Origin of the sequence: Candidatus Avoscillospira sp. LCP25S3_F1, from assembly GCF_052117125.1 — a bacterium.
In the GTDB taxonomy this organism is placed as follows: domain Bacteria; phylum Bacillota; class Clostridia; order Oscillospirales; family Oscillospiraceae; genus Avoscillospira_A.
This window is the reverse complement of sequence record NZ_JBQKJT010000005.1, coordinates 1-115,343: the sequence shown is the minus strand read 5'-3', so window position 1 is coordinate 115,343 and position 115,343 is coordinate 1. Positions and strand designations below refer to the sequence as shown.

Genomic DNA, 115,343 nt, shown 5'->3' with positions numbered 1-115,343 from the left:
CAGCTGATAGCCCTCCATGGCATCAAATTCCACCTCCGTGGACTTATCCACCTGGAAAGCCTGTTCCTCGGAATTCTCTTTTCCGGGATTGATGATCACGTTCAGATAGCAGGCGTCCTCCGGGAACAGAATATTCATAGCCGCCTGCTCCTCCATGAGCCGGGGTTCATCGTAGAGAATATTGCTGCGGGTCACGGAGACTACGCTGCCGTCCTCTGCACTATGCTCCGTCACCTCCATACCGGTGATGAGGCCAGTCGCATCGTCAATAAAGTAAATGACCTCGCTGTTGATCCCTGTCAGGCCATTCTGCCTGGCGGCGGTCAGGGTGGTGGTTCCATACTCCGTGCTGTCAGCCTTGTCCACCACGGTCTCATAGTCACACGGTTGACGCGCCAGCCAGCGGTCAGACACCATGGCTTCATACTCAGACGCCGGGCACGGCGTCATCGTTTTCAGACCGTCTTTTTCGCAGGTATACAGGGCACCGGGAACGTCATCGTTGATGTATCCCGCCTCGCAGTATACGACCTGGTCAGCATCATCGTACTGTTCGTAGTCATACCACAGACGGCCATCGGAACTGACGAATTGACGGACAGTCTTATTCTTCCAGTTGTTCTCCCCGTCCCAGGTCTCGGAGACGCAGGTCACCGCGCTGTGTTCCTTCATAATCATGGGGATGCTGTTGCTGTTTCGAAGGTCTGTGATCTCCGGATCATCCTGCCCACTAATGGGCATAACGGAAGCGTTGGAGACGTCGGCTACTTTTCCATCCTTGCAGGTAACATTCAGCGCCCGGATTTCCTCCAGCGCATCATCCCTGGCATAGGTGAAAGACACAACTGTCTCGCCGTCTCCCAGCGCCCGGAAGCTGGCAACAAAGGTGCCGTCATTGTCCTCCTGCGTGAGCAGTTCCAACAGGGTGGTGTCGTCGATGGTAAAGTCCCAAATGAATCCTTCCTTTTCGGCGGGAAGGCGGACGGTCAGAATGCCTGCTTCCTGATCAATTTCATACCAGGTGTCGGATGTTTGTTCTTCCAAGGAGCTTCCGTCAGCTTTTCCTTCACTGGTGTTCTGTCGGCCGCACCCTGCCAGCAGCCCTGTCACGCAGGCGAGAGACAGGATCAGGGCAAGCACCCTTTTTACGTTGTATTTTTCTTTCTGAATCATATCATGTTACCTCGATTCTATTATGTTGATCCATCAGGGAATCCAATAGCGGATGATCTGCACCACCTGCTCCTGCCGGACAGTGATGACCGTGTTGTAGCAGTTGAAGGGCGTTTCGCTGGCCTGAATAGCCGCAGGGACGTCCTCGCACTCATAAACCAGGCCATCAGGTTCCTGTTCCAGGTCGGCGTGGTCTTCAAAGGTGCAGTCAGTGGATACGGGCAGGGTGATCGTTCCCAGATCATAGTAGATCGGCTGGTCATCCATTGCGTTGGTACAATACAGGCCGTCGTCCTCAATCAGTTCCACGCCGCCGTTTTCGATGCCGCCGTTGATGATGACGGTACCGTTATCCCGCTGGATACTCTCAACGGTCACAGGCTTCCGACAGACCTGGATCTGGTCGCCTTCTTTCAAACTCTGAATGTCTTCCAGTTCATAGCGGTCATAGTCATAAATCTTTGCGGTCAGGGAATATCCGCCCCCGGTTTTGACAAGGTCTGCCGCCGTGAAGTCCACGGAGTAGCCGCCATCGGCAAAGGCGTCCTCCGCACTGTCCATTGGATACAGCGGCATAACGTACCCCAGCTTTTCTACAATGGTTTGGGCGGTGTCCAGCAGCACCTGGGCATCGCTGCCGCCGGCAACACACCACTGCACCTCGGCCTCCGGAGCATACCAGCCCACCCAGGCCGCATCCTCGGACTTGCGCAGCTGGACGGAAACATCTTCGCCGCTCCAGTCCAGGCTCTCCGTCCAGTCAGCATAAATACCGGAGATGTCCTGGGGCTGCTCTGCCTTTAAGGCACGGCAGTAGTACGTCTGCCCGCCTTGTTCAAAATTGACTTCGGCCATTTGCTTGTCGCTTGCCCCTGTGTCGATCAGGTAGTAGGAGGTGCCGGAGGCACTGTCCGGCAGGGGGATGGAGTATCCCAGCTGCTGAAACTCAGCTGCGCTGGATTCGTGCATGGGGTTTGTGATCATGGTGGGCTGGTCAGTGCCTCGGTGGGTCATGGTGACGGCAGTTACAGCCACGGCAAGACAGGCGGCAATCGCCCCGGCGCTGTATAGCCAGGAACGCTTCTTTTTCATAGGCTGCTGCGCTTCCTCCAGCAGGTCATCATCCACGGCGTTCATCCATTTCTGAAAACGAGTTTCGTTCATAGTGTAATCCTTTCCTGTTCCAGTTCCGCGCGCAGACGTTCCCTTGTGCGGAACAGCGATGTTTTAACCTTTCCTTCGCTGGCATGGCATTCTTCCGCAATCTCCCGGATGCTCTCTCCATACCAGTAGCGGCGCAAAAAGAACACGCGGGCCTCAGCGCTCTGACGGCGCAGGAAGCCGTTCAGCACCCGGCGCAGCTCTGATGCATCCAGTTCTGTGTCCGGATCACCCTGTCCGGCAACGATCCAGGGTTCCAATTCCTCAAAAGCGTCGGTGAGGGCGGTGCTGCGCTGGGCGGCAGTATTGTACTTATAGCGGTCCAATGCCAGATTCCGGGTGATGCGGGCCAGATAGGCCCGCAAAGAGCGGGGGCGTTCCGGCGGGATGGCATTCCAGACACGAAGGTAGGTGTCACTGACACACTCTTCCGTGTCCCTGGGGTCAGTCAGGAGCCGCTGGGCCACACTGCGGCACAGCGCACCATATTTCTTCTGGGTCTGGGTAATGGCTTCCTCACACCGCTGAAAGAACAACTGAATGATCTGCTGGTCTCCCATGGCGGCTGAAAGTTGAGCTTTCTTTGTTTCGATTTGTTCCATAGTGTTTCCCCCGGTACTTGAAGCGGCTTCATCCTATTAGACGGCACCATATCCGTTTTCGTTTCAAAAGTCAAGTGGAATATTTTTGGGCTATTCCAAGTTTAATGTAAGATTATAGACGGCATCAATAAGATCGACAGTATGCTGCGTACCCCAAATTGTTGCTTGAGAGAAAGGCGCTTATCTGCTACAATCATATTGCAGTAGTACGCTCACTTTGTTGATTAAGCAGGAAAAAGGCATGTCTAACTTGCACGAAAACTGATATTATTAATTTGAAATAAAACAGAGGGTTATCGTAATGGGGGTACCCCCATTACGCAGGAATATATTCCTGCGTAATCTGTTCGGCTGTATGAAAAGAGTGTGGAACCTATGCCAAGCGTTGACAATTTAAATTTTCTCAGTGCCGGAGTGGAATTGTTTGCGGCATCTATTATGGCGATCTTATTGCTGGGCTGCTGGGAAGAACGCCAGTACAGGACAAAGACGAACAGGCTGTTTGTCGCCGTTCTTTCCATTCAGACATTGCTTCTGATCGGCGATTCGGCGATATGGCTCCTGCTGAACGAGCCGACACCGGGCAAAATCCCGCTGGTAAAAACGCTCACATTGATTACCGACATCATGACAGTGGTCCTGACCGTAGCCTATACCTATTTTCTTTCCAACTTCATCTCTCAAAAAAAGCCTATTTCTTTTGTGTTTCCCCACGCTGTATCGGCTATATGCGGTGTGGTCATCCTGCTTTGGATATTCTGTTTGTTCAATGACTGGTACATCTGGTACGACGCAGACGGCAACCAGATCGAGGGCCCGCTTTATAAGCTCTTCTGGCTGTTGGGCACACTGCTATTAATTTTCTGCGTTTTATTCACGGTATGGCATCATCGGGTGCTGGGCAGAAGAGATACCTGTATTCTCTCTACTTACGGAATATTTCCACTGATCGGGTATCTGCTGGAATCCTATTGGCCGGTCACGCCATTGCTTCTGGCACCGACTCTTTCGTTGGTGCTGCTGTATGTGATACTTCACACGCAGCAGACGCGCAGCGCTATGGAGCAGGAGATACAGCTTGCACACATGGAAACAAAACTCGCCAAACAGTCGGCAGAACTGTCTGATAGCCGGATCAACATCATGCTCAGCCAGATCCAGCCACACTTTTTGTTCAACGCCCTCACTTCTATCAGCGTACTGTGTGAAAAAAATCCGATGAAAGCGCAAACAGCGCTCAATGATTTTGCGGATTATCTGCGCGGGAATCTGGATTCTCTCAGGCGCACCGCCCCCGTTCCGTTTTCCAAGGAACTCAAGCACATCAAAATTTACCTTTCCCTGGAGCAAATGCGCTTCGAGTCGGAACTGAATGTCGTCTATGATATAGAAGCCGACAGCTTTCTGCTTCCTGCATTGACGGTGCAGCCGTTGGTGGAAAACGCGGTGAAGTACGGTGTGGGCAAGAAATCGGGCGGCGGCACCGTCACCATCTCTACGCGAGAGGAAGCGACCTGCTTTTCCATCACCGTGGCCGATGACGGCGTGGGTTATGACCCGCAGGAGACGCAATATGACGGGCGCACCCACATCGGCATCGACAACGTGCGCGCCCGTCTGGCCGCCATGGTCGGGGGGACACTGACGATCCAAAGCGAAAAAGGCCGCGGGACCTCTGCCACAATACAACTTCCAAAGGAGAAACTGACATGAACATTCTGGCAGTCGATGATGAGAGAAATGCGCTAGAGGGACTGGAAACTGTGCTGCGCCGTGCACTGCCGGAGGCGGAGGTCTACCCCTTCCGCACCAGCGCGGACGCGCTGGTGGTTGCTGAAAACACCCCCTGCGCTGTCGCCTTCCTTGATATTGAACTGCGGGACATGAACGGGCTGGAACTGGCCAAACGCCTAAAAGACCAGCACGGCGAGACCAACATCGTCTTTGTGACCGGATACAGCGAATACGCCATCGACGCCTTCGACCTCCACGCCAGCGGCTATTTGCTCAAGCCCGCAACGGTGGAAAAGGTACAGGATGCCATGGAAAACCTGAGAATACCGCCGGAAACCATCGGGCATGGCAAACGCGTCCGCATCCAGTGCTTTGGCAATTTCGAGATCTTTGTGGACGGCGTTCCGATCCGCTTTACCCGCCGGCAGACCAAGGAGCTGCTGGCCCTGCTCGTGGACCGCAAGGGCGCGATCATGAATACGGAGCAGCTTTGCGCCACACTCTTCGAGGATGCGATCCCCCTCCTGCAACAGAAAAGCAATCTGCGTAAGCTTGTTTCCGATCTCTCGGCCACCCTGCGGGCGGCGGACGCAGAATCCATCTTTCTGAAACACCGCAACAGCTTTGCCGTGGCAACGGAGAAGTTCGACTGCGACTACTATGACTTTCTGCACGGTCTGCCGTCCGGCGTCAACGCCTATGCGGGCGAGTATATGAGCCAGTATTCGTGGGCGGAGATGACGCTGGCCACACTGGAAGATTGACCCCTTTCCTATCAATATTTGCTTCAAAGAGCCTGGTTTTTCGACCGGGTTCTTTTTTTCGCCCTTGTGGACGCTGCGTGGACGCTTGCTCCTGTATCATAAGATTAACCGGATCAGAAAGCGAGGGATAGAAATCAGGTGATACCAACATGAAGATCATTGCAGTAGACCCGAACCCCGAAAAGCTGATGCGCCTGTCGGCGGAAATCAGAAAGAGTACACCGCCGGGTTCCTCCGTTGAGTGCTTCTGCGACCCGCTATACGCCCATCAGTATTCGTTCTATCATCCCGTTGACGCGCTGTATGCCGCCGCACGGATGGGCCCCCTGACCGGGCTGGAGCTTGCGGAGAATATGCGGTCAAGGTATCCTGCACTGCGTGTGTTCATTCTCTGGCACAACGATGCATTCCGGCAAGAAGCTGAGCAGTTGGAAGTGGACGGCTATCTCATCACGCCGGTCACTGCCGATGCGCTGAAAAAAACGATGGAGGATGCGGAACAATGGGACAGATCATTTTGAAAAAGAAAGGATGTTTTTTTGAAAAGAAGATGTAACACGGAACCATCAGAAAAATCATGATTTGAGGAGGTAATTTGCTGATGAAATGCAAACGAATTTTATCCATGCTGCTGACGCTGTGCATGGTAATGAGCCTGTTCGCCGGGACAACGGTCACGGCAAGCGCGGCAAGCGCGACGGAGGTTTCGACCTGGTCAGATTTGCAGAATGCTTTTACTACCGGGGGAGAAATCACGCTGCTTGGCGATGTCACGTCAACAGATTCTACTTGGAAGGGTCTGTTGACAATCCCCGAGAACGTCACGGTCACGTTGAATCTGGCCGGACATAAAATAGACAGAAACATGACAAATGCGACATCTGACGGCCAAGTAATCAAAGTTTCGGGAACACTGATTATTAATGACTCGGTAGGCGGCGGCACCATAACGGGTGGAAATTGCTCAAGAAGCCAGTTTTTGGCCGGTGCTGTGTGCGTCTTATCGGGCGGATCGTTTACACTAAATGGCGGAAGCATTTGCGGGAATAAGACAAGTGGATCCAACTGCGGCACAGGTGTTGCCGTCTCAGATAGAGCAACATTTATCATGAATGGTGGCAGCATTTGTGAGAATGTTGGGACTGGGAGTGACAGTAATGGCGGCGGCGTAGGTGCGGAATCAGATTCGACCGTAAAGCTGCTTGGCGGAAGAATCGAAAAGAATGCTGTTTCCGGATCTTCCGGCGGCGGATTAATGTTCTATAGCAACAAAGTCACTGTAGGCGGTTCCATTGTGATCAAAGACAATACAGCGAAACAGAAGACAAATAATGTCAAAAGTAGCGGTAAGTACCTCCGTTTGAGTGAAGAGAGGCCGTTGACAAACGAAGCGGAGATCGGCTGGACACTAAATACATTGAATAGCCAACCAAGTGAGACCGGTACACTTGTAGCAAAGGGCAAGAATGCCGCACAGTATGTGGATAACTTCTTTTCCGATCAGGATTCTTCTTATATTATTGGCGTAAAAGAAAACGAATCAGATGCGATTTATATTGCAACAGCCAACAGTACTGTTGTAGCGAAACCGAGCGCACGCAAGGTCGAGATTACTGCGGGTCAGCACATGACAAAAACACAGGATTCCGGTAATGCGAGTCAGACGGTTACGGCATCTGCAATAACAGATATCGTATATACCGCTGATACTGGTCACTATTTCCCTGAGAACTATGTAAGCACTATCAGTAATTTGACTGACGGAGCGCTGAACGGCATCACCGTCACAAGAAACAGTGATTCCACAATCACCGTATCGGGAACACCGACGGCTGATACAACGATCACGCTCAAGGACGCAGCGGAAATTTCCGAGCCGACCTTTAATGACGGCTTCGGCAACGCGAACATTACCTCGGGTAGTTACACGGTTGACAATGAATACGCGGTTGGCAGCGGAAAATATGTATTTGCTGGTTGGTATGCTAGCGCAGATTACTCCGGCGATGCAGTGACCGAATTTACGAACGGAACCACCTACTACGCCAAGTGGACGAAGAACGGCAAGACCGTCCGCACCACTGGCCTCGACCTGACGGTGATCAGTGAGAGCAACACCCTTGGGGCAAAATATGACAATGGCGTTTATGTAAACACAGCCGAGGGCTGGACATGGATGCCTGGTGACAACGGCGGTACGCTGCTCCTCGAAAACTGCACCATTGATGTACCCGGAGTTGCGGACTCTGCTGTGAGCTTGCCTAACGGCGCGACACTTACCACAGCAGCGAACACACAGAATACGCTGTCCAACGTCTCGACGGGTTCGATTGAGGCGCTTTGGGGTGAGGGAGCAGTTACGATTACAGGCTCCGGCAGTTTAAGTCTTAGCGGATATGAGTACGGACTATCTGCGGGCGAAATCACGATCAACGCGCCGATCACCGTGATCGCCACCAATAAGCAAAACGGTACGGCTGTCGCTGGAGGCAGCATCACAATTAATTCTGCTTTGAGCATCACGGAGCCTTCCGGTGGTCAGATTCGTGAGAACGGCGGATTTCATTATATTGCCGACAGAAATGGGAAGTTCGCGACCAACGTCGTCATCGGCGTAGCAGCTCCCACCTTCACCGACGGTCTCGGCAACGCGAACTGCGCGTTTGACACCTATACGAAGGGTGCAACCAACGACAAGGGCTACACCTTCGCCGGCTGGTTCAACGGCGAGACCGAACTGACGAGCGCTGACGCTGCGGTCGCCGGCACGACCTATACCGCCAGATGGACGAAGAACGGCAAGACCGTCCGCACCGCCGTCCTTGATCTGACCAAAATCGGTGAGAGCAATACCTTCGGCGCAACGTTGACAGGCGGCGTTTACACAAATGCCGATGAGGGCTGGAGCTGGAACCCCGAGACCAAGACTCTGACGCTCAGCGGCGCAACGATGGATATTCCCGACCGTGCGCAGGGGAGTCAAGATGATCTGGCTGCGGTTTGCCTGCCTGACGGAGCGATCATCACCACGGCAGCAGGCACACAGAACACACTGTCCAACAGCTCGACGATCGGAATGGGCAGTTCGGCGGTTCTTGGAATGGGAGCCGTTACCGTAAACGGCTTCGGCAGTTTGAGCGTCAGCGGCACAAACGCTGGATTCTATACGATGGGCAACATTGCGATCAACGCGCCTATCACTGCTACCAGCACCGGTACATCCAAGGGCTGCGGTGCAATTTTGGCTGAAGGCCACAACAACAAGGTCGAAATCAAGATTGATTCCTCTTTGAGCATTGTACAGCCTGTTGGCGGACGCGCACTGGAGTCTGAAGGAGTGGCGTGGATTGCCGCAGGGAACAATGAGGAACCCGTGTCGAATGTCGTCATCGGCGTTGCCAAGAAATACACCGTCACCTACAACACAAACGGCGGCAGCGCAGTTGGCTCTGCTACGGTTTCTGAAGGCGGCAAGCTGACTGAACCCCAAGCACCCACGAAGGATGGTTACACCTTCCACGGCTGGTATAAGGACGCAGCATTTACCAACGGCTGGAACTTTGATACGGACACCGTGACCGGCAATATCACCCTCTATGCAAAGTGGGCGGAAACGGCCAAAATCTACGGCATTTCCGGCACGGTTTATGAATCCAACGGCACAACCCCCGCTTCCGGCGTTTCTGTAAAGCTCATGAAGGGCGATACGCAGGTTGCTTCCGCCACTTCCGCACCTGACGGTACATACAGCTTCACCGGCATCGCTCCGGGCGTTTATAACATCGTCGCCGAGAAAGATGATACAACGCAGACAACTCTGGTCATTGTTACAAATCACAACGAAACAGGCAAAAATGTTACTTTGCCGCAAAGCAAGGTGAACTCCAAGCTGACGGTCAACGGTGCCGACACACCCGATGTGGTTGCCGGCGGTCTGGACAAGGAAGCGGCGGCTGTGAAGGGTGCAAACTCCAGTGCGACCTCGGTCAAGGTAGAAATGACCGTCGAGAGTAAGCGCAGCACAGAGATCGGCGATGAGGACAAAACGAGCATCGAAACTTCGGCTTCCGGCAAAACTCTGGAATACCTTGATATCAAGGTTACAAAGACTGTTGACGACACCGACAGCCCGATCACCACGACCGCAACTATGATGGAGATCATCATCCCCTACGACATGACCGGCAAGAGCAACATTACGGTCTATCGTTACCATGACGGTGTGACCGAAGCCTTTGCCGAAAACACCACCAAGGCAGATGGCACCTACTATCTGGACACAGTAAATCACCTGATCTATGTGTATACCCAGAAGTTCTCCACCTACGCCATCGGCTACAACACGCAGTCCGGCGGCGGCAGCGGCAGTGGCGGCTCTTCTTCCGGCGGCGGCTCGTCCTCCAGCAGCGGCGGCTCTTCTTCCGGCAACAGCAGCACCATTTCCACGCCCAGCGCGAAGAACGGTACCGTTTCCGTCAGTCCCAAGAGCGCAAGTAAGGGAACCACGGTGACCGTCACGGTCACACCGGACAAGGGCTATGTGCTGGAAACCCTGACCGTGACGGATGCGAGCGGGAAGAAGCTCGACCTGAAGAATTTGGGCAGCGGCAAGTACAGCTTCACAATGCCCGCAAGCAAGGTGGAGGTCAAGGCGACCTTCATGGAAGATAACACCATGCTCAATTACTTTGTGGATGTCCCCGCGTCCGCGTATTACTATGACGCAGTGCTGTGGGCAGCGGAACAGGGCATTACCGGCGGCACCGATGCCACTCACTTCTCTCCCGACGGTGTCTGCACCCGCGCGCAGGCCGTTACATTCCTGTGGAGAGCGGCCGGAAGTCCCGCGCCGAGCGCGACGGCAATGCCCTTTACTGATGTGGCCGCTGACAGTTACTATTACAACGCTGTGCTGTGGGCCATGGAGAACGGTATCACAGTGGGAACGAGCAGTACCACCTTCAGCCCGGATCTGAAGTGCTCCCGCGCACATATCATGACCTTCCTGTGGCGTTCTGAGAAATCCCCTGCGGCGGGCAGTGTGAACCCCTTCACGGACGTTTCCGCTGACGCTTACTACGCCGACGCGGTACTGTGGGCTGTCAAGGAGAGCGTCACCAACGGCACCAGTTCTGCTACCTTTAGTCCAGACGCAGACTGCACCCGCGCTCAGATCGTGACCTTTATCTGGAGGACATTAACTCGGTAAGGTTCGTCAAAGCGAAAGCAAGAAATTAATTCAATTGAAAGCTGGACGCAAAAACACAAGAGCAGAGAGCCTGCTTCCTACGAATGGGAAGCAGGCTCTTTCTTTATACAATTATCTGATCTGCACAGTTTTGTAAAGGTTTCTTGCAGTGCGATCTAGAATATTTTTCTGATTTTTCCGGGGAAATTGGCATTTCACTTTTCGGATTCGTATTAGTCAGCATCAGGACAAAAGAGTATCCCCTTCCAATCAAGCGCTGAACGCAGGAAAGGGGTGAATACTATGCCGTGGACAGAGGAAGATATTCGCCGTATCGAGGGTAAATTTGATAGCTTCTGCAAAACCGTTTTGAGAAATTTTGCAAGGGACTGGTATCGAGCCAAGCAACGGCGTGGCAAAAACGAGGTCTTGTTTTCGGAATTGCCGGACAATCATTTGCTGGAGCCAATTCATATCGACCCAATCACTTCAGCGGAAAAGTATTTCTTCGATGATTTAGAACGGTCTATCGCCATTGAGAATGACGCGCTGGCACAAGCGTTACATAGCCTTTCCGGACGCAAACGGCAGATCATTCTTCTGGCGTACTTTCTGGATTGGACAGATCAGCAAATCGGAGAGCGGTTCCATGTTGTGCGGAGTACGATACAAGCCGCCAGAACCAAAGCATTAAAGGAAATGAGGGATTTACTTGAAAAACAAGGCAAAGCATAGGCGCGCCATGATACGCCGTATCTCTGTGGATACCATTTTGAACGCAAAGAAAGGCGATGAGAGTGCGATTCAAACCATTTTGAATTACTACAAGGGATATATGCTGGAACTGTGCAAGTTCGAACTGTACGATGCCAGCGGGAAAATCTATGTCTGCTATGATGAGGACTTGTATCAGGAACTTCAGTTCAAGCTGATAAAAGAAATTCAGAACCGGTTTGAATTGAGCTAAGCAGATTTGCCTGTCCTTCACAGGGGATAACTGCGCGTTGTCCCTTGTGAAAGGCTGGCAAGCGTTTACCAGTCTTACTGTACTTTGAAAACAAAATGAGCGTCCGTATCAGATACAGCGCAGGGGAAGCAGGCCATGACCTCCGGAGAGGAGGTTTCAGGAGCGAGCGTGCCAATGTGTAGAAAACGGTGTCCTGTCACAACAGGCAGTCCATCAGGAACAGGATACGGGTGATACGCCGAACATGAAAATACAGTGGAGCCGCTGACTTTGTACAGCGGCTCCACATAATATTGGATATAGGAGTGATCAATATGTCATTATCAGAACAGCGGCAGAAAGCCAATGAAACCGCAATGGAAATCTTGGCTTGCCGCGATATTTTATATACCGTCCCGGAAGCAGCAAAACTGTTGCGCGTCAGTAAAATCTGGTCTATGACCTGATCCGCTGCGGGTATCTGCGCTCTATTAAGCTGGGCAGCCGCAAAGTAAGCCGTAAGGCTCTGCTGGACTTTGTTGAGCAGTTTGAGGGTCAGACGGTGGAATTGCCGGGTGTGCAGTCGGAGTAAAAGTTCAAAAAGCACTGCTTGAACCGAACGCATTTCCATGTTATATTATAAATGAAATAGGATGTGAGAGAATGAGCGATTTGGACTTTGAACGCAAACACGAGGAAGATTTACAGCGTCTTCGTGGCCTTCGCCTGTTGGATGACGATTTTATGAACAAGGTGTTTGAGGATACGGCCTGTGCCGAGTTCCTGCTACAAATCATCTTGCAGCGCACGGACTTGAAGGTGCAGCGTGTTCACGGTCAGCATGATATTCGGAATTTACAAGGGCGTTCTATCCGTCTGGACATTCTGGCTGTTGATGTCTCCGAACGGGTATACAACATTGAGGTGCAGCGCAGCGACAAAGGTGCAGGCGTCAAGCGCGCCCGGTACAACAGTAGCTTGATCGATGCCAATGTCACCGAACCCGGTGATGAGTACGAGAAGCTGAACGAAACCTATGTGATCTTTATCACAGAGCATGATGTGCTGGGTGGCGGCTGCCCGATCTATCACATCGACCGGACAATCAAAGAAACTGGCGCATTATTTGGAGATGAGTCGCATATCATATATGTGAACGCCCAGATTAAGGACGATACGGCACTGGGGCAACTTATGCACGACTTTTCCTGCACCAGTGCTGAACAGATGCACTATCAAATCCTGGCGAATAGGGTTCGCTATTTCAAAGAAGATACGGAAGGAGTTGCGACTATGTGCAAGGCTATGGAAGATATGAGAAACGAAGCTGCGCGTGAAGCGACCAAAGCTAAAACGGTCAGTATTGCACGGCGTATGTTAAAATCGGGCAAATACACCTACGAAGACATTGCTGATATCTTAGAAATCAGCGTAGACGAAGTTAAGGCTCTGGACGAGAGTCAATCGGCCTGACACGGTTTCGTTTTGACTCAATCAAGGGAGTTGCGACTATGTGCAAGGCTATGGAAGATATGAGAAACGAAGCTGCGCGTGAAGCGGCACTTAAAGCTGATAAGGCCCGGATGATTAAAACTGCGCGGCGTATGTTGAAAGCAGGCAAGTACACCTACGAAGATATTGCCGATGTGCTGGAAATCAGCGCGGATGAAGTCAAGGCTCTGGACGAAAGCCAATCAGCCTGACTAAAATTAGGTCTGTAATTTTTTGCGAAATGCTCATGCACCCTCTATACTTTTGAGCAGGAGGTGCATGAGCATGAATGCAATGAATGAACAGACCCGCGCTGCGGTAGAGGAAGTCCGGCGAACCGATTGCGAGTTTTTGACAGTTCCGCAGGTAGCGAAGATTTTGAAGGTCAATAAGAACATGGTGTATGACCTCATCAGCGTCAAGCTGCTGCGGGCGGTCAAGCTGGGCAGTACCAAAGTGGCAACCATTGCCGTAGAGGACTTCATCCGCGAGATGGATGCCGGACTGATCGAGTACGACCATGTGACCAAGAAAGCCACCCGGCATCGGTCTAAAGCCAAATCTGCGACGAGCCAGAATAAGTAAGCATTTCCCTTGTGGAGCCTGACTCGGTACTGGATTTGCAGAGCGTATTTTTTGTGGGCAAAGCGTGGGCAAAAAACTTTTCGATTACGCTGAGAGCCTTATATAGTCTAATTGATACGGTAGAAGAATCCTATCACCAGACGAAGCCCGCCACGGCAAGGCTTTCGAGGGCCTGCTGAACCGTTACTTCGGTTAATTTCCCATGACAAAGGTTACCATCGAACCGGGTATCTGCGGCTTTACCACCATTGTCACCGCGTCCTCTGAAGATCAGCAGGAGGTGGAACTGTCGGTAGCCACCGGCTGCGAAGCCGTTCAGAAAATGATGCAGACCTTGGGTAACAGCTTTGACGCCTATGAACTCTGTCTGGTGCGTCCCGGCTGTGGTCCCCTGTTTGAATATGCATCGGAGCATTTTCCCGTCCACTGCGGTTGTCCGGTGATTGCCGGTATTACCAAGTGCGCAGAAGCGGAGTGCCATTTGGCATTGAAAAAAGACGCTTCTATCCGGTTTCTGGACGCATAACCTCTTTGTCTAATGTATAATTTACAGGAGGGAGCTGTCGTCACGGCTCTCTCCTGTTCTACATCGATTGCAAGAACTTTTTAGGAGGATCTTATCATGAAAATCAGACTGGACAAAGATATCGCAGAGTTTATCCCTGAAACCCCCGCCGAGGCCGTGGAGCTGGAGGCCCTCTGGATCAAGATGGGCAACTGCACCGGCGGCACCAAGCGCCTGGAACCCCTGGGTGTATACGTCCGCACGGAAAACAAGTCCGCCAAGTTCCACATTGAGGGCCTTAGCGAAGAGGAGGCCAAGGCGATTCCTGTGGTGACAGCGCCCTACGACACCGACGTTTACTGCGTCACCTGCAACCGTACTGAGCATGTGAAGAAAGGCGAACCCATTCCGTTCTGCTGCGGCAAGCTCATGGAGATCCTTGACTGAGTTTCGCGTGTGACACGCTCCTTCTGAAGATTGGAAACTGTTTGGAAGCATTGACCTTTGTGATCGTTTTTAGAACGCCTGATAAAACTGAAACGCGATCAAAGGTAAGTGTCAATTCTTACAGCGTATAGCCATCCCGGCTCTGAGATGATTCTCGGAGCCGGGATATTTTTGCTCTGGTCGAACCAAGCATTGCAAAACAATATCCCCGACCGCAACGTTCTTTTAGAAAACCGGCGCCTGCATTTGCTGTACGCATGACAGCAGTATACAAAAGTTTCCATGGTGAAAATAGGACACGTTTCCAGCTTTTTCTACCGATTTACCATTTTTATGATTTAAAGTTTTTAAGACATATTTCCAAAAACGTATAATTTTTCTGCATAGATTGTGTTTTTTACAATGATTTTGTCTAAATTACATAAAAATCCGATTGCATTTCCAATTATTTTCTGCTAGTATGAAATCAGATCATTTTGCCATTGCTTCCTCTGATTGGAATGGAATCCAGTCCTTTTTTCAGACGGTACGCATGGCAGTAAAAATGAATCGGCCTGTGCGCAAAGACGAGAGAGGAGAGGGCCATCCCGGTTTTTCTCACAGGATTCCGCAACAGCAGGGGAGGTATGTCCACCACTTATACATCGGAAACCGGAGCGCGGCTTGCCGCGGTATCACTTGCAGAAAGGATGGTTACTGTATTATGCGAAAACGACTGAACAGAGTTCTCTCCGCCGCGTTGAGCGCAGTCATGCTGCTCTCTCTGTGGCCCACGGCAGCACTTGCCGCCCCAACCAGCACTATCAATCAACCAACCTCTGAGCAATCCCTTTTTACAGATGATAATTTCACATCTACCTTAACGATGGCCCCCCCCAATGGTGCCGCTTCTCCTGTCTACACGCTGGGAGATGATACCGTGTTGCAGGACGGCATGAAGGTCGTTATCTACAACCCTGAATACAAAAAAACCCTCTCGGGTGTCTATAACGGCTTTTACAACACCGGTACCGACATCACCATTGATGGAACCACTATTTCCGGCTTCTCCACCAATGATGTGTGGACGGTTTCGGATAACAGTGACGGCACCTGGTCCTTTGCCTATGAAGGCCAGAAAATCGGTATGGGTGATAAATACTCCCGTATGCCGCTGGGAGAAAAGCATAACACCTGGACTTTGGAAGCCACTTCCGACGGTCTGTACTACATTAAGAACGTTGACCGCAACGTATATATGGAGTGGTTTGCAGCCAAAAACTATTGGAGCGGCTATGGGAAAATCTCCCCCGGCAGCGAGGGAATGTTCGCATTGGGCTTTTATGACGTAAGCGATGTGGAAGTGCCCGCTCCGCCCACGCCGGAAGGCCCCGATCTGCCCTTTAAAGCTGGCGATACCGTTGTCATTTACAATGTGGGCGCCAATGGCGTTCTGGCCGGACAGGATGACAACGTGACCAGCCCCTCCATCAACAACGCCGCAGCCACCGTCAGCGGCACCACTGTAACGCCCGCCAACGGCGGCCGTGTATTCACCGCAGAACAGAACGGTGATTGGTGGCGCTTCAAGACCGAGCATGACGGCTACCTCTGCTCCAACGGCACCGGCAGTAATTCGTTCTACTCCAAGGACGCTTCCGACGATGCCGACTGGAAGCTGGCGGAGTACAACGGCGGCTTTACTCTGGAGAGCCGTACCGCCAAATACAAGGGTAACTCCCAGTATCTGGAGTATTACAGCGACTCTTATAAAACCTACAGCCTGTACAACGACAGTGACAAGGATATCTATACCTTCCAGTTCTACACGGTGGATGGCAACCTCACTGTCACTGAAGGCGTGGTCAATGCGCCGGTCGTGACCTTCGGCGAGCTGCCCAAAGCCTATATCAGCCAGGATTACACGGTTTCCTTTACCGTGGACGCCGTCTTCGGTGTCAAGGGCGAACCGGAGGCCAAATACGGCGAGACACCAGCACAGCTTACCAACACCAACGGTACCTACTCCTTCACCATCCCCGGCGATAAACTGACGGCCGGTGAAATGACCATTACCGTCACCGGTACCGATACCAAGGACGTGCCCTTTACCGGTACGGCCAAGCTGACTGTGGTGGATGAGCCGGTCATCAATACTGTCTCTCCCGCTGCCGGCTCTCAGACCGGCGACAACAAGCAGCCTACCATTCAGGTGGACTTTGCCAACGCCGGTGAGAATCCCACGGTGGTACTGACGCTCAAGGGCCCCACCAGCACACTTCTGGACAAGCAGCCCATGACCGTTCAGGGTAATTCCGCCACCTACGCGGTTTCCGATGCCCTGTCCGATGGGCGGTATACCGCCACCGTTACCGTCACCCGCGCTGACAACAAAACCGTGGAACGCAGCTGGAGTTTCCTGATTGGTACCTCTCAGTATCAGCTCTACTTCGGTCAGCTTCACTCCCACACCGCTGAATACTCCGACGGCGCCGGCACCTTGCAGGAGGGCCTGGACTATGTGGCCAATCTGCCGGAAAGCGCCAATGTGGATTTTGCGGCCTTTACGGATCACTCCAACTATTTCGACACCAGCAGCGCTGCCAATCCCGAGGCTGCCCTCTATGATCCCAGCCAGATGACGGCAGAAAGCCGCGACAAGTGGAACACCTACCGCAATACGGTGTCTGCATTCAACGAGCAGTACGCCGGCACCCGTGTGGCTCTGGCCGGCTTTGAGATGACCTGGTCCGGCGGCCCCGGCCACATCAACACCTTTAATACTCCCGGCCTTGTCTCCCGCAACAACAAAACCCTCAACAGCAAGGAATCCGACGCCGGTATGAAGGCCTACTATGAAGTGCTGAAAAACGAGGCTTTGACTGATTCCATCAGCCAGTTCAACCATCCCGGCGCCACCTTCGGCACCTTTGCGGATTTTGCCTACTATGATCCCGTCATCGATTCGCGGATGTATCTGGTGGAAGTGGGCAACGGTGAAGGCGCCATTGGCTCCGGCGGCTACTTCCCCAGCTATTCCTATTACATCATGGCTCTGGACAAGGGCTGGCATGTGGCCCCCACCAACAACCAGGACAACCATAAGGGCAAGTGGGGCAATGCCAACGACGCCCGCGACGTGGTTCTGACCGATGATTTCAGCCAGGAAGGCATCTACGAGGCCATCCGCAACTATCGCATCTACGCCACCGAAGACAAGAACCTGGAAATCAACTACACCCTCAACGATCAGGTGCTCGGCTCCATCATCGAGCAGGTCCCGGAGACGGTCGAAATCAAGGTCAATGTCTTTGATCCCGATGCCTCCGACTCCACCGCCAAGGTGGAAGTGGTGGTCAACACCGGTAAGGTCGCCTATACCTGGAGCGACGCCGCCGAATTGGCCGCCGGCAACCTGTCCTGCACCCTCCCCGCCGACTATACCTACTACTTTATCCGTGTGACCCAGAGCGACGGCGATATCGCTGTGACAGCCCCTGTCTGGGTGGGTGAAACCCTGAAACTGGGTATTTCCTCCGTGGAGTGCGGTACCTCCATCCCCGTCACCGGCGAGGCTGTGGAGCTGAAAACCAACCTGTTCAACAGTGAGTCGACTCCCGCCACCATCCAGTCCATCACCTATACCAGCAATGGGCAGGTCCTGGGGACCCAGACCGGTCTGGGTGATCTGGCTGCTTCCTCCACGCAGACCGTCAGCTGGAACTTTACGCCCACTGAAGCCCGCCTGACCACCATCACCGTGGCGGTCACCCTGGTACAGAATGGGAAGGAGTTCACCTATACCAGCGACATCACGCTGGATGTTCTGGACGCGGCCCGACTGGTCTATGTGGGCATCGACGCCTCCCATCACAATGAGTACGTCAGCGGCAACTACAACAAGTCCATGGGCAACTTCAGCGCCCTGGCCGCAGGCTATGCCGTGCGCACCGTGGAGCTGAACACCAGCGCGGATTTGCTGGCCGCCTGTGAAAATGCCAACGGCAAGTACCGGGCCATCGTGCTCACCGCGCCCTCCCGCCGCAACGGCAACGCCCTCCGCGATCCCTACGACAACTACAGCGACGAGGAAATCGCCGCATTGAATGCGTTCAACGCCGCAGGCGGCATGGTGGTTCTGGCCGGTTGGTCGGACTACTATGAGAATTACAAGCCGTTCCCGGAAGCGGATCACATGGCTGCTCAGCAGAACAAGATCCTGGCGGCACTGGGTTCCTCTCTGCGCATCAGCGACGATGCCACCATGGACGACGCCCTCAACGGCGGCCAGCCCCAGCGGCTGTACTTCTCCACCTACAACTGGGAGCACTTCCTGATGAAGGGCGTGGAGTTTGACGCCGCCCATCCCAATGACAACAAGTATTCCCAGCGGTTCAGCCAGTACGGCGGCGCGTCCATCTATGCGGTGGATGCCTCCGGACAGCCCACGGCCACGCTGCCGGAGACGGTTTCTCCTGTGGTCTACGGCCATAGCAGCACCTATTCCAAGGACAGCGATCAAATGGGCATTAGCGGCGATGCCGTGCCCACTTACCCCGTGGCCGACGGTGACAACCGTCTGTTGATTCTGGCCACCGAGGAGCTGCCCGGTCAGGGTCTCATCGTGGTTTCCGGCGCGGCGTTCCTGTCCAACTTCGAGGTGCAGGCCCAGGTGGACTCCGCCGCAGAAAAGAACTATTCCAACTACAATATCTGCGAAAACCTCGTAAACTACATCAATCCCACCACCATCAGCCCCATTTCGGAAGTCCAGGCCCAGAAGAATGAAGGCGTCAAGTACACCATTGAGGGCATCGTCACGTCCAACGCCTCCGGCTACGACAAGGATACCGCCTTCTTTGACTGCATCTATGTGCAGGACGGCACCGCCGGTATCAACGCCTTCCCCGTGGCGGGCAACTTCCAGATCGGCGACCGGGTCCGGATCACCGGCACCACCTCCTCCTATCAGGGCGAGCGGCAGATTGCCGTCTCCTCCATCACCAAGGTCGGCACCGACACCGTGCCCGCTCCCAAGGAGATCACCGCCGCACAGCTGAACGACCGCTCTTATCTGGGCAGTCTGGTCACCCTGCGCGGTACCGTGGTATCGTTTGAATCCGCCAATGGTCTCATTCAGACCATTCTGGTCCGCGACAGCGCCGGAACCATCGGCCGTGTCTTTATCGACGGCTACATCACCAAGGATGCCGAGGTGCAGGGCCTGAGCGAGGGCCGCTACATCATCGCAACCGGTCTGGCCTCCTACGATACGTCCTTTGCCGGTGAACCGGCCCGTATCCGCATCCGCAACCGTGCCGACGTGGTCTGCACCGATGCGCCTTCCGGTGGCGGCAGCTCCGGCGGCAGCACCGGTACCACCGGCGGCTCCAGCCAGATCGAGACTGTGACGAACCCCGACGGCTCCACCACCACTACGGAGACCAAGTCCGACGGCACCGTAATCAAAACCACCAAGTATCCCGACGGTTCTTCCCAGTCGGTGGAGACCAAGCCCGACGGCACTGTTACCACGACACGCAAGGAAGCCAACGGCGCCACCTCCACCGCCGTTGCCACCAGCAACAAGACCACGGTGCAGGTGAGCGTTCCCTCCAGTGTGGTGTCTGCCGCTGTCTCCAGTCAGCAGCCCGTGACCCTTCCTCTGCCCGCGCTGTCTGCCTCCAGTAATACCCAGCAGGCTCCTACGGTTACAGTCGGCCTGGGCGGTCAGAAAAATGTCCCCGTGGAGATTCCTGTGGAGAATGCCGATTACGGCACTGTAGCTATGCTGCAAAAGGCAGACGGTAGTCTGGAACTCCTGCGTAGCACCATCCCCTCCGACAACGGCGTGACCGTGTCCCTGTCTGACGGCGATACGGTGGTGCTGGTCGACAATGCTCAGACTTTCGCGGATATTCCCACCGGCCACTGGTCCAGCGATTTCATCGACTTTGTCACCAGCCGTGAGCTGTTTAACGGCACCAGCAACACCACCTTCTCGCCCAGCTCCGACATGACCCGCGGCATGCTGTGGACTGTACTGGCCCGTATGGACGGCGTGGACACCACCACCGGTTCCACCTGGTACGAGGCGGGCAGAACATGGGCCATGACCTCCGGCATTTCTGACGGTACCAACGTGGACGCTCCTCATACGAGAGAGCAGCTGGTCACCATGCTGTGGCGTTATGCCGGCAGCCCCGCTGTCAATTACGATCTGAGCGGCTACTCGGACAGCCACACCGTCAGCGACTGGGCCCAGACGTCTATGGCCTGGGCTGTGGAACAGGGTCTGATTCAGGGTTCCGGCAACAATCTGCTGAGCCCCGATGCCTTGGCTACCCGCGAGCAGGTCGCGACCATTCTGACCCGCTTTGTCATGACGGTACAGCCGTTCTAATCCCCATGGTGCCGTACCTTTCATGCGGCACAACATTCCATCGGAACCGGACGCACGCCGTGCATCCAAGCGCTGATGAAGCGTTGGAAGCAGGTTCCGTATGAAACCATATCGTACACCATTTCCCGGCTGCGTCGGTTCTACCGGCGCAGCCGGATGGATCATTTTCCCGGATTTTTGCGGTCCGTGGACCGTATTAAGAGAGAGGAGCATGTCAATGCCCGGTAAGATCACACCCCGCCGCCTGGCGAGCGCAGGAGTGGGCCTGCTGCTGTTTCTGCTGCTGCTGTTGGGCGGCCTGTTTCTGCGGCAGGAGCGGACAGAACTGACCGCCGCGCAAAAACGGCTGTTTGCACCGGCCAAAGTGACGGCCATCCTGGCAGACAACGCCCAGCCGGAGCCCTGGAGCGAGGGCCTGCGGTTGGGGGCGCAGCAGCTGGAACTGGAGATTCTCCGGGGGCCTTACAAGGGCGCTGTTCTCCAGGCCGTCAACTATCTCAGCGCCTACGCCAATGTGGACTGCCGGGTGGGGACCCGGGTCATTGTCCGTCTGGACCTGGACGACGCTGGAAATCCCTACATTCTCTCCATTCCCAACTATGACAGAGGGACGGTCCTGCTGGCCATGGTGGGCGTCTTCGCGTTGATTCTCGTGCTTATCGGCGGCAAGAAGGGCGTTATGGCGCTGCTGGGACTGGCCTATACCCTGGCAGGCGTCTGGTTCCTGCTGATTCCCATGGTGCTGCGGGGCGCGCCGCCCATTCCGGCGGCGGTGGCCGTTGCAGCACTGACGGCAGCGGCTTCTCTGCTGCTGCTGACAGGATTTACCCGGAAAACCCTGTGTGCCGGTCTGGGCTGTGTCTGCGGCGTAGCCGCTGCCGGCCTCTTCGCATGGATTGTTGGCAAGCTCACCCCCATCAGCGGGTTTAACATGGGAGAAGCAGAGGATTTGGTACTCCGGGCCGGAGAACAGTCTCTGGAAATTCGTGGCCTTTTGATCAGCGGTATTCTCATCGCCTCCCTGGGCGCAGTCATGGATGTGGCCATGTCCATTTCCTCGGCTTGCAGTGAACTGCTGGCGCTGGACCCCAAAATCACCGCCGGACGCCTGTTCCGCTCCGGTATGAACATCGGCCGCGACGCCATGGGCACCATGGCAAATACGCTGATTCTGGCCTTTGCGGGCGCGTCCTTTAATCTGCTGCTGCTGTTTCAGGTCTACGGATACCCCATGATTCAGATTTTCAACAGCGACGCCATGGCCATTGAACTGATTCAGAGTATTTCCGGTTCCGTGGGCATTCTTTTGACCGTCCCCCTGGTCTCCCTCTTTGCCGCGCTGCTGCTGACTCGCTCTTTCCCGAAAAAACCGGGCAAGTCTTCCAAATGATACCCACCGGATGCCCCTACATATTTTTCTTGCGAAACGCCGAAAGATTGTATATAATCGGACTGCCGCTACTCTGCGGCCATTCGACTGCATTCTATTAGGAGCGTATCTATATGAAACTCAGTGCAAGAAATCAGTTCAAAGGCACCGTTGTGGCCATCGAGGAAGGCGCCGTCAACGGCATTGTCCGCATCGATATCGGCGGCGGCAACGTCATCACCTCCACCATCTCCATGGGTTCCATCCGGGAGCTGGGCCTGAAGGTGGGCGGCGAGGCCTATGCCGTGATCAAGGCTACCTCCGTCATGGTGGGCGTGGATCACTGATCCACCGGACAGCTACACCCAGGAGGACCGCTGGGCGGTCCCCCTGGGTTATTTTGCCGCTATTGGACGGCGCGAAAGGAGAATTGCATAACCATGGTCAACTACTGGAATCGGTTCTGTCAATGGGTGGTACACACTCGTCTGTATATCATCGCCATGGCCAAATGGCTGACGCTGGCGGTGGTGGTGGGCGGCTTCTGCGGCCTTATTGGCACAGCGTTTCATATGGGCATTCACGAGGCGGAGGTCCTGCGGACCGCCCATCCCTGGCTCCTGTTCTGTCTGCCTTTGGCTGGTCTGGCTATTGTGGGCCTGTACCAGCTGCTGCGGACCGAGGGTCTGGGTACCAACGACGTCATTGAAGCCGTCCACCACGGCAAACCCCTAACCATTTTGCTGCTGCCCGCCATTTTTGTGGGTACCATGCTGACCCATTTGTGCGGCGGCTCCGCCGGACGGGAGGGCGCGGCCTTGCAGATGGGCGGCACTGTGGGCTGGAACGTGGGGCGGCTGTTTCATCTCGACGACCGGGACCTGCGGACGGCCACCCTCTGCGGTATGGCTGCCTTTTTCTCCGCCCTCTTTGGTACGCCCCTGACGGCCTCGATCTTTGCCATTGTGGTGATCAGCATCGGCGTCCTCTATCACGCCGCGTTTATTCCCTGTCTGACAGCCTCTCTGGTGGCGTTTTGGATTTCCGTCAAGCTGGGCGTTGCCCCCACCCGGTTTACGGTGGCGGCGCCGGCCCTGGCCGCCATTCCTCTGGCACAGGTGGCCGTGCTGGCGGTCGGCTGCGCTCTGGTGGCCCTGTTGTTTTGCCGCATTCTCCACGGGACCGAACATCTGCTGAAGCAGCGTGTCCCCAACCAGTGGCTTCGGGTGGTCCTGGGCGGCGTGGCCGTCATTGGCCTGACGCTGCTATGCGGCACCAGAGACTACAACGGCGCTGGTATGAACATCATCACCGCCGCTCTGGAACAAGGGACCGTCCGGCCCGAAGCCTTCCTGCTGAAAATGATCTTTACCGCTGTGACCCTGGCCGCCGGATTCAAGGGCGGTGAGGTGGTGCCGTCCTTCTTTGTCGGAGCCACCTTTGGCTGTGCCGTGGGGCCTCTGCTGGGGTTGCCGGCGGGATTCTCCGCCGCAGTGGGTCTGGTGTCCGTGTTCTGCGGCGTCACCAACTGCCCGCTGGCCTCCATTTTCCTGTCGCTGGAACTCTTCGGCGACGGCGGCCTGCTGTACTTTGCCGCTGCCTGCGGCATCAGCTATGTCCTGTCCGGTTACGATGGGCTCTACTCCAGTCAGACCATTCTCTATTCCAAGCTCAAGGCCCAGTACATCAACGTTCGGACCACCCATCATCACGCCGGTCAACAGCATTGAGGGGACAGGCACCGATTTCCTTCCGATTTCATAGAATACTACGACCGCGGCGGCCCGTGCCGCGGAATTATCCTTGGAAACGGAGTGGATACCCCATGTCTATGCCCAATATCCCCAATCTGAATCCGCAGATCAGCGTCAATCGTGATGACGCCGTCAACATCATTCTCAGCTCCATCGGTATGGAGGAGCTGTCCCTGGCCTACATTCTCAACGCCGAGGCTGAGAAAATCCAATTTGCTCTGGGTACTCTGGAAACCGCCGGCGGGCAGGCTTCCAGCATGACCGACATTTTGGAGACCAACAAACTGGCCAGCAAGATGGTGCGCAATGTCATCAAGAATCAGATGCTGCTGAGCATGAAGATGGAGGATACCGTGGATCTGGCCGAGCAGGCGCAGCCTGTGACCCAGCCTGTGACGCCGCCTGTCACCGAACCTGTTGTTCCGCCCGTCACCGAACCTGTCACCCCGCCTGTCACCGAGCCTATCGCCTGACGATAAAAACGCCGTGGACGTCTGACCGTCCACGGCGTTTTTTCCGAATTCAATGCGTTTTGGGCCGTCCCAGCCACAGGAACACTACCGTTACCGCCAACAGTACCGGCCAGTGGCTCTGTAATGCCAATCCCTGGGGCGTCAGCCACGACAGCCGTTCCAGCCAGTGGGAGAACTGATCCAGTGGACAGAAACAGCCACCCAGCAGAGATGTGATCAGTGCCAGAAACGGGGCCAGCAAATCCATCCGGCCGCCGACACCCGTCCACCGTGTCACCGCCCGGACCACCACCCCCACGGCCAGTACATAGACCCCCACGGAAAGCCAGTCCGCCGGTGGAGCCTTCAGGGACCACAGGGACAGACCGCCCACCACCGCTCCTGTAAACCACAGGCTCAACAGGTCCGTTCCATAGGAAAGGGTACGGCCGCCATGGACCGACGTCATACGCTGGTCCACCCGCACCGCGTCGGGGCGTGCCATCCAGGCGCCCCAGGTCAGCAGAGTAAAGAGAACCAACAGCAGCGTGCCGCCCAGCGGCGGGGCCGTAGCACTCCAGGGAGCCGCCGCACCCGCTCCGGCTGTCACTGTATAGAGGGGCGGCAGCGCATCATATCGCTGGTCCATATTCGCCAGCAATTCCGTCTTCTCTTCCGCTGTCAAAGGGCGTTCCAGTAACCGTTCCGCATCGTCCAACCCCCGCAGCCGTGCCCGTTGGGCTGTCACCTGTCCGGCCACGATCTCTCTGGCCGCCTGATTGGACGCCGCTGCCGCCGCACTTTCATAGAGCAAAGGCAGTTGTTCTCCGTCTGCAAGAGCTGTTCCATAGCCCTCGCCAATGGTAAGCACGCCCTCGGCGTCGCCCCAGCGAAGGACCGACGCGGTTTTGTCCCGTTCCACCGGATACAGGGCCAGTCCCTCCACCTGTTCCAGCCGCTCCAACAGATCATCGGCCTGTGGACTGTGATCCTCCTGCACCACAGCCACCGTCAAGGCCCCTGGCGTGGAATTGCTGGTGGCCTGGCGGGACACCGCGCCACAGAGCAGCGCCACGGCGCACAGAACTGTCACACCCAACCAGCCACCGGACATGGCCCGGCTTTTCAAAGCCGTCGCTCCGGCCCACCGGCCCGGCGGCAGCGGGAGCTCTAGACCGGAGCGGCGTCGCCGGTCTACCGCCAGATTGTGTTCCAACCGCTGCCAGGACCACAGCAGTCCGCCCACCCCCAGGGCCAAGGGCCACAGGAGGGCAGGGGAGAGGCCCAGTTCCAGGCCCACGGTCAACCCATAAGGCAGCGTCAGCCGCGCCACACCATGGAGCCAGTCCGGCAGCAGGGGAAGGGGATAGACCGCACCACCGGCCAGCAGATTGAGCAGCAAAAACACATTGCCCCGCCGCTGCGCCGCCGCGCCATCCTTGGCCGTCACTGCCAATACCAGCAGCACACCCCAGGCCCCCACATACACAAAAAGCACGGTCCACACAGCCCGCAGCAGAATCTCCCGGCAGAACAGTGCCAGGACCACCGCCAATGTGGGCAGCGTCAGCAGCAGTCCTGTCACCAGTTTTGCCAAGAGAAACGGCAGCATGGACCCGCCGGCGGCGCGGTACCGGGCCAGCACTCCCGTATCCCGCTCTGCGGGGACTGCCTGCACCGACACCATGGGGAAGAACAGGCACAGCATGGACAGAGCACACAGCCGCAAGGCCGATTGCACCGTATCCGCCGTATCGACGGCCATCTGTTCCGTATCAAAGACCAACTGCCGTCCCAGGGCGTCCCGCAGCAGCCGGTTGGAAAACGCCTCCCAAAGCTGGGCCTGTTCCTGCTGGTCCAGGGGGCCGTAGCAGAAGTCGTAGACCGCCAAATGCACGCTTTCATTGGCGGCAATGATATCCATGACCGAGGTAAACACGGCACGAATCAGGCTCGCTTCCAGAGGCATGTCCTCATTGAGGGCCAGATCCACGGTCACCGGTTCCATGGTATAGAGATCATAGAAAAAATCCTTGGGAATAGTGACAACGGCGGCTGCCCCCCGGGCCATCCACGATGCGTCGGTGGCGCTTCCGCCGTCGTAAACTTCCGAAAACAGTTCCACCTGCTTCATCTGTCCGATGAGGGAGGCAGACATCAGCGTTTGGTCCTCATCCCGGACCGCAATGGGGAACGGCTCCACATAGGCCCCGCGGCTCAGATCGCCGCCGCCCAGGGCCAGCGCCCCCAGCAGCACCATGGCCAGCGCCAGAGTCACTACGCCGGACCGGCGAAAAAACAACCGCAGGTCTTTTGCCAGCAGAGCATAAAACCGCTTCATAGGCGCTGCTCCTCTACAACCATTCCCTGGTCCAGGGTCACAATGCGGTTGCAGACCCGCTCCAGCTCCGGACGATGATGGCTGATGAGCACCATGGTACAGCCCTGTCCCCGCAGGTGGAGCAGCAACGACAGAATCTGCTCCACCGACTGGGGATCGGCTCCCGCCGTGGGTTCGTCCAACAGCAGCAGCCGCGGCGAGGCCATCAATGCTGTGGCCAACTGCAACCGCCGCTGCATACCGCCGGAAAACGCGCCCACCGTGTCCTTGCCCCGGTCCAGCAGGTCCAGCTGCTCCAGCAGCCAGCGGCCCCGGACGGACAATATTTTGGACGGCATGCCGTAGACCCGCCCCCAGAACCGCAGGTTGTCCCAGGCCGACAGGCTTTCATACAGGGCAATCTCCTGGGGTACATAGGCGGTGAGCCGCTCCCATTGGGGCGGACGTTCCACCACGCCCCGGTCAGGCCGGTACAGACCGGCCAGAACCTTGAGCAGCGTGCTTTTTCCCGCGCCGTTTCGTCCCTGGAGCCCCAGAACCTCTCCCTGTTCCAGGACCAGGGAGAGGGGTCCCACACCAGGACCGCCTGGGCCAAACCGTTTTTCCATCTGCTCCAGCCGCAGCTGTGCTCGCGTCGTGTGCTCCATCAGTTTGCCAGAGCCATATTGCCCAGAACCGCCGACAGAGATTCCATGAGGCTGCTCTGAATGAGCATGCTCAGCTCTGTGAGTTCCTCATCGGTCATGGAAGAGATATCCACTTCATTGCCCTCGGGCATTTGGATGGTGGCCTCCTTGTCGGTGGAGTGGAACCGCAGCGTCAGCCCGTTAAACCCTGTAGACGAATAAAAGTCGTCGCCGGTGAAGGTCATTACAAGGTCTGTACCGCCGCCTGCGCTTTTCTTCACGGTCATTTCCACAGTCATTACCGTACCGTAGTCCTGGACGGTAAAGCTATAGTTGCCGTAGGCTGTGCCCAGAGGCGAACGCTTCTCCGGATTGACATCCTGATACTCCATGGAAAGAATGGTTTCGCCCCATTCCTGCATGGTCATGGTACCGCTGTACGCACCGCCGTCCTTGGTGTACTCCGCCTCCAGCAGCACGGACGGCCCATCTTCGGAGTAAACATCGTTGATATAGACTGCGTCCCGGCGGCCATTGGCTTCCTTACCCGCAGATTCATAGACATAGGTATCCATCGGATCGTCCGCCAAGCCAAGACCTTGATAGCACACCCGTCCGTCGGCGTAGCCCACGGTCCAGGTAAAGCCCCCGTCCGCAAATTGCTGACCAATTTCAGCAGCAGACTCCCGCAGAGAGGCGGCAGCTTCATCCAAGCTCTGCTGCAAGGTGGCGTCCAAATCCTCCACGTTCAAAGCCTGCTCCACCAGGGCCAGATTACTCCCCGCCAGCGACAGGACAAACTCCCGCAGATCCTCATCCTGTTCCAGGGCGTCAGCCAGCCGCAGCAGCATATTCTCCACATCCTTGGCCGTGGGCCGGAAGACATAGCGGGTACCCTTGACCGTCTCACCCAGATACGGCAATTCGATGTCCTGATCTTTTTCTACCGTCACATTCTCTTCTGTGGCAGTGGCAATAATCACTTCAAAATACGATTTGAGCAGGGCTGTCATGGTGTCCTTGGACAGCTCCGGCAGCGCCAGTTCCGTCACCTCGATGCCTGTATTTTCATAAATGATCTGCTTCAAATCGAGAACATAGCGGTCGTCGGTGATCTCCGGCATAGCCAAAGTCAACATACCGTCGTCCAGGGCCACCACACCGTGGAGTACATCGCTGCCCAGCAGCTGCAACGTGGCATCCAGGGCGAAGGCGTCGCGCTGGGTCTCTAAGCCCATCCGCAAAGCCGTCCCGTCCAAATACAGATCATATTCCGGCACCCCCGTCTCCACCGTCATGGTGATATCCGTGGAGAGGTTGGTCATGGCGTTGTATTGGTCCACAAACTGTTCCAGATACGTCACGCCGCTGTCCAGCAGAAACTCCCGCTGCACCCCGGCAAAAGAGTCATCTCCACCCTTCAGGGCTCCGGTAATGCCGAACACCGCCACCACCAGTACGACCACAGCAACCGCTGCCAGAATGGCCACCTTGCCGATGCCTTTGCCGCCGCCCTTGGGCGCTGTCGGCGTCACTTCAGGCGTCGGCGCCGCCGTGGGCTGAGGCGTTGCAGCCGATGCGTCAGCCGGACTATCGGTATTGTCCAGAGACATCGCGCCGCAGTTGCTGCAAAATACATCCTGATCGTTCATGGTATGTCCGCAGTTTGCACATGTTTTCACTGTTATTACCTCCTGTTCTCTGATTGCCTTACCGCATATGTGTATGGCCCCACTGTGTTTTCCGCACCCCGGGGCCTGCTGATTCTGGACGGCACCTCCTTTTTATGGTATACTCGTAAAAATCAATCCAACCTTGGAAGAAGGAGTGACAGCTTATGAAATTGCGCCACACGTATACTTGTCCGCTGGAACTGGTACACGATATGATCAAGGGAAAATGGAAGCCCATCATCCTGTGGCGTCTGCGTCTGGGCAAGACCTCCCTGGCCCAGCTGGAACGGGATATTGAGGGAATCACTCAAAAAATGCTGCTGGAGCATCTCCAGGAGTTGATCGCCTTTGACTTTGTGGCAAAGGAAGTCTCCGGTGGCTATCCCTTAAAAACGGAATACTATTTGACCCATCCCCAGGGCGATCAGATTCTGGAGGCCTTAAAAATCATGCAGCAAATCGGCATTGACTATATGCTGCGCCACGGTATGGAAGATCAGCTGCGCCAGCGGGGCCTGCTTTGACCGATACCCACAAAAAAGTGGGTAATTTACCTTTTGGGAAACTCCTGCTATGATGAAGACACAAACAAACGAAACAAGGAGGAGTTCCCCATGAAACTCAGAAGCGCTGGTATCGAAAACGGCATCATTGCTGATCGCTTCGGCAAACACGGCACCCAACATAACGAGAACGGTATTCCCTCGTATTCTCTGCCCCTGGAAATCCTGGACGCCCCGGAGACGGCCAAGAGTTTTGCGCTGTTTCTGGAGGACAAGGACGCCTGCCCCGTCTGCGGCGGCTTTTCCTGGGTTCACTGGGTAGCGGCCAACATTACCCGTACCAAGCTGGAGGAAAACGACAGTCTGGCCAACGCCGACTTTGTCCAGGGCCTCAATAGCTGGGTCAGCATTCAGGGCGGCCAGCAGAGCCCGGCCCTGTCGGCCTGCTACGGCGGCATGGCCCCTCCCAATGAGCCCCACACCTACGAGCTCCACGTCTATGCCTTGGACACGCTGCTGGATTTGAAGGACGGCTTCTGGTTCCATGAAATGTTCCGTCAGATGGACGGCCACATTGTGGACCAGGCCACCATAAAGGGAGTGTATCGGAATTGAGCATTCTGGAAGTCATTATGCTGCTGTGCTTTGGCGCCGCCTGGCCCTTTTCCATCGCCCGTTCGTGGAAATCCCGCTCCACTGCCGGAAAAAGTCTCTTTTTCCTCCTGGTGCTGATTCTGGGCTACCTGGCCGGCATCGCCAACAAGCTGCTGTACCATTTCGACGCGGTGCTGTTCCTGTACATTCTCAACGTGCTGATGGTTTCCATCGATGCAATCCTTTGGCTGCGTAACCGGCGTTTGGAACACGCCCACGCAGCGTCAGCCGTAGTTTAAATGGCCGTTCTGCTTAAAATTCATTGATACACAAAAGACGAGCATACATCAGTTCTGGTGGATGCTCGTCTTTCTGTGCAGTCATCAGACTGCCGGCCCAAAAACCATCTGGACTGTCAGATGGTTTTCATTTTATCAGCAAACACACGGTTTCTGCCTTTAACGCTTGCCGGACCATAGTATGCTTTCCTTCGCATAGATGGGATATATGCAAATTTTTGCGATGCTTTTAGAGCATGCTTTTCATGGTCCGCAACGGGGTCTTATTCCATATTCCAAATAGCAAGATACTCCCCATGATACGCCATTTATAAAAACCGTCAAATAAGGCGTTACAATCAGGTGTTTTCCATACCGCCTCGACTTCCATGGTATATTTTAATAAATCCTTCGTATCTCCGGCTGTTTTCAATCCGCTTTCCCTTTGGAAAGTAAACAGACGGTCTCTATATGGGCGCAGCGGGGGAACATATCTACGGCTTTTGTCGCGTGCAAGGCATAACCCTTTTCCCGCAGTAGGCCAATATCCCGGGCCAGGGTAGCCGGGTCACAGGAAACATAGACGATACGTTCCGGCGCCATCTGAGCCATGGCGTCGATGACAGCAGGGGAGAGGCCCTTACGGGGCGGGTCCACCATAATGACCTGGGGCGCTATGCCCTCCCGGGCAAAACGCTCGGCAGCCTGGCCAGCGTCGGCACAGAAAAACTCCACATTGTCAATCCCGTTGCGTTTGGCGTTTTCCCAGGCATCCGCAATTGCAGCGTCAATGATCTCCACGCCGTAGACCTTTCCGGCTTTCCGGGCCATGCACAGGGTGATGGTGCCGGTGCCGCAGTACAAATCCAGGGCCGTGGTATCGGCATCCAACTGGGCCTGTTCCAATGCCGTATCATAGAGCCGCTGGGCCTGCTGTCGGTTGACCTGAAAGAAGGACCGGGGCGACAGGCGGAATTTCAGGCCGCACAGCGTCTCTTCCAGGTATCCCTGGCCCCATAACGTCTCAAAGCGGTCACCCAGAACGCTGTTGCCGGGACGGCGGTTGATATTCCAAACCACGCCCACCAAATCCGGTACGGCTCCCTGCAACAACTGTATCAGTGTATTTGCCACCTCCGGCGCGCCGCCGTTGGCCACAATGCAGACCAGGGTACCGGCGGACGCCGTCCGCACATAGATATGACGGACCAGTCCCCGCTGGGAATCCTCGTCATAGGCGGAGATATTCTCCAGCTCCATCCATTCCATGACTGCGGTTTTGGCCTCGTCGGCCCGCGGGTCCTGAATCCGGCACCGCTGCACCGGCAGAATTTCATGACTGCGGGCCATATAGAAGCCCGCCACCGGCTGGCCGAAATCACTGGCCCCCACGGGGAACTGGGCTTTGTTTCGGTAACCCTCCATGGTTCCCGGCAGAACCGTCACTTCGCCTGGGTCCACGCCGCCAATGCGGCTGAGGGCATCTCGAACCCGCTGACCTTTCAGCCGCAATTCCTCTTCATAATCCATATGCCAGAAATTGCAGCCGCCGCACCGTTTGCCAATGGGACAAGCCCGGTTGACCCGGTGGGGGGACACCTCCAGCAACTTGACAATATGGGCATGGGCCGCCGTCTTGCCCACGTGATCAATCTCCACTTCCGCCACTTCACCGGCAATGGCATCGGTAACAAAGACCGCCATTCCCTCGGGATGACGGGCCACGCCCTGGCCCTCGCTGGTATAGCCGGTGATGGTAACAGTAATATGCTCTTTCTTCTTGACCATAGATTCCCTCCGGTCACTGTGCGGTGATGCCCTGGAGCTCTGTCCAGGGAATTGCAAAGTAAATCACGCCCTCCTGACCCAGTGCGCCGTCCTGATAAAACACACAGAAGGCATCGGGGGTGACATAAAATTGATCTTTATTGAATGCGCTGTAGGCCAAATCCGACCACTGTTGGGACAACGTCTCACTGTGGTATGGGTTTTCACTGATGGTCCGGCGGACCAAATCCACCACACGGTTGGTCCAGGTTGCTTCGTCCACCGAGAAGAAGTCTCCGGCCAGCAGCAATGCGCCGTCGGACAGGCGAAAGGTCTCCGCCTGTTGGGTAATGGTACTCTCCTGGGTGTGGGTATTGGTAACAATGGTTTGGCGCACAATGGACAGCCGTTCCGGCGTGTTTTCCTCCACATTGAAATTGGTGGTTAGGTGGAAGCTGAGATGGTCATTGATGGCCTGCTCATAGATCTCGCCCCAGCAGAGGTCCTCCAGCTTGCCGGTCTGGTTGGCATAGTAGTCATTGAGAATCGTATCCACAGCGCTGTCGCCGGTGGAGACCGATGGCATGGTGATCAAATAGGTAACCCGGTCCTCAATGCTGTTTTCCGTCTCCACAACTGTCAATTCCGCGCCCAGCGCTCCATTGGTCGCCGGAGTGTCTTCCGGCTCCTGGTTGTCTGGTTGTTCTTGCGGATTCTCCGATGTGTCCGGCTCCTGGGATAGGGAGTCGTCCGGCTCCTCTTCCACCGGTTCCGTAACCGTTTCTTCCGGCACTTTCGGTTCTTCCGGTGTTTTTTCTTTATGGCAGCCGGTAACGCTCACCAGCAGTAAAACGGCCAGCAGGGCCGCAAGCAATTTTCTCATTGGGAACTTCCTCCTTATTGGATGCCCTTTATTTTACCACAGATCGTTCCTTGCGTAAACCGTTCTTGCGGTTTTCTGCCGGGATTCGTATACTATTGGTATCAAGCTGACGAGGTGATCCACTTGTTGACATATGAACACTGTACCCTCTGTCCCCGGGCCTGCGGCGTAGACCGCAGCAGGGGAGCGTTGGGCTTTTGCCGAATGCCGGGCCAGGCTCACGCCGCTCGGGCAGCCCTCCACTACTGGGAAGAACCCATTATTTCGGGCAGCTTTGGTTCCGGCACGGTCTTTTTTTCCGGCTGTACCCTCCGCTGCGGATTCTGCCAGAACCACACCATTTCCCTTCAACAGTACGGCGCACCGGTGGACAGCGGCCGTCTTCGGGAAATTTTCCTTTCCCTTGTTGACGAGGGGGCCCAAAACATCAATTTGGTAACGCCTGCCCACTTTCTCCCGGACATTCTCCCGGCGCTGACGCCCAAACTGCCGGTGCCGGTTCTATACAACTGTGGCGGCTATGAATCGGTGGAGACGCTGCGGCAACTGGAGGGTCTCATTGACATTTACCTGCCGGATTTCAAGTATTCCGACCGTCGATTGGCGGCTCGGTTGTCCGGGGCAGGAGATTATCCGGCGGTGGCCGCTGCCGCCATTCTGGAAATGGTGCGTCAGACCGGCCCCTGTGTGGTACAGGACGATCAGCTGTTACGCGGCACCATGGTACGTCATCTGGTATTGCCGGGCTGTGTAGACAATTCTCTGGGCGTGGTCGATTGGTTTGCAGACCACTTCCCAGACGGGACGGTATTTTTCTCTTTGATGGCCCAGTACACGCCCCTGGGTCCCGTTTCCAAAACGCCGCCCTTTGACCGGACGGTGACGGAGGAGGAATACGCCGCGGTGGAAAGCTGGATGGAGCTGTGCGGCATCGAGCACGGCTTTGTACAGGACTTCGCCGCCGCCCGCCGGGACTATGTGCCCGATTTCGACTTGACGGGCATTTGACGTTGCATTTGTTTGGTTTTTATGGTATGATGACCATATATACCACAGAAAGGGGGCCCATTTATGGCACGAACCAGTACAAAGCAGCAGGATATTCTGGAGTTTCTTCGGGCGTTTACAGCAGAAAACGGGTATGCGCCGTCGGTGCGGGAGATCTGCGCCGCCGTGGGCCTTCGGTCCACTGCCTCGGTTCATTACCATCTGGCAGAATTAAAACGACAGGGTCAGATTGATATCGATGAAAATAAAAACCGAGCCATTACCTTATCGGAAGCCCATCAGCCGGGCCGCATTCCTATCATTGGCACTGTGGCCGCCGGTATGCCCATTCTGGCCCAGGAAAACATTGAGGGCTATCTGCCCTGGGATGGCGATGACACCTGTTTTGCCCTGCGGGTCCAGGGCTACTCCATGATCAATGCCGGAATCCTGGACGGTGATCATGTGGTGGTACGGCCCCAATCCACGGCAGATACCGGTGACATCGTAGTAGCGCTGCTGGATGATGAAGCGACGGTCAAACGGTTCCGTCGGGACACCAGCGGCGGCATTTGGCTGTTGCCGGAAAATCCCGACTATCAGCCTTTGGATGGACGGTACGCCAAGATTTTAGGGAAGGTCAAGGCTGTCTATCGGGAATACTGATGTTTCACGTGAAACATAGTGATCAAAAGAGAGAGAATCGAGGCTATTGTTTTGCTGCACAGACTTCACCGCAAGGCAGCCTGCGCATTTTTGGCTGCCACCACTGCCGCCGCCATGATTTTGCCTGTGGGCGCGACCACCATTTATTTTGATGTTTCCCCCAATGATTGGTACTACAGCGCGGTGCAATACGGGGTTACCACCGGATTGTTGGCCGATACCATCGGCGACTTCAACCCCAATCAAGCCGCTACCCGGGCGATGCTGTACACCATGCTACATCGGGCTGCCGGTTCTCCCGAAGGGCAGGGCGAGCTTCCGCCGGACGTTTCCACAGGGGCGTGGTACGCGGAAACCGTTCGTTGGGCAGTAGGGGAGGGGATTTGGCCGTCTATGGTATCCTTTGGCGCAGAGCAGGTTTTGACCCGTGCCGAGCTTTGCACTGCATTGCTTGCCTACGACCAGGCCACCGGCGGAAATCGACTGCCCGCATCGGCTGCCAATACCTTTACGGATTTGGGCGAACTTTCCACCACGGCCCAAGCCGCCGTATCCCTTTGCCGTGCGGCCGGTATTGTCTCCGGCCGCAGTGCCAACACCTTTGCGCCTACCGATCCCATGACCCGCGCTGAGTTGATGACCGCAATACAACGGTTTTTTGTAGATCAAGGGCAGACTTTGCTGGCGTTCCGGTACGATGGTATGGGCGATCTGACACAGCTTACCGGCTGGACCGGAACTGTGCAGCTGGACTTTCCCTTGTCCACGGTGGATACCGTAACAGAAGCGATGGTGGTTTCCCTGAACCAACGAATGTTGCAGGAAAACAGCCCAAAAAATACCGCTGCATTGGGACAGTCCATTGATGGGGACCAAAAGCATCTGACCAATTATGGTCGTACCGTATATGATTGCTATCAGATAAAGACCATTCTCCCCAACACGAAAAATAATGTGGCCGCCGGTGTGGCCCTGTCTGGCAGACAGGAATATTATGGCTATGCCCTACAGGTATCTGATACATCGGTTCAGGACACCTGGCACCAAATGGCCGAAGCCACTGGCAAGGACCCGTGGCAATGCACCTGGTGGGCCTGGGGCCGGGCTGCCCAATATGTAGAACTGGTCCACGGGCAATCTCTCGCTGCTTTGTGCGATGGTGTCACATTACTGGGCAACGGCAGCGACTATTACCGAACCTTGTCGCCCTACTTCCAAGGTTCTGCCACAACACCCCGGGCCAATTCCATTGTCTCCTGGTCCGGTGGACAGTACGGCCATGTAGGCTATGTGGAAGCCGTGGACGACGGTGGCATTTGGGTTTCCATGGCCGATGCAGGCCACGCTTGGAGAGGCATTACCTACATACCCAAGTCCACAAATCCCAGCAATCCCTATCCCTTGTACTGGTATGGCGCAAGCGAGCGGTGCAACGGGTTTATTTATCTTGATTTGCCCAAATAACTGTGAAATGTTTCACGTGAAACGCGTAAAAGTGCCGTGTTTCACGTGAAACATTTTTTGTTCCGGCCCGTCTATTAGTTGCATTTCCAGCCGCATAGTGGTATAATGGGGAGAACCCGCAATCCCGATTTTTTCGGAATTTCGGGCAAATTCATGTACATTACCCGGCTTGAAAGGAGTTTGCCCATGGGAATGATCCTCTCCGTCGTGAATCAAAAAGGCGGCGTGGGAAAAACTACCTCTGCGGTCAATCTGACTGCGGCCCTCCATTTGGCGGGCAAAAAGGTTTTGCTGTGTGATTTTGACCCCCAGGCCAATTCCACCTCTGGCCTGGGCGTGGACAAAGAGGCGCTGGAGACCAGCATCTATGATGTCATCATCAACGGCGCCGACCCCAAATCGGCTATAGTGGAAACGGAATGGGGCCATGTCCTCCCGTCATCCGCTACCTTGTCCGGTGCAGGCATAGAACTGATTTCCATGCCCGACCGGGAACATCAGCTCCGCAAGGCCCTGGATGCGCTGCGGAATGACTATGATTACATTTTTGTGGACTGTCCGCCGTCCCTGGAGCTGCTGACCCTTAACGCCCTCTGTGCCGCCGATCACATATTAATTCCGGTGCAGTGCGAATACTACGCCCTGGAGGGACTGCGGGACCTGATGACCACGCTGCGGGCCGTCAATCGCTCCCTGAACAAAAAGCTGGACATTTTCGGCGTCATTCTCACCATGTTTGACGGCCGTACCAATCTGTCCATGCAGGTGGCCGAGGAGGTCCGGCGATACTTCCCGGGCAAGGTGTTTGCCACAGTGATCCCCCGCAATGTGCGGCTGTCTGAGGCGCCCAGCCATGGAATGCCAATTATGGCCTATGACCGGTTCAGCCGCGGGGCCGAGAGCTATCAGGCCTTGGCCCAGGAATTTTTGAAGAAGGAGGGACGTTGATGGCCGAGAAAAAAGGCGGTAAGGGCCTGGGCAAAGGCCTGGGCGCTTTGTTTGGCGATATGACGCCGCCCACCGACGAACCCCAGCAGCCCGATCTGCAACTACCGTTGCAGAAGATTGAGCCCAACCCCAACCAGCCCCGTAAACACTTCGATGAGGCGGAGTTACAGGCGTTGGCCGACTCCATTGCCATTCACGGTGTCATACAACCTCTGACCGTCCGCAAGGGGGCCAACGGATTTTATCAAATCATTGCCGGTGAGCGTCGTTGGCGGGCCGCCCGTCTGGCCGGTCTGGACACGGTACCGGCTGTGATTATGGAGGCCGATGACGAAAAGGCCACGGAATTGGCGCTGATTGAAAACCTCCAACGCCAGGATCTAAACCCGGTGGAAGAGGCCCTGGGGTATCAAAAACTTATTGAGGAATACGGTATGACCCAGGATTGGGCCGCCCAGCGGGTAGGAAAATCCCGCCCCACGGTGGCCAATGCGTTACGTCTTCTGGCTCTGCCCGCGGATTTGCTGCAAATGGTGGCCGATGGCCGTCTGTCGCCGGGCCACGCCCGGGCGGTATTGACGTTAAAGGACGAAAAACAGCAGCGGGCCGCGGCACAGAAAATTGCGTCCTTACAGCTGTCGGTGCGACAGGCGGAGCTGATGTGCCGTTCCATGGCCCGGGAAACCCCGGTGGAAGAACCATCCAAGCCCCTGACCGTGGACTATATTGCCGAATGTGCCAAACAGTTGTCAAAGCAGCTGGGCCGCGGCGTAAAAATTACAAATGGAAAACGTAAGGGCCACCTGGACATTGAATTTTACGGGCCCGACGACCTGCAGCAGCTGTTGGATGCTCTGGAGCAGCTGCAACGCAAGGAGGCAACAACATGACCGAGCAATCGAAGCCCCAGGAGCAGAATGAGGAGCTTGTGGAGCAGACCACCGCACCGGCCGAACCCGCCAAAGCGCCCCTTTCCGATGAAAAACGCACGGCGCTGCTGCGGTATATGGCCATTCTGTTTGGCGTGGCTTTTCTGCTGGTGCTTCTGACATTTCTGATTCAGCTGCGGGACTCCAAGCAGACCATTTCGGAGTTGAACAAATCCAATGCCAGCGCCCTGCAAAATGCCGGGAAGCTGCAAGATGAGAACCAGGCCCTATCTGCCGCCAACGCCACGCTGGAGGGCCAGCTGGACGATTTGGAATCCCAGGTGGAGGAGCTGGAGAAGAGCAAGAAAACGCTGGAAAAGACCCAGTCTCAGCTGGAGCAGGAACTGGAAAAAGCCAATCAAAAGGTGATCGACACCCAGACCGCCTATGTGCTGCTGGCTCAGGCCAAAACAGCCGCATCAGAAGAGGATCACGAAACCCTGTCCACGGTTATGGAGCAGTTGAATCCCTTGCTGGACCTGCTGACCGACAACGATCAGGCCACCGTGGCCCAACTGCAAACCCAGCTGGACGAAGCCCAATAAAGGGCCATACCCCATCAAAACGGCGGCTATGCCGCCCTAACATAGGAGTGAATTCTTGTGATTGATATCAAGCGCATTAAGGACAATCCCGAAGCCGTCAAGGCCGGTTATCGGGCCAAGGAAGTGGATTGCGACGAGGCTGTAGACCGTATTCTGGAACTGGATGCCGCCCGACGCGCTGCCATCGCTGAGACCGAGGCCATGAAGGCCGAACAGAACAAGGTCTCCAAGCAGATTCCCCAGCTGAAAAAGGCCGGTGAGGACGTGGCCCCCATCTTTGCCCGTATGGGTGAATTGAAATCCGCCATCGCCGCCAACGATGAGAAGCTGGGCACCATTGAAGCCGAGTACCGGACGCTGATGCTGAGCCTGCCCAATCTGCCCGACCCCGACCTGACCCCCGGCGGCAAGGAGAACAACGAGCCCCTGCGCTACTATGGCGATCCCCATCAATTTGACTTTGAGCCCAAGCACCATGTGGACCTCTGCACCGACCTGGGCCTCATCGACTACGAGCGGGGTGTCAAGCTGGCCGGCAGCGGCTTTTGGCTGTACAAGGGCATGGGCGCCCGTCTGGAGTGGGCTCTGCTCAACTACTTTATGGACTGCCATTTGGCCGACGGCTATGAGATGGTGATGCTGCCCCATATGCTCGAATACAAGTGTGGTGAAACCGCCGGTCAGTTCCCCAAATTCGCCGATGAGGTGTACAAGATCGAGAATCCCACCGACGACCGGATGCACTTTATGCTGCCCACAGCCGAGACGGCCCTGGCCTCCCTGTATCGCGATGAGATTTTGCCGGAGTCCATGCTGCCCCGGAAGTTCTTTGCGTATACGCCCTGCTTCCGTCGCGAAGCCGGTTCCCATCGTGCCGACGAGCGCGGTATGGTCCGTGGTCATCAGTTCAACAAGATCGAGATGTTCCAGTACACTCTGCCGGAGAAGTCCGACGAAGCCTTTGAGGAGCTGGTCACCAAGGCAGAAAACCTCGTCAAAGGCCTGGGCTTCCACTTCCGCACCGTGAAGCTGGCCGCCGGTGACTGTTCGGCTTCCATGGCCCGCACCTACGACATCGAGATTCAGATTCCCTCCATGAACGGCTACAAGGAGGTTTCCTCCGTATCCAACGCACGGGACTATCAGGCCCGCCGCGGCAATATCCGCTTCCGCCGCGAAGCCACCGGCAAGCCCGAGTTTGTCCACACCCTCAATGGTTCCGGTCTGGCCACCAGCCGGATTTTCCCCGCCATGGTGGAGCAGAATCAGCGGGCCGACGGTTCTATTGTCGTCCCTGAGGTCCTGCGCAAGTACCTGGGCGGTATTGAGGTCATTGAAAAGAAGTAATTAAGAAATATACAGAAATCCCGTTGTTTCCAGTGGAAACAACGGGATTTTTACAGTTCAAAGTGATTAAGAATGTGCCGCCGTAGCATCGTCCTCCGGGGTGGACTCAGCCGCCGCCGTCCGGGATACCAAAACCAGATCGATAATATTATCGCCCTGATAATCAAAAATGCTCAGCACATCCTGTGGCTGCAGCTGATCAATGGCCGCACGATTGACTCGCTCGTAATTGATATAATAGGTAGTGTCGTTGCCGAATTGCAGGTTGCCGTACTCCATCACCACGGGCAGCTCGGAGGGGTGGAGATTTCCGGCGCTGTAACCCGTGTCCTTCACGACCTGGGGAACACCGTAAATGCGGTTATAATCCTCAAAAAATCGGGCATAAACCGTCACATTGCACCCCACCAACGACATATCGTTGGCCACCTCTTCGCTGACCTGAAAGTCCTTGGTATATCCGGCGATGTGCAGCAGGTTGCCCTCCAGCGAGCTGCCGCCCCGCAGGTCCACCTGTGCGTTGGCCTCCACAACACCCACCACGGGAATGACCTTAAAGCGATATTGCAGCAGTGAGAGCGGCTCCATCATTTCATCCAATATGTACACCATACTGCCGTCCCGCTGCTCCACCTGCACGGGGCATTGCAGAGCGTTGCTGATCAGAAGACAGGCCTGCTGGCGCGTCACATACAGATCCCGCGCCAACGTGTAGCCGTTGTAAATACCCAAGGCATCGGCATCCTCGTCCACGGCCTCGGCCCAGCCATCCCCCACATAGGCGCTGCTGTCCTGGCCCAGGACCACCAGCAATGCCTTGGCCAGCTCCCGGGCCGTCACATAGTCCTTTGGGCGGAACTGCCCGTTATATCCGGCCAGAATGCCCAGCTGGGAACAGTATTCAATATAGTCACCGGCCCAGGTATCGGCTGTATCGGTGTAGCTGCTGGTGGTATACTGCGGCACAGTGTCTTCCCGCAGAAACGAGACAATCTTGGCAATCTCTGCGCGGGTAATGGGGTCATCGGGGCGGAAACTGTTGTCGGCATAACCGCCGACCACGCCCAGAGATGTGAGTATGGATACCTGGGACTGATAATCCACCTGATTCCAGTCGGTAAAGTCAAAGGCGGACGTCTCCACCGCCGCAGCGCCTGCGGACAGAGCGAGAGCCAATGTCAATGCGAGAAAACAACGTCGTAGGGTTTTCACGGCGGGACCTCCTTGTAATGATTTCAAATTTCTGCCACAGGGAATCCCCGGCAGCACAGTCAGTATACCCCGTTTTTTAACCTTTCGTCAATAAAATCGGCTAACTTGTAATGAAACCGTAACATTCTGCCGCCCTCGGTTTCGACGCGATTGGACTGCATTCGACCATTTGTTAAATATTCATAAGTTTTGTGGAAATTCAAAATAAATCTTGTAATATTCCACCATTTGCCGTATACTATAGGTAGCAAAGGGGGATTGTCCTATGATTATTACCATTGACCGTAAATACGGCTCCGGTGGCCGTATGGTGGGCGAAAAGCTGGCCAAGCTGCTGGGTTACCGCTTCTATGACCGGGAGCTTTTGAAGATTGCAGCCCGGGAGAGCGGCATGCATGAGGATGTGGTGAGCCACTTTGACGAGCGGCCTGCCGGGTCCTTGTTGTACAGCACTTTCCTCTATGCCACCATGCCTGTCACCGACGCCCTGCCGTTGAATCAGAAGTTGGCATTCGCCCAGTTCGACGTCATTCGCCGCGTGGCCCAGGATGGCGACTGCGTCATTGTCGGACGGTGCGCGGACTATGTGCTCCAGGAACAGCACGATTGCTTCAACGTCTTTGTAACGGCTTCTACCGAAGTTCGCCGTGAACGCCTGGTCAAATACTATGGCATCCCCAGTGAGCTGACCGACAAGACCATCAAAAAAGAAGATAAGATGCGTTCGGAATACTACAATTTCTTTACCCAGCGCAAGTGGGGCGACGCCTCCAATTATCACATGACCGTGGACACGGGCCGCTTTACGCTGGATGGCGCCGCCGCGCTGTTGGTCGATGCCGTTCACCGTCTGGAAGCCCTGTAACAGCCCCTCTCCGCGACCTGCCGGAGCGGAGTATCCCTGTTGCACCAGTTTCCCAACCTGCTTCTTCTTTGTTTCCCTACCCATATTCCAACCTCTGTTTACCTACCTCATTTCTCCTTCCACCCTGTATCCCATTGATCCCGCCCGCTCCGGCAGGCCGCATCTCTGGTTTGGAACAGAGAGAGGCAAAACAATATTACAGCAAAAAAGCTGCCGTCCGCCACCCGCTATGGGGTGGGGACGGCGGCCTTTTTGCTTTAGAGTTTTTTGGCTTTTGCTTAAAATTTCTTACTTTCAGCCACGGCCAACTGGTCACAACGGTTATTTTTCGGATTATCGGCATGGCCCTTGACCCAATGGAAATGGACCGTATGGCGGCGGATCTGCACTAAAAGCTGCTGCCAGAGGTCCGCATTGAGAGCGGGCTTTTTGTCCTTTTTGACCCAGTTGTTCTTCTCCCAGTTGTAGACCCATCCCTTTTCCAGGGAGTCCAGCACATACTTGGAATCGCTGTACAGTTCCACAATGCAGGGCTCTTTCAGCTTTTCCAGCGCCACAATGACGGCGGTCAGCTCCATACGGTTGTTGGTGGTCTGGGCCTCGCCGCCGGACAGTTCCCGGACATGGGGGCCATATTCCAGGATGGCCCCCCAGCCGCCGGGGCCGGGGTTGCCGGAGCAAGCGCCGTCGGTGTAGACGGTAACGGTTTTCATGGTCCCTCCTCAGTCGTTGTCCAGCTTCAGGACGGCCATAAAGGCTTCCGACGGCACCGACACGGTACCGAAGGAGCGCATGCGCTTCTTGCCCTCCTTCTGCTTCTCCAGCAGCTTCTTCTTTCTGGTGATATCGCCGCCGTAGCACTTGGCCAGAACGTCCTTGCGCAGGGCCTTGATGGTCTCACGGGCAATGACCTTGCCGCCGATGGCTGCCTGGACCGGAATCTCAAACATCTGACGGGGAATATTCTCCTTGAGCCGCTCGCAGATTTTTCTGGCCCGGGGATAAGCGTTATCCGCGAAAAGGATGAAGCTCAGGGCGTCCACAATCTCGCCGTTGAGGAGAATATCCAGCTTCACCAGCTTACTGGGCCGGTAGCCGCACAATTCGTAATCCAGCGACGCATAGCCACGGGTCCGGGATTTCAGCGAATCGAAGAAGTCGTAGATGATCTCATTGAGCGGCATCTCGTAGTGAAGTTCCACGCGGTTGGCGTCCAAATACTGCATGTCCTTATAGTCGCCGCGCCGCTGCTGACACAGTTCCATAATATTGCCCACGTACTCCTGGGGCGTGATGATGCTGGCCTTGACGAACGGTTCCTCGGCCTGCTCAATCTCCGCCGGGTCCGGGTAGTTCAGCGGCGTATAGACCTCCAGCTTTTCGCCGTTGGTCTTGGTGATATGATACACGACGTTGGGAGCCGTGGTGATCAAATCCAGATTATACTCTCGTTCCAGCCGTTCCATAATGATCTCCATATGGAGCAGGCCCAGGAAGCCGCAGCGGAAACCAAAGCCCAAAGCGATGGAACTCTCCTGAACAAAACTCATGGAAGCGTCGTTGAGCTGAAGTTTTTCCAGAGCGTCCCGCAGGTCGCCGTACTTGCTGCCGTCAGCAGGGTAGATACCGGCAAACACCATGGGTTGGACCGTCTTATAACCGGGCAGCGCCTCCGGCGTGGGGTTTTCCTCACCGGTCACCGTATCGCCCACCCGGGTGTCGGAGACATTCTTGATGGAGGCCGTCAGATAGCCGACCTCACCGGCGCCCAGGGCCGTCGTGGGAATCATGCCCAGGGGGCTCAGATAGCCTACCTCCACCACCTTGTAAACAGCACCGGTTGCCATCATCTTCACATCCATACCGGGCTTCACAACACCGTTAAACACGCGCAGATAGACGATGACGCCCCGATAGGAGTCATACTGGCTGTCAAAGATCAAGGCCTGTAGCGGGGCATCCCGGTCGCCCCGAGGGGCCGGCACATCCCGGACAATCATCTCCAGGACGCTGTGGATGTTGGTGCCGTTTTTCGCGGAAATCTCCGGCGCGTCCATGGCGGGCAGGCCGATGACGTCTTCTACCTCCTGCTTGACCTCCTGGGGCCGGGCGGCGGGCAGGTCGATTTTATTGACCACCGGCAGGACCTCCAGACCCTCATCGATGGCCAGATAGGTATTGGCCAGCGTCTGGGCCTCAATGCCCTGGGAGGCGTCCACCACCAGCACCGCGCCCTCGCAGGCTTTCAGGCTCCGGGATACCTCGTAGTTGAAGTCCACATGTCCCGGGGTGTCGATCAGGTTCAGCACATAGTTCTCACCGTCGTCGGCCTTGTAGTCCAGCCGGACAGCCCGGGCCTTGATGGTGATGCCACGTTCCCGTTCCAGCTCCATGGAGTCCAGAATCTGATCCTCCATCTCCCGCTTGTCAATGGTGTCGCATTCCTCCAGCAGCCGGTCGGCCAGAGTGGATTTTCCGTGGTCGATATGGGCTACAATGGAGAAGTTGCGGATTTTGCTTAAATCTGTCATATTTCACCTCAAAAAAGCAAGGTTTATTCCATTCTAAATAAATAGTATATCGGATTTTCCGTGATTTGTAAAGACTTGGCTCAGGCGGTACACGGGATTTCGCGCCTTGCGAGGCGCGACCGGGGCGCTGTCCCTGAACCCCTCAGTTCTTTTGTAGTAAAAACTTTTATTTCTAGATTTTTTATAATGGCTACCCAATAAAATTGGAAAGGGGCGCTGCCCGAAGACAGCGCCCCTTGGGTATGGACTTTAGCAGCAGCCGCAGTCGTTGCTGTTGCCGCAGCCGCAGTTGTTGGTATTGCAGCCGCAACCGTTGTTGCCCCAGCACAGGACAATGATGATCAACAGGATGATCCACCACCAGCTGTTGCCAAAGGCAAAGATACCGGAAGAACCGCAGGACATAGAATTACAGGACATAGTCGTTACCTCCCAATGAAATTTTGAGGAGCTTTGCCGCTCATTCCATGGTATGTGGGAGGCTTCAAAGTGTGAAAGGTGCCGTCAGGAAATTTTCCCGCCGGTGACCTGGGCCAGTCCCTGGGCCAACTGCTGCCGCGTGACGGCGCCGCTTTCCACCAGATCATTCATCAACAGGCCGCCCTGCTCCTGGTCCACCCCGAAGAGGCCCGCAAAGGACAGATAGGCCATCTTATACCGGGCAAAGTCCCCGGAGGACAGGCCGCGGCTCTCCGCCGCTGTCAGAATCCCTTTCTCCGTCAGATCATTGACCGCGTTGGCATAGGTGAAATCCTCATTCTCCGTATAACCCAAGGCCCGCAGCAGGAACGTGGCGTACTGCTGGCAAGTAATTTTAGAGTTGGGAGAAAAGGTCGTTGGGGAGGTGCCGCCGGTGAGCCCCTGGCTGTAGCCATAGGCCACATACCGCTCCGCCCAATGGTCTTTCACGTCCGTAAACGGGCAGGAGCCTGTGTAGGCCAACGCTTCATCCTCCAGCCCCAGCAGCCGCAAAAACATGACAAGCCCCTGGGCCCGATCTGCCGTAGATTCCAGCTGAAATCCCGTATTGGTTCCGAGGAACAGTCCCATCTGCTCCAGCGCCCGGACCCGGGAACCATAATCCACACTGTCCGACGGCGACAGGCTGTAACTGCCGTTGACCGTCACTTCACAGGTAGCCGACTGCACCTTCAGTTCCCCCGTGGCCGTATCGCCCATCATATAAAGGCGGCCCGGCGTCAAAACAGCGTACTTGGCCGCCACGCTGCCGCCGGTGACATCCACCAGATAGGAGGTGTCGGCCATCAGGGAGCCGTTTTTTACTGTCACCTTGCAACCCGGCGCGGCTGTCAGCATGTCGCCCTGTTTCAGCAGCAGCACACCCTCGCCCTTCTGCTGTACCGCGGACTGCTGCTTCTGGGCCGACAGGCGCACAGCGGCATAGCTGTCCACTGCGGTTCGAAGCTGGTCGCCGTAAACGGTCCCCAGACCGTCATAAAGGACTTGCTGCACGTCTGCTTCCAGCTGGGGTGTAAATTTCTGTTCTAAATAGCTCAGGGAAATGACCGGGTCATCGCCGGTGCCGCCGGCAGCCCACACGGTACCCACCAGCGCCGCCGTCAGCGTCGCCGCTGCCATGATACGTTTCCAATATTGCTTCATCGTCGGTTCCTCACTATATCCGATCTGTGACCGGAAGACTGTTGTTATTGTACCCGCTGACGCTTTTCTTGTCAAATACGGCAGCGGCGACGCCGTGGCGGACCGCCAAATTGTTTTTCGCAGAAAATCCGAAAAACGCCGAAATTGAAATGCAGCATGACGAACAAAAGAGCGAAACGTTTTTTGTGTATTTTATATAATCCTGAAAATGTTTTCCGTATTTATTTCCAAAAAAAATTCTGTTTCTGCTATGTTTTATACAAAAATTACAGTTTCATTTGCAGCATTTCGCCTACTTTTTCGTGATATTGTCCATTCCCCGCTGTATATGAGCACGTTTTTAAAAACATTGCACAATGTTTGATAAAATTCCACTTCTGCGGTTTTCAAACGGTGGGCCGTGTGTTATACTCCTTTTGTTAAAATCATTTTTTGCACTTCCAGGAAGTACAACGCTCCCTAGATATGGAAAGGGGTCAATGAAAACTATGTCCACCAAATACATCTACCTGTTCTCCGAGGGCAATGGTAGCATGCGCGAATTGCTGGGCGGCAAGGGCGCCAACCTGGCGGAAATGACCAGCATGGGTATGCCCGTGCCTCGCGGCTTCACCATCAGCACCGAGGCCTGCACCCAGTACTATGCCGATGACCGGACCATCAATCCCGAGATTGAAGGTCAGATTATGGAATATATCAAAAAGCTGGAGGAGATCACCGGCAAGCAGTTCGGCTCCATGACCAATCCGCTGCTGGTTTCCGTCCGCTCCGGCGCCCGGGCCTCCATGCCCGGCATGATGGACACCATCCTGAATCTGGGCCTCAACGACGAGGTGGTGGAAGCCTTCGCCAAGAAGACCAAGAACCCCCGGTTTGCCTACGATTCCTACCGCCGCTTTATCCAGATGTACTCCGACGTGGTCATGGAGGTGGGCAAGAAGTATTTTGAGCAGCTCATCGATGAGATGAAGGAGAAGCGCGGCGTTACCCAGGATACCGAGCTGACGGCCAAGGACCTGAAGGAACTGGCCGAGATGTTCAAGGCCGAGTACCGCACCAAGCTGGGCGAGGAGTTCCCCCAGGACCCCAAGGAGCAGCTCATGGGCGCCGTCAAGGCCGTGTTCCGTTCCTGGGACAACCCCCGTGCCATTTACTACCGCCGCATGAACGACATTCCTTCCTCCTGGGGTACCGCAGTCAACGTCCAGGAGATGGTTTTCGGCAACATGGGCGACACCTCCGGCACCGGCGTTGCCTTTACCCGTAACCCCGCCACCGGCGAAAAGAAGCTCTTCGGTGAGTTCCTCATGAACGCCCAGGGCGAAGACGTGGTGGCCGGCGTCCGTACACCCCAGACCATTGACCAGCTGAAAGACGTCATGCCTGAGGTCTATGATCAGTTTGTGGATATCTGCCACAAGCTGGAGTACCATTACCGCGACATGCAGGACATGGAGTTCACCATTGAGAACAAGAAGCTCTTCATGCTCCAGACCCGTAACGGCAAGCGCACCGCCGCCGCCGCTTTGAAGATTGCCTGCGACCTGGTGGACGAAGGCATGATCACCGAGCAGGAAGCCGTGGCCATGATTGACCCCAAGAGCCTGGACGCCCTGCTGCATCCCACCTTCCCCAAGGAGGAACTGGAACGCGCCAAGCCCATCGGCCAGGGTCTGGCCGCCTCTCCCGGCGCTGCCGCTGGCCGTATTGTCTTCACCGCCGATGACGTGGTCACCTGGGTGGATAAGGGCGAGAAGGTCATTCTGGTGCGTCTGGAAACCTCTCCCGAGGACATTGAAGGCATGCACTACGCCCGCGGCATCCTGACGGTCCGCGGCGGTATGACCTCCCACGCCGCCGTTGTGGCCCGTGGTATGGGTACCTGCTGCGTCTCCGGCTGCGGCGCCATCAAGATGGACGAGGCCAACAAGAAGTTTGAGCTGGGCGGCAAGGTCTACAAGGAGGGCGACTGGATCTCCCTCGACGGCTCCACCGGCAACATCTACGGCGAGCGGCTCCACACAGCCGAGGCCGAAATCTCCGGTGAGTTTGGCCGCATCATGGCCTGGGCCGACAAGTTCCGCGCTCTGCAGGTCCGTACCAACGCCGACACCCCCAAGGACGCCCGTCAGGCTGTCAACTTTGGCGCCGAGGGCATCGGCCTGTGCCGTACCGAGCATATGTTCTTTGACCCCGACCGCATTTCCGCCATCCGCCAGATGATCGTCTCCGACACGGTGGAGCAGCGTGAGAAGGCGCTGAGCAAGCTGGAGCCCATGCAGCAGGCCGACTTTGAGGCCATCTACGAGGCCATGAAGGGCCGCCCGGTCACCATCCGTCTCCTGGACCCCCCGCTGCATGAGTTCGTTCCCACGGACCCCGCCGATATTGAAGCACTGGCCAAGGAAATGAACATCACCGTGGAGCATCTGACCAATGTGGTCCACTCTCTCCACGAGTTTAACCCCATGATGGGCCATCGCGGCTGCCGTCTGGACGTGACCTTCCCCGAAATCGCCCGGATGCAGACCTCCGCCATCATCAAGGCAGCTCTGGCCGTCCGCAGCCGCCGTCCCGCCTGGCAGATCGAGCCGGAGATCATGGTTCCCCTGGTTGGCGAGGCCCGCGAACTGGCTTACGTCAAAAACGTCATCGACGCCACGGCCCAGAAGCTCATCAAGGAAGCCGGTTCCGATATGCACTACAAGGTCGGCACCATGATTGAGATTCCCCGTGCGGCACTGACTGCCGATGACATTGCCAAGGAGGCCGAATTCTTCTCCTTCGGCACCAACGACCTGACCCAGATGACCTTCGGCTTCTCCCGTGACGATGCCGGCAAGTTCCTGGCCAGCTACTATGACAACAAGATTTATGAGTCCGATCCCTTCTCCAAGCTGGACCAGGCCGGTGTAGGCCGTCTGGTGGAGATGGCCTGTGAACTGGGCCGCAAGACCCGCCCCGACATCAAGCTGGGTATCTGCGGCGAGCAGGGCGGCGATCCCAGCACCGTGGAGTTCTGCCACAACGTGGGCTTGACCTACGTTTCCTGCAGCCCCTTCCGCGTGCCCATTGCCAGACTGGCTGCTGCGCAGGCCAATATCAAGAACCCCAGAAAGTAAACGCTGTCAGTCCTTTTGCCGTCCGGTGCGGAATGATCCATTCCGCACCGGACGTTCTTTCTGCCATACCGGCAAGACAGTCCAAAAAAAGCAAACGAGAGGCCCCCAAAGTTGGGGGTCTCTCGTTTTGTCGTGTTCTGACGGCCCAGGAGCTGTCACTGGTCCAGCAGGGTGTCCAAAACCTTTTTTACATCGGATACAGTGCTGTCGATCTCCTCCACAACCTGACCAATGGTGGACATTTTTTTGTCCTGATTGGCAATTTCCTCATTGAGCAGCTCAAACTGCTGGGCCACATTTTGTACGTACTGCTGCATTTGATTCAGGTCCGTGGAAATTTCCTTGGACACTGTATCGCTGTTCTGTGCCAGACTGCGCACCTCGTCGGCCACCACAGCAAATCCCTTGCCTGCGGCTCCGGCCCGGGCCGCCTCCACAGAGGCATTGAGGGACAGGAGATTCGTCTGGCGGGAAATATTCTGAATGGCACTGACGGCGCTGGCCGTCTGCTCCATCTGTTCCTGGGAATCCTTCAAAATCTGGGCCAGTTCAGCCTGCCGATTCATGACCTGCTGCATGGCCTCCGTATTTTCCCCGATCATCTGGTTGATTTTTTCCAGACAATCCCCCAAGGTGCGGACATGGGTGTTCATGTTTTGCTCCACCAGTTCCCGGGTATTGTGCAGCTGGGTGATATCGCTGATGACCCCCACCATGGACAGCTCCCGGTCATTCTGCTCCTTGCCCACGCGGATGACGGCGTGGACCCACAGATACGTTCCATTTTGATGCTGAATGCGGTACTCCGTCTCAAACAGGCCGTTTTGCTGGGAAATGCAGCTGTTGACCTCCTGAAGGAATCCGGGCAAATCCTCCGGGTGAATCCGGTCCAGCCACTGGTTCAGCTGATTGGGGAAGTCCGTCTCTCCCATAAAGCCCAGCTGCTTGCGGAACGGGTCTGAAAACCAGACCACATTTTCCGGCGCTTTCAGGGTATTGCGGTACAGTTTGATATAGAAAGAACCCTGGGTGGTCACGTAGTCAATGGCTGCATAGCGCCGGAGCACACGGTCCAACTCCACCTTTCGCTGGTGCTCGTCGTTGACGTCCACAAAAATGCCGATGAACTGGACGGCCCGGCCCTCCTGGTTTCGCTGCACGTTGCCCGCCGCCCGGTACCAACGGTAGCCCCGGTCCCTTGTTTTCAGACGGTACTCCAAGTCATACCTGGTTCTGCCTGTGGTGTCCGCCAGCGTCTGGACAAACATCTGCAACGTCCGGTCCTTATCCTCCGGATGGAGCAGATCGGACCAGGATTCCAGCCGGTCGGGGAAGTCCTGCACGCTGTTATAGCCAATCATATGGCGGAAATCGTCGGACCAATAGGCCGCCGTCACTTGATTGCCCGGACCAATATCCATATTCCACAGGCCGGAGGAAATGGTCTGATTCACCAGATGTACATTGTTGCTTTCCCATTGAATCCTCTGGTGATACAGCTCCAGCACCCGATTGAGTTCCGTTTGCAGCGCGCCGCCATTGGGCAGCTGCAAGCTCGTAGGAATCTGCTGCACATCGGTAAACACATCAAAGGAGATGTTCCGCAGAGCATCTATGGTTTGCTTGCTACCAAAAGAGAACATCATTCACTATCCTTTCTCATCTTGTTGGGTCACAGCTTTTTTGATACTCTCTGTGGCTCTTCGTGCGTACACGCGTCAAAAAAGCGCGCCGCCATCCCTAAATTGCGGGACAAGTCGGCGCACCTTCACAGCCTTTTCTCGCAGTCGCACACGAAAACTGTTTTTCGTATCGAGTGTATCGCAAGCATTTCCGTCTGTCAAGATTTTTCTTGTTATCCAGGATTCGGAATTTTGTAAGTAGCTGCCCTGGAGATACCCCCTGTGCGCCGCCCTCTGCGCGGTAGAGGCAGGGCAAGCCGCACCAGCAGCGGCAGCATGGTTCCTCCGGAAAGCCGTTTCTCTATACGTGTTGTTACTCCATTTTCAAAAAACGCCTGACAAAAAATCGCCAACAAGCATACACTTGTTGGCGATACTGTATGAAATGAAGTACTCCTGCCGCAGAACGCATGATATCCCCGGCACACCGTTGTTCAAGGATGTGGTTCAGCGGAATACGACATCCATGCCTTTCTGCACCAAAGGGTTGATATCCAACAGCACCGGGTCCCCGGCATGGCAGTCCACGTCGGTCACATCCACCATACAGTGGAGCATCCCCACATGGCCCCGAACGGGACACCGTTGGTCGCCGATGCGGACTGTCAATTTTTTTCGCTGCAAAAACACCTTGAGAAGCGACAGGCTGCCCCGGATGCAGTCCCGGAACCGGAAGCTGTCCCGGCCATACTCCACGCCGAAACCGTGATACCAGCCCACGGGCACCGCTGCCAGCCGCGTAGGCTTTTTGGCCCGCCACGCACCGCCATAGCCGGTGGTGCCGCCTTTTGGCACCCAATGAATCTCTTGGACCCGGGCTACGCAGTAGCCCACCCGCCGCAGGTTATGGCCCCGGACATTGATGCGGCCCAGCCAGGCCGAGCCAATACGGACGCCGCCCAGGTACATATCCTTCCAGCGGAAGAACGCCGCCGAGTTGCAGCAGTGGGGCGTTCCCGTCTCAAATCCCCGGCCGGTGATCTGGTCCAAGACATAGGTAAACTGTTCAAACTGCTCCCGGGTTTTTTTCTCCGAGCAGAAGGCCATAGGGAAGTGGGTATAAATGCCGGAGACGGCAATGCCGTCCATATACTCATAGATGGAGAGGATCTTGTCCATCTCCTTGGGGAGAAAGCCGTAGCGGCCCATCCCCACGTCGATTTTAATGTGGGCCTCGGCCACCATGTCTTTCTCGTTGGCAATGCCGTTGAGCACCACGGCGTCGTCGCGGCTGGACACGGTGCAAATCACATGGAGGTCCAGAAGCTGCTCCAGAATCTCCCGCTCCACCGTGGGCTGTAGCATCAGAATGGCTTCCTCTGTAAAGCCCGCCTGGCGCAGCGCCTTGGCCTCCCGCAGTTCTGTGACGCAGAAGTGGGTGACGCCCTGCTCCCGCAGCATTTTGGCAAAGGGCACGATCCCCAGGCCGTAGCCGTCGCCCTTGAGGACAGCCCACACCGGCACATCTCCGGCCCGCTGCAAAATGGCCCGGATATTGCTTTGCAGCGTCTCTTTCTCTACTACATAGGCCCGCATGGCCTACCCCTCCTTCTGGTGATGGATTACAGTTTATCCCGGCGCAGGAGCCAGGCCGTTTTCAGACTGTCCTTCATGGTCCGCAGGACCCGCATTTTGCTCTCGCCGCCCTTATTGTCGTAGCGCAGAGAGAAGGGCACCTCATCAAAGGTGCAGCCGCAGCGGTGGAGCTTATAGAGCAGCTCCATCATGCAGGCAAAGGACCGCTGAGTGATCAGGCGGCTGCCGTACTGCTGCCGTGCCTTCTGCAAAGCCGCGAACTTATAAAGCCGGTAACCGCAGGTATAATCCCGGACCTTTGGCACCGAGAGCATCATGGTATAGTAGGCCTTGGCCCCGTCGCTGAGGAACAGCCGGTGGCGGGGTACACCGTGGATTTCCGCCCCCGACTGATACCGGGACGCGATGACCACGTCGGCGCTCCGCAGCTTGTCCAGCATAGCATGGACGTAACAGGGGTCGTGGGTGTTGTCGCCGTCCATGACGGCCATGACGTCGCCGGGCCCGCCATGGGACAACACATAGTCCACGGCGGTGTTGAGGCCGCCGCCCAGGTTCCGGTTTTCCGGGTGGGCCACCACAGTGACCTGGGGATGCTCCGCCGCCAGAGCCTGCATCTTCTCCAAGGTGGCGTCGGTGCTTTTATCGTCAATCGCCACCACTTCCAGCCGGTAGCCGCGGCGCTGGAGCTGGTCCTCCTGGGCCAGCCAACCCTCCACCAGAGGGACAATATTCTGCTCCTCGTTGTAGCAGGGCAGGCAGGCAAACATGGTATTCATTGGTTTTTTCTCCTTTTTACCAATCCATACAGGAATTTTCTAAGGAAATACAGTGCAAAGAAGGGGCCCACAATGGAGCAGCCCTTGGCAAACAAAAAGGCCAGATGATCGCCCAGCAGTCCCACGCTGAAGCTGAACGCCGTGGTAATAATCCAGTTGGCCAGCAGCAGTCCCAGGACAAACGTGCCGAAATAGATCACGGCGCCAATGGGCCCGAACTCCATGTCGAAGACTTGCCCCGATGCCATGGTATAGTGGATGATCTGACCCACAATGACGCCGGCGGTGTTGGCCGCCGTCAGATTCACCGACAACTGCATGGATAAAATCCACACCACCACCGTGTCAATGACCGTCACAAAAACGGAGATCGCCAGATATTTTGCCATGGGCGGTAATTTTCGATATCGCTGTAACAGCCCTTGCATCATTTGGCCGCCTCCAGATCAAAAATGGTACACAATTCGTCATCCCATGCAGTCTCACAGGTGTCCCGGAGCAGTTGCATATACGCTTCGCCGTCCTGTCCCGCCACCTGTCCGCCGGGGGCGATGAACCACCGGACGCCGTGATTGCGGTAGTAATCCAGCTCCGCCGCCGGTTCTGTGGGGATGTAATCATAATAACGGATGTTGGCCCGGTATCCCATGCGCTCACAGGCCCCCAGCAAAACCGGGTCCGAAGCAGCAATGGCCACGCAATCGCCCTTCGCCGTCACGCTTTGAATGATCTCCGCCTGTTGGGTGATGGTGTCCTTGACGTCCACCACGGTCCGGGCCGTTTCCAGGCTGTGCCACCCGGCAAAAGCCGCCACCGCGCAGACCACCGCCGTTGCCGCCGCCCATCCGGCCTTGCGGAAACGGGCCAGCTCCGGCACCCAGGCCGCCGTCAGCAGCGCCACCAGGGGGGACAGGAAAATCAGATAGTAACCCAGGCGAATGACCGCCACAATGGTGGCCGCTTCCAGAATCATGGCAATGGCCCACAGGGATAGCGCCCCCCGCCGCCGAATCAGGCACAAGACCAGCCCCACAACCGCCGCAAAGACGGCAGGCCAGGTGAAGAAGTAGGGGAGCTGGGTATCGAAAAACTGCCGGGCCTCCGGCGTGAACAGGGCCGTAAACATCTTGGTGAAGATGTGGTTTTCCGCGATGCCCTCCACAAAGGTAAAGGTGGCGATCTGGGCCGCTACCCAGTAGTACAGCAGGGGAATCCCCAGGGATATCACGCCGTAGGCATAGAACCGCCAGTCCCGGAAGGTTTTTGTCCGGCACTTGACAAAGTACAGCACCACAATCATCAGGCCGGCAAACGCCGTCGGCGTCTTCTCCATGATGGCAATTGCCATAAACACCGCTGAAATCAGCAGGGAAGGGGTCCTGTTCTCCTCATACCATCGGAGGAATAACCACACGGCCCCGGTGTAGAACAAAAGGGCCACGGACTCGGGCATAATGGCCCGGCCATAGAGGACGTTGATGGGCAGAACCAGATAAACCGCCGCAGCCGCCAGACCGGCCCAGGGCGTTTTCAGCATTCGTCCCCCCAGGGCATAGACAAACACGGCCGAGCCCAGGAAACACAGCATACTCATCAGCCGCATGACCCAGTAGGGGTCGTCGCCCATCATACGGTAGATCAGGGATGCCAGCCAGGGCAGAATTTGCAGTTCCAGCTGCACGAAGTTGTCGCCGGTGCCATCATAGTTGAACTGCGGATGGAACGGGTTGCCGTCGTAGCGGACGAAATTCTGGGCCAGGGTATAGGTGTCGGTCTGCCGCCAGCTGTCGTAATACTCCCAGGGGGCGTTATTGAGATGGGGCAGCTGCACCAGGAAAAAGGCCAGCAGCAGTACCAGCAGCAGAAGCTGCGGGAGTCTCTCTCTGTTTTTCATGGCCGGTCACTTGCGGTTCTTCAGCAGATAGACCTTCTTGCGGACGTCCTTGAGGACGTTGGTGCCGTGTTCCACGGCAAAATAGACGGGCTTGTTGAGAACCAGGTCCATCTCACCGACGAACTCGGTAAAGTCGCCGCCGAAGCCCTTCTTGAACTTGTAAAGACCATAGAGGGGGTTGTCCTCACTGACGTCGCCGGACACGCCGCGGAAGTCGTAGATGCGGCAGCCGGTCTCGATGGCCCACTGAATCATGTTCCACTGGAGCAGATAGTTGGGCATGAGGTTGCGGTGCTCGTTGGAGGACGCGCCGTACAGATACCACACCTTGTCGCCGTAGTGGATGGCCAGAGTACCGGCAATGGGTTTGCCCTCGTAGAACGCCATATAGAGACGGCAGTGCTCGCCGAGATTGTCCAGCATCTGGGCAAAGTATTCCGGCTGACGGGTCACAAAGCCGTCGCGAACACCAGTTTCCAGCATGATGCGGGCGAAGTCCGGCACCATCTCTTTGCCGCAGATCTTCACCTCTACGCCCTTGCGCTGGGCCACGCGGATGTTGTATCTCCATTTCTGGTGGAACCCCGCCATGACCTCTTCCTCCGTCTTGCCCTCCACGTTGAGACGGAAGACATATCGGGGCTGGATGGCTTCAAAATTCTTGCCGCCCTCCTTGAGCCGGAAGCCCTGGCCCAGCATGAAGTTCCGGAACTGCTCGTTGGAGGAGGGGATATCCGGGTCCAGCTTGATGACATAGGATTTGTACTGCTTGGCAAGCTGTTTGGCGCCCTGGAGCAAATCCTTGATGGTGTCATGGTCGGCGGGGTCACAGACGGGACCGCGGCAGCCGTACATGAGGGTAAAGGGCGTGCCCGGCACCTTGCGGATCAACACTGCCAGGGTACCTTTGATGCTGCCGTCCTTGCCGCGGGTGGCAATGGCCTTCCAGGTCCACATGGGCTTTTGCTTGGCCCATAGAACGCTCTGTGCAAAGTTGCCCTTGGGGCAACTTTGTACAAAGGCTTCGTATTCTTCCAATGTCTTTTCGGTGATCAATTCCGACATAGTAGTTAACTCCTGTCACTTCATACTCATTCTAAGGCGATACTCTATACCATCGTAGCACAATCGCCCCCATTATGCAAGGGCGGGGGCATGATGGGCCCCATACCTTAAAGAATAGCCGCAGGCAGAGAACAATATGCTCTCTGCCTGCGGCAGCATCACGAAATTAACGAGTCATCCGCGCGGCGGTTATTTTCCGCAGACGCCAGACATACAGCAGCCCCCAATAAACCACGATGGCCGGTATCATAAACTCCACAATCAGCATTTGTGGAAAGTAATAAAAAACCGTAAAGACGGCACTGTCCACCCCGTATCCAGGAGCCGTGTAAAACAACGCCACACTGATCAGAAGCACGGCGGCGTACAGACCCAGAAAAACCGCCAAGTCTCTGCCATAGGCCTGCTTACCCGAATAAAGTTTCAGCCGTCTGCCGACCCACGCGCCCAGCAGGCCGCATCCAACGCCGGTGACAAACAGCGGGAACCAGTCCAGCCGTAGAGAAACACCCACAAGATGCAGCGGAATATACAAGCCCACAAATACAAGAACTGCCCTGAAAATCGATTTTTTCATCTGCACAACCACCCTTTCCAATCTGGTGTTTACCGCTGTTGTCCGTGTCTGGTTCTGTACTTCCATCATACGAGGTTTCCCCTGATTGCGCAAGTGCTGTGCTGTCATTTCTCAAAAGTCCCCGATAGGTCCAAATATCTGTTTATACAAACATTTGTTTTGTTTTACTCATTGTAAGACTGCGGGATTTTTGGTATAATACTATACCAAAACAACGTAAGAGAACTGCAAGGAGCTTTACGCCATGCGAGATCAAATCACCATCCGGGGCGCCCGGGAAAACAACCTGAAAAATGTGGATGTGACGCTGCCGCGGGATCAGCTGGTGGTCTTCACGGGCCTGTCCGGCTCCGGCAAATCGTCCCTGGCCTTTGACACCATCTACGCCGAGGGCCAGCGGCGATACGTGGAGAGCCTGTCTTCCTACGCCCGCATGTTCCTGGGGCAGATGGACAAGCCCGATGTGGACAGCATCGACGGTCTCAGCCCCGCCATTTCCATCGACCAGAAAACCACCTCCAAAAACCCCCGCTCCACCGTTGGCACCGTCACGGAGATTTATGACTATTTGCGTCTGCTGTGGGCCAGAGCCGGTACGCCCCACTGCCCCAAGTGCGGCCGGGAAATTGAAAAGCAGACCATTGACCAGATTGTGGACAAGATTCTGCGGCTGCCGGAGGGCACCCGCTTTCAGATTCTCTCCCCGGTGGTCCGGGGTAAAAAAGGCGAGCACCAGAAGGTGTTGGAGGACGCCCGCAAGGGCGGCTTCTCCCGGGTCCGTGTGGACGGCAACCTCTATGACCTGACCGAAGAGATTTCCCTGGAAAAGAACAAGAAGCACCACATCGAAGTGGTCATCGACCGGTTGATTATGAAGGAGGGGCTGGAGCGCCGTCTGACGGATTCCATCGAAACCGCCGTTTCCCACTCCGGCGGCATTGTTCTGGTCAACGACCTGACGGACAACAGCGATACTCTGTACTCCCTCAACTATGCCTGTGAACCCTGCGGTGTATCCATGCCGGAGCTGTCGCCCCGGATGTTCTCCTTCAACAACCCCTACGGTGCCTGTCCCACCTGCACGGGCCTGGGCTTCCAGCTGGTGGCGGACCCGGAGCTGATCGTGCCCAACCCGGACCTGTCGCTGCTGGACGGCTGTCTTCAGGTGTCCGGCTGGGGCAACATGAAGGACGACTCCATCGCCCGGATGTATTTCGAGGCCATGGCCAAGCAGTATCATTTTGATTTGAACACCCCCTTTGCCAAGCTGTCGGACAAGGCCAAGGAGGTCATCCTCTACGGTACCGGCAAGGAAAAACTGACGCTGTGCTATGAGCGGGGCAACGGCCACGGCGTTTTGGAACAGCCCTTTGAGGGCGTGCTGCACAATGTGGAGCGCCGCTATCAGGAGACCCAATCGGACTACGTCCGTAAGGAGCTGGAGGAGTGCATGGCCAACCGGCCCTGTCCCGACTGCGGCGGCGACCGTCTCAGTGAGATTTCCCGCGCCGTCACCGTAGGCGGCATGCGCATTGCCGATTTCTGCAAGCTGCCCATTGTGGAGGGGCTGACTTTTATGCGGAACCTCAAGCTGGAGGGCGGCGCGGCTATTATCGCCGAGCAGATTCTCCGGGAGATCTGCGCCCGGCTGGAATTCCTCCATTCGGTGGGGCTTCAATATCTGACGCTGAGCCGCAGCGCCGGCACCCTGTCCGGCGGCGAAAGCCAGCGCATCCGCCTGGCCACCCAAATCGGTTCCAGTCTCATGGGTGTGCTTTACATTCTCGACGAACCCTCCATCGGTCTCCACCAGAGGGACAATGACAAGCTGCTGGAAACGCTGAAACGGCTCCGGGACCTGGGCAACACGCTGGTGGTGGTAGAACACGATGAAGACACCATCCGGGCTGCCGACTATATTGTGGATGTGGGTCCCTACGCCGGTATCCACGGCGGCGAGATTGTGGCCACCGGTTCCGTGGAAGACCTGATGAACGAGCCCCGCTCTCTGACGGGCCAATACCTGTCCGGCGTCCGAAAAATCGAGGTGCCCAAGGAGCGCCGCCCCGGCAACGGCCGGTTTTTGCGGGTCACCGGCTGCCGGGAGAACAATTTGCAGGATGTGACGGCGGAAATTCCCTTGGGAACTCTGACCTGTGTCACCGGTGTGTCCGGCTCCGGCAAATCGTCCCTGGTCAATGAGATTCTCTATAAGCGGCTTGCCACCAAGCTGAACCATGCCCGGCTCCGGGCCGGTAAGTTTGACAAGCTGGAGGGCCTGGAATATCTCGATAAGGTCATCAACATCGATCAAAGCCCCATCGGCCGGACGCCCCGCTCCAACCCCGCCACCTATACGGGGCTGTTCAACGATATCCGTGATTTGTTCGCCGCCACCACTGAGGCCAAAGCCCGCGGCTACGGTCCCGGCCGGTTCAGCTTCAACGTCAAGGGCGGCCGCTGCGAAGCCTGTCAGGGCGACGGCCTGTTAAAAATCGAAATGCACTTTCTGCCCGATGTGTATGTGCCTTGCGACGTGTGCCACGGCAAGCGGTACAACCGGGAAACGCTGGAGGTGCGCTATCGCGGCAAGACCATTGCCGATGTGCTGGACATGACCGCCGATGAGGCATTGGAATTCTTTGAAAATCTGCCCCGCATCCGCCGGAAGATTGAGACGCTGGTGGAGGTGGGATTGGGCTATGTAAAGCTGGGCCAGTCCTCCACGACCCTGTCCGGCGGCGAGGCCCAACGGGTCAAGCTGGCCACGGAACTGAGCAAGCGTTCCACCGGCTCTACCATCTATATTCTTGACGAGCCTACCACCGGATTGCACATGTACGACGTCCACAAGCTCATCGACGTTCTACAGCAGTTCGTAGACAAGGGCAACACGGTCCTGGTCATTGAGCACAATCTGGACGTCATCAAGGTGGCCGACCATATCATCGACCTGGGCCCCGAGGGCGGCAGCGGCGGCGGCACCATTGTCGCCACAGGCACGCCGGAACAGGTGGCGGACAACCCCGCCAGCTTTACGGGCAAGTATTTGCAAAAACTCCTGTAACCAAGGAGGGAGGACCATGCTCACCCCCGAGGAGTTTCGCCGTCGGGCCATCCGGCGGTTCCACCGGCTGGGACGGCTGGACAACTACGACGATTTGCAGGTTCTGGAACTGCTGCTGCTCTTCGCTTTGCCGCCGGAATCGGCCCAGGCCGCAGCGACGGAACTGCTGGACTACTATGGCAGCGTGGCTTCGATTCTGGAGGCCCCCACGTTGGAGCTGCAAACCTTTCCCCATATGACCGTGGAGGCCATGGCTCTGATTCATCTGGTACCGGAGCTGGGCCGGTATCACATGGTCCAGCGGGCCTGTCTGGCCCGGCCCCTGAACACCACCACCGACTGCGGCAACTACCTGCTGCCCCATTTTCACGGGGAACAGGACGAGGTGGTATATCTGCTGTGTCTCGACGCCAACTATCAGCCCCGGGACTGCCGGATGCTGTTTCGGGGCAGCGTCAACACGGCGGGCGTATCGGTGCGCTCCATTGTCCGAGTGGCCCTGGCCTGTAATGCCACCTGGGTGGTATTGGCCCACAACCACACCAGTGACGTACCCATGCCGTCGGTGGAGGATGAACGAACCACCCATCGGGTTTGGAAAGCCCTGGACGCTGTGGGGATCGGTCTGGCCGACCATATCATTGTGGCCGGCGGCTCCTTTGTGTCCATGATGGACCTGGGTCTGCTGACGGACCACGGCGCCGGGTCCGGTGAACCGCCCGCAACCTGATTGTCTGTTTCCCACAATCCTACAGGAGGTGTTTCTGTCCTTGGAATTTGAACTCCATGCCCCATACCAACCCACCGGCGATCAGCCGGAAGCCATTGCCCAGCTGGTGGCCGGCGTCAAAAACGGTCTTCATGAGCAGTCTTTGCTGGGTGTCACCGGCTCCGGCAAGACGTATACCATGGCCAACGTCATCGCCCAGGTCCAGCGGCCCACGCTGGTGCTGGCCCACAACAAGACGCTGGCCGCTCAGCTCTGCGCCGAGTTCCGGGAGTTTTTCCCCAACAACGCCGTGGAATATTTTGTCTCCTATTACGACTACTACCAGCCTGAGGCGTACATTGCCCACACGGACACCTATATTGAAAAGGACGCCTCCACCAACGATGAGATCGACCGGCTGCGGCTGTCGGCCACCTGCTCCCTGCTGGAGCGGCGGGACGTCATTGTGGTGGCGTCGGTCAGCTGCATCTACGGTTTGGGCGAACCCGACGACTTTGCCAAAATGATGATCTCCCTGCGGCCCGGCATGACCATGGAGGTGTCGGAACTTCAGAAACGGCTGGTGGAATCCCGCTACGAGCGCAACGACATCGATTTTTCAAGAAATCATTTTCGCGTCCGGGGCGACACCGTGGATATCTATCCGGCCTACTGGAAAGAGAAAGCCATCCGGGTGGAATTTTTCGGCGATGAAATCGACCGCATTTCCCAGATCAACGCCGTCACCGGTATGCCGGAAAAGGTGCTCTCCCATGTCCCCATCTACCCGGCCACCCACTACATTACACCCAAGGAAAAAATGGCCAAGGCGCTGGTGGAGATTGACAAGGAGCTGTGGGAGCGGGTCAAATACTTTGAGGAGCATGACAAGCTGGTGGAGGCCCAGCGCATCCGCCAGCGGACCCTCTACGATATGGAAATGATGCAGGAATTGGGATTCTGCTCCGGCATTGAGAACTATTCCCGGGTCATCTCCGGCCGTCCGGTCGGCTCGGCTCCCATGACCCTTTTGGACTACTTCCCCAAGGATTTTCTGCTGTTGGTAGACGAGAGCCATGTGACGCTGCCCCAGGTCCGGGCCATGTACAACGGTGACCGGGCCAGAAAGGAAAGTCTGGTGGAGTACGGCTTCCGCCTGCCCTGCGCCTTCGACAACCGGCCCCTGAAATTTGAGGAATTTGAGGAGCGCATCAATCAGGTCATCTACGTTTCCGCCACCCCAGGCGACTATGAGCGGGAGCGGTCCGGCCAGATTGTGGAACAGGTCATCCGGCCCACGGGCCTGCTGGACCCGAAAATCGACGTGCGGCCCATCGAGGGGCAGATCGATGATTTGATGGAGGAAATCCAGCTGCGGACCGAAAAGGACGAGCGGACGCTGATTACCACGTTGACCAAGAAGATGGCCGAGGATTTGACCACGTATCTGTCCACCAACGGCGTCCGGGTCCGGTATATGCACTCCGATGTGGGCGCCATAGAGCGTATGGAGATCATCCGGGATCTGCGCCTGGGCAAATTCGATGTGCTGGTGGGTATTAACCTGCTCCGCGAGGGCCTCGATTTGCCGGAAGTCAGTCTGGTAGCCATTTTGGATGCCGACAAGGAGGGCTTTCTCCGTTCCGAGACCAGCCTGATTCAGACCATTGGCCGCGCCGCAAGAAACGCCGAGGGCCAGGTCATCCTCTACGCCGACAAGATCACCGCCGCCATGCGGTCCGCCATCGATGAGACGGAGCGCCGCCGCTCCATCCAGAACGCCTATAACGAAGCCCACGGTATTGTCCCCAAAACCATCCGCAAGCCGGTCCATGAGCTGATTGAGATTTCCAAGGACGCCACGGAAACCCTGAAAAAGGACGGCGTCCGCATGACCAGCCGGGAGCGGGAGCAGGCCATTGCTCAGCTGGAAAAGCAGATGCGTGAAGCGGCCCGCATGATGGAATACGAATACGCCGCCGCCCTCCGCGATCAGATCATCGAGCTGCGGGGGCTGCAAAATCAGAAAAAATCGAAAAAGAGAAAGGAAGACCCGTCATGATCAAGCGCAGAGAATCCATGTCCATGGACCACCAGGAGAATTTCAAGGGTGGTACCGGTTCCCTGTCTTTTGTCCACCTGTTCACAAAAGATGAGCTGCCCAAAACCCGCCTCTGCTCCGTACTGACCGTAGAGCCGGGGGCCTCTGTGGGCCAGCACAGCCATACGGGGGAAGGGGAGTTGTATGTGGTCCTGGACGGCCCCGTCACGTTGCAGGAGGACGGCGTGGACCACATTCTCCACACCGGCGACGCCGAATATTGTTCCGACGGTCACTCCCACGGTGTCTACAACCACACGGATAAGCCGGCGGTGCTTATGGCCATTGTCATGCTGTGACCCGCTCGACACAAACAGCGCCCGGATTCCTGGTGGAATCCGGGCGCTGTTTGTCTATTCCGTCTTTTCCCGTTTCCGCCGGTCCCGCAAGTCTCGGAAAAAGGTTTTTAAAATCTCGGCGCACCGTTCCTGTTCCAATCCTTTTTCCGCCCGGGGATGGTGGTTAAAGGACATGCAGAACAGATCGCAGACGCTGCCGCAGGCACCGGCCTTGGGGTCCTCGGCTCCGTAGACCACCCGGGGAATCCGGGCGTTGAGAATGGCCCCGGCGCACATGGGGCAAGGCTCCAGCGTCACATACAGCGTACATTGCCACAGCCGCCAGCCCCCCAGCGTCCGGCAGGCCTCGTCGATGGCCTCCAGCTCCGCATGGGCCAGGGCGTGCTTCGCCGTCTCCCGGCGGTTGCGGCCCCGTCCCACAACGCGGTCCCCCAGAGCCACAACGCAGCCCACCGGCACCTCGCCTTCAGCGGCCGCCGCCGCTGCAAGGGCCAACGCCTCCTCCATCATTTTTTGATCCACAGTCCATGCTTCCCCTGTGGAATACTCCGGTTTTATGTTCATTCCTTCCCCCATTTTTTACTCACATCTGCTTGTGGATAACTATGTGAACTCTGTGGATAACCGTGGACAATCTGTGGAAACACCTTGTGGAGCCACTAAATACCGTGGTTTTCGACCATATGTTTGCGCATATCTTGGGGTTATCCACATATCCACAATTTTATCCACATCTGTCAACAACTGTGGAAATTATTTCAACAGACTCAGTTTATGGTCAACCTGTTGAAATACCCGTTCCAGCACCGCCACCTCCTGATCGCTCAGGTCTTCCGTGAGAAAATGAAAGAATTCCTTCTGGGACTGCCGCAGCAGACGCACCGGCAAAGAGGCCCGCTCAGTCAGGTAGAGATACTGTACCCGCCGGTCCGCTGCCGACTGCACTGTAGTCAGCAGCTCCTGCCGCACCAGGCTTTCCACAGACCGGGAGACGTACGTCTTGGAGAATCCCCGGTACTGGACCACATCCCTGGCGGTGTTGTGTTGTGGATTATTGGCCAGAAACAGCAGTACATCGGCCTCAGGCTTGGCCAACCCCAGCCGATGGGCCGTCTCTTCAATCCGTCGGTTATAGGCCTGAATGGCCTGTTTCTGCATTCGCAGGAATTTTGTAATATGCTCCATGGCAATGACGGCCATACGCGTTCCTCCCAAGTCGTGGACCCCATGCAAATTGGTTGTCATGTAAACTATATTGACAAAAATTAGTTTTTGTGTAAACTATATTGTATCCATCAACGGGTATCTTGTCAATGACCCGGGAAAGAAGTGTTACCTTTGCAACAGAAACAAACGGAAGCGCTGGGTACCCAACCCATCGGCAAGCTGCTCCTGCGGTTGGCGGCACCGGCTGTGGCGGCCCAGATCATCAACCTGCTGTATAATCTGGTAGACCGTATGTACATCGGCCACATTGCTCCCACGGATACGGTGGGCCGGGTAGCCCTGACCGGCGTCGGCGTCTGTCTGCCCCTGATTATGATTATTTCAGCCTTTGCGGCCCTGGCGGGTCAGGGCGCCGCGCCCCGTGCCTCCATCTATCTGGGCAAAGGCGAGACCGACAAGGCCGAGGAGGTCCTGGGCAACGCCACCTCGACCCTGGTTGTTCTGTCCGTGGTGCTGACCGCCGTCTTTTATCTCTTTGCCGAACCCATGCTGCTGGCCTTCGGTGCCAACGACGGTACCGGCAACACCGACAATACGCTGCTGTATGGCTTTGAATACCTGCGGCTGTACTCCCTGGGCACCCTTTTTGTCCTTGTAACACTGGGCCTGAACACCTTTATCAGCGCCCAGGGCTTTACGGTCACCAGCATGCTGACGGTCCTTATCGGCGCCGTCTGCAATATCATCCTTGATCCCATCTTTATTTTTGGATTCCATATGGGTGTTCGCGGCGCTGCCCTGGCCACCATTCTCTCCCAGGCCGTCAGCATGGTTTGGATTCTCAAATTCCTGACGGGCAAAAAAACCACCATCCGCATTCGTCTGCGGTATCTCAAGCCCAACTGGTCCGTATTGCTTCCCAGTCTGGCCCTGGGCCTGTCGCCCTTTATTATGATGGCCACGGAAAGCCTCATTGCCGTGTGCTTCAACACCTCCCTCCGAAAATACGGCGGCGACCTGGCCGTGGGCGCCATGACCATTCTCTCCAGCGTCATGCAGTTTTCCATGCTGCCCCTTCAGGGGCTGACCCAAGGCGCACAGCCCATCATCAGCTACAACTACGGCGCGGGCAACGCCGACCGGGTCCGTCATGCCTTCCGGTTGCAAGTCCTCTGCACCACCACCTTTTCCGTAATGCTTTGGCTGGCGGTACAGTGTTTTCCGGAACTTTTTATCAAAATTTTTAACGATGCCCCAGCCCTGGTGGAAGTGGCCCGTCCGGCCCTGCGGATTTATACCGCCGCCGTCTGTCTCCTGGGCGTGCAGATCGGCTGTCAGCAGACCTTTGTCGCCATCGGCAACGCCAAAAGCTCCCTTTTCCTGGCCCTGCTGCGGAAGGTGTTTCTGCTGATTCCCTTTATCTACATCCTGCCCAACATTCTGCCGTTCCAGAAGACCACCTCTGTTTTTCTGGCCGAGCCTGCGGCCGACATTCTGGCCGTAGCCACCACCGTCACTCTATTCTCCATCCAGTTCCGCCGTGCCATGAAGCGTCTGGAAAATTGTTCCTGACCCTGGAGCAAAATCTTTACGGTTTACCGCATTTACAAGCCAATGAAAATTTGGTATGATATACTTTAATTGGTAAATGAAATGAGGGGGAAACCGGGGATGCTACAGCCAAGAACCATGAATATCTCGGCCATGATACTGTTCGGAACGTTGTCCATTTTTGTCCGGGGCGTTGACCTGAGCTCCCTGGAGACGGCCTTCTGGCGGGGCCTGATCGCCCTGGCAGTATTGTCGCTGCTGCGGCTCGTAACACCCCGCAATGAAACGCCCCCGCTGTCGGGCCGTCAGAAGCTCATTATGGTACTGACGGGCATGGCCGTGGGATTGAACTGGGCGCTGTTGTTTACCGCGTACAATTACACCAGCGTGGCCGTAGCCACATTGGCCTATTACTTTGCGCCGGTACTGGTCATGGCGTTGAGCCCCCTGCTGTTCCGGGAACGGACCACCCCCTGGCAGCTCCTCTGCTTCTTCGCCGCCACGGCAGGGCTGGTTTTGGTCATTTCCGGCGGCGCTACCCTGACGGCGGGCAAGCTGGTGGGGGTGGGCTTCGGCCTGGGCGCCGCCTGTCTCTACGCCACAGTGGTACTGATCAACAAATTTTGTCCCGGCGGCACGGGACTGGACCGGTCTATTTATCAGATGGCGGGGTCCTGTCTGCTGCTGGTGGTGCTGGTGCCCCTGCGGGGCGGCTTCCACCTGTTGGACTGCGATGTGACGTCCCTGGTCAATCTGCTGATTGTGGGCGTTGTCCACACCGGTCTGGCCTACTGGCTCTACTTCACCTCCATTCGGGACTTGCCGGGCACGCAGACAGCCATTCTCAGCTATATCGATCCGGTGGTAGCCATTTTTGTATCCACGTTGTTTTTCCGGGAATCCGTGGCCATTTCCCAGTGGATGGGCGCGGCTCTGATTCTCGGCTTTACGGGGTTGTATCAGGTTTTGTCCATCCGGCGGCCGGCCCCGGCCAAGTGAGGTTGACCCGGTGGACGCTTCGTGGTATGATGAGTCCATCTTGATACAGGAGGGATCGACCATGGTATCCAATGAAATGATCTGTAAATGTAAGCAGGTGTCCTATCTCGATGTGGAAAATGCGCTCCATGAGATGACCCGCTTCGAGGATGTGCTCCAGGCCTTTGACGAGGTCCAGAAGATCACCCACTGCTCCACCGGCTGCGGCGGATGTCACGACAAGATCCTCGACGCCATTTCCCAGATCATGATGCAGTAACCGTCTTTCGCCGCACCGCAGGTGCGGCGAATTTTTTAATTTTTATTTTGTTGTATTTCCAACATACGAATGATTCCACTTCCGATATACTGAACCCATGAATTGAAAAACCCCCGGAAAAAGGAGTTTCTTGTATGGATCAGAAAATGTTTTGCTATCAATGTCAGGAAGCCGCCGGCTGCACCGGCTGTACCAACGCCGGTGTCTGCGGCAAGAAGCCGGACGTGGCCGCCGCTCAGGATCTGCTGGTACACGTAACCCGCGGCCTGGCCGCCGTCACCACGGCTCTACGGGCCCAGGGCCAGGATATTGCCCCGGAAGTCGACCGGCTCATCACCCTGAACCTGTTTACCACCATTACCAATGCCAATTTTGACAAAGAAGCCATCGACGCCCGGACCCGGGAAACCCTGTCCGTCAAGGCCGATCTGCTGAACCGTCTGAGCACCACCGACGGACTGCCCAAGGCCGCTCTGTGGAACGGCGAGGGCGATTGGGAAGCCTATGCCCGCACCGTGGGCGTTCTGTCCACGGAAAACGAGGACGTCCGCTCCCTCCGTGAGCTGATCACCTACGGTCTCAAGGGTCTGTCCGCCTATTCCAAACACGCCAACGCCCTTTTGAAGCAGGACGCCGCCATCGATGCGTTCCTGCAAAAGGCCCTGGCCGCCACCATTGATGACTCCCTGACCGGCGACGATCTGGTTGCACTGGCTTTGGAGTGCGGCAAGTACGGCGTGGACGGTATGGCTCTGCTGGACGCTGCCAACACCAGCGCTTACGGCAACCCGGAGATCACCTCTGTTAACATCGGCGTGGGCAAGAATCCCGGCATTTTGATTTCCGGCCACGATCTGCGCGACCTGGAGATGCTGCTGGAGCAGACCCAGGGTACCGGTGTGGATGTGTACACCCACTCTGAGATGCTGCCCGCCCACTACTATCCTTTCTTCAAGAAGTACCCCAACTTTGTCGGCAATTACGGCAACGCCTGGTGGAAGCAGAAGGAGGAATTTGAATCCTTTAACGGTCCCATTCTCGTCACCACCAACTGCCTGGTGCCGCCCCGCGACAGCTACAAGGACCGCCTCTGGACCACCGGCTGCACTGGGTATCCCGGCTGCAAGCACATTCCCGGCGAGGTAGGGGAGACCAAGGACTTCTCCGCCATCATCGAGCAGGCCAAAACCTGCGCCGCACCCACCGAGATCGAGACCGGCTCCATCGTCGGCGGTTTCGCCCATGCCCAGGTCCTGGCCGTGGCCGATCAGGTGGTGGAAGCCGTCAAGAGCGGTGCGATCACCAAGTTTGTCGTCATGGCCGGTTGTGACGGTCGGGCCAAGAGCCGCGACTACTACACGGAGTTTGCCAAGGCTCTGCCGGAGAGCGCCGTGATTCTGACAGCGGGCTGTGCCAAGTACAAGTACAACAAGCTGAACCTGGGCGACATCGGTGGGATTCCCCGCGTGCTGGACGCTGGACAGTGCAACGACTGCTACTCCCTGGCCGTCATTGCGCTGAAGCTGAAAGAGGTCTTCGGTCTGGAGGATATCAACGATCTGCCCATCGTCTATAACGTGGCCTGGTACGAGCAGAAAGCCGTTATCGTGCTGCTGGCGCTCCTGTACCTGGGGGTGAAGAACATCCATCTGGGCCCCACGCTGCCCGCTTTCCTGAGCCCCAATGTGGCTAAGGTACTGGTGGAGAACTTCGGCATTGCCGGTATCGGTACCGTGGAAGACGATTTGAAGCTGTTCTTTGGCGCATAATGAAAACGTTCCCCTTGGTCGGGGCCGCTGTGCGGCCCCGACCAAATTTTTTCCCTTGTACAATATGCCAACAGTTGTTATACTCAATCTTGAAAATCCATCAAGGAGGGAGCAACGATGAACCATCTGAAATCCCTGGCCGCCACCGCCCTGGCCTTGTCCATGACATTGGGACTGGCAATACCGGCCCTGGCTGCCAACGACATTGTGATTCGGCAGAACTATACCGGCGGCAAACGGGACCTGTTCACCGTGCAGGGCATCACCGCTACATCTACCGTCACCGTCGGTGCAGACTATACCGGCGAAAGCTGTATGCTGCTGCACAAGGGTGACACCAAGACGGTCTACGAAGTGACAGTGGGCCAGCCCGTCATGTTTCATGCCGTGGAACGCGCAGAGATTTTAAGCGCAGAAATCCGCAACGGTCAGGTCTACATCACCGGCGACACAAATCTGTCCGGCCTATTTGACGATCTGACCGTTTCCCAGGAACCTTGGGAGGAAGACCCCACTGTGACCTTTGACCTCTATTCGGGTCCCCTGAATATCAGCAAGGCCGGCTACTATGCCGTATCCGGTTACGTGGGCGGTTCCCCAGTTTCGCCCGATCTGGAGACCGTCTCCACCATTCTCCATGTGGTCGACGCCCCTGCCACAGAGCCGGAAGGCCCCGCCGCCGATACAACGTTCACCGACGTGTCCGCCAACGCCTACTATTCTGCGGCTGTCAACTGGGCCGTGAAACAGGGTATCACCGGCGGAACCAGCGCCAACACGTTCTCTCCCGACGATGCCTGTACCCGCGCCCAGGTCATTACGTTCCTGTATCGGGCTGCCGGCAGCCCCGACGTCAGCGCTTATCAAAATCCCTTCGACGATGTGACCACGGACGATTACTATTACGCCGCCGCCATTTGGGCCGCTGCCAACCGCATTGCCGGCGGTACCAGTTCCACCACCTTCGCCCCCGGCGCCACCTGTACCCGATCCCAGGTCGTGACCTTCCTCTATCGGGCCGCCGGTAGTCCGTCCACCAAGGTGACCGACGCCTTTACGGATGTGGCTCCCACAGATTACTTTGCGTCTGCTGTGGCCTGGGCCGCCGCCAACAACATTACCGGTGGTACCGGCGCCGGCACTTTTTCTCCCAACGCCGCCTGCTCCCGCGCCCAGGTAGTGACCTTTCTGTTCCGGTCCAATGCCGACTGAACCTGTGAAAAACTCCACAGATTTTTAAAAACTGTGGAATTCTTCACAGGGAAAAACCGTCCTCCGCTTTTAGCGGAAGACGGTTTTTTTCAAAATTGTTGCGGTTTTTTATTCAATTCCGGAAAATTCACAACCCCGATGCCGGAAGCTCTGGTGTAGGGGTTATAGTTATCCGCAGATTTACTCCACACCCTGTGGAGTAAATCTGTGTATTACCCGCCGAAGGCGGGTCGCGCAAAATTAAAAAATGCCCCCTGCGCTGAAGCGCAGGGGGCATCGGTTATTTCTCGGTGCTGCGATAGCGGCTGTATGCCACCACAATGCGGCGGTTGGGCTCCGTGCCCGTGGAATAGGTCGTCACATCGGGCGTATCCTGGAGGGCCGCGTGAATCACATGGCGCTCGTAGGCGTTCATGGGCTCCAGAGTGATGTTGCGGCGGTAGCGCACCACCTTACCGGCCACCTTATTAGCCAGACGGGCCAGCGATTCCTCCCGCTTCTGGCGGTAGCACTCGGCGTCGATGTTGATGCGGGCCCGCTTTCCGGCCTCCCGGTTCACTACATAGTTGGTCAGGTGCTGAATGGCGTCCAGCGTCTCGCCCCGGTGGCCGATGAGCATACCCAGACTGTTGCCCACCAGGTCCACGTTGTACACATCGTCGCCGGACTTGACGGCGTGGGGTACCGCATCGGAGCCCATGTGCTCCAGCAAACCCTTGACAAAGACCTCAATGCGCTCCTCGGTGGAACCGGCCTCGGCCACGGGATACTCCTTGACCACTTTCGGCTCCTGGGGCTTGGGGGACTCGGGCTTTTTCTCAGGCTTCCGCTCGGTCCGCTGCGGCTTGGGCGCCGCAGGCGTTTCCGCTTTGGGTGCGGGCGCGGGAGCGGGTTTGGCCTCAAACTTGATCTCAGCCTTGGACTGTTCAGCGGTCTTCTGGGCCTTGGGCTTGCTGCGGGAGGCGGAGGACAGAGCGGCGGCGGGAACGGCCACCGGCTCGTCGGCCTCATAGCTCACCTTGACCTTGGCAGGCTGGGCGCCGAAGCCCAAAAAGCCGGACTTAGGCTGCTCCAAAACCTCCACCGACACGCTGGTGCGGTCCAGCTTCAGCTCCTCCAGAGCGGCGGCAATGGCCAGATCCAGCGTCTTACCGGTGGTAATAATAAACTTTTCCATATTCACTGCTCCTTGCTATAAACGTCAGCTGTTGCAGAGTCTCATTCTTCTTCCAGATTGGCTTGGCTGGTGTTCCGGCCGTAGCGCTGGGGCTGATAAGCACGGCCACGGCAGTAGGGCCGGTCTTCGATGCCGGAGAAGTGACGCTCCTCGTCGGCCTTTTCCTTTGCCAGACGCAGCGCTTCCTTCTGTTCCGCCGTCAGCTTGCCTTCCACCTGGTTGGCTCGCTCAGCTTTCTCTTTGGCAGCCAACTTCTTCTTGGAGGTGTTGGGGTCCGCCGCATCGCCCAGCTTGGCGCGGCGTTCCGCTCGCAGGCGTTCTTTCTCGGCCTCCCGGGCCTCTTCCTCGGCGTACTCCTGGCGGCGAATTTCATCCTCGGCATCGTACACCTTGCGATAGTGCTTTGTCAGGAAGAACTCCTGCACCAGACCGAACAGACCTTGAGTAATCCAGTAGACGGACATACCGGCGGGCATGGAAAAGCCAATCCAGAGGGACATGACAGGCATGATGATATTCATGGACTTCATGGACTGGTTGACGGCGGAAGCCGCGTCGTTGTCCTGCTCACCGCGATTGTTGGTCGCCACAGAAGCGTTGAACTTCTGCATAACGAACATGGAGAACCACTGGGAGGCAGCGGAAATGACGGGCATCAGGAACAGGCCGATCTCCGCCCAGCCGGTCAGGGTCCAGAACTGCCAGGTGGGAATTTTGCCCAGATTGACCCCCAGGAAACTAAAGTTAATGGGAGACAGGTCCACATTGGCCAGAGCCGGAATGGCCGTCTTGACTTCGTCCACATACTGGCCCAGGTAGCTGGCGGCAGCCAGCTGGTGATAATAGGTGTTGCCGCCCAGCTCTACATGCTGGCCGACAATGTTGACAATCTCGGTCGCCTGCTCACGGCTCAGGTGCATCATATAGACCATGGGCTCGCGAATGACCTGATACAGAGGAATCAGGATCAGCAGGGGGATGAAGGCCCACAGACAGCCGCCGGTGGTGGAGACGCCCTCTTTTTTGTAGAGCTTCATAACCTCCATCTGATATTTGGTTTTGTCGTCGCCGTACTTGGCTTCCAGGGCCTTGACCCGGGGGGCCATACGGGACATCTTCATCATGCTTTTCTTGCTCTTGGCGCTGACCGGCAGCAGAATCAGTTTGATGGCAATGCCGAAGAGGATCAGAGCCAGGCCGTAATTGCCGGAAAAGTTATAGAGAAACTCCAGCACATAGCCAAAGGGGATCCGAATGATGTCAGCAATTGAAGTCAAAGTATTCTTCCTTTCCTGTGTGGCTCCAAAGGGACGGGTCCCTTACGGAACCGGATCGAAGTAGTCCCCCTTATAAAAGGGGTGGCAGCGCAGAAGCCGCCGAATGGTCAGCCAGCCGCCCTTCCAGGCGCCGTACTTCTCAATGGCCTCCAGCGCGTACTGGGAACACGTGGGGCTGAAGCGGCACTGTGGCGGAAAGGCGGGCGAGACAAATCGGCGGTAGAAGCGAATGAGGGCTAACAGCAGACGTTTCATAAGTCTCCTTCCAGCAAATGAAGCTTTTTGGCCAGTGCCAGATATGACCGTTCCAGCTGCTGGTACGATGCGTCCACGGCACGGCTGCGGGCCACGACTACAATATCATAGCCGCGGCAGAAGGACCCTTCGTTCAGCCGGTAGATCTCCCGCAGACGGCGGCGCAGCTTGTTGCGGACCACAGCATGTCCCAGCTTGGCCGAAACGGTCAAGCCGATGCGGTTGGTCTGAGAACCGTTGCGGCGGCAGTAGAGTACCAGGTAGCCGTTGGCGGCGCTGGAACCCTTTCGATACAGGCGACGAAACAGGTGATTGAGCTTCAGAGACTTGGAAAATTCCATGGAATTTCTGCCTCCCGTAAATAGACGGAGGGGGCGAACAGAAACAGGTTTCCATTCACCCCTCTAACATTCGCTTCTCGAGCAGTATTCTGCGAGCCGGGATCAGTAGGACAGCTTGGCTCTGCCCTTGGCACGGCGGCGGGCCAGGACCTTACGGCCGTTGGCGGTGGACATTCTCTTGCGGAAGCCGCAGACCTTGGAACGGTAGCGCTTCTTGGGCTGATAGGTACGAACGGTAGCCATTGTGGTACACCTCCTGAGTCAGAATCATGCTCAACAGCCGCCCAGTGCGGCCGCAGCGAGTAAATTTAGGCATAATTTCCCCAAAGGGAAACGATACGAGAGATATTATATCCCATGTGCCTAGGGAATGTCAATAAAAATTCCTGATTTTTTTACAGAACCAATACAATTCCTCAATTTTATGGGATTCTATCGGTTTTGCAAATCCCTGTAGGGATTCCGCGCCATGGGCGGCGCAGTCATCCCGCAGGGAGAACAAGGCTTTGCCCCGGAACCCCTGTAAAAAATCCAGCAGAAACTTTAATTTGCAGGTCTATTGCGGCACTACCGGCCACGGCGGGTCAGAGGCTGGGACCGCTCCTGAAGCTCCAGCAATCCGCCGATGATCCGGTTGGATAACAGAAATCCCTTGGGCGTCAGGTGCCAGCATCCCTCCTCGCAGACAGCCAGACCCTTTTCAGCATAAAAGCGCATCCCCTTTTCCAAAATGTCAAAGGGCAGCAGGAACCGGCTTTCATACTCGTCGCCGTTGATGCCCTGGCTGGTCCGCAGCCGCAGCATCAGATATTCGCCGGCCCGCTCCCGGGGCGCAATGGTCTCGCACTCCGACAAAATCACGCCGCCGCCGTGGACGCCTTTCAGATACGTGTCCAAACTGGCCGCCGCCGTAAACCGCTTTCCAGCAAAATCCGATGAGGCCGAGGGGCCGAAACCAATATATTCACCGCCGGTCCAGTATTTCAGGTTGTGGCGGCAGGCCATGCCCTCCCGTGCAAAATTGGAAATTTCATATTGGGCATAGCCGAAATTCTCCAGCGTCTCCACGGCGTAGAGGTACATATCCGCCTGGGTGTCGTCATCCGGCAGGTTGGCGCTCTCGTAATACGTGGACAACGGCGTACCCGGCTCCACCTTGAGCCCGTAACAGGACAGATGGTCCGGCCGCAAATCCAGAACCGTCCGCAGGGTCTGCATCCACTTTTCTCTGGTCTGATTGGGCAAACCGTACATCAAGTCAAGAGAAATATTCTCAAAACCTGCTTTTCTTGCGTTTTCCACCGCAAAAACGGCCTGCTCATAGGTATGGGGACGGCCCAACGCCTTCAAAACCTCGTCAGCCTCATTCTGGACACCCAGACTCATGCGGTTGAACCCGGCGGAGCGCAGCTTGTGCAGCGTCATGGCGTTGACGGATTCCGGGTTGGCCTCAAAGGTCACCTCACAGTCCCGGTCCATATTGAACCGCTTGCGAATCTCCGCCAGAATCCGTTTCAGACCGTCGGCGCCGAAAAAGGAGGGCGTACCGCCGCCAAAATACACCGTATCCACCAGATAGTCGGGGGCCAGAGCCGCCGTCTCCCGGATGTGTAGAATCAGGGCATGGAGGTACCGGTCCATCAGCTCCTTGCTGCGGCCGCCGCCCAGGGAGTAAAAGTCGCAGTATTCGCATTTACTGCGGCAAAAGGGGATATGGACGTAAACGCCCAGTGTTTTTTCCATAGCATCACCTCGTGGTGGATTTCCCGCATTACCGGCCCCGGAGTTTCCGAACCTCGGCGTCATACTCCTCCCGGGTCAACAGTCCTGCTTCATAGAGCGTTCTGCGGTTTTCGATGAGCCGCGCCCCATTGCTCTGGGACTGGCGGGGCGATTCATAATGGCGATGGGGTTCCGGATTGGGGCAGGACGGTTCTTTTGGCTGGGGTTTTGCCGCCTGCTGTTGGGGCTGCCACTGCTGCGCACGCTGCTGGGTTCTGTTCTCCGCCATGCGCACTGCCTCCTTGACCTGTTTGGATACTTCCTGTTTGGCCTGGAGAATGGGCTCCCGGTACAGCTGCCGGGCCTGCCGAAGTGCCTCGCGGGTTTCCTGCCGGCGCTGCTTTTTACCGGAACCGGCAAACAGCATCACCAGACCGATGATGGCCACAACGAAGCTGGGAACACCCTCGCCGGAAAAGGCGTTGCCCAGACCGGCAAGCAGCAGCAGGATGCCCAGGACCCGGACGATGCCGGTGGCACAGCCGATGGATGTGCCGTTGGTGTTCTGTGCCATAAATTCTCCCCCGTTTCTCTGCCCGGCAAACGGTTATTCTTCCGTCTCCTCGCCGGATTCTTCCTTTTCCACCCGTTCCAACGCAATGACCCGGTTACCCTCGTCAATGCGCATAACAATGACGCCCTGGGTGTCGCGCTTGTAGATGTTGATATCGGAGGCGGCCATACGAATCATCACACCGCCGTCCTCAATGAGCATGACGTCGTCGTCGTCGCAGACCACCCGGACACCGGCGATGGGGCCGGTCTTTTCCGTGAGATTGTAGGCTTTCAGTCCCTTGCCGCCGCGCTTCTGGGGCTGACGGGTGCCATCCTCGCCGGTACGCAGATATTCCTCCACGTTGGTGCGCTTGCCGTAGCCGTTTTCCGTGACGGCCAGCAGCTGCTTGCCCTCCTGGTACAGCTCCGCGCCCACCACCCGGTCGCCGTCTTCCAGACGGATGCCCCGAACGCCCTGGGCGTCGCGGCCCATGGGCCGGACATCGTTTTCATCGCAGCAGAGAGCCATACCGTCTTTGGTGCAGATAAGAATTTGATCGCTGCCGTTGGTTTTCAGCACGGAAATCAGCTTGTCGCCTTCTTCCAGCGTCAGCGCCCGGATACCGGCCTTGCGGGCCGTATGGATGGATTCCATGACGAGCCGTTTGACGGTACCGCCCTGGGTGACCATGAACAGATAGCTGTCCTCGCCAAATTCCCGGGTGGCCAGCATGGCCGTCACCTGTTCGCCGGGCTCCAGTGGCAAAATATTGACGATGGCCGTACCGCGGGCCGTCCGTCCAGCCTCGGGAATCCGATAGCCCTTGCGGCGGTGGACCTTGCCGGTACTGGTGAAGAACAGCAAATAATCGTGGGTGGACGCCGTCACCATGGAGCGGACATAGTCCTCCTCCTTAAGGTTCTGGGCGTTGACGCCACGGCCGCCACGGCGCTGGGTCCGGTAGGTGGAGGCAGGCATCCGCTTGATGTAGCCCTGACGGGACAGGGTATAGCAGCACTCCTCTTCCTCAATGAGGTCCTCGATATCGATTTCGTCCTCCACGTCCTCAATGTCCGTGTGGCGGTCGTCGCCAAATTTTTCGGCAATCTCCAGCAGCTCTTCCTTGAGAACCTGCTTCTGCATTTCCTCGCTGGCCAGCAGCCGGTTGTAATAGTCGATGCGCTCCTCCAGCTCCTTGTACTCGGCTTCCAGCTTCTCCCGGTTCAGACCCTGGAGGGCAATGAGCCGCATGTCGCAGATGGCCTGGGCCTGGACGTCCGACAGGGAAAACCGGTCCATGAGCCGCTGTTTGGCATCGTCATAGCTGGTGCGGATGATGCGGATGACCTCGTCGATGTTATCCTGGGCAATCAGCAGACCTTCCAACAGATGCGCCCGCTCCTGGGCCTTACGCAGATCGTACTGGGTCCGGCGGATGATCACCTGCTGCTGGTAGTGGAGATACTCGTCGAGAATATGCCGCAAAGACAGGATTTTCGGCTGCAATTTGCCGTTGACCTCCGTCAAGGCCAGCATATTGATGGCAAAGGTCGTTTGCAGCTGGGTCTGGGCAAACAGGCGGTTCAGAACCACCTGCGGATTGGCGTCACGCTTGAGTTCGATGACAATGCGCATGCCGTTGCGGTCAGACTCGTCCCGAATGTCGGAAATACCCTCCAGCCGCTTATCCTCCACCTGATCGGCCATGTTCTTGATGAGCATACGCTTGTTGACCTGGTAGGGGATCTCTGTGACGATGATGCGGGTCCGGTCCTTATTGAACTCCTCAAATTCCGTCTTGGCCCGGACCATGACGCGGCCCCGGCCCGTGGCGTAGGCGGCCCGGATGCCGCTGCGGCCCATGATGGTGCCGCCGGTGGGAAAGTCGGGGCCCTGGACGTGCTCCATCAGGTCGATGAGCTCGGCTTCCGGATTGTCCAGCACCTCCACCGCCGCGCCGATGACCTCCCGCAGGTTGTGGGGCGGGATATTGGTAGCCATACCGACGGCAATGCCGCTGGAGCCGTTGACCAGCAGGTTGGGGAACCGGGAGGGCAGCACCTTGGGCTCCTTCCGTGTCTCGTCGAAGTTGGGGTCCCAGTCCACCGTTTCCTTTTCAATATCCCGCAGCATTTCAGCGGAAATTTTGGCCAACCGAGCCTCGGTGTAACGGTAGGCGGCGGCGGGGTCTCCATCGACGGAACCGAAGTTGCCGTGACCATCCACCAGCGGGTAGCGCATGGAAAAATCCTGGGCCAACCGGACCAGAGCGTCATAAACAGAGGCGTCGCCGTGGGGATGGTACCGGCCCAGCACGTCGCCCACGCAGGTGGCCGACTTTTTGAAGGGCTTGTCATGGGTCAGATTGTCCTCGTACATGGCGTAGAGGATGCGCCGGTGGACCGGCTTGAGGCCGTCGCGGACGTCGGGCAGCGCTCTGCCCACGATGACCGACATGGCGTATTCGATATAGGACTTTTCCATCTCCTCCACCAGCGGGGCGGAGACGATGGTCTGATCCGGGAATCGAATCTCCTCGGGATCGTATTGTGGTTTCTTGCTCATGTATGTGCCTTCCTTTTCTCGTTGGCGATTGGAAACTTAGTAGTCGAGATTCACAGCATATTTGGCGTTTTTCTCGATGAATTCCTTACGCGGCTCCACCTTTTCGCCCATGAGGATCGTAAAGGTCTCGTCGGCCTTCACCGCGTCCTCCAGGTCGATGCGCTTGAGCGTTCTGGTGGCCGGGTCCATGGTGGTCTCCCACAGTTCGTGGGGGTCCATCTCACCGAGGCCCTTGTAGCGGCTGATCTCCACCTTGGCGTTGGGGTTATCGCCGCGCATTTCAGCGGCCACTTGCTCCCGCTCTTCCTCGGAGAATGCCACCCGCTGCTGCTTGCCGCGGGTCAGTTTGTAAAGGGGTGGCACGGCGGCGTAGACATAGCCGTGCTCGATGAGGGGCCGCATGAACCGGAAGAAGAAGGTCAAAAGCAGCGTCCGAATATGGGCGCCGTCCACGTCGGCATCGGCCATGATGACGATTTTATGATACCGCAGCTTGTTCAGGTCGAACTCGTCGCCGATGCCCGCACCCAAGGCGGTGATCACCGGCAGCAGCTTGTCATTGCCGTAGACCTTATCGGCCCGGGCCTTTTCCACGTTGAGCATCTTGCCCCAAAGCGGCAAAATGGCCTGGAATCTGGAATCTCTGCCCTGGGTGGCAGAGCCGCCGGCGGAATCACCCTCGACGATATACAGTTCCGTCAGTTCCGGGTTGCGCTCATTGCAGTCGCGGAGCTTGTCAGGCATACCGCTGCCGCCCAGCGCCGTCTTGCGGCGAATGGACTCGCGGGCCTTTTTGGCAGCCTCTCTGGCCCGATTGGCCATCATGGCCTTTTCCAGAATGACCTTTGCCACCTGGGGATGCTCTTCAAAGTAAGTGGTCAGCTGCTCATTGACGATGTTGTCCACCAGAGTACGGATATAGGCGTTGCCCAGCTTGGCCTTGGTCTGGCCCTCAAACTGGGCCTCCGTCAGCTTGACAGAGATGATGCAGCTGAGACCCTCACGGCAGTCCTCGCCGCTAACCTTGTCGGCGTCGGTTTTGATGATGTTGTTTTTCTGACCATAGGCATTCAAAACGCGGGTCAGAGCCGTCTTGAAGCCTGTCTCGTGCATACCGCCTTCGGGCGTATGAATGTTGTTGGCAAAGGAAAGGATGGTCTCGTTATAGCTGTCGTTATACTGCATGGCCACCTCTGCCATGGCGTCGCCCTTCTGGCCCTGCATATAGATGGCCTCGGGATGCAGGGGCGTTTTGGCCCGGTTGAGCCAAGTGGCAAACTGCCGGATACCACCCTCATAGTGCATGGTGTCCTGCTGCTCCATTCCCGGACGCCGGTCGGTGGTGGTGATGCGGAGACCGGCGTTGAGAAATGCCTGTTCCCGCATTCTCGTATGCAGAATGTCATAGTCATAGACCAGATCATCGAAAATTTCCCCGTCCGGCTTGAAGGTGACGGTGGTGCCGGAATGGTCCGTGGTGCCGATGACCTTCATTTCCTGGGTGATGTTGCCCCGGGAGAATCTCATCTCGTAGATTTTGCCGTCCCGATGGACCTGGACCGTCAGCCACTCGGACAGAGCGTTGACGACACTGGCGCCGACGCCATGCAGGCCGCCGGAAACCTTGTAGCCGCCGCCGCCGAATTTACCGCCGGCATGGAGCACCGTATAGACAACCTCCAACGCGGGCCGTCCCGTTTGGGCCTGGATATCCACAGGGATGCCGCGGCCGTTGTCGGTGACGGTGATGGTATTGCCCTCGTTGATGGTGACGGTGATCTCCGTGCAGAAGCCCGCCAGGGCTTCATCGATGGCGTTGTCCACAATCTCGTAAACCAGATGGTGCAGGCCCGACGAGGATGTGGAGCCGATATACATACCGGGACGCTTCCGCACCGCTTCCAGGCCCTCCAGAACCTGGATTTGGGCCGCGTCGTATTCCTGCTCCAGCAGGGGATTCAATTCTTCTGCCATGCTATGCGCTCCTAACTTGATGGTTGGAAAACCTACTTGGTTTGTTTCTGACCGGCGGCTTCGCAGCGGGCCGCCACGGTGGCCGTGGAAAACTGGGTCAGATACACCCGGTCCATGGTGAACTCCCGGGTCAGAATAAAGGCTTTGGGCAATTCATCGGTGACGGTGACCACCTGGCCCCCGTCCTCGGCCTGCTTGAGAAAGGCCCGGGTATCCTTGGAACTGGTGGTATTATCCAGGTCAAAAATGCCGATGATGGACGAGTCCCGCAGGGACATGTCGCTGCCAATGGGTAAATACATCCGTTCACGCTCCTTCCAGCAGCGCGCCGTGTTCGATGGTCAGCACTTTGCCGATCTCCGTCACGCGGCTGCGCTCACAGCAGGTGATAAACACCTGGCCCGAGGCGATGCGGTTGAGAATAAAGTCCTGCCGGGCCGGGTCCAGCTCCGACAGTACATCATCCAGCAGCAGCACCGGTTCCTCGCCGGTGTCCCGCCGGAAAATTTCCCGCTCGGCCAGCTTTAAGGAAATGGCCGCCGTGCGGATCTGGCCCTGAGAACCGTAGCCTTTCAGACTGACGCCGTCCAGCAATACGTCGAAATCGTCCCGATGGGGGCCGGAAAGACACTGGCACGATTCCAGCTCCGCCCGATAATGGCTGTGCTGGTGTTCCAGCAGCTTTTGCAGCACCTCCTGCTGAGGGGCCAAGGGGTCGGGAATATTGGAAACCGTCTGGTAGGTGACGGTCAAATGCTCTTTTCCGCCGGAAAACTCCTGGTGAAAATCGGCGGCCAGCTGGGCCAGCCGCTCCATAAATCGTGCCCGATAGGCAATCAAAATTGCACCCACCTGGGCCATACGGAGGTTGAAGTCCGGCAGCGTCTCCAACAGGGATGGATTTTGAAACCGGTCCTTTAATATCCGGCTTTTGTGGTCGTGGAGGCGGGTGTATTGGGTCAGCGCCCGCTCATAACCGGGCCGCAGCTGGGTCAGGGCGTTGTCCAGCAGCCGGCGCCGGGCCGACGGGCCCATTTTCAGCGTCAGCAGATCCTCGGGGCAAAACAGCACCGTGGTGAGAATGCCGGGCAGCTCCGCCGCCGTTTTCTGGCGGACACCGCCGATGTACAGCTGTCGGGACCGGCGGCCGGGAAACAAAACGGCCCGAATGGACTGTTCCCGTCCCTGGGAAAACAGCTTCGCCTCCAATTCCGCAAACTCCGCCCCCATTCCGATGAGCTCCTGCTCCTTCCGGGTACGGAAGGAGTGGCCCATGGACAGATAGGTGATGGCCTCCAGCAGATTGGTCTTTCCCTGGGCGTTGTCCCCGACAATCAGGTTGACGCCGGGGACAAAGTCGGCCGTCAGCGATTCGTAGTTGCGAAAGCCCCGCAGCCGCAGCTGCTCAAGCCTCATGGGCAGTCACCTGCCAGCGGTTGGGACCAAAGGAGACCACGTCGCCGGGATACAGCTTCCGGCCCCGGCGGGTCTCCGTTTCTCCATTGACGGCAATTTCCCCGTTCTGAATGAAATTCTTGGCCATGCCGCCGGAGGAAACCGCGTCACAGAACTTCAAAAAGTCCTGCAACTTGATAAATTCCGTGTGAATGGCCACGGGAATGGGGGCATCCGATTGTTTTCTGGTGACGCGAACTTTCATAACCAATCGTCCTTTACAAAATGTTGCGCTCTGCTCTTACATGGATTCTTTCAATCGAACCGGCAGAACCATATAGGCAAACTGGTCGCTGCCGTCGGTGGGGGTCAGGACAATGGGGCTCAAGCCGTTGCTCAGCTCCAACGTAACCTCCTGGGCGGGAACGGCCTTCAAGGCATCCAGCAGATAGCGGCAGTTGAAGCCGATCTCCAGATTTTTGCCGTCGCCGGCCACGGGGCACACATCGTGGGCCGCACCGATGGTGGTCACGGTCTTGAAATCGGCGCTGTTGTCGGAAAAGACACAGCGGACCGGGCTTTTGAGCCGTTCGGAGACGATCAAACTCACACGCTCGATGGAAGCGTTGAGCTGTTCCACATTGGCCGTCAGCTTGATGGGATTTTCCGTAGGCAGCACCCGCCGCCAATCGAGGAATTCACCCTCCAGCAGGCGGCAAACCAGGGTAGCCTCTCCGATCTGAAACATCAGATGCTTGCTGCCCAGGGTAAACCGGGCCTCCTCATCGGTATCGCCCAGAATTTTTTCCACTTCCTTCAACGCGGCGCCGGGCGCCACAAAGGTCATCACGCGGCCGGAGGCCTCTTCAAAATGGAACCGGCGCAGCGCCAGACGGTAACCGTCCACGGCCACCACAGTCATATCTTTTTCGGTGACCTCAAAGCGACAGCCGGTGTGAACCGGACGGGTCTGGTTTTCCGATACGGCAAAAATGGTACCGGAGATCAGCTCCTTCAAGGCCCGCTGGGGGATGGAAACGCCGTTGGCGTATTCCACATCCGGCAGTTCCGGATAGTTTTCGGCGTCGGTGGCAGTAATGGTAAAGGAGGAAATGCCGCAGCGGATGGATACTTTGTAGCTGTCATCCACCGAGACGGTGACTTCCTCATCGGGGAGCTTCCGCACAATATCGAAAAACAGACGGGCAGGCAGAATACAGGTACCGGTTTCCACAATCTCTGCCGGTACCGAAACGGTAATACCAGTCTCCAAATTATAACCAGTGAGTTGTAACTTCATGCCGGCATGGACGTGAATGCCTTCCAGGGCCGCCATGGGACTCTTCGGGGCCACCGTCCGGGAGGCCACAGAAATAGCGGAAACCAGAAGCGCTTTTTCACAGACAAATTTCATGAACAGTTCCTCCGTGTTGTCTCTCTTAGTAGAAAGAAAGGATTTTTTAGTAGTTGCAGTAGTCGTAGAAGAAATTTATGTGGAAAACTGCCGCAAGCCCTGTCGTATCAACGGTTTTTTCTCCACAGGCCCCTGTGTATTCCACAGGAAGTTTTCACAGTCCATTGTGGAGAAAATTTTTTCTTTCAAAAAACCGCAAATTTTCCACAAAAATTACCTAACATTCCACAAGCCGCTGTGGAAAACTTTTGGCGTGACAAAATCCACTGCCGGAGCCGACAAAAAACACTCCGGCGTTCCTGTGAAGCACAGTGTCCCCATCCATCTCCGCAACAATGCAAAGCATGGATTCAAAGCTTACTGCACCAGTTCAGTTGCGCTGCACTGTTAAATGTCAAATGCAATCTATATCCAAATAAAGTTTTACTCGATTTTTTTCAAAAAATCGCGGTTTCCAAAGGCAGCGCCTTTGGTCGCGCCTCGCAGGGCGCGAAATACCCCTACATCAGCACCTCTTACAACCGATTGTTGATGTTGGCGGTGATGTCGCGGATGGTTTCGGCCAGGACGCCGCCCTGATCCATGGCTTTTTCGACCTTACGAATGGCATAGATGACGGTGGAGTGGTCTTTGCCGAATTCGCGGCCGATGTCGGGAAGGCTCAAATTGGTCAGTTGCCGGATCAGATACATAGCCACCTGACGGGCTTCGGCGGTGCCTTTGTTCTTGAGGGTGCCCCGGAGGGTGCTCTCCGGAATGGAATAGAAGCGGCTGACCTCGGAAATGATGAGACTGGGGGTGGGGAGGGCTTCTGTTTTGCCCTTGTACATGTCCTTGATGGCGCGGGAGACCGACGGCACATCAATATTCATGCCGTTGAGCTTTTGATAGGCCATAATCTTTTTTACGGTGCCTTCAATCTGCCGTACATTGGAGGTGACGTTTTCGGCAATATAGGCGCAGACGTCGTCGGGCATTTCCAATCCCAGGGACGTGGCCTTGTTTTTGATAATGGCCATGCGGGTTTCGTAATCGGGAGGGATAATATCGGCCTGGAGACCCCACTGGAATCGGGTTTTCAGCCGGTCCTCCAGCTTGAGCATCTCCTCGGGGGGACGGTCGGAGGTGAGGACAATCTGCTTTTTGGCCTCGTAGAGCGTATTGAAGGTATGGAAAAATTCCTCCTCCGTGGAGGCCTTGCCGGCAATAAACTGAATATCGTCCATCAGAAACAGGTCGGCATTGCGGTATTTGCTGCGGAATTCGATATTCCGGCCTTCCTGTAGGGCGGCCACCAGTTCATTGGTGAATTGATCGCCCTTGATGTACACAATATTATAGTTGGGATGCTGCTTGTGGATTTCGGCGGCAATGGCGTAGAGCAGGTGGGTTTTGCCCAGGCCCGAAGGGCCGTAGATCAGAAGGGGGTTATACGCGCCGGCGGGGTTGTTTGCCACGGCCACGGCCGCCGCGTGGGCAAACCGGTTGGATGAGCCAACCACGAACTTTTCAAAGGTAAACTCCGGGTTAAACTCCACAAATTTCGGCTTTTCCATGCGGCTTTTGTATTCTTCCACATTCTCTTCCAGCAGGACAACCACCTCGACCTCCTGGTTGTAAAGCTCCCGCATGGCGTCCTGAATGTATTCCATGCAGCGCCGCTGGATCACATCCTGCTGATATTCGTAGGGTGTGGACAGAATCAGCTGATGGTCGGTGATCTCCACCACATTGGTATCGTCAAACCAGGCGGATGTGGCCGCAGCACCCATTTTATTTTCAATATGGCCAAGCACCTTGGCCCAAATAAACGCGGCAGAAGGCATGGGCCCCTCCTTTCCCCCAGTAAAAATGGGCATATAAAATCAACCTATTCTATCACAAAAGACGGTGGTCCGCAAGTAGTTATCCACAGGCCCTTGTCTATAACCTGGAAAACCAGCGGACGCAGTTGCAAAGAAAAAGGGACTGTGTTACAATATCGGCAAACTATGCCAACAAAATTCGAGTGCGATTGTTGAGGTTATGAACAGATGCTGGAAATCAAAAATCTCTCGGTGACTGTCAACGACGAAAACGGCAGAGCCGATATTTTAAAAGACATCAATCTGACGGTGGAGGACCGGAAATTTATCGTCATCACCGGCCCCAACGGCGGCGGTAAAACCACCCTGGCCCGGGCCATTATGGGACTGGCTCCCGTTACCGGCGGTTCCATCCTCTGGAACGGCACGGAGCTGGCCGATAAAACCGTGACGGAGCGGGCAAAGCTGGGCGTTTCCTACGGATTTCAGCAGCCGCCCCGGTTCAAGGGCATGAAGGTGGCGGATCTTCTGTCCATTGCCGCCGGCCGGAAACTGAACCACGACGAGACCTGCTCCTATCTGACGAAGGTGGGCCTGTGCGCCCGGGACTATCTGGACCGGGATGTGGACGCCAGTTTGTCCGGCGGCGAGGTCAAGCGCATTGAAATTGCCACCATTCTGGCCAGAAAATGTCCTTTGATGATCTTTGACGAGCCGGAGGCCGGCATCGATCTCTGGTCTTTTGCCCGTCTGACGGAGACCTTCTCCGAAATCCATGCCCAAAAAGAGGCCACCATCCTCATCATCTCCCACCAGGAGCGCATCATCCGTCTGGCCGACGAGATCATCTTGGTGGCCGACGGCCATGTGAAGGACCGGGGTCCCGCTGAAAAAATCTATCCCCAAATTCTCGCAGACACCGTTTCGGGCTGCAACCGGCTGGAGGTAAACGGAACATGCTGAACGACGTACAAAAGCACATTCTGGAAGTGGTCGCCGCCATGAAAAACGGCGAGACCGATGGCGCGGTGAACATCCGCATCGACGGCAAAAAGGCCCATCGGGTCAACTCCGAGCACATCCGCATTGAATCCAAAACCGACAAGGACGGCATCGACATCCACATTGCCCCCTTTACCAAGCATGAAAGCGTCCATATTCCCGTGGTGCTTACCGAAAGCGGCTTCCATGACAAGGTTTACAACGATTTCTATATTGGAGAGGGCGCGGAGGTCAACATTGTCGCCGGCTGCGGCATCCACAACTGCGGCTGCGATGACTCCCAGCACGACGGCGTTCACACCTTTTATGTGGGCAAAAACGCCAAGGTCACCTATTCGGAGACCCACTACGGCGAGGGAGAAGGCGGCGGCAAGCGGATTCTGAATCCGGAAACCATCCTCTACCTGGAGGAGGGCGCCACCGTTACCCTGGATACCACCCAAATCAAGGGTGTGGACGACACCAAGCGGTACACCAAGGCCGTTTTGGGCAAGGACGCGGAAATTGTCATCACGGAAAAGCTGCTGACCCACGACAACCAGTATGCCGAAAGTGAAATGGACGTGTTTTTAAACGGCGAGGGCTCCAAAACGCGGGTAATCTCCCGGTCGGTGGCCCAGGACAACTCCGTTCAGGTGTTCTATCCCCGGGTGGAGGGCAACGCCCCCTGTTTTGGACATGTCAGCTGCGACGCGATCATCATGGGCGAAGCCAAGGTCAAGGCCATCCCCGCCATCTCCTGTAACCATGTGGATGCGGGCCTGATTCATGAAGCGGCTATCGGCAAAATTGCCGGCGACCAGCTGCTGAAGCTCATGACCCTGGGCCTGACGGCGGAGGAAGCCGAGGAGAAGATTCTCGAGGGATTTTTGCGGTAAACAGGGCTGTTTTCGGGGGCGCTGTCCCCGAATCCCTGCGATTTTTTGAGAAAAATCGAGTAAAACGTTCTCTGCGCCATGCTCTGTGTAGGGCATGGCGCGGATTTGTGTGGAAAACAGACATAATATAAAAGTTTTTAGTCAATTTCTTGCAAAAAAATTGCGGTTTCCAAAGGCGGCGCCTTTGGTCGCCTGCTGAAGCGGGCGAAAACCAGGACGGGAGGACCCTATGCTGCATGTGACTATCCTCACTGTGGGAAAGCTCAAGGAAAAATTCTATCTGGAAGCCTGCAAGGAGTACGCCAAACGGCTGTCGGCCTACTGCAAGCTGGAGCTGCTGGAGCTGCCGGAGTACCGGCTGCCGGAGAATCCCTCCGACGCGGAGATCACGGCAGGACTGGAGCGGGAAGCGGAACAGATTTTTTCCAAAATCCCCAAGGGGGCCTGGGTCTGCGTTCTGACGCCGGAGGGCAAGCTCCTGTCGTCGGAACAGCTGGCCGATCAGTTGAAAGCCGTCAAATCGGCGGGAAAATCCTCCGTCTGTTTGATCTTGGGCAGCTCTTTCGGCATGGCTCCAGCGGTGAAGCAGCGGGCAGATTTTCGACTGTCCATGTCGCCCATGACGTTTCCCCACCATTTGGCGCGGATTATGGTATTGGAACAGCTGTATCGGGCCGAGGCCATCCAGGCCGGCAGCCGGTACCACAAATGAAAACGGACATCTGTCCACAGGAGTTTTTCACAGGTGTCAATAACTTGCTCACACTGTGTGGAAAACTTGTTGGTGGATGTGAATAACTTTTTGATTGCACAAAATATTGGTTTAACTATGACTTTATTTCTGTCGAAATAAACAATTTTTGTGAGTTAAAAATGAAATTGGAGCAAATTATCCACAAACGGCTGTGGATGATTTGCCCCAATTGTTTATGAATTATATGGAAAAATCAATGGGCGGCTGGCCGTTGGCTAACAGAAAGTCATTGAGCTTGGAATAGACCTGGCTGCCGAAAAAGCCCCGGTAGGCGGAAAGGGGGCTGGGATGGGGGGATTCCAGAATACAGCGCACATGGGGAGACGCTACAATGGATTTGCGCTTTTTATGGGCCTGGTTGCCCCAGAGTACGAAAATCATGGGCTGGGGAAGCGCGGCCAGCGTGTCCACCACCGCGTCAGTGAAGGTCTGCCATCCAAAATTTTTGTGGCTGTTGGCATGGTCTTTTTCTACAGTCAGCACGGTGTTCAGCAACAGCACGCCCTGTTTGGCCCAGCCGGTGAGATCGCCGTGGGGCGGCGGGGGACAATGGAGGTCGCTGTCCAACTCCTGAAACATGTTGCGCAGGGAGGGCGGAATTTTGACGCCCTCCCGGACGGAAAAGGCCAGACCGTTGGCTTCCCCCGCTCCATGGTAGGGGTCCTGACCAAGAATCACCACCCGGACCCGGTCCGGCGGCGTCAGGGAAAAGGCACGGAATACCTCGTTTTCCGGCGGGTAGACGGTGACGGTGGAGCGGGCTTCGTCCACGCGGCGGGTTAATTCTGCAAAATAGGGCTTTTGCAGCTCCGGCTCCAGCAGCGGCAGCCACGGGCCCAAAGGGGAAAGGTCCATTTACAATACCTCCTAAACAAAATTCTGTAGGATTTTGTTTATCATAACGGAAGAACGACACCTTGTAAACCGACTTCTCATAGGATGAAAAAAAACCTTGGGAGGAGATAGCCATGCAGCTGCATACAGTACAGGCTGGGGAGACCTTGACGGCCATCGGTGGGGAATATGGGGTGTCGCCGGGATTGATTGCCCGGGTTAACGGACTGGAGCCGCCTTTTGCGCTGGCTGTTGGACAGAGTTTATTGATTTTAAAACCCCGCATTTTACATACGGTCCGTTCGGGGGAAACCCTCTACAGCGTGGCCCGGCAGTATGATACGGACCCGTTGCAGCTGCTGCGGAACAATCCCAATCTGGAGGGCCGCGCTGCATTGTTTCCCGGTCAGGTGTTGGTCATTGCATGGGAGGATACGCCGGATACGCCAATGGAGCTTAACGGCTATGCGGAACCGGACGTCCGGGAAGCGGTGCTGCGAACCATTCTGCCCTACAGCACATTTCTGGCTCCTTTTACATACGGCGTGTCAAACACCGGGGGACTGGTGCCGTTAAAGGATGAGACTCTGCTGCGGCTGGCAGACCAATACGGCGTGATACCGTGGCTCCATCTGTCCACGCTCACCGAGGACGGCACCTTTTCCAATGAGCGGGCGGCCGTGGCGCTGGCTACCGACGAAAGCCGGATGTCCCTGGCCGACGCGGCCATCGGTACGGCGCTGGAGAAGGGGTACGGCGGCATTGACGTGGACTTTGAATTTATCTTCCCGGAACAGGCTGAGGCTTACGCCGACTTTGTGGCCTTGCTGCGGCAACGGGCCAATGCGCTGGGGCTGGAAGTGGTGGTGGCCCTGGCCCCAAAGACATCGGCGGATCAGGCCGGGGTCCTCTATCAGGGCCACAATTACCGGCTGTTGGGGGAGGCGGCCAATGCGGTGCTGCTGATGACCTATGAATGGGGCTACACCTACGGCCCGCCCATGGCTGTGGCCCCCATTGACGCCGTAAAACGGGTATTGGACTACGCCGTGACAGAGATTCCACCGGAAAAAATCTTTATGGGATTTCCAAATTATGCCTATAACTGGACGCTGCCCTTTGTCACCGGAGAGAGCCGGGCCACCAGCATTTCCAATCCGGAGGCCGTGGCGCTGGCGGTCCGCATGGGCGCGGAAATCCAATTTGACGAGAAAGCCCAGACGCCGTACTTCCACTATACCGATGATCGGGGCATGGTCCATGAGGTCTGGTTTGAGGACCCCCGCAGCTGTCTGGCAAAATTTGATCTGGCCGCATCCTACGGTTTCCGGGGATTGGGATTTTGGAATTTTATGCGGCCGTTTCCCGCCTGTTTCTCCCTGCTGAATACGCGGTTTTTGCTGTAATCTGTCACAAATAGAACCCTTCTGCCATAGACTGGACAGCGGCAGGGTCTGCCGCAAATTTCTGAAAGGAGGCATCTGCTTGTGAACGGGAAGCAGAAGCTGTGGCTGCGCAATACCGGAATTTTGGTGTTGCAGGCCATGGCACAGACGGCGCTGGCTACCATCGGTACCATGGCGACATTTTTTGATGTCAGCTGGAAGGGCGTCGTCTCCGCCACGCTCATGGCCGGGGTTCTGGCGGTGCTGGGCCGCATCGCAAAGCTGCGGCCCACGGATGATGCGGGGAAGGGGGAGCAGGCATGAAGCTGCTGCTGATTTCCGGTCATGGCGCCGGCGACCCCGGCGCCGTCTCCGGTGTGTTTCAGGAGGCTGTGGAGACACGGCGGGTGGCCGATGCCGTGGCACAACGCCTCAAGGGGTACTGCGAGGTGACCCGCTACCCAGCGGAGCGCAATGCCTTTGATGATTTCCGCACAGGACGGCTGAACAAGCAGGTCCCACTGTCGAGCTTCGACTATGTGTTGGAAATTCACTTTAATGCTTCCGCCGCCAGTCCCAAGGACGGTAAGACCAAGGGCGTGGAGATATTTGTTCCGACGGCGGCCACAGAGACGACGGCTGAGGAGGGCATCTGCCGGGCGGTTGCGGCGGTGGGCCTGACGAACCGGGGACTCAAGCAGTACAATTGGGCCGTCATCAACGCTGCGCACCGGGCCGGGGTCCGGTCGGCGTTGCTGGAGGTCTGTTTTATCGACGATCCCGACGATATGCTGGTGTATACGACAAAATTCGACGCAGTGACCAAGGCCATTGCAGACGCCATCATCACTCAATTTTCTCTCAAAAAGGAGGAGAAGCCTGTGACCTATGAGGAATTCACGGCCTTTATGGATCGCTATCTGGCGAACCGGGCCAAGTTGGCCCCATCGGCCTGGTCCAACGAGGCCAGAGCCTGGGCAGAAAAGGCCAACATTGTCCAGGGCGGCAGCGACGGAGACAAGAAGTACCAATCCTTTGTGACCAGGGAAGAACTGGTTCAAATGCTGTTCCGGACCAAATAGGAGCGCGCGGTACTGGAGCGTAAGAAACAGAGTGCAGGGGTACACCATCTCCAGTGCCATTCGTAATCGGAGCAATCCCCGGGGTGTCAGCCCCAAGGCTGCCGTACCCGCCCCATTGGGTGGTGGACGGCGGCCTTTTCCATATCTGCTACCCCCAATTGCGCAGAAGCATGATACAGTGCATTAACGACTTCTTAACGGGCCAAACCTCTGTTTTTTCCATCAAAAATCTGCTATAATGGTTCCACTTTTCAGAAAGGCGGTGGGACCCATGCAGACCGGTAATCTGCGGAGACTGGTGCAGCGGCTCCACCTGTCCCGGCGGGATACAGCGGTGACGGCAGGTATTTTGCTGGGGGTGTCTCTGCTGTGTCTGGCCCTGTGGCAGATGGACCCCCAGGGTCACTATGTGGCGGAGCTGTATCTGCTGGCCGTGTTTCTGATCTCCCGGTTTACCACGGGGTTTTTCTACGGCATTGCCGCCTCCTGTCTGTGCGTGTTGGCCGTCAACTATTTTTTTACCTTTCCGTATTTTGCCTTTAATTTCACCATTTCCGGCTATCCGTTGACCATTCTCTGTATGCTGGCCGTATCCGTAGCCACCAGCGCCATGACCACCCAGATCAAGCGGCAGAGCAGTCTCCGGGTGGAGGCGGAGCGGGAAAAGACCCGCAGCAATCTGCTGCGGGCTGTATCCCACGACCTGCGGACGCCGCTGACCTCCATTCTGGGGGCCAGTTCGGCCCTGGCCGATGATGACGGACGGCTGACGGAGCCGGAACGGCAGCAGTTGGCCAGGGAAATCGGCGAGGACGCCCAATGGCTGATCCGCATGGTGGAAAATCTCCTGTCGGTGACCCGGATGGACGACGGCACCAGCGAGGCTCGGCTGCAAAAGCAGGTGGAGGTGGCCGAAGAGGTGGTCAGTGCCGCCGTGGACCGGCTGCACAAGCGGTTCCCACAGCAGGATGTAACCGTTTCCGTACCGAACGAGCTGCTGATGGTGGCCATGGATGCCATGCTCATTGAGCAGGTGCTGATCAACCTGCTGGAAAACGCCATCCTACACGGCAAAAACGCCGCCCATATCGGTCTGATTCTGGAGCGCCGGGGGGATTTGGCCGTATTTCGGGTGGAGGATGACGGGTGCGGCATTGAACCGGCCATTTTGGGCCGGCTCTTTGAACAGTCCATTTCCCACGATGACCAGGAGTGCAGCGACAGCCGCCGCAGTCTGGGCATCGGCCTGAGCGTTTGCAATACCATCATCCTGGCCCATGGCGGCCGGATGGCCGCCTATAACCGCCCCAAGGGCGGCGCGGCGGTGGAGTTTACCCTACCATTGGAGGACGAAACCGTATGACAGTGAAACCAAAGATTCTGATTATTGAGGACGAGCCCAACATTGCCAGCTTTATGAGCACCATCCTGTCCGCCAATGACTTTACGGTGCTCCGCTCCGCCAGCGGCGCCGACGGCCTGATGATGGCTTCGTCCCATTGCCCCGATGTAATTCTTCTGGACCTGGGATTGCCGGATATGGACGGCAAGGAGATCATCCGCAACATCCGGCAGTGGTCCCAGATGCCCATTATTGTCGTATCGGCCCGGACGCAGGAACACGACAAGGTAGAGGCGCTGGACATGGGCGCCGACGACTATGTGACGAAACCCTTCGGCACCAGCGAACTGCTGGCCCGGGTGCGGACGGCCCTGCGCCACGCCCGCAGCAGCAGTTTGGAGGGGGCCATGGCCCAGACAGGCAAGTTCACCGCAGGTCCTCTGGTGGTGGATTTCGATAAACGGCACGCCTATGTGGACGGACGGGACGCCAAGCTGACGCAGAATGAATTCCGTATTGTGGCCTTGCTGGCCAAACACGCCGGGCGAGTGCTCACCTATGATATGCTGCTCAAAGCCGTATGGGGCCCCAACGGCAGCAGCGACAACCAGATTCTTCGGGTGAACATGGCCAATATTCGACGGAAAATCGAGGAAAATCCCGGTAAGCCCCAGTTTATTTTCACCGAGATGGGTGTGGGCTACCGCATGGTGGAGGGCGACTGAAAGAGCAGACAAGTGTCCATAATAAATGGACAGAAACAGTGCAAATGCCCACCGTGGACAGAACAGTTTTATTAGAACTCCATACAAAAAATTTATAAACTTTTCTTCAATTTGTGCAGAATTTTTGGCCAATATCTGTTATGATATACAAGCAGAATATTGATCTAAAATTTGAAATTGTGTTTGGAAAGGATATTCGAACGTATGCGTAGAACGAAAATTATCTGCACCATGGGCCCCGCTTGCAGCAATGAGGAGACCCTTGAGAAGATGGTGCGCAGCGGCATGAACGTCGCCCGCCTCAATTTCTCTCACGGTGATTATGAAGAGCACGGCGGCCGTATTCAGCTGGTCCGCACGGTCCGGGATCGTCTGAATGTGCCTCTGGCGATTATGTTGGATACCAAAGGCCCTGAAATCCGTCTCAAGGAGTTTGTGGACGGCCGGGCGACCCTGGAGGACGGAAAGCCCTTTGTGCTGACCATCGAGGATGTAGAGGGTACCGCCGAGCGGGCTACCATCACCTATCGGGACCTGCCCAAGGACCTCAAGGGCGGCGAGCGCATCCTCATCGACGACGGCAAGCTGGAGCTGCGGGTGGATCACTGCACCGAGTCCGAGGTCCACTGCGTGGTGGTCCACGGCGGTATTGTCCGGAACCGCAAGTCCATCAACATTCCCCATTCCCGCCTGTCCCTGCCCTATCTGAGCGAGCAGGACAAGAATGATATTCTCTTTGGCATTGAGCAGAACGTGGACTACATCGCCGCGTCCTTCACCCGCAACAAGGAGGATGTTATCTCCCTGCGGAAGTTCCTGGACTACCACGGCGGCCACGACATCAAGATCATCTCCAAGATTGAGAACATTGAGGGCGTGGAGAACTTCAACGAGATTCTCCGGGAGTCCGACGGCATCATGGTCGCCCGCGGCGACATGGGCGTGGAAATTGAGTTTGAGCGTCTGCCCGGCTTGCAGAAGCGCTTCATCCGCCGCTGCAACCAGGCCGGCAAGATTGTCATCACCGCCACACAGATGCTGGACTCCATGATGACCAGCGCCAGCCCCACCCGTGCCGAGATTACCGACGTGGCCAACGCTGTGTTTGACGGCACCAGCGCTGTTATGCTGTCCGGCGAGACCGCTGCCGGCAAGTATCCCGTAGAGGCTGTCCAGGTCATGGCCAAGATTGCCACCCAGGCCGAGAAGGATGCCTTCGATATGCTGGCAAACCGCAAGATCCGCTTTGATCTGGAACTGGCCGACAAGACCAACGCTGTCTGCGACGCCGCCTGCACCATGGCCATGGACGTCCATGCCAAGGCCATCATTGTGGTGACCAAGTACGGCCACACGGCTCGCCGTATGTCCAAGTTCCGTCCCTTTGTGCCCATTGTGGCTGCCACCCATGTGGAGAAGACGTACCACCAGATGGGCATGAACTGGGGTGTGTTCCCTGTGCTGGCCCAGCTCCAGAAGAACTCCGATGACCTGATGCGCCATGCCATCGACTGCGCCAAGCAGATCGATATGGTGACCAATGGCGACCTGGTGGTCATTGCCGCCGGTGTCCCCGTGGATACTCCGGGCTCCACCAACCTGCTGAAGGTGGAAGTCGTTGGCGAAAGACGCTGAGTAATTTCCTGCAATTGCATCCATAAAAAATGCCTCCGGCCACGCCGGAGGCATTTTTTGACCCATCAGATCAGACCCTGAATCAGAATTACCAAGACCAGGATGGGCAGGATGAACTGGAAATAAAACTTGAAATACCGGGGCATTTTCAACCCCGTGCCGGTGTTGCACTCGGCCAAATAGTTGTCAAAGCCCCAGCCCCATTTGCTGACGCAGAACAGCAGATACACCAAAGAACCCAGGGGCAGCAGCAGATTGCTCACTACAAAGTCTTCAAAGGTCAAAATGTCGTCCATACCCAGGGGTTTCACGCCACTCCAGAGGTTGTAGCCCAGGACACAGGGCAGGCTCAGCAGGAACACTGCCACCAGATGAATCAGGACGGCCTTTTTGCGGCTCCAGCCGAAGTTGTCGATGGCGCTGGACAGAAGATTCTCAAAGACGGCAATGACGGTGGTAAAGCTGGCAAAGGTCATAAAGAGGAAGAACAGGGTACCCCATACACGGCCACCGGTCATGTTTAGGAACACATTGGGCAGCGTCTGGAAAATCAGGGGAGGACCGTTGCCCGGCTCCACGCCGAAGGCGAAGCAGGCCGGAAAAATGATGAGACCGGACATAATGGCCACAAAGGTGTCCAGTACACAGATGCGGACGGCCTCGCCGGTGAGGCTGTGGTCCCGGGACATGAAGCTGCCGAAAATCTCAATGGCGGCAATACCCAGGCTCAGGGTGAAAAACGCCTGATTCATGGCGGCCATGATGACGTTTCCCAGACCAACTTCCATGGCCCGGTCAAAGTCGGGCAGCAGATAGAATTTCAAGCCCTCGCCAGTGTCGTCCAGCAGAATGGAGTTGACGGCCAGAATGACAATCAGGGCCAGCAGCGCCAGCATCATCCACTTGGAGATCCGCTCCAAACCCTTCTGAATGCCAAAGGAGCAGACGGCAAAACCGGCTGCCACAATGATTCCCATAAAAATGGTCATTTCCGCCGGGTTGGCCAGCATGGTGTTGAACACGCCGTCCACGGCGGTGGTGTCCATGGTAGCGGTGAACTGCCCCGTCAGGAACTTGAAAAAGTACCCCAGCATCCAGCCGGCCACGGTGGTATAGTACATCATCAGAATCAGACAGCCCAGGACGCATACCCAGCCGTGGAGGTGCCACTTGCTGCCCTTGGGCTCCAACGCCTTGTAGCCAAGGACGGCGCTTTTTCGGCTGGCCCGGCCCATGGCCAGTTCCATCGTCAGCACTGGGACGCCCATAATGACCAGAAACAGCAGATAGAACAGCACGAACACGCCGCCGCCGTTGGCACCGGTCACATAGGGAAATTTCCACACGTTGCCAATGCCGATGGCGCATCCGGCACTGACCAGCAGAAATCCCAATCGGGATTGGAAGTTCTCTCGTTTCATCTTCTGTGATTTCTCCTTTTTTCACACCAAAGTGCTACAGTGACGGTAGCGCATTTATCGTATCGAAAAAATACAGCCCTGTCAAGCGCTGCCGCTTGCCCGGACAGCAAAACCGCAGTATAATAAAAAGAATCACGTTAAAGCGACCAAAGGAGCAGACTATGACCTTTGCAGACTTTCGGGCGCAGCTGGCGCCGGACCTCAATGAACAGCAGGCCGCCGCCGTGGAGACCCACCGGGGACTGGTGCTGCTGCTGGCCGTACCGGGCAGCGGCAAGACCACGGCACTGGTCACGCGCATTGCCTGTCTGATCTATGTGTACGGCGTCCATCCGTCCAACATTTTGACCATGACCTATACGGTGGCCTCCTCCAAGGACATGCGGGAGCGGTTTGCCGCCCGGTTCGGCGGCGAACTGGCGGCCCAGCTGGCATTCCGCACCATCAACGGCCTGTGCCATACGGTCATCCGCCAGTATGAGCGGATGCTGGGGCGGCAGGCGTTCTCTTTGTTGGAGCCGGGTCCCCAGGCGGCATTGCTGGGTCAGCTTTGCCGGGAACAGACGGGGGAGTTTGCCAACGAGAACACCGTCAAGGCGCTACAGACGGCCATTACCTACATCAAGAACTCCATGACCGCCCCGGAGGACTTCGACGATGGGGAGTTGGAGGGCGTGGAATTTCCCGCGCTGTACCGCCGGTACAACCAGGTTTTGCGGGAACAGTGCCGCATGGACTACGACGACCAGCTGGTATATGCCCTGCAAATTCTCAAACGCTATCCGGCGGTGTTGGAAGTGTTCCGCACCCAGTATCCCTACATCCTGGTGGACGAGGCCCAGGACACCTCCCGCATTCAGCACGCCATTCTGGACCTGTTGGCCGGGCCGGGGGGCAACCTGTTTCTGGTGGGCGACGAGGACCAGTCCATCTACGGCTTCCGGGCCGCGGACCCGTCGGCGCTGGTCCACTTTGAGGACACCCATCCGGGGGCCAAAATTCTGTTTTTGGAGCAGAATTACCGGTCCTTACCGGATTTGGTCCGGGTGGCCAACCGGTTCATTGCCCAGAACCAAAATCGCCGGGAAAAGACCATGACGGCGACCCGGGACGGCGGCGCCATCCTCAAGGCCATCACCGTAGCCGACCGGGACAGCCAGTACGCGCCGCTGCTGGAACTGGCGGCGGAACTGCCGTCGGATACGGCGGTGCTGTACCGGGATAACGACAGCGCCCTGCCCCTTATCGACCGGCTGGAGCGGAAGGGGCTGCCATACCGGTGCCGTCAGGTGGATTCCGGTTTTTTCACCCATCGGATTTTACGGGATGTGACCGACATTATCCATCTGTCCCAGGACCCGGAGGACGGGGAGGCTTTTCTGCGGGTCTATTTCAAATTGGGCGCGGGCATCTCCAAGCAGAACGCCGAAGCGGCGGTGCGGGCCTGCCGGGGGACTGGGAAGCTGCCTGTATCCTATCTGGCCGACAGCGATCTGGGCAGTCAGTGGATGCGCCGTCAGTGCCGCAATCTGGCGGTCCACTGGGAATCCCTGGCCACCGACGACGGTGAGACGGCCATACGCCGCATTCAGAACGCTATGGGCTATGGAGACTATCTGACCCAGCGGGGGGCCGACACGGGCAAGCTGGACATTTTGGCGTCCTTGGGCTCGGTGGAACCGTCGGCTTCGGCGCTGTTGCGGCGGTTGGCAGTCCTGCGGGATATCATCCGCCGGGGCGGGGGAGAGCGGGGCCTGATTCTGTCCACCATCCATTCCAGTAAGGGCCTGGAATACGACCGGGTGATTCTGCTGGACGTGGCCGATGGCCTGCTGCCCCGGCTGCCCCGGGAAAACCAGTCCGATGCGCAAGCGGCGGCGGAGTTGGAGGAGGAGCGCCGTCTCTTTTATGTAGCCATGACCCGGGCCAAAAATGAGTTGGATGTGTTCCGGTTCCGCAGCGCCGATCTGGCGTCGTCCTTCGCTGAGGAGCTGTTTGCCCCTGACGACAGCCAGTACCAGGCCGGTGTGGCCGTCCACCATCTGATCTATGGACCCGGTACCGTCACCGACCGGCAGGGCGGCATCGTCTCTGTCACCTTTACCACCGGCGAAACCCGTCGGTTCCTGCTGTCGGCGGCGTTGCAGGCCCGGCAGTTGGCGGTTCGGGCGTCGTAACGGGAAAAAATCACGTTGGTTTCTTGCTATTTTTTGCATGAATTGGTATACTAACGGTAACTGCTATTTTGTGGAGGAATTACCTGTGAGTGAAGCGAGTAAGGGCAAATTTTATATTACAACGCCCATTTATTATCCGTCCGACCGTCTGCACATCGGACACACCTATTGCACCGTCGCCACCGATACCATGGCCCGCTACAAGCGGATGCAGGGCTATGACGTCATGTTCCTGACCGGTACCGACGAGCACGGCCAGAAAATCGAGGACAAGGCCCGGGAGGCCGGTAAGACCCCCCAGCAGTTTGTCGATGATATCGTCACCGGTCCCCGGGGTGTGCTGGACCTGTGGAAGCTCATGAATATCTCCAACGACCGGTTCATCCGCACCACCGACGACTATCATGTGGCCGCCATTCAGAAAATTTTCAAGAAGATGTATGAAAACGGCGACATTTACAAGGGTAAGTACACTGGTAAATACTGCAAGCCCTGTGAGTCTTTCTGGACCGAGAGTCAGCTGGTGGACGGCAAGTGCCCCGACTGCGGCCGCGAGGTCCAGGACGCCGAGGAGGAGGCCTATTTCTTCCGGCTTTCCAAGTACGCCGATAAAATTCAGGACCTGCTGGAAAACACCGATTTTCTTGAGCCCCGGTCCCGGGTCCATGAGATGGTGAACAACTTCATCAAACCCGGTCTGGAGGACCTGTGCGTGTCCCGTACCTCCTTCACTTGGGGCGTGCCGGTGGACTTCGACCCCGGCCATGTGGTCTATGTATGGATCGATGCTTTGTTCAACTACACTACCGCCCTGGGCCTGTACAACGACAAGTACAACGACTATGACAAGTTCTGGCCCGCCGACGTCCATTTTGTGGGCAAGGAGATTGTCCGGTTCCACTCCATCATCTGGCCCGCCATGCTCATGAGCATGGGAATGCCCCTGCCCAAAAAGGTATTCGGCCACGGCTGGCTCCTGCTGGACGGCGGCAAGATGTCCAAGTCCAAAGGCAATGTGGTGGACCCCTATATTCTGGCCGAGATGTTCGGCGTGGATGCCCTGCGGTTCTTCCTGCTGCGGACCTTCCCCTTCGGTTCCGACGGCAACTTTTCCAATGAGCTGCTGATTCAGACCATCAACACCGATCTGGCCAACGACCTGGGCAACATCGTCAGCCGCACCGTGGCCATGGCCCAGAAGTATTTCGGCGGCACCCTGCCCGCCGAGCAGGTGGCCGACGACGCCCTGGACGCCAATCTCATCGAGATGGTATCCGGTCTCCGGGACCGTTACGAGGCTCAAATGGAGAAGTATGCCTTCCAGAACGCCCTTTCCGAGGTGTTCAACGTCATTTCCCGCGCCAACAAGTATATTGATGAGAATGCCCCCTGGGTCCTGGCCCGCGACGAGGCCAACAAGCCCAGACTGGCCCGCGTGCTCTATAATCTGCTGGAGACCATCCGCGTTTGCGGCGCGCTGCTGCTGCCCTTTATGCCCGCCACCTCCGCCGAGATCATGAAGCGCATCGGCGCCGACCGGTACGATTGGGACAGCCTGAACCAGTACGGTCTCCTGCCCGCTACGGCCACCGTCACCGACGGCCCCAATCTGTTCCCCCGTGTGGACATGGACAAGGCTCTGGCGGAGCTGGAGGAGGCCGAAGCCGCTGCCCGCAAGGCCGCTCTGCCTGCCCTGGAGATCGAGCCCTACGCCCAGGAACAGGTGGACTTTGACACTTTCTGCAAGAGCGATCTGCGGGCCGTCAAGGTCAAGGACTGCCAGCCGGTGAAGAAGTCCAACAAACTGCTGAAGTTCACCCTGGATGACGGCACCGGCACCGACCGGCAGATTCTCTCCGGCATTGCCATGTACTACAAGCCTGAGGAGCTCATCGGCAAAACGTTGGTAGCCATCACAAACCTGCCCCCCAGAAAGATGATGGGCCAGGAAAGCCAAGGAATGCTGCTTTCCGCCGTCCACACGGAGCAGGGCGAGGAAAAGCTGAATCTGATTATGGTCAGCGATGCCATTCCCGCCGGTGCGAAGCTGTGCTGAATGGGAGGGTTTCTTTGGGGGCGCTGCCCCCAGACCCCCGCGATTTTTTGAAAAAAATCGAGTAAAACTTTTAAAACACCCCGGATTCCTTGTATTGGGAACCCGGGGTGCCTATTATAATGGAATTATTTTTGCTGCAAGCGGCGCAAAATCCGCATTACGTCCGGCTGAGTGGGTGTAAACTGAATGCCCCGGCGCAGCATACCCAAAACTTTACGGGCTTTCCGCTCCAATGTCCGTGCCTCATGTTCACTGGTCAGCAACAAATGGTTTCCGGCAATCGTATATTCTCGCTCTATGTAGTCTTCTGAAATCGGGAACATATCTTGAATCAAAAAGGCATTTTCCTTTCCATCGTCTAATCGGACAATGTGCAGAATGTCACACGGCTTTCTCTGGGCCGCTTTGTGTTCCATGATTCTCCGGTATTTCTCAATACGGCTGGATAAGGGAATCATCCAGTATATGCCCGGCTCTGCATCGGCGAAACAATAGTAATGAGGGCGGTTTTCGTCCTTGTTACTTTTCAAATACGGGTCTTGCATTTCGTCAAAGAAGCGCTGGGAGATGATATAAAATCCTGTCTTTTTCATACGATTTCCCCTTATGAAAAAAGCCCTTCGCACCGCTGCGAAGGGCTTTTTCTTACAATCCAACCATTTTTATACCGCATATTGGTCAGCGGTAAACTTACAACCCGACCATTTCTATACCGCATATCGGTCAGCGGTAAACTTTCTACACCTAAAGTATACCCGGTAATGCAAAAATGTCAATGGGTTTTCTGCCGAGTGCCAATTTATTCAATGGCCGTCTTTTCCAAGTCAAATGGAATTTCGCCGTGTTCTTTTTCATAGTCCTTTACGCAGTTCTGTACCCAATACTCCAGCTGGGCGTTAAATGAGCGGTGCTCATTCTGCGCAATTTGCGTCAACTTGTAGTGCATTTCCTCTGTCAGCCGCAGAGCAGTCTGAATTTTCCGCTGTTTCATGGTATCACTCCGTTATTATTATGCTACAAGTTTAACAGTATAAAAACTTGAAATTCTACAATTAGAGTAGTATTATAATGATATCAATTCAGTATTATTATGAGGTGGTACCATGGACCTGGAATTGCTTGCAACGCTGCAAATGGACCGCAATTTGTCCTGCAATCTCCGTCAGCTGCGGTTGGATCACCACATGACCGTGGAGGATATGGCCGAAGTGCTGGAGCTGCTGCCGGAGGAGGTGGCCGCCATCGAGGCCGGACAGTTCTCGGATCGACTGCGGCTGTCCCATCTGGACAACCTCTCTCGGCGGTTTCCGCACCTGACTTTTCCCGACCTGCTGCTGACCCCGCCGGAGGGCTGGTGATTGGTTTCTAATTTTTTTGAATCTTTGTCACTTTACCGTGTTGACAAACCGGAACGGCAGTGCTATACTGACCATGTTTATATCACACAAACACAAGGATATGGATGAGTAGACAGAACTCTGCTGCGTAGAGAGGCGCCGGTTGGTGTAAGGCGTCGGGCGGACCTGTTGAAACTGGCCATGGAGTGGCTGCCACGAACCGCCTGTAAAGCAGAGTAGTGTCAGACGGGGACTCCCGTTACAGAGAAACGGTGTGTTGGCACCGGAGGTGCATCCCACGGGGGATGAAAAAGAGTGGTACCGCGGAAGGGTTCGCAGTTTGGAATTGCGCTTTCGTCTCTTTGGGCTGTTGTCAAAGCAGCAGCGAGACGGAGGCGCTTTTGCTATATGTGTGTATGTTTTTCAGATGTTTGGAGGGATTTCATTGGAAACGGCAAAAGGCAGGCAGATGACGGGTGCGCAGATCGTCGTGGAAACACTGATCGAGCAGGGTGTCACCGACGTTTTCGGCTACCCCGGCGGTCAGGTCTTGAACCTGTACGATGAACTGTATAAGGCAAGCGACCGCATCAACCACGTGCTGACGGCCCATGAACAGGGGGCTTCCCACGCGGCCGACGGCTATTCCCGCGCTACCGGCAAAGTGGGCGTTGTCATCGCCACTTCCGGCCCCGGCGCCACAAACCTGGTCACCGGCATCGCCACGGCTATGCTGGATTCCATTCCCATGGTGGCCATTACCGGCAACGTCCCCACCACCCTCATTGGCCGGGACAGCTTCCAGGAGATCAACATTGCCGGCGTCACCATCCCCATCACCAAGCACAATTACTTTGTTACGGATGTCCATGACCTGGCCGATATCATTCGGGAGGCGTTCCAGATTGCCAAGTCCGGCCGCCCCGGTCCGGTGCTGATTGACATTCCCAAGGATGTGCAGGTGGCCCAGTGTACATATGAGCCCCAGCCTGTGGTGGAATACGCTCCCCAGGACGAGGCTTCCGACGCACTGATTGACCGGGCTGTGGAGCTCATCAATCAGGCCAAGCGCCCCTATATTTATATTGGCGGCGGCGCGGCGGGCATCGGCATGACGAAAGAGATCATGGCCCTGGCCGAGAAGATCGACGGCTATATCGGCTGTAGCTTCATGGGCCTGTCGGCATTGGCCAACAGCTACGACCGCTTTTTGGGGATGCAGGGTATGCACGGCCATTACGCCTCTTCCATGGCAAACAATGAAGCCGATTTGATTCTCGGCGTCGGCGTCCGATTCAGCGACCGGGCCACGGGCAACACCGCCAAATACGCCCGCAACGCGAAAATCATCCAGCTGGATACGGACCTGGCGGAGATCAATAAGAATATTCCTGTAGACCTGGGCATCATCGGCGAGATTCAATCCTCCTTCAACCGGATTCTGGAGCGCTGCGCCAAAACGGAGCGGCCCGAATGGCGGCAGCAAGTGGAAGCGCTCAAGGCAGAGGAGCAGCGCATCGCCGCCGAGGCCGAGGCCCAGGCCGGAGACGCCATGACGCCCCGTAAAATCTTCAAGGTCATCAACGAGATCAAGGACGACAACACCATCATTGCCACCGATGTGGGCCAGCACCAGATGTGGACGGCCCAATATGTGGATTTCGGCCGCACTCGGCGCTGGGTCTCCAGCGGCGGCCTGGGTACCATGGGCTACGGCCTGGGCGCCGCCATCGGCGCACAGATCGCCACCGGCGACCGGACGGTACTCATCACCGGCGACGGCAGCTTCGGTATGAACCTCAATGAGCTGGCCACCGCCGTCACCTACAACACCCCCATTGTCATCGTTTTGATGAACAACGGCGTGCTCGGCATGGTCCGCCAGTGGCAGACGCTGTTCTATGGGAAACGGTACTCCAATACGATACTGGGCCGCAAGACCGATTTTGTGAAACTGGCCGAGGCCTTCGGGGCCAAGGGCGCCAGAGCCACCAACATCGACGAGTTCCGGGCCGCGTTCGCCGAGGCCATGGCCCATGACGGCCCCACGCTCATTGATACCATCATCGACAAGGACGAATTTGTCCTGCCCATGCTGCCCCCCGGCGGCTCCATCGACGATATGATTACTACCAAAGGAGGTCAGAACTGATGCGCTCTGTCATTTCTGTGTATGTGGAAAACAAGTACGGCGTTCTGACCCGTGTGGCCGGTCTCTTTATGCGCCGGGGCTTCAATATCGATTCCCTCACCGTCGGTGAGACGGAAAACCCCGCCTTTTCCCGTATGACCATCACCATGAACGGCGACGACTACGCCCGGGAGCAGCTGGTAAACCAGCTGAAAAAGCTCCACAACGTCAAACGGGTGCAGGTTTTGCGCAGCGAAACCTCTGTAGAGCGGGAACTGATGCTGATTAAAGTCCGCAGCACCCCCGAAAACCGCAGCGAGGTCATGGCCGCGGCGGAAATCTACCGCGCCAAGATCATCGACTACAATACCGATGCCATGTGCATCGAGGTCACCGGCGAGCCCTCCAAGATCAAGGCCTTTATTGAGGTCATGAAGCCATTGGGCATTCTGGAGATGTGCCGCACCGGCGCCGTTGCGCTGGAGCGGGGCGAAAACACCATCAACCAATAAGGTTCTCTTATTTTACCTATAAAATCCAAAAGGAGACGACATAACATGCAAAACATCTACTATCAGCAGGACTGCAATCTGGAGAAACTCAACGGCAAGACCGTCGCCATCATCGGCTACGGTTCCCAAGGCCATGCCCACGCCCTGAACCTTCACGATTCCGGCGTCAAGGTCATTGTCGGCCTGTACGAGGGCAGCAAGAGCTGGGCCAAGGCTGAGGCCGCCGGTCTCCAGGTCATGACTGCCGCTGAGGCCGCCAAGAACGCCGATATCATCATGATCCTTATCAATGATGAGAAGCAGGCCAAGCTGTACAAGGAGAGCATTGCACCTTATCTGACCGAGGGCAAGACTCTGGCTTTCGCCCACGGCTTCAACATCCACTACGGCTGCATTGTGCCTCCCAAGGATGTCAACGTCATCATGATCGCCCCCAAGGGCCCCGGCCACACGGTCCGCAGTGAGTACCAGGCCGGTAAGGGCGTGCCCTGCCTGATTGCCGTCCATCAGGACGCCACCGGCGACGCCCTCCAGATCGGCCTGGCCTATGCCCTGGGCATCGGCGGCGCCCGTGCCGGCGTCCTGGAGACCACCTTCCGCACCGAGACCGAGACGGACCTGTTCGGCGAGCAGGCTGTTCTCTGCGGCGGTGTCTGTGCTCTGATGCAGGCCGGCTTTGAGACCCTGGTGGAGGCCGGTTACGACCCCAGAAACGCCTACTTTGAGTGCATCCACGAGATGAAGCTCATCGTCGATCTGATCTACCAGAGCGGCTTCGAGGGCATGCGCTACTCCATCTCCAACACCGCCGAGTACGGTGACTACATCACCGGTCCCAAGATCATCACCGAGGACACCAAGAAGGCCATGAAGAAGATTCTGTCCGACATCCAGGACGGCTCCTTTGCCAAGGACTTCCTGCTGGATATGTCCGACGCCGGCAGCCAGGTCCACTTCAAGACCATGCGCCGCGTGGCCGCCGAGCATCCCTCCGAGACCGTGGGCCGCGAGATCCGCAAGCTCTACAGCTGGAGCGACGAGGATAAGCTCATCAACAACTAAGAGGGCGGTTCCATGATTAAAGACACCATCGTGGAGGGCGTGCACAACGCCCCCCACCGCTCCCTGTACCATGCCCTGGGCCTGACCCGGGAGGAGCAGCGGCGGCCTCTGATCGGCATTGTCTCCTCCTATAATGAGATTGTCCCTGGTCATATGAACCTGGACAAAATCGTGGAGGCGGTGAAGCTGGGCGTGGCCATGGCCGGCGGCACTCCCATTGTGTTCCCGGCCATTGCCGTCTGCGACGGCATCGCCATGGGCCACACGGGCATGAAGTACTCCCTCATTACCCGGGACATGATCGCCGATTCCACCGAGGCCATGGTCATGGCCCACGGCTTTGACGGCCTGGTGATGGTTCCCAACTGCGACAAGAATGTGCCGGGCCTGCTGATGGCTGCGGCCCGTCTGAATATTCCCACCATCTTCGTCAGCGGCGGCCCCATGCTGGCCGGCCGCGTCGGCGGACAGAAAACCAGCCTGTCCTCCATGTTCGAGGCCGTGGGCGCCCACAAGGCAGGGAAGATCGGAGACGAGAAGCTCTGTGAGTTCGAGGAGAACACCTGCCCCACCTGCGGCTCCTGCTCCGGCATGTACACGGCCAACTCCATGAACTGCCTGACGGAGGTCCTGGGCATGGGCCTGCGGGGCAACGGCACCATTCCCGCCGTCTACTCCGCCCGTACCATTTTGGCCAAGGAGGCCGGTATGCAGGTCATGGAACTGGTGCGGAAGAACATCCGCCCCAGAGACATTATGACGCCCGCCGCCTTCCGCAACGCGCTCACCGCCGATATGGCCCTGGGCTGTTCCACCAACTCCATGCTCCATCTGCCTGCCATCGCCAATGAGTGCGGCGTGCAGCTGGACCTGAACATGGCCAACGACGTCAGCGAGCACACCCCCAACCTGTGCCACCTGGCCCCCGCCGGTCACACCTATATGGAGGACCTCAACGAGGCTGGCGGCGTCTATGCCGTCCTCAAGGAACTGACCAAGAAGAATCTGCTGGACACTTCTGTCATGACCTGCACCGGCAAGACCATGGCCGAGAACATCGCAGACGCGGTGAATCGGGACCCGGAGATCATCCGGCCCATCGACAACCCCTACAGCCAGACCGGCGGCATCGCCGTCCTGCGGGGCAATCTGGCTCCCAACGGCTGTGTGGTCAAGCGCAGCGCCGTGGCGCCGGAAATGCTCAAGCACTCCGGACCGGCCAAGGTGTTCAACAGCGAGGAGGAGGCCATCGCCGCCATCTACGCAGGCGAGATCGTCAAGGGCGACGTGGTGGTCATCCGCTACGAAGGCCCCGCGGGTGGTCCCGGTATGCGGGAAATGCTGTCGCCCACCTCGGCCATTGCCGGTATGGGCCTGGATAAGGATGTGGCCCTCATCACCGACGGCCGCTTCTCCGGCGCCACCCGCGGCGCGTCCATCGGCCATGTTTCTCCCGAAGCCGTCAGCGGCGGCCTCATCGCCTATGTGGAAAACGGCGACCGTATCTCCATCGATATCCCCAACTACTCCATTCAGCTGGAGGTTTCCGACGAGGAGCTGGAGCGCCGCAAAGCCACCACAGAGATTCGGAAGAAGACCGGTCTCAAGGGCTGTTTGGCCCGTTATGCGTCCATGGTCAGCTCTGCCGACAAGGGCGCAATCATCAACCAGTTCGTAGACTGAATGCATGGGGCGGGGTTTGCCCCGCCCCATGCTGCTAAAGGAGGAATCCACCATGGAATCATCGGGTCTGGCGGCGCTGGCCCACGGCTTGTCGGCCTTTACGGTGTTTCGGGGCCTGCTGGCGGAGCCGGGCATGGCCGCGCTGCGGCAGTTTCTGCTGAGCGGCGATCTCAATGACCGGCTGGACAGCTACGGCCGGTTTGTGGCGGCCCTGGCCGGGGACGAATACTGCCTGGACGCGTATTTGCGGCGGCTGATCTTCTCCGACGAAAACGCCGTGGTGGTACATTTTGCCCGCACCGGCATGGTGGCTCCCGCCGCCGCAGCCAATGCCCGGGCGGAATTGTCCATTCTATCCACTCTGTCGGCCCTGACCACCGAGGAACTGTGGTCGGACATCGACTACAGCGGCTATCTGCCCCGGTACGAGACCCACGGCGCGGACTTCCGGGAGGAGTATAATCAGCGGCTGCTCTACCTGGGGCGGTACGGCTACGGCATTTTCTCCACGGCGGCCATGTTTCGGATCGACGGTACGGAAATTGTCCCCGTGGAATCCGCCGATGAGATCACCCTGGACCGCTTCGTCGGCTATGAGGCCGAACGGCAGAAGGTCCTGCAAAACACCATCGCCCTGCTGGAGGGACGCCCGGCAGCCAATGTGTTGCTGTGCGGCGACGCCGGTACGGGCAAATCGTCTACGGTGAAAGCCTGTGTCAATGAGCTTTCCCGCCGGGGCCTGCGGCTCATCGAGCTGCGCAAAGACCAGCTGTACCAGCTGCCCATGGTCCTGGGCCGCATTCGCGGCAACCCTTTAAAATTTATTCTCTTTATCGACGACCTTTCTTTCAACCAGAACGACGACTGCTTCAGCATGCTGAAAGCGGCGCTGGAGGGCTCGGCCTCGGCCAAGGCTCCCAACGCGGTCATCTATGCCACCAGCAACCGCCGTCACATCGTCAAAGAGCGGTTCTCCGAGCGGGAGACCGGCGACGATATCCACCGCAATGACACCCTTCAGGAACTGCTGTCGCTGTCGGAGCGGTTCGGTCTGACGGTGTATTTTGAGCGGCCCAACAAACCCCTGTATCTGGGCATCGTCCATCAGTTGGCAGGGCGTTTCGGCATCGATATGCCACAGGAAGATCTGGACCGGGAGGCCGAAGCCTTTGCCCTGCGGCGGGGCAGCCGGTCGGCGCGGGCCGCGGAACAATTTATTAACAGCATGAGAACGTGAGGCACTACCTATGGAAAATACACCCAAACAGCTGACCCTGGATACGGTCTACAAGGCCAATTACGCGCTGCGCGGCGTCATCCGTCAGACGGACGTCCTCTACGCCCCAAAGCTGCGCCCCGGCCGGGAGCTGTATCTGAAAACTGAAAATTTGCAAATCACTGGCTCCTTTAAAATTCGCGGAGCCTACTATAAAATGACCCAGCTGACGGAGGAGGAGAAGGCGCGGGGCGTCATCGCCTGTTCCGCCGGCAACCATGCCCAGGGCGTGGCCCTGGCCGCCCAGCGCAACGGCATCAAGTCTGTCATCTGCCTGCCGGACGGCGCTCCCATCTCCAAGGTGGAGGCTACCCGCAGCTACGGCGCAGAGATCTGCCTGGTAGAGGGCGTCTACGACGACGCCTATCGCCGGGCCTTGGAACTGCGGGACGAGAAGGGCTATACCTTCATCCACCCCTTTGATGATCCCGACGTCATCGCCGGTCAGGGTACCATTGCCCTGGAGCTGGCGGAGCAGGTCAAGGACATGGATGCCGTCATCGTCCCCATCGGCGGCGGCGGACTGATTTCCGGCGTGGCGTTCACCATAAAGAGTCTGAATCCCAATATCAAGGTTTACGGCGTCCAGGCTGAGGGCGCGCCGTCCATGCGCAACTCCATCCACGACGCCCACATTGAGCGGCTGGAATCGGTGTTCACCATTGCCGACGGCATCGCCGTCAAGGAGCCCGGCTCCCTGACGTATGACCTCTGTTCCCACTATGTGGACGACATTGTGACGGTCAACGATGACGAAATTTCTGCCGCCATCCTGGCCCTGATGGAGCAGCACAAATTGGTCACTGAGGGCGCCGGCGCTGTGGCCGTGGCCGCCGCCATGTTCGACAAGATCGACCTGGAGGGCAAGAAAGCCGTGTGCATTCTGTCCGGCGGCAATATTGACGTAACCATTCTGTCCCGCGTCATTTCCCGTGGTCTGCTCATGTCCGGCCGCAGCTGCCAGCTGAACATTGAGCTGGTGGATAAGCCGGGTCAGCTCTTGAAGGTGGCCCGGGTCATCGCCCAGCAGGGAGGCAACGTCACCGCCGTCCATCATGAGCACTCCAATGAGGGCTCCGACGTCAACGGCTGTTATCTGCGGGTCAATCTGGAGACCAGAAACTTTGAGCACATTGAAGCCATAAAAAAAGCCCTGACAGACGCGGGATTACATATCATTTAAACCGGAACTTCATACGGCGGCCCGCCGCCGGGAGGATAAGAGGAGGAGCTTCCCTTGAGAAACGCATCGAAGTACACACGGCAATTTTTCCCCGTGGCCAAGCCCACCCGCCGGTGGGCCGACAAGACGTACATTGACCACGCGCCCACCTGGTGCTCCGTGGACCTGCGGGACGGCAATCAGTCCCTGATGATCCCCATGAGCCTGGAGGAGAAACTGGAATTTTTCCGACTGCTGCTGAAAGTGGGTTTCAAGGAGATCGAGGTGGGCTTCCCGGCGGCTTCCGAGACGGAGTATACGTTCCTGCGGACCCTGATTGAGGAAAACATGATCCCCGATGATGTGACCATTCAGGTTCTGACCCAGAGCCGGGAGCACATCATCCGCAAAACCTTCGACGCCCTCAAAGGCTGCAAGAACGCCGTGGTCCACCTCTACAACTCCACGTCTCTGGCCCAGCGGGAACAGGTCTTCCGCAAGTCCAAGGAGGAGATCATTCAGATTGCTGTGGAAGGCGCGAAGCTCTCTGAGAAGATTGCCGCCGAGACCGGCGCAAACTTCCGATATGAGTATTCTCCTGAATCCTTCACCGGAACAGAAATGGATTTTGCGTTGGAAATCTGCAATGCTGTGCTGGATGTGTGGAAGCCCACCGCCGACCGCAAGGCCATTATCAATCTGCCGGTCACTGTGGAGCTGTCCTCGCCCCACGTCTACGCCGACCAGGTGGAGTTCATGTGCGATCATCTCCATTACCGCGACGCCGTGGAAGTCAGCCTGCACCCCCACAATGACCGGGGCTGTGCCGTGGCCGATTCGGAGCTGGGCCTGCTGGCCGGTGCCGACCGCATTGAGGGCACCCTGTTCGGCAACGGCGAGCGTACCGGCAATGTGGATATCATCACTCTGGCACTGAACATGTATGCCCAGGGCGTGGACCCGCAGTTGGACTTCTCCAACATGCCGGAGATCTGCGAAGTCTATGAGCGGGTTACCCGTATGCAGGTCTATGACCGTCAGCCCTACGCCGGTAAGCTGGTCTTCGCCGCCTTCTCCGGCTCCCACCAGGACGCCATCGCCAAGGGCATGAAGTGGCGGCAGGAAAAAGGCTGCGACACCTGGACCGTGCCCTATCTGCCCATCGACCCCGGCGATGTGGGCCGTCAGTATGAGACCGACGTCATCCGCATCAACTCCCAGTCCGGCAAGGGCGGTATCGGCTATTTGCTGGAGCACAACTTTGGCTATGTCCTGCCCGCCAAAATGCGGGAGGATGTGGGCTACACCGTCAAGAATGTATCCGACCATGCCCACGCCGAACTGTCGCCCCAGGAGGTTCTGGACGTCTTCACCAATACCTACGTCAACCTCAACAACCATGTGAAGCTGGTGGACTACCACTTTACGAGGGGCGACGTCATCTCCACCGATGTATTGGTGGAACGGGACGGTAAGGCTATGAATCTGACGGCCACCGGTAACGGCCGTTTGGACGCTGTGGCCAACGCCATTCGCCAGCAGCTGCGCATACAGTTCTCCGATTTGACTTACGAGGAGCACGCGCTGACCAAGGGCAGCGCATCTCAGGCTATCACCTACGTCAGCATCACCCTGCCCGACGGCAGAAAGGTCTGGGGCGCCGGTATCCACGACGATATTATTGCCTCGTCCATCAACGCGCTGTTCTCAGCCATCAACCGCACCATTGAGGGAGGAAAGTAAACCATGGGAATGACCATGACCCAAAAAATCCTCGCAGCCCATGCGGGACTCGATACCGTCGTACCCGGCCAGCTGATCTCGGCCAAGCTGGACCTGGTTCTGGGTAACGATATCACCACCCCCGTTGCCATCAAGGAATTCGGCAAGGCGGGCTTCGATCAGGTCTTTGACAAGGACCGTATCGCCATTGTTCTCGATCACTTCGTTCCCAACAAGGACATCAAGGCCGCCGAGCAGTCCAAGCAGTGCCGGGAGTTTGCCTGCGCCCACTGCGTCAGCCACTTCTACGACGTGGGTAAAATGGGTATTGAGCATGCTCTGCTGCCGGAACAGGGTGTCGTTACTGCCGGCGACTGCATCATCGGTGCCGACAGCCATACCTGTACCTACGGTGCGGTGGGTGCGTTCTCCACCGGCGTGGGCAGCACCGACATGGCCGCCGGTATGGCCACCGGCACCGCCTGGTTCAAGGTCCCCACGGCCCTGGAGTTCCGCCTGAGCGGGAAACTCCCCGCCAATTGCAGCGGCAAGGACGTGATTCTTACCATCATCGGCATGATCGGCGTGGATGGAGCCCTGTACCGCAGCATGGAGTTCACCGGCGAGGGCGTCAAGACCCTTTCCATGGATGACCGTCTGTGCATCTGCAACATGGCCATTGAGGCCGGTGCGAAAAATGGTATTTTCCCCGTGGACGACGTGACCATGGCCTATCTGGAGGGCCGCAGCGAGCGGAAGCCCGTGATCTATGCCGCCGATGATGACGCCGAATACGAAAAAATCTACGAGATTGACCTCTCCAAGATCGTTCCTGTGGTGGCATGCCCCCATCTGCCGGAGAACACCAAGCCCGCTGCCGAGCTGGGCGATATCAAGATCGACCAGGTGGTTATCGGCAGCTGTACCAACGGCCGGATGGAGGATATGGAGGCCGCCTACAACATCCTCAAGGGCAACCATGTGGCCGACGGCGTCCGCTGTATCATCATCCCCGGCACTATGCAGATTCTCCGGGAGTGCGTGGAGCGGGGCTGGGTAACGGCCTTCATCGATGCCGGCGCCATTGTCTCCACGCCCACCTGCGGCCCCTGCCTGGGCGGTTATATGGGCATTCTGGCGGCGGGCGAGCGCTGCATCGCCACCACCAACCGTAACTTTGTCGGCCGCATGGGCCATGTGGAGAGCGAGGTCTATCTGGCCAGTCCCGCCACGGCGGCCACCAGCGCATTGACCGGCTATATTACCGCACCCAAGGAGGTTTAACGAACATGAACACACAGGGAACGGTTTTCAAATACCCCGACAACGTGGATACCGACGTCATCATTCCGGCCCGGTATCTCAACACCTCCGATGCCCAGGAGCTGGCCAAGCACTGCATGGAGGATATCGACACGGAGTTTGTGAAGAAGGTTCAGCCCGGTGATATCATGGTGGCCGGTTGGAACTTCGGCTGCGGCTCCTCCCGGGAGCATGCTCCGCTGGTCATCAAGACCTGCGGCACCGGCTGCGTCATCGCCAAGAGCTTTGCCCGGATTTTCTACCGCAACGCCATCAACATCGGTCTGCCCATTCTGGAGTGCGAGGCCGCTGCCGACGAGATCGAAGCGGGCCATCAGGTGTCCGTGGACTTTGACACCGGCATTATTACCGACGTGACCACCGGCAAGACATACCAGGCCCAGCCTTTCCCGCCCTTCATTCAAAACATCATTTCCAAGGGTGGCCTGCTGGCCTCTCTCAAGGAGGGCTGAAAAATGGAAAAGACCATTGCAGTCCTCCGGGGCGACGGCATAGGCCCGGAGATTGTGGGCGAGGCCCTGAAGGTCCTCGATAAGGTGGCCGAGAAGTTCGGCCACACCTTCCACTATAACAATGTGGATATCGGCGGCTGCTCCATCGACAAGTACGGCGTCCCCATCACCGATGAGAACATGGCCGTGTGCAAGAACGCTGATTCGGTGCTGCTGGGCGCGGTAGGCGGTCCCAAGTGGGATTCCTGCCCGGCCAACATCCGCCCGGAAAAGGCGCTGCTGGCCGTCCGTAAGGAGCTGGGCCTGTTTGCCAATCTCCGTCCCACCAAGCTGTTCCCCCAGCTCGCCAGCGCTTCGCCCTTGAAGCCGGAGGTCGTGGGCAACGGCATCGACCTGCTGATTGTCCGGGAGCTGACCGGCGGCATCTACTTCGGGCCCAGAACCACTGAGGAAGTGAACGGCGAGAAGGTGGCTACCGATACCATGCCCTATTCGGAGCATGAGATTGAGCGCATTGGCCGGGTGGCTTTCGAGACAGCCCGGAAGCGCAACAAGAAGCTGGCCTCTGTGGACAAGGCCAATGTGCTGGATACCTCCCGCCTGTGGCGGGCCACCATGCACAAGCTGGCTGAGGAGTATTCCGACGTGGAATACAGCGATATCCTGGTGGACAACACCGCCATGCAGCTGATTAAAAATCCCGGCCAGTTCGACGTGCTGGTGACGGAGAATATGTTCGGTGATATTCTCTCCGACGAGGCTTCCATGCTCACCGGCTCCATCGGCATGATGCCTTCGGCCTCCCTGTCTTCCGGTACCTGCGGCATGTACGAGCCGATTCACGGCTCTGCCCCTGATATTGCGGGCCAGGACAAGGCCAACCCCTTGGGAACCATCCTGTCGGCGGCCATGATGCTGCGGTACTCCTTCGGCATGGCCCAGGAGGCCGACGCTATTGAGAACGCCGTGCAGCAGGTCCTCAACGAGGGCTACCGGACCGGCGATATCATGCAGCCGGGCTGCACGCTGCTGGGCTGTGTGGCCATGGGCGATCAGGTTGTGGCACATCTCTAAACCATAAAAAACCCGGAAACCAGATGGTTTCCGGGTTTTTTGAACCAAATAAAGGGGAAATTGCTGAAAGTTCAACGTAAGGCCGAATTTTGGACGGTGAATTTGGCCACCAAACCTTTCAGAATGTTTGCCTGTGCGGAAAGTTCCTCGCTGGCTGCTGCGCTCTCCTCCGCCGTTGCGGAGTTGTTCTGCACCACAGCGGAAATCTGGTCCACACCGATGGAGATCTGCTTGATTGCGGTATCCTGGGCCTGAGAGTTGACGGAGACTTTCTCCGCTTGCTCCGCCAGCTGCCCAATGATGCTGTTAATTCGTTCCAAAGAGGCAGCCGTCTCATCTGCAATGGATTTTCCGTTTTCAACCGCCTGCAATGCCTTGGAAATCAATTCGCCGGTATTTTGGGAGGCTTCCGCCGTGCTTGCTGCCAGTCTGCGGACTTCATCCGCCACTACGGCAAAGCCCTTTCCGGCGTTGCCGGCCCGTGCGGCTTCCACCGCTGCGTTCAGAGCGAGAATATTGGTCTGGAATGCAATATCCTCAATGCTTTTGATGATCTTACCGATTTCCGAAGAGGTGGCGCTGATATTCTGCATGGCCGCCAGCATATCCTGCATTCTGCCGGTACCGAGGGACACTTCCGCAACCGACTCTTTGACGCTGTGCTCTGTCTCGCCAATCAAACGGGTGTTTTCATCCACCTGCTGGGAGATGTCGGCGAGAGTGGCAGCCAACTCCTGCACACTGGAGGCCTGCTCTGTGGAACCTTGACTCAACGCCTGGGAAGCGTTGGATACCTGTTCCGCGCCGCTGGATACCTCATCGGATGCAATGTGAATCTGATGCATCACATCGGTCAACATATTGATCAAATGATAGACGGAATCGCGTAAATAATGGTATTCACCTTCATACTGACTGTCATCCGTACTTTTTACATTGAATTGGCCTTCCGATACAGCCCGCAGGCCGGTTTGCAAGTCCTTGGTAATAAACACAATCCGGCCCATAACAGCGGTGATTTTCGTTGCAAGGGTACCGAATTCATCTTTCGAGACGTAGTCAACCGAGGCATTCTGAAAATCGCCTCGGGCCAGTGCTTCCGAACCTTCCAACAGTTTTTTTGTGGGCGTCAGAATATAGCGGAGCATAAGACCGGTGAACACAACAACTGCCACCAAACCCAAAACCAGAATGATGACGACGATCACAACGGCAATGGCGCGTACTTCTTTCACCAGCGCTTCCTGGGACGTAACATCCTGATTGATCTCATCGTTTAGAGAAATAATCTATAAATGAGCAAAACTGTCGAAATGCACATAATCAAGCAACATAAGCAAGTAGTTGTTCCAAGGGCAGATGATTCACACCACATTGGTATAGGAAGACGATCTTCTCCTGCTGGATCTGCTTTTGGATATAGCGATATCCTTCATCAAAGGGCATAAATGTACCTGTAGCCATACAACAAAGGTTATAGGCAAGAGATGTGAGGAGCCAGAATCTTTGGATGCCCTGAGCACTACGAATTTGGCATTGGTCAAAAGCCAATCTTGTCTTGCACTGACGGAAGTAAACTTCAATGCCCCAACGCTCTTGATAATAGGTCAGGATTTCCACCGTGCTCAAAGAAGTATCTGCGCATAGAAATGCTCGCAATGCCTGTGGTTTGTGAAAGGCATCCTTTGGATAGGTCATCAGAACCACTGCATTC

At 56.8% G+C, this 115,343-nt stretch carries 102 protein-coding genes, 1 pseudogene and 1 other annotated feature (1 of these 104 running past the window's edge); of the genes and pseudogenes, 61 read left to right on the top strand and 42 right to left on the bottom strand.

Annotated elements, in window-relative coordinates:
- The 3 genes in view from ACTQ33_RS05925 to ACTQ33_RS05915 are tightly spaced (at most 33 nt apart) and all read right to left on the bottom strand, a layout consistent with a single transcriptional unit that may run on beyond the window.
- Window positions 1-1,173, bottom strand: the 5' portion of a protein-coding gene (locus tag ACTQ33_RS05925) for a hypothetical protein (protein ID WP_441462968.1). It extends 93 nt beyond the left edge of the window; 1,173 of the gene's 1,266 nt are visible here — the first part of the coding sequence; its start codon is at window positions 1,171-1,173; its stop codon lies beyond the left edge, outside the window.
- Between the two features lie 33 nt (window positions 1,174-1,206).
- Complete coding sequence (locus ACTQ33_RS05920) at window positions 1,207-2,337, bottom strand: hypothetical protein (protein WP_441462966.1); 1,131 nt, start codon at window positions 2,335-2,337, stop codon at window positions 1,207-1,209.
- A complete protein-coding gene (locus ACTQ33_RS05915; protein WP_441462965.1) occupies window positions 2,334-2,936 on the bottom strand; it encodes an RNA polymerase sigma factor in 603 nt (200 codons plus the stop codon). Before ACTQ33_RS05915 ends, ACTQ33_RS05920 begins: the two co-directional genes overlap by 4 nt.
- Window positions 2,937-3,311: 375 nt before the next feature.
- On the opposite strand from ACTQ33_RS05915, the gene ACTQ33_RS05910 reads away from it, so the two are divergent.
- From ACTQ33_RS05910 to ACTQ33_RS05825, 18 genes and pseudogenes are all read left to right on the top strand, one after another.
- The gene (locus ACTQ33_RS05910) at window positions 3,312-4,649 is read left to right on the top strand and encodes a sensor histidine kinase (RefSeq protein WP_441462963.1); all 1,338 of its coding nucleotides are present in this window, start codon (window positions 3,312-3,314) and stop codon (window positions 4,647-4,649) included.
- A complete protein-coding gene (locus ACTQ33_RS05905; protein ID WP_441462961.1) occupies window positions 4,646-5,434 on the top strand; it encodes a response regulator in 789 nt (262 codons plus the stop codon). Before ACTQ33_RS05910 ends, ACTQ33_RS05905 begins: the two co-directional genes overlap by 4 nt.
- A 149-nt stretch (window positions 5,435-5,583) precedes the next feature.
- Entirely contained in the window at window positions 5,584-5,955 is a 372-nt protein-coding gene (locus ACTQ33_RS05900) for a hypothetical protein (protein WP_441462959.1), read from the top strand.
- An 80-nt stretch (window positions 5,956-6,035) separates the two neighbouring features.
- Window positions 6,036-10,643, top strand: coding sequence for an S-layer homology domain-containing protein (locus ACTQ33_RS05895; RefSeq protein ID WP_441462958.1), 4,608 nt, complete (start codon window positions 6,036-6,038; stop codon window positions 10,641-10,643).
- Window positions 10,644-10,925: 282 nt separating this feature from the next.
- Complete coding sequence (locus tag ACTQ33_RS05890) at window positions 10,926-11,357, top strand: sigma-70 family RNA polymerase sigma factor (RefSeq protein ID WP_441462956.1); 432 nt, start codon at window positions 10,926-10,928, stop codon at window positions 11,355-11,357.
- 37 nt (window positions 11,358-11,394) lie between these two features.
- The gene (locus ACTQ33_RS05885; protein ID WP_441462954.1) at window positions 11,395-11,589 is read left to right on the top strand and encodes a helix-turn-helix domain-containing protein; all 195 of its coding nucleotides are present in this window, start codon (window positions 11,395-11,397) and stop codon (window positions 11,587-11,589) included.
- Between the two features lie 314 nt (window positions 11,590-11,903).
- The gene (locus ACTQ33_RS05880; RefSeq protein ID WP_441462952.1) at window positions 11,904-12,035 is read left to right on the top strand and encodes a hypothetical protein; all 132 of its coding nucleotides are present in this window, start codon (window positions 11,904-11,906) and stop codon (window positions 12,033-12,035) included.
- 196 nt (window positions 12,036-12,231) lie between these two features.
- Entirely contained in the window at window positions 12,232-13,041 is an 810-nt protein-coding gene (locus tag ACTQ33_RS05875; RefSeq protein WP_441462950.1) for a PD-(D/E)XK nuclease family transposase, read from the top strand.
- A gap of 38 nt (window positions 13,042-13,079) precedes the next feature.
- Window positions 13,080-13,271, top strand: a complete 192-nt coding sequence (locus ACTQ33_RS05870; RefSeq protein ID WP_441462948.1) for a hypothetical protein — start codon at window positions 13,080-13,082, stop codon at window positions 13,269-13,271.
- A gap of 73 nt (window positions 13,272-13,344) precedes the next feature.
- Window positions 13,345-13,644, top strand: coding sequence for a helix-turn-helix domain-containing protein (locus ACTQ33_RS05865; RefSeq protein WP_441462946.1), 300 nt, complete (start codon window positions 13,345-13,347; stop codon window positions 13,642-13,644).
- A 62-nt stretch (window positions 13,645-13,706) separates the two neighbouring features.
- Window positions 13,707-13,840 (top strand): annotated as a pseudogene (locus ACTQ33_RS05860) (NADH peroxidase); the annotation flags it as partial.
- Between the two features lie 6 nt (window positions 13,841-13,846).
- Window positions 13,847-14,170, top strand: a complete 324-nt coding sequence (locus ACTQ33_RS05855) for a DUF6951 family protein (protein ID WP_441462944.1) — start codon at window positions 13,847-13,849, stop codon at window positions 14,168-14,170.
- Window positions 14,171-14,266: 96 nt separating this feature from the next.
- Window positions 14,267-14,596 (top strand): hypothetical protein, encoded by a 330-nt coding sequence (locus tag ACTQ33_RS05850; protein WP_441462942.1) that lies wholly within the window; start codon window positions 14,267-14,269, stop codon window positions 14,594-14,596.
- A gap of 703 nt (window positions 14,597-15,299) precedes the next feature.
- Window positions 15,300-20,978, top strand: a complete 5,679-nt coding sequence (locus ACTQ33_RS05845) for an S-layer homology domain-containing protein (RefSeq protein WP_441462940.1) — start codon at window positions 15,300-15,302, stop codon at window positions 20,976-20,978.
- A gap of 217 nt (window positions 20,979-21,195) precedes the next feature.
- Window positions 21,196-22,368: a YibE/F family protein gene (locus ACTQ33_RS05840; RefSeq protein WP_441462938.1), complete on the top strand. Its 1,173-nt coding sequence runs from the start codon at window positions 21,196-21,198 to the stop codon at window positions 22,366-22,368.
- A gap of 113 nt (window positions 22,369-22,481) precedes the next feature.
- Window positions 22,482-22,694 (top strand): TOBE domain-containing protein, encoded by a 213-nt coding sequence (locus ACTQ33_RS05835; RefSeq protein ID WP_441462937.1) that lies wholly within the window; start codon window positions 22,482-22,484, stop codon window positions 22,692-22,694.
- 93 nt (window positions 22,695-22,787) lie between these two features.
- A complete protein-coding gene (locus tag ACTQ33_RS05830; protein ID WP_441462935.1) occupies window positions 22,788-24,077 on the top strand; it encodes a chloride channel protein in 1,290 nt (429 codons plus the stop codon).
- Between the two features lie 95 nt (window positions 24,078-24,172).
- Entirely contained in the window at window positions 24,173-24,574 is a 402-nt protein-coding gene (locus ACTQ33_RS05825) for a hypothetical protein (RefSeq protein WP_441462933.1), read from the top strand.
- 49 nt (window positions 24,575-24,623) lie between these two features.
- On the opposite strand, the gene ACTQ33_RS05820 is transcribed toward ACTQ33_RS05825, so the two are convergent.
- Genes ACTQ33_RS05820 through ACTQ33_RS05810 form a run of 3 tightly spaced genes read right to left on the bottom strand, consistent with a single transcriptional unit; the run spans window position 24,624 to window position 29,202 of the window.
- The gene (locus ACTQ33_RS05820) at window positions 24,624-26,894 is read right to left on the bottom strand and encodes an ABC transporter permease (protein ID WP_441462931.1); all 2,271 of its coding nucleotides are present in this window, start codon (window positions 26,892-26,894) and stop codon (window positions 24,624-24,626) included.
- Complete coding sequence (locus tag ACTQ33_RS05815; RefSeq protein WP_441462929.1) at window positions 26,891-27,541, bottom strand: ABC transporter ATP-binding protein; 651 nt, start codon at window positions 27,539-27,541, stop codon at window positions 26,891-26,893. The genes ACTQ33_RS05820 and ACTQ33_RS05815 overlap by 4 nt, the downstream gene beginning before the upstream one ends.
- Window positions 27,541-29,202 (bottom strand): hypothetical protein, encoded by a 1,662-nt coding sequence (locus ACTQ33_RS05810; RefSeq protein WP_441462927.1) that lies wholly within the window; start codon window positions 29,200-29,202, stop codon window positions 27,541-27,543. Before ACTQ33_RS05810 ends, ACTQ33_RS05815 begins: the two co-directional genes overlap by 1 nt.
- 155 nt (window positions 29,203-29,357) lie before the next feature.
- On the opposite strand from ACTQ33_RS05810, the gene ACTQ33_RS05805 reads away from it, so the two are divergent.
- The 3 genes from ACTQ33_RS05805 (at window position 29,358) to ACTQ33_RS05795 (ending at window position 30,589) form a co-directional block, all read left to right on the top strand.
- On the top strand, window positions 29,358-29,717 hold the full coding sequence (locus tag ACTQ33_RS05805; RefSeq protein ID WP_441462925.1) for a winged helix-turn-helix transcriptional regulator: 360 nt from the start codon (window positions 29,358-29,360) through the stop codon (window positions 29,715-29,717).
- Window positions 29,718-29,807: 90 nt separating this feature from the next.
- Window positions 29,808-30,311 (top strand): YbhB/YbcL family Raf kinase inhibitor-like protein, encoded by a 504-nt coding sequence (locus tag ACTQ33_RS05800; protein ID WP_441462923.1) that lies wholly within the window; start codon window positions 29,808-29,810, stop codon window positions 30,309-30,311.
- Complete coding sequence (locus ACTQ33_RS05795; protein WP_441462922.1) at window positions 30,308-30,589, top strand: hypothetical protein; 282 nt, start codon at window positions 30,308-30,310, stop codon at window positions 30,587-30,589. Before ACTQ33_RS05800 ends, ACTQ33_RS05795 begins: the two co-directional genes overlap by 4 nt.
- A 408-nt stretch (window positions 30,590-30,997) precedes the next feature.
- Here the strand turns inward: ACTQ33_RS05795 and rlmD are convergent, their stop codons facing one another.
- On the bottom strand, window positions 30,998-32,356 hold the full coding sequence (rlmD, locus tag ACTQ33_RS05790) for a 23S rRNA (uracil(1939)-C(5))-methyltransferase RlmD (RefSeq protein WP_441462920.1): 1,359 nt from the start codon (window positions 32,354-32,356) through the stop codon (window positions 30,998-31,000).
- A gap of 13 nt (window positions 32,357-32,369) precedes the next feature.
- Window positions 32,370-33,218, bottom strand: coding sequence for an RsiV family protein (locus tag ACTQ33_RS05785; protein ID WP_441462918.1), 849 nt, complete (start codon window positions 33,216-33,218; stop codon window positions 32,370-32,372).
- A gap of 123 nt (window positions 33,219-33,341) precedes the next feature.
- Here ACTQ33_RS05785 and ACTQ33_RS05780 point away from each other — a divergent pair, with 123 nt between their 5' ends.
- The 7 genes from ACTQ33_RS05780 (at window position 33,342) to serS (ending at window position 40,104) form a co-directional block, all read left to right on the top strand.
- Window positions 33,342-34,226 carry a radical SAM protein gene (locus tag ACTQ33_RS05780; protein WP_441462916.1) on the top strand — a complete coding sequence of 295 codons (885 nt, stop codon included), beginning with the start codon at window positions 33,342-33,344 and terminating at the stop codon, window positions 34,224-34,226.
- A gap of 63 nt (window positions 34,227-34,289) precedes the next feature.
- Complete coding sequence (gene lexA / locus ACTQ33_RS05775) at window positions 34,290-34,871, top strand: transcriptional repressor LexA (RefSeq protein ID WP_441462914.1); 582 nt, start codon at window positions 34,290-34,292, stop codon at window positions 34,869-34,871.
- A 51-nt stretch (window positions 34,872-34,922) separates the two neighbouring features.
- Window positions 34,923-36,335, top strand: a complete 1,413-nt coding sequence (locus ACTQ33_RS05770; protein WP_441462912.1) for an S-layer homology domain-containing protein — start codon at window positions 34,923-34,925, stop codon at window positions 36,333-36,335.
- Between the two features lie 186 nt (window positions 36,336-36,521).
- Window positions 36,522-37,283 carry a ParA family protein gene (locus ACTQ33_RS05765; RefSeq protein ID WP_441462910.1) on the top strand — a complete coding sequence of 254 codons (762 nt, stop codon included), beginning with the start codon at window positions 36,522-36,524 and terminating at the stop codon, window positions 37,281-37,283.
- Window positions 37,283-38,173 (top strand): ParB/RepB/Spo0J family partition protein, encoded by an 891-nt coding sequence (locus tag ACTQ33_RS05760; protein ID WP_441462908.1) that lies wholly within the window; start codon window positions 37,283-37,285, stop codon window positions 38,171-38,173. Before ACTQ33_RS05765 ends, ACTQ33_RS05760 begins: the two co-directional genes overlap by 1 nt.
- The gene (locus ACTQ33_RS05755) at window positions 38,170-38,757 is read left to right on the top strand and encodes a hypothetical protein (RefSeq protein ID WP_441462906.1); all 588 of its coding nucleotides are present in this window, start codon (window positions 38,170-38,172) and stop codon (window positions 38,755-38,757) included. Before ACTQ33_RS05760 ends, ACTQ33_RS05755 begins: the two co-directional genes overlap by 4 nt.
- Before the next feature lie 57 nt (window positions 38,758-38,814).
- Window positions 38,815-40,104: a serine--tRNA ligase gene (gene serS, locus ACTQ33_RS05750; protein ID WP_441462904.1), complete on the top strand. Its 1,290-nt coding sequence runs from the start codon at window positions 38,815-38,817 to the stop codon at window positions 40,102-40,104.
- Between the two features lie 66 nt (window positions 40,105-40,170).
- On the opposite strand, the gene ACTQ33_RS05745 is transcribed toward serS, so the two are convergent.
- A complete protein-coding gene (locus ACTQ33_RS05745; protein WP_441462902.1) occupies window positions 40,171-41,316 on the bottom strand; it encodes an S-layer homology domain-containing protein in 1,146 nt (381 codons plus the stop codon).
- Window positions 41,317-41,581: 265 nt separating this feature from the next.
- Between ACTQ33_RS05745 and ACTQ33_RS05740 the strand changes: the two genes are divergently transcribed.
- Window positions 41,582-42,181 carry an AAA family ATPase gene (locus ACTQ33_RS05740; RefSeq protein WP_441462900.1) on the top strand — a complete coding sequence of 200 codons (600 nt, stop codon included), beginning with the start codon at window positions 41,582-41,584 and terminating at the stop codon, window positions 42,179-42,181.
- 278 nt (window positions 42,182-42,459) lie between these two features.
- Here the strand turns inward: ACTQ33_RS05740 and rnhA are convergent, their stop codons facing one another.
- The 4 genes from rnhA to ACTQ33_RS05720 form a co-directional block, all read right to left on the bottom strand.
- Window positions 42,460-42,894, bottom strand: coding sequence for a ribonuclease HI (gene rnhA, locus ACTQ33_RS05735; protein ID WP_441462898.1), 435 nt, complete (start codon window positions 42,892-42,894; stop codon window positions 42,460-42,462).
- 9 nt (window positions 42,895-42,903) lie between these two features.
- Window positions 42,904-44,712, bottom strand: a complete 1,809-nt coding sequence (gene lepA / locus ACTQ33_RS05730; protein ID WP_441462896.1) for a translation elongation factor 4 — start codon at window positions 44,710-44,712, stop codon at window positions 42,904-42,906.
- 249 nt (window positions 44,713-44,961) lie between these two features.
- Entirely contained in the window at window positions 44,962-45,132 is a 171-nt protein-coding gene (locus ACTQ33_RS05725) for a hypothetical protein (protein WP_441462894.1), read from the bottom strand.
- An 84-nt stretch (window positions 45,133-45,216) separates the two neighbouring features.
- Complete coding sequence (locus ACTQ33_RS05720; RefSeq protein WP_441462893.1) at window positions 45,217-46,335, bottom strand: S-layer homology domain-containing protein; 1,119 nt, start codon at window positions 46,333-46,335, stop codon at window positions 45,217-45,219.
- 488 nt (window positions 46,336-46,823) lie between these two features.
- Here ACTQ33_RS05720 and ppdK point away from each other — a divergent pair, with 488 nt between their 5' ends.
- Entirely contained in the window at window positions 46,824-49,457 is a 2,634-nt protein-coding gene (gene ppdK / locus ACTQ33_RS05715) for a pyruvate, phosphate dikinase (RefSeq protein WP_441462891.1), read from the top strand.
- 155 nt (window positions 49,458-49,612) lie between these two features.
- Here the strand turns inward: ppdK and ACTQ33_RS05710 are convergent, their stop codons facing one another.
- The 7 genes from ACTQ33_RS05710 to ACTQ33_RS05680 form a co-directional block, all read right to left on the bottom strand.
- Entirely contained in the window at window positions 49,613-51,103 is a 1,491-nt protein-coding gene (locus ACTQ33_RS05710; RefSeq protein ID WP_441462889.1) for a methyl-accepting chemotaxis protein, read from the bottom strand.
- Between the two features lie 483 nt (window positions 51,104-51,586).
- Window positions 51,587-52,675 carry an alanine racemase gene (locus ACTQ33_RS05705; protein ID WP_441462887.1) on the bottom strand — a complete coding sequence of 363 codons (1,089 nt, stop codon included), beginning with the start codon at window positions 52,673-52,675 and terminating at the stop codon, window positions 51,587-51,589.
- A 26-nt stretch (window positions 52,676-52,701) separates the two neighbouring features.
- On the bottom strand, window positions 52,702-53,454 hold the full coding sequence (locus tag ACTQ33_RS05700; RefSeq protein WP_441462885.1) for a glycosyltransferase: 753 nt from the start codon (window positions 53,452-53,454) through the stop codon (window positions 52,702-52,704).
- Entirely contained in the window at window positions 53,451-53,885 is a 435-nt protein-coding gene (locus ACTQ33_RS05695) for a GtrA family protein (RefSeq protein ID WP_441462883.1), read from the bottom strand. Before ACTQ33_RS05695 ends, ACTQ33_RS05700 begins: the two co-directional genes overlap by 4 nt.
- Window positions 53,882-55,348, bottom strand: a complete 1,467-nt coding sequence (locus ACTQ33_RS05690) for an ArnT family glycosyltransferase (protein WP_441462881.1) — start codon at window positions 55,346-55,348, stop codon at window positions 53,882-53,884. Before ACTQ33_RS05690 ends, ACTQ33_RS05695 begins: the two co-directional genes overlap by 4 nt.
- Before the next feature lie 6 nt (window positions 55,349-55,354).
- On the bottom strand, window positions 55,355-56,413 hold the full coding sequence (locus ACTQ33_RS05685) for a lipid II:glycine glycyltransferase FemX (protein ID WP_441462879.1): 1,059 nt from the start codon (window positions 56,411-56,413) through the stop codon (window positions 55,355-55,357).
- A 166-nt stretch (window positions 56,414-56,579) separates the two neighbouring features.
- Window positions 56,580-57,059 (bottom strand): hypothetical protein, encoded by a 480-nt coding sequence (locus ACTQ33_RS05680; RefSeq protein ID WP_441462877.1) that lies wholly within the window; start codon window positions 57,057-57,059, stop codon window positions 56,580-56,582.
- Between the two features lie 175 nt (window positions 57,060-57,234).
- Here ACTQ33_RS05680 and uvrA point away from each other — a divergent pair, with 175 nt between their 5' ends.
- The 4 genes from uvrA to ACTQ33_RS05660 are packed head-to-tail and all read left to right on the top strand — an operon-like array spanning window position 57,235 to window position 63,166.
- Complete coding sequence (gene uvrA, locus ACTQ33_RS05675; protein ID WP_441462875.1) at window positions 57,235-60,057, top strand: excinuclease ABC subunit UvrA; 2,823 nt, start codon at window positions 57,235-57,237, stop codon at window positions 60,055-60,057.
- Window positions 60,058-60,073: 16 nt separating this feature from the next.
- Window positions 60,074-60,787, top strand: a complete 714-nt coding sequence (locus tag ACTQ33_RS05670) for a JAB domain-containing protein (protein WP_441462873.1) — start codon at window positions 60,074-60,076, stop codon at window positions 60,785-60,787.
- A 40-nt stretch (window positions 60,788-60,827) separates the two neighbouring features.
- Window positions 60,828-62,828, top strand: coding sequence for an excinuclease ABC subunit UvrB (uvrB, locus tag ACTQ33_RS05665; RefSeq protein WP_441462871.1), 2,001 nt, complete (start codon window positions 60,828-60,830; stop codon window positions 62,826-62,828).
- Window positions 62,825-63,166 (top strand): cupin domain-containing protein, encoded by a 342-nt coding sequence (locus tag ACTQ33_RS05660; protein WP_441462869.1) that lies wholly within the window; start codon window positions 62,825-62,827, stop codon window positions 63,164-63,166. Before uvrB ends, ACTQ33_RS05660 begins: the two co-directional genes overlap by 4 nt.
- Window positions 63,167-63,220: 54 nt before the next feature.
- Here ACTQ33_RS05660 and ACTQ33_RS05655 read toward each other — a convergent pair whose 3' ends face one another.
- Entirely contained in the window at window positions 63,221-63,730 is a 510-nt protein-coding gene (locus tag ACTQ33_RS05655; RefSeq protein WP_441462867.1) for a nucleoside deaminase, read from the bottom strand.
- Window positions 63,731-63,919: 189 nt separating this feature from the next.
- Entirely contained in the window at window positions 63,920-64,366 is a 447-nt protein-coding gene (locus ACTQ33_RS05650; RefSeq protein ID WP_441462865.1) for a MarR family winged helix-turn-helix transcriptional regulator, read from the bottom strand.
- Window positions 64,367-64,504: 138 nt separating this feature from the next.
- Between ACTQ33_RS05650 and ACTQ33_RS05645 the strand changes: the two genes are divergently transcribed.
- The 5 genes from ACTQ33_RS05645 (at window position 64,505) to ACTQ33_RS05625 (ending at window position 70,123) form a co-directional block, all read left to right on the top strand.
- Window positions 64,505-65,905 carry an MATE family efflux transporter gene (locus tag ACTQ33_RS05645; RefSeq protein WP_441462863.1) on the top strand — a complete coding sequence of 467 codons (1,401 nt, stop codon included), beginning with the start codon at window positions 64,505-64,507 and terminating at the stop codon, window positions 65,903-65,905.
- Window positions 65,906-66,004: 99 nt separating this feature from the next.
- The gene (locus ACTQ33_RS05640; RefSeq protein ID WP_441462861.1) at window positions 66,005-66,883 is read left to right on the top strand and encodes a DMT family transporter; all 879 of its coding nucleotides are present in this window, start codon (window positions 66,005-66,007) and stop codon (window positions 66,881-66,883) included.
- A gap of 61 nt (window positions 66,884-66,944) precedes the next feature.
- Window positions 66,945-67,142, top strand: a complete 198-nt coding sequence (locus ACTQ33_RS05635) for a (2Fe-2S)-binding protein (protein ID WP_441462859.1) — start codon at window positions 66,945-66,947, stop codon at window positions 67,140-67,142.
- A 134-nt stretch (window positions 67,143-67,276) separates the two neighbouring features.
- Entirely contained in the window at window positions 67,277-68,911 is a 1,635-nt protein-coding gene (gene hcp, locus ACTQ33_RS05630; RefSeq protein ID WP_441462857.1) for a hydroxylamine reductase, read from the top strand.
- Between the two features lie 117 nt (window positions 68,912-69,028).
- Window positions 69,029-70,123 (top strand): S-layer homology domain-containing protein, encoded by a 1,095-nt coding sequence (locus tag ACTQ33_RS05625; RefSeq protein WP_441462855.1) that lies wholly within the window; start codon window positions 69,029-69,031, stop codon window positions 70,121-70,123.
- Window positions 70,124-70,403: 280 nt separating this feature from the next.
- Here the strand turns inward: ACTQ33_RS05625 and jag are convergent, their stop codons facing one another.
- From jag to dnaA, 14 genes are all read right to left on the bottom strand, one after another.
- Window positions 70,404-71,300 (bottom strand): RNA-binding cell elongation regulator Jag/EloR, encoded by an 897-nt coding sequence (gene jag, locus ACTQ33_RS05620; protein ID WP_441462853.1) that lies wholly within the window; start codon window positions 71,298-71,300, stop codon window positions 70,404-70,406.
- A gap of 41 nt (window positions 71,301-71,341) precedes the next feature.
- On the bottom strand, window positions 71,342-72,577 hold the full coding sequence (locus ACTQ33_RS05615; protein ID WP_441462851.1) for a YidC/Oxa1 family membrane protein insertase: 1,236 nt from the start codon (window positions 72,575-72,577) through the stop codon (window positions 71,342-71,344).
- Window positions 72,578-72,619: 42 nt separating this feature from the next.
- A complete protein-coding gene (gene yidD, locus ACTQ33_RS05610) occupies window positions 72,620-72,832 on the bottom strand; it encodes a membrane protein insertion efficiency factor YidD (protein ID WP_441462849.1) in 213 nt (70 codons plus the stop codon).
- Window positions 72,829-73,173 (bottom strand): ribonuclease P protein component, encoded by a 345-nt coding sequence (gene rnpA / locus ACTQ33_RS05605; protein WP_441462847.1) that lies wholly within the window; start codon window positions 73,171-73,173, stop codon window positions 72,829-72,831. The genes yidD and rnpA overlap by 4 nt, the downstream gene beginning before the upstream one ends.
- A 102-nt stretch (window positions 73,174-73,275) precedes the next feature.
- Window positions 73,276-73,416, bottom strand: a complete 141-nt coding sequence (rpmH, locus tag ACTQ33_RS05600; protein WP_441462845.1) for a 50S ribosomal protein L34 — start codon at window positions 73,414-73,416, stop codon at window positions 73,276-73,278.
- Between the two features lie 324 nt (window positions 73,417-73,740).
- A complete protein-coding gene (hemW, locus tag ACTQ33_RS05595) occupies window positions 73,741-74,916 on the bottom strand; it encodes a radical SAM family heme chaperone HemW (RefSeq protein WP_441462843.1) in 1,176 nt (391 codons plus the stop codon).
- A 28-nt stretch (window positions 74,917-74,944) separates the two neighbouring features.
- Window positions 74,945-75,469, bottom strand: a complete 525-nt coding sequence (locus tag ACTQ33_RS05590) for a hypothetical protein (RefSeq protein ID WP_441462841.1) — start codon at window positions 75,467-75,469, stop codon at window positions 74,945-74,947.
- A 33-nt stretch (window positions 75,470-75,502) separates the two neighbouring features.
- The gene (gene gyrA, locus ACTQ33_RS05585; RefSeq protein ID WP_441462839.1) at window positions 75,503-78,016 is read right to left on the bottom strand and encodes a DNA gyrase subunit A; all 2,514 of its coding nucleotides are present in this window, start codon (window positions 78,014-78,016) and stop codon (window positions 75,503-75,505) included.
- Window positions 78,017-78,052: 36 nt separating this feature from the next.
- Complete coding sequence (gene gyrB / locus ACTQ33_RS05580; protein WP_441462837.1) at window positions 78,053-79,990, bottom strand: DNA topoisomerase (ATP-hydrolyzing) subunit B; 1,938 nt, start codon at window positions 79,988-79,990, stop codon at window positions 78,053-78,055.
- A gap of 32 nt (window positions 79,991-80,022) precedes the next feature.
- Entirely contained in the window at window positions 80,023-80,292 is a 270-nt protein-coding gene (gene remB / locus ACTQ33_RS05575) for an extracellular matrix regulator RemB (RefSeq protein WP_441462835.1), read from the bottom strand.
- 4 nt (window positions 80,293-80,296) lie between these two features.
- Entirely contained in the window at window positions 80,297-81,406 is a 1,110-nt protein-coding gene (gene recF / locus ACTQ33_RS05570; protein ID WP_441462833.1) for a DNA replication/repair protein RecF, read from the bottom strand.
- Window positions 81,396-81,650, bottom strand: a complete 255-nt coding sequence (gene yaaA, locus ACTQ33_RS05565) for a S4 domain-containing protein YaaA (RefSeq protein ID WP_441462831.1) — start codon at window positions 81,648-81,650, stop codon at window positions 81,396-81,398. Before yaaA ends, recF begins: the two co-directional genes overlap by 11 nt.
- Window positions 81,651-81,686: 36 nt before the next feature.
- Window positions 81,687-82,799 (bottom strand): DNA polymerase III subunit beta, encoded by a 1,113-nt coding sequence (gene dnaN / locus ACTQ33_RS05560; protein ID WP_441462829.1) that lies wholly within the window; start codon window positions 82,797-82,799, stop codon window positions 81,687-81,689.
- Window positions 82,800-83,314: 515 nt separating this feature from the next.
- Entirely contained in the window at window positions 83,315-84,625 is a 1,311-nt protein-coding gene (dnaA, locus tag ACTQ33_RS05555; protein ID WP_441462827.1) for a chromosomal replication initiator protein DnaA, read from the bottom strand.
- 207 nt (window positions 84,626-84,832) lie between these two features.
- Here dnaA and ACTQ33_RS05550 point away from each other — a divergent pair, with 207 nt between their 5' ends.
- The 3 genes from ACTQ33_RS05550 to rlmH all read left to right on the top strand — a co-directional run bounded on the left by ACTQ33_RS05550 (window position 84,833) and on the right by rlmH (window position 87,196).
- Entirely contained in the window at window positions 84,833-85,567 is a 735-nt protein-coding gene (locus ACTQ33_RS05550) for an ABC transporter ATP-binding protein (RefSeq protein ID WP_441462826.1), read from the top strand.
- The gene (locus tag ACTQ33_RS05545; RefSeq protein WP_441463173.1) at window positions 85,564-86,484 is read left to right on the top strand and encodes a SufB/SufD family protein; all 921 of its coding nucleotides are present in this window, start codon (window positions 85,564-85,566) and stop codon (window positions 86,482-86,484) included. The genes ACTQ33_RS05550 and ACTQ33_RS05545 overlap by 4 nt, the downstream gene beginning before the upstream one ends.
- Before the next feature lie 229 nt (window positions 86,485-86,713).
- Window positions 86,714-87,196, top strand: coding sequence for a 23S rRNA (pseudouridine(1915)-N(3))-methyltransferase RlmH (gene rlmH / locus ACTQ33_RS05540; RefSeq protein WP_441462824.1), 483 nt, complete (start codon window positions 86,714-86,716; stop codon window positions 87,194-87,196).
- 222 nt (window positions 87,197-87,418) lie between these two features.
- Here the strand turns inward: rlmH and ung are convergent, their stop codons facing one another.
- Window positions 87,419-88,093, bottom strand: coding sequence for a uracil-DNA glycosylase (gene ung, locus ACTQ33_RS05535; protein ID WP_441462823.1), 675 nt, complete (start codon window positions 88,091-88,093; stop codon window positions 87,419-87,421).
- Between the two features lie 113 nt (window positions 88,094-88,206).
- Here ung and ACTQ33_RS05530 point away from each other — a divergent pair, with 113 nt between their 5' ends.
- The 6 genes from ACTQ33_RS05530 (at window position 88,207) to pyk (ending at window position 94,241) form a co-directional block, all read left to right on the top strand.
- The gene (locus ACTQ33_RS05530; protein ID WP_441462821.1) at window positions 88,207-89,478 is read left to right on the top strand and encodes a LysM peptidoglycan-binding domain-containing protein; all 1,272 of its coding nucleotides are present in this window, start codon (window positions 88,207-88,209) and stop codon (window positions 89,476-89,478) included.
- Between the two features lie 81 nt (window positions 89,479-89,559).
- Window positions 89,560-89,781: a holin gene (locus ACTQ33_RS05525; protein WP_441462820.1), complete on the top strand. Its 222-nt coding sequence runs from the start codon at window positions 89,560-89,562 to the stop codon at window positions 89,779-89,781.
- A complete protein-coding gene (locus tag ACTQ33_RS05520) occupies window positions 89,778-90,539 on the top strand; it encodes an N-acetylmuramoyl-L-alanine amidase (RefSeq protein ID WP_441462819.1) in 762 nt (253 codons plus the stop codon). The genes ACTQ33_RS05525 and ACTQ33_RS05520 overlap by 4 nt, the downstream gene beginning before the upstream one ends.
- 271 nt (window positions 90,540-90,810) lie before the next feature.
- Window positions 90,811-91,902: a sensor histidine kinase gene (locus tag ACTQ33_RS05515; RefSeq protein ID WP_441462818.1), complete on the top strand. Its 1,092-nt coding sequence runs from the start codon at window positions 90,811-90,813 to the stop codon at window positions 91,900-91,902.
- On the top strand, window positions 91,899-92,606 hold the full coding sequence (locus ACTQ33_RS05510) for a response regulator transcription factor (protein ID WP_441462816.1): 708 nt from the start codon (window positions 91,899-91,901) through the stop codon (window positions 92,604-92,606). The genes ACTQ33_RS05515 and ACTQ33_RS05510 overlap by 4 nt, the downstream gene beginning before the upstream one ends.
- A gap of 204 nt (window positions 92,607-92,810) precedes the next feature.
- Window positions 92,811-94,241 carry a pyruvate kinase gene (pyk, locus tag ACTQ33_RS05505; RefSeq protein ID WP_441462815.1) on the top strand — a complete coding sequence of 477 codons (1,431 nt, stop codon included), beginning with the start codon at window positions 92,811-92,813 and terminating at the stop codon, window positions 94,239-94,241.
- A 65-nt stretch (window positions 94,242-94,306) separates the two neighbouring features.
- Here pyk and ACTQ33_RS05500 read toward each other — a convergent pair whose 3' ends face one another.
- Window positions 94,307-95,662, bottom strand: coding sequence for a sodium-dependent transporter (locus tag ACTQ33_RS05500; protein WP_441462813.1), 1,356 nt, complete (start codon window positions 95,660-95,662; stop codon window positions 94,307-94,309).
- 161 nt (window positions 95,663-95,823) lie between these two features.
- Here ACTQ33_RS05500 and ACTQ33_RS05495 point away from each other — a divergent pair, with 161 nt between their 5' ends.
- Window positions 95,824-97,839, top strand: coding sequence for an ATP-dependent helicase (locus ACTQ33_RS05495; protein WP_441462812.1), 2,016 nt, complete (start codon window positions 95,824-95,826; stop codon window positions 97,837-97,839).
- A gap of 37 nt (window positions 97,840-97,876) precedes the next feature.
- Complete coding sequence (gene metG, locus ACTQ33_RS05490; protein ID WP_441462810.1) at window positions 97,877-99,895, top strand: methionine--tRNA ligase; 2,019 nt, start codon at window positions 97,877-97,879, stop codon at window positions 99,893-99,895.
- A gap of 125 nt (window positions 99,896-100,020) precedes the next feature.
- Here metG and cptIN read toward each other — a convergent pair whose 3' ends face one another.
- Window positions 100,021-100,488, bottom strand: coding sequence for a type III toxin-antitoxin system CptIN family toxin (gene cptIN / locus ACTQ33_RS05485; RefSeq protein WP_441462808.1), 468 nt, complete (start codon window positions 100,486-100,488; stop codon window positions 100,021-100,023).
- 206 nt (window positions 100,489-100,694) lie between these two features.
- On the bottom strand, window positions 100,695-100,886 hold the full coding sequence (locus ACTQ33_RS05480) for a TA system antitoxin ParD family protein (RefSeq protein WP_441462806.1): 192 nt from the start codon (window positions 100,884-100,886) through the stop codon (window positions 100,695-100,697).
- Between the two features lie 112 nt (window positions 100,887-100,998).
- Between ACTQ33_RS05480 and ACTQ33_RS05475 the strand changes: the two genes are divergently transcribed.
- The 11 genes from ACTQ33_RS05475 (at window position 100,999) to leuB (ending at window position 113,629) form a co-directional block, all read left to right on the top strand.
- Complete coding sequence (locus tag ACTQ33_RS05475; protein ID WP_441462804.1) at window positions 100,999-101,253, top strand: hypothetical protein; 255 nt, start codon at window positions 100,999-101,001, stop codon at window positions 101,251-101,253.
- Between the two features lie 86 nt (window positions 101,254-101,339).
- Window positions 101,340-101,597: a binding site (T-box leader), on the top strand.
- Between the two features lie 62 nt (window positions 101,598-101,659).
- Window positions 101,660-103,384, top strand: coding sequence for a biosynthetic-type acetolactate synthase large subunit (gene ilvB / locus ACTQ33_RS05470; RefSeq protein WP_441462802.1), 1,725 nt, complete (start codon window positions 101,660-101,662; stop codon window positions 103,382-103,384).
- Window positions 103,381-103,875: an acetolactate synthase small subunit gene (gene ilvN, locus ACTQ33_RS05465; protein WP_441463171.1), complete on the top strand. Its 495-nt coding sequence runs from the start codon at window positions 103,381-103,383 to the stop codon at window positions 103,873-103,875. Before ilvB ends, ilvN begins: the two co-directional genes overlap by 4 nt.
- A gap of 45 nt (window positions 103,876-103,920) precedes the next feature.
- Complete coding sequence (ilvC, locus tag ACTQ33_RS05460; protein WP_441462800.1) at window positions 103,921-104,937, top strand: ketol-acid reductoisomerase; 1,017 nt, start codon at window positions 103,921-103,923, stop codon at window positions 104,935-104,937.
- 12 nt (window positions 104,938-104,949) lie between these two features.
- Complete coding sequence (ilvD, locus tag ACTQ33_RS05455; protein WP_441462798.1) at window positions 104,950-106,620, top strand: dihydroxy-acid dehydratase; 1,671 nt, start codon at window positions 104,950-104,952, stop codon at window positions 106,618-106,620.
- Window positions 106,621-106,672: 52 nt separating this feature from the next.
- Window positions 106,673-107,857: an ATP-binding protein gene (locus tag ACTQ33_RS05450; RefSeq protein ID WP_441462796.1), complete on the top strand. Its 1,185-nt coding sequence runs from the start codon at window positions 106,673-106,675 to the stop codon at window positions 107,855-107,857.
- 10 nt (window positions 107,858-107,867) lie between these two features.
- Complete coding sequence (gene ilvA / locus ACTQ33_RS05445; RefSeq protein ID WP_441462794.1) at window positions 107,868-109,079, top strand: threonine ammonia-lyase; 1,212 nt, start codon at window positions 107,868-107,870, stop codon at window positions 109,077-109,079.
- A gap of 54 nt (window positions 109,080-109,133) precedes the next feature.
- Window positions 109,134-110,801, top strand: coding sequence for a 2-isopropylmalate synthase (locus ACTQ33_RS05440; RefSeq protein WP_441462792.1), 1,668 nt, complete (start codon window positions 109,134-109,136; stop codon window positions 110,799-110,801).
- 3 nt (window positions 110,802-110,804) lie between these two features.
- The gene (gene leuC, locus ACTQ33_RS05435) at window positions 110,805-112,064 is read left to right on the top strand and encodes a 3-isopropylmalate dehydratase large subunit (RefSeq protein ID WP_441462790.1); all 1,260 of its coding nucleotides are present in this window, start codon (window positions 110,805-110,807) and stop codon (window positions 112,062-112,064) included.
- Between the two features lie 5 nt (window positions 112,065-112,069).
- Window positions 112,070-112,555 carry a 3-isopropylmalate dehydratase small subunit gene (gene leuD, locus ACTQ33_RS05430; RefSeq protein ID WP_441462788.1) on the top strand — a complete coding sequence of 162 codons (486 nt, stop codon included), beginning with the start codon at window positions 112,070-112,072 and terminating at the stop codon, window positions 112,553-112,555.
- A 3-nt stretch (window positions 112,556-112,558) separates the two neighbouring features.
- Entirely contained in the window at window positions 112,559-113,629 is a 1,071-nt protein-coding gene (leuB, locus tag ACTQ33_RS05425; RefSeq protein WP_441462786.1) for a 3-isopropylmalate dehydrogenase, read from the top strand.
- A gap of 71 nt (window positions 113,630-113,700) precedes the next feature.
- Here the strand turns inward: leuB and ACTQ33_RS05420 are convergent, their stop codons facing one another.
- Together ACTQ33_RS05420 and ACTQ33_RS05415 are read right to left on the bottom strand one after the other, a co-directional pair.
- Complete coding sequence (locus tag ACTQ33_RS05420; RefSeq protein WP_441462784.1) at window positions 113,701-114,864, bottom strand: methyl-accepting chemotaxis protein; 1,164 nt, start codon at window positions 114,862-114,864, stop codon at window positions 113,701-113,703.
- An 88-nt stretch (window positions 114,865-114,952) separates the two neighbouring features.
- The coding region (locus tag ACTQ33_RS05415) for a transposase (protein ID WP_441462782.1) at window positions 114,953-115,343 on the bottom strand (391 nt) is incomplete at its 5' end.

Bases quoted from the DNA above. Each gene is read 5' to 3' on its own strand.
- ACTQ33_RS05920 (WP_441462966.1), bottom strand. From the start codon at position 2,337: ATGAACGAAACTCGTTTTCAGAAATGGATGAACGCCGTGGATGATGAC.
- ACTQ33_RS05915 (WP_441462965.1), bottom strand. From the start codon at position 2,936: ATGGAACAAATCGAAACAAAGAAAGCTCAACTTTCAGCCGCCATGGGA.
- ACTQ33_RS05910 (WP_441462963.1), top strand. From the start codon at position 3,312: ATGCCAAGCGTTGACAATTTAAATTTTCTCAGTGCCGGAGTGGAATTG.
- ACTQ33_RS05905 (WP_441462961.1), top strand. From the start codon at position 4,646: ATGAACATTCTGGCAGTCGATGATGAGAGAAATGCGCTAGAGGGACTG.
- ACTQ33_RS05900 (WP_441462959.1), top strand. From the start codon at position 5,584: ATGAAGATCATTGCAGTAGACCCGAACCCCGAAAAGCTGATGCGCCTG.
- ACTQ33_RS05895 (WP_441462958.1), top strand. From the start codon at position 6,036: ATGAAATGCAAACGAATTTTATCCATGCTGCTGACGCTGTGCATGGTA.
- ACTQ33_RS05890 (WP_441462956.1), top strand. From the start codon at position 10,926: ATGCCGTGGACAGAGGAAGATATTCGCCGTATCGAGGGTAAATTTGAT.
- ACTQ33_RS05880 (WP_441462952.1), top strand. From the start codon at position 11,904: ATGTCATTATCAGAACAGCGGCAGAAAGCCAATGAAACCGCAATGGAA.
- ACTQ33_RS05875 (WP_441462950.1), top strand. From the start codon at position 12,232: ATGAGCGATTTGGACTTTGAACGCAAACACGAGGAAGATTTACAGCGT.
- ACTQ33_RS05870 (WP_441462948.1), top strand. From the start codon at position 13,080: ATGTGCAAGGCTATGGAAGATATGAGAAACGAAGCTGCGCGTGAAGCG.
- ACTQ33_RS05865 (WP_441462946.1), top strand. From the start codon at position 13,345: ATGAATGCAATGAATGAACAGACCCGCGCTGCGGTAGAGGAAGTCCGG.
- ACTQ33_RS05855 (WP_441462944.1), top strand. From the start codon at position 13,847: ATGACAAAGGTTACCATCGAACCGGGTATCTGCGGCTTTACCACCATT.
- ACTQ33_RS05850 (WP_441462942.1), top strand. From the start codon at position 14,267: ATGAAAATCAGACTGGACAAAGATATCGCAGAGTTTATCCCTGAAACC.
- ACTQ33_RS05845 (WP_441462940.1), top strand. From the start codon at position 15,300: ATGCGAAAACGACTGAACAGAGTTCTCTCCGCCGCGTTGAGCGCAGTC.
- ACTQ33_RS05840 (WP_441462938.1), top strand. From the start codon at position 21,196: ATGCCCGGTAAGATCACACCCCGCCGCCTGGCGAGCGCAGGAGTGGGC.
- ACTQ33_RS05835 (WP_441462937.1), top strand. From the start codon at position 22,482: ATGAAACTCAGTGCAAGAAATCAGTTCAAAGGCACCGTTGTGGCCATC.
- ACTQ33_RS05830 (WP_441462935.1), top strand. From the start codon at position 22,788: ATGGTCAACTACTGGAATCGGTTCTGTCAATGGGTGGTACACACTCGT.
- ACTQ33_RS05825 (WP_441462933.1), top strand. From the start codon at position 24,173: ATGTCTATGCCCAATATCCCCAATCTGAATCCGCAGATCAGCGTCAAT.
- ACTQ33_RS05820 (WP_441462931.1), bottom strand. From the start codon at position 26,894: ATGAAGCGGTTTTATGCTCTGCTGGCAAAAGACCTGCGGTTGTTTTTT.
- ACTQ33_RS05815 (WP_441462929.1), bottom strand. From the start codon at position 27,541: ATGGAGCACACGACGCGAGCACAGCTGCGGCTGGAGCAGATGGAAAAA.
- ACTQ33_RS05805 (WP_441462925.1), top strand. From the start codon at position 29,358: ATGAAATTGCGCCACACGTATACTTGTCCGCTGGAACTGGTACACGAT.
- ACTQ33_RS05800 (WP_441462923.1), top strand. From the start codon at position 29,808: ATGAAACTCAGAAGCGCTGGTATCGAAAACGGCATCATTGCTGATCGC.
- rlmD (WP_441462920.1), bottom strand. From the start codon at position 32,356: ATGGTCAAGAAGAAAGAGCATATTACTGTTACCATCACCGGCTATACC.
- ACTQ33_RS05785 (WP_441462918.1), bottom strand. From the start codon at position 33,218: ATGAGAAAATTGCTTGCGGCCCTGCTGGCCGTTTTACTGCTGGTGAGC.
- lexA (WP_441462914.1), top strand. From the start codon at position 34,290: ATGGCACGAACCAGTACAAAGCAGCAGGATATTCTGGAGTTTCTTCGG.
- ACTQ33_RS05765 (WP_441462910.1), top strand. From the start codon at position 36,522: ATGGGAATGATCCTCTCCGTCGTGAATCAAAAAGGCGGCGTGGGAAAA.
- ACTQ33_RS05760 (WP_441462908.1), top strand. From the start codon at position 37,283: ATGGCCGAGAAAAAAGGCGGTAAGGGCCTGGGCAAAGGCCTGGGCGCT.
- ACTQ33_RS05755 (WP_441462906.1), top strand. From the start codon at position 38,170: ATGACCGAGCAATCGAAGCCCCAGGAGCAGAATGAGGAGCTTGTGGAG.
- ACTQ33_RS05740 (WP_441462900.1), top strand. From the start codon at position 41,582: ATGATTATTACCATTGACCGTAAATACGGCTCCGGTGGCCGTATGGTG.
- rnhA (WP_441462898.1), bottom strand. From the start codon at position 42,894: ATGAAAACCGTTACCGTCTACACCGACGGCGCTTGCTCCGGCAACCCC.
- lepA (WP_441462896.1), bottom strand. From the start codon at position 44,712: ATGACAGATTTAAGCAAAATCCGCAACTTCTCCATTGTAGCCCATATC.
- ACTQ33_RS05725 (WP_441462894.1), bottom strand. From the start codon at position 45,132: ATGTCCTGTAATTCTATGTCCTGCGGTTCTTCCGGTATCTTTGCCTTT.
- ACTQ33_RS05720 (WP_441462893.1), bottom strand. From the start codon at position 46,335: ATGAAGCAATATTGGAAACGTATCATGGCAGCGGCGACGCTGACGGCG.
- ppdK (WP_441462891.1), top strand. From the start codon at position 46,824: ATGTCCACCAAATACATCTACCTGTTCTCCGAGGGCAATGGTAGCATG.
- ACTQ33_RS05710 (WP_441462889.1), bottom strand. From the start codon at position 51,103: ATGATGTTCTCTTTTGGTAGCAAGCAAACCATAGATGCTCTGCGGAAC.
- ACTQ33_RS05705 (WP_441462887.1), bottom strand. From the start codon at position 52,675: ATGCGGGCCTATGTAGTAGAGAAAGAGACGCTGCAAAGCAATATCCGG.
- ACTQ33_RS05700 (WP_441462885.1), bottom strand. From the start codon at position 53,454: ATGAATACCATGTTTGCCTGCCTGCCCTGCTACAACGAGGAGCAGAAT.
- ACTQ33_RS05695 (WP_441462883.1), bottom strand. From the start codon at position 53,885: ATGATGCAAGGGCTGTTACAGCGATATCGAAAATTACCGCCCATGGCA.
- ACTQ33_RS05690 (WP_441462881.1), bottom strand. From the start codon at position 55,348: ATGAAAAACAGAGAGAGACTCCCGCAGCTTCTGCTGCTGGTACTGCTG.
- ACTQ33_RS05685 (WP_441462879.1), bottom strand. From the start codon at position 56,413: ATGTCGGAATTGATCACCGAAAAGACATTGGAAGAATACGAAGCCTTT.
- ACTQ33_RS05680 (WP_441462877.1), bottom strand. From the start codon at position 57,059: ATGATGGAAGTACAGAACCAGACACGGACAACAGCGGTAAACACCAGA.
- uvrA (WP_441462875.1), top strand. From the start codon at position 57,235: ATGCGAGATCAAATCACCATCCGGGGCGCCCGGGAAAACAACCTGAAA.
- ACTQ33_RS05670 (WP_441462873.1), top strand. From the start codon at position 60,074: ATGCTCACCCCCGAGGAGTTTCGCCGTCGGGCCATCCGGCGGTTCCAC.
- ACTQ33_RS05660 (WP_441462869.1), top strand. From the start codon at position 62,825: ATGATCAAGCGCAGAGAATCCATGTCCATGGACCACCAGGAGAATTTC.
- ACTQ33_RS05655 (WP_441462867.1), bottom strand. From the start codon at position 63,730: ATGAACATAAAACCGGAGTATTCCACAGGGGAAGCATGGACTGTGGAT.
- ACTQ33_RS05650 (WP_441462865.1), bottom strand. From the start codon at position 64,366: ATGGCCGTCATTGCCATGGAGCATATTACAAAATTCCTGCGAATGCAG.
- ACTQ33_RS05640 (WP_441462861.1), top strand. From the start codon at position 66,005: ATGCTACAGCCAAGAACCATGAATATCTCGGCCATGATACTGTTCGGA.
- ACTQ33_RS05635 (WP_441462859.1), top strand. From the start codon at position 66,945: ATGGTATCCAATGAAATGATCTGTAAATGTAAGCAGGTGTCCTATCTC.
- hcp (WP_441462857.1), top strand. From the start codon at position 67,277: ATGGATCAGAAAATGTTTTGCTATCAATGTCAGGAAGCCGCCGGCTGC.
- ACTQ33_RS05625 (WP_441462855.1), top strand. From the start codon at position 69,029: ATGAACCATCTGAAATCCCTGGCCGCCACCGCCCTGGCCTTGTCCATG.
- jag (WP_441462853.1), bottom strand. From the start codon at position 71,300: ATGGAAAAGTTTATTATTACCACCGGTAAGACGCTGGATCTGGCCATT.
- yidD (WP_441462849.1), bottom strand. From the start codon at position 72,832: ATGAAACGTCTGCTGTTAGCCCTCATTCGCTTCTACCGCCGATTTGTC.
- rnpA (WP_441462847.1), bottom strand. From the start codon at position 73,173: ATGGAATTTTCCAAGTCTCTGAAGCTCAATCACCTGTTTCGTCGCCTG.
- rpmH (WP_441462845.1), bottom strand. From the start codon at position 73,416: ATGGCTACCGTTCGTACCTATCAGCCCAAGAAGCGCTACCGTTCCAAG.
- hemW (WP_441462843.1), bottom strand. From the start codon at position 74,916: ATGGAAAAAACACTGGGCGTTTACGTCCATATCCCCTTTTGCCGCAGT.
- ACTQ33_RS05590 (WP_441462841.1), bottom strand. From the start codon at position 75,469: ATGGCACAGAACACCAACGGCACATCCATCGGCTGTGCCACCGGCATC.
- gyrA (WP_441462839.1), bottom strand. From the start codon at position 78,016: ATGAGCAAGAAACCACAATACGATCCCGAGGAGATTCGATTCCCGGAT.
- gyrB (WP_441462837.1), bottom strand. From the start codon at position 79,990: ATGGCAGAAGAATTGAATCCCCTGCTGGAGCAGGAATACGACGCGGCC.
- remB (WP_441462835.1), bottom strand. From the start codon at position 80,292: ATGTATTTACCCATTGGCAGCGACATGTCCCTGCGGGACTCGTCCATC.
- recF (WP_441462833.1), bottom strand. From the start codon at position 81,406: ATGAGGCTTGAGCAGCTGCGGCTGCGGGGCTTTCGCAACTACGAATCG.
- yaaA (WP_441462831.1), bottom strand. From the start codon at position 81,650: ATGAAAGTTCGCGTCACCAGAAAACAATCGGATGCCCCCATTCCCGTG.
- dnaN (WP_441462829.1), bottom strand. From the start codon at position 82,799: ATGAAATTTGTCTGTGAAAAAGCGCTTCTGGTTTCCGCTATTTCTGTG.
- dnaA (WP_441462827.1), bottom strand. From the start codon at position 84,625: ATGCCTTCTGCCGCGTTTATTTGGGCCAAGGTGCTTGGCCATATTGAA.
- ACTQ33_RS05550 (WP_441462826.1), top strand. From the start codon at position 84,833: ATGCTGGAAATCAAAAATCTCTCGGTGACTGTCAACGACGAAAACGGC.
- rlmH (WP_441462824.1), top strand. From the start codon at position 86,714: ATGCTGCATGTGACTATCCTCACTGTGGGAAAGCTCAAGGAAAAATTC.
- ung (WP_441462823.1), bottom strand. From the start codon at position 88,093: ATGGACCTTTCCCCTTTGGGCCCGTGGCTGCCGCTGCTGGAGCCGGAG.
- ACTQ33_RS05530 (WP_441462821.1), top strand. From the start codon at position 88,207: ATGCAGCTGCATACAGTACAGGCTGGGGAGACCTTGACGGCCATCGGT.
- ACTQ33_RS05520 (WP_441462819.1), top strand. From the start codon at position 89,778: ATGAAGCTGCTGCTGATTTCCGGTCATGGCGCCGGCGACCCCGGCGCC.
- ACTQ33_RS05515 (WP_441462818.1), top strand. From the start codon at position 90,811: ATGCAGACCGGTAATCTGCGGAGACTGGTGCAGCGGCTCCACCTGTCC.
- ACTQ33_RS05510 (WP_441462816.1), top strand. From the start codon at position 91,899: ATGACAGTGAAACCAAAGATTCTGATTATTGAGGACGAGCCCAACATT.
- pyk (WP_441462815.1), top strand. From the start codon at position 92,811: ATGCGTAGAACGAAAATTATCTGCACCATGGGCCCCGCTTGCAGCAAT.
- ACTQ33_RS05500 (WP_441462813.1), bottom strand. From the start codon at position 95,662: ATGAAACGAGAGAACTTCCAATCCCGATTGGGATTTCTGCTGGTCAGT.
- ACTQ33_RS05495 (WP_441462812.1), top strand. From the start codon at position 95,824: ATGACCTTTGCAGACTTTCGGGCGCAGCTGGCGCCGGACCTCAATGAA.
- metG (WP_441462810.1), top strand. From the start codon at position 97,877: ATGAATTGGTATACTAACGGTAACTGCTATTTTGTGGAGGAATTACCT.
- cptIN (WP_441462808.1), bottom strand. From the start codon at position 100,488: ATGAAAAAGACAGGATTTTATATCATCTCCCAGCGCTTCTTTGACGAA.
- ACTQ33_RS05480 (WP_441462806.1), bottom strand. From the start codon at position 100,886: ATGAAACAGCGGAAAATTCAGACTGCTCTGCGGCTGACAGAGGAAATG.
- ACTQ33_RS05475 (WP_441462804.1), top strand. From the start codon at position 100,999: ATGGACCTGGAATTGCTTGCAACGCTGCAAATGGACCGCAATTTGTCC.
- ilvB (WP_441462802.1), top strand. From the start codon at position 101,660: ATGTTTGGAGGGATTTCATTGGAAACGGCAAAAGGCAGGCAGATGACG.
- ilvC (WP_441462800.1), top strand. From the start codon at position 103,921: ATGCAAAACATCTACTATCAGCAGGACTGCAATCTGGAGAAACTCAAC.
- ilvD (WP_441462798.1), top strand. From the start codon at position 104,950: ATGATTAAAGACACCATCGTGGAGGGCGTGCACAACGCCCCCCACCGC.
- ACTQ33_RS05450 (WP_441462796.1), top strand. From the start codon at position 106,673: ATGGAATCATCGGGTCTGGCGGCGCTGGCCCACGGCTTGTCGGCCTTT.
- ilvA (WP_441462794.1), top strand. From the start codon at position 107,868: ATGGAAAATACACCCAAACAGCTGACCCTGGATACGGTCTACAAGGCC.
- leuC (WP_441462790.1), top strand. From the start codon at position 110,805: ATGGGAATGACCATGACCCAAAAAATCCTCGCAGCCCATGCGGGACTC.
- leuD (WP_441462788.1), top strand. From the start codon at position 112,070: ATGAACACACAGGGAACGGTTTTCAAATACCCCGACAACGTGGATACC.
- leuB (WP_441462786.1), top strand. From the start codon at position 112,559: ATGGAAAAGACCATTGCAGTCCTCCGGGGCGACGGCATAGGCCCGGAG.